This is a genomic window from Luteibacter mycovicinus, from assembly GCF_000745235.1.
Classification (GTDB): Bacteria; Pseudomonadota; Gammaproteobacteria; order Xanthomonadales; family Rhodanobacteraceae; genus Luteibacter; species Luteibacter mycovicinus.
In genome coordinates this window covers 3,998,866-4,110,781 of record NZ_JQNL01000001.1, presented here as the reverse complement: position 1 = coordinate 4,110,781, position 111,916 = coordinate 3,998,866, and the positions used below count along the sequence as shown (strand labels likewise).

General features: G+C 64.0%; 116 protein-coding genes, 1 tRNA gene and 1 riboswitch (2 of these 118 running past the window's edge). Of the genes, 81 read left to right on the top strand and 36 right to left on the bottom strand.

What is annotated here, in order from left to right; all coding sequences use genetic code 11:
- Positions 1–420: the 5' portion of a 30S ribosomal protein S12 methylthiotransferase RimO gene (rimO, locus tag FA85_RS18425; RefSeq protein ID WP_428977051.1), read on the bottom strand. 921 nt of this gene lie to the left of the window's left edge; 420 of the gene's 1,341 nt are visible here — the first part of the coding sequence; the start codon lies at positions 418–420; the stop codon falls past the left edge of the window.
- On the opposite strand from rimO, the gene FA85_RS18420 reads away from it, so the two are divergent.
- Positions 401–2,053 (top strand): recombinase family protein, encoded by a 1,653-nt coding sequence (locus FA85_RS18420; RefSeq protein ID WP_240003824.1) that lies wholly within the window; start codon positions 401–403, stop codon positions 2,051–2,053. The genes rimO and FA85_RS18420 overlap by 20 nt on opposite strands.
- A 45-nt stretch (positions 2,054–2,098) precedes the next feature.
- Here the strand turns inward: FA85_RS18420 and FA85_RS18415 are convergent, their stop codons facing one another.
- From FA85_RS18415 to FA85_RS18395, 5 genes are all read right to left on the bottom strand, one after another.
- On the bottom strand, positions 2,099–3,280 hold the full coding sequence (locus FA85_RS18415; protein WP_081908605.1) for a serine hydrolase domain-containing protein: 1,182 nt from the start codon (positions 3,278–3,280) through the stop codon (positions 2,099–2,101).
- Positions 3,281–4,494: 1,214 nt separating this feature from the next.
- Complete coding sequence (locus tag FA85_RS18410) at positions 4,495–4,821, bottom strand: hypothetical protein (RefSeq protein WP_036129286.1); 327 nt, start codon at positions 4,819–4,821, stop codon at positions 4,495–4,497.
- 94 nt (positions 4,822–4,915) lie between these two features.
- Entirely contained in the window at positions 4,916–5,611 is a 696-nt protein-coding gene (locus FA85_RS18405) for an SOS response-associated peptidase (RefSeq protein WP_036129284.1), read from the bottom strand.
- Between the two features lie 45 nt (positions 5,612–5,656).
- On the bottom strand, positions 5,657–6,694 hold the full coding sequence (locus tag FA85_RS18400; protein WP_036129281.1) for a phage portal protein: 1,038 nt from the start codon (positions 6,692–6,694) through the stop codon (positions 5,657–5,659).
- Positions 6,694–8,472, bottom strand: coding sequence for a terminase large subunit domain-containing protein (locus tag FA85_RS18395; RefSeq protein ID WP_156110296.1), 1,779 nt, complete (start codon positions 8,470–8,472; stop codon positions 6,694–6,696). Before FA85_RS18395 ends, FA85_RS18400 begins: the two co-directional genes overlap by 1 nt.
- A gap of 148 nt (positions 8,473–8,620) precedes the next feature.
- Here FA85_RS18395 and FA85_RS18390 point away from each other — a divergent pair, with 148 nt between their 5' ends.
- The 26 genes from FA85_RS18390 (at position 8,621) to FA85_RS18270 (ending at position 27,365) form a co-directional block, all read left to right on the top strand.
- Complete coding sequence (locus FA85_RS18390; protein ID WP_051974365.1) at positions 8,621–9,427, top strand: GPO family capsid scaffolding protein; 807 nt, start codon at positions 8,621–8,623, stop codon at positions 9,425–9,427.
- A gap of 39 nt (positions 9,428–9,466) precedes the next feature.
- Complete coding sequence (locus FA85_RS18385; protein ID WP_036129278.1) at positions 9,467–10,480, top strand: phage major capsid protein, P2 family; 1,014 nt, start codon at positions 9,467–9,469, stop codon at positions 10,478–10,480.
- Positions 10,481–10,508: 28 nt separating this feature from the next.
- Entirely contained in the window at positions 10,509–11,174 is a 666-nt protein-coding gene (gene gpM / locus FA85_RS18380) for a phage terminase small subunit (protein ID WP_197056594.1), read from the top strand.
- A gap of 89 nt (positions 11,175–11,263) precedes the next feature.
- Entirely contained in the window at positions 11,264–11,743 is a 480-nt protein-coding gene (locus tag FA85_RS18375) for a head completion/stabilization protein (RefSeq protein WP_036129273.1), read from the top strand.
- Positions 11,743–11,967 (top strand): tail protein X, encoded by a 225-nt coding sequence (locus FA85_RS18370; protein ID WP_036129270.1) that lies wholly within the window; start codon positions 11,743–11,745, stop codon positions 11,965–11,967. The genes FA85_RS18375 and FA85_RS18370 overlap by 1 nt, the downstream gene beginning before the upstream one ends.
- A 2-nt stretch (positions 11,968–11,969) precedes the next feature.
- Positions 11,970–12,323 carry a putative holin gene (locus tag FA85_RS18365; RefSeq protein WP_036129268.1) on the top strand — a complete coding sequence of 118 codons (354 nt, stop codon included), beginning with the start codon at positions 11,970–11,972 and terminating at the stop codon, positions 12,321–12,323.
- 4 nt (positions 12,324–12,327) lie between these two features.
- A complete protein-coding gene (locus FA85_RS18360) occupies positions 12,328–12,876 on the top strand; it encodes a phage holin family protein (RefSeq protein WP_036129264.1) in 549 nt (182 codons plus the stop codon).
- The gene (locus tag FA85_RS18355; protein ID WP_197056593.1) at positions 12,873–13,442 is read left to right on the top strand and encodes a glycoside hydrolase family 108 protein; all 570 of its coding nucleotides are present in this window, start codon (positions 12,873–12,875) and stop codon (positions 13,440–13,442) included. Before FA85_RS18360 ends, FA85_RS18355 begins: the two co-directional genes overlap by 4 nt.
- Positions 13,439–13,936, top strand: coding sequence for a hypothetical protein (locus FA85_RS22010; RefSeq protein WP_036129261.1), 498 nt, complete (start codon positions 13,439–13,441; stop codon positions 13,934–13,936). The genes FA85_RS18355 and FA85_RS22010 overlap by 4 nt, the downstream gene beginning before the upstream one ends.
- Positions 13,933–14,361 carry a phage tail protein gene (locus FA85_RS18345; RefSeq protein WP_036129257.1) on the top strand — a complete coding sequence of 143 codons (429 nt, stop codon included), beginning with the start codon at positions 13,933–13,935 and terminating at the stop codon, positions 14,359–14,361. Before FA85_RS22010 ends, FA85_RS18345 begins: the two co-directional genes overlap by 4 nt.
- On the top strand, positions 14,343–14,813 hold the full coding sequence (locus FA85_RS18340) for a phage virion morphogenesis protein (RefSeq protein ID WP_036129254.1): 471 nt from the start codon (positions 14,343–14,345) through the stop codon (positions 14,811–14,813). The genes FA85_RS18345 and FA85_RS18340 overlap by 19 nt, the downstream gene beginning before the upstream one ends.
- A 74-nt stretch (positions 14,814–14,887) precedes the next feature.
- Entirely contained in the window at positions 14,888–15,478 is a 591-nt protein-coding gene (locus tag FA85_RS18335; protein ID WP_036129357.1) for a phage baseplate assembly protein V, read from the top strand.
- 5 nt (positions 15,479–15,483) lie between these two features.
- Positions 15,484–15,831 carry a GPW/gp25 family protein gene (locus FA85_RS18330; RefSeq protein WP_197056591.1) on the top strand — a complete coding sequence of 116 codons (348 nt, stop codon included), beginning with the start codon at positions 15,484–15,486 and terminating at the stop codon, positions 15,829–15,831.
- The gene (locus FA85_RS18325) at positions 15,828–16,715 is read left to right on the top strand and encodes a baseplate assembly protein (RefSeq protein ID WP_036129249.1); all 888 of its coding nucleotides are present in this window, start codon (positions 15,828–15,830) and stop codon (positions 16,713–16,715) included. Before FA85_RS18330 ends, FA85_RS18325 begins: the two co-directional genes overlap by 4 nt.
- Positions 16,696–17,256, top strand: a complete 561-nt coding sequence (locus FA85_RS18320; RefSeq protein WP_036129246.1) for a phage tail protein I — start codon at positions 16,696–16,698, stop codon at positions 17,254–17,256. The genes FA85_RS18325 and FA85_RS18320 overlap by 20 nt, the downstream gene beginning before the upstream one ends.
- Positions 17,256–19,190, top strand: coding sequence for a phage tail fiber repeat family protein (locus FA85_RS21220; RefSeq protein WP_051974363.1), 1,935 nt, complete (start codon positions 17,256–17,258; stop codon positions 19,188–19,190). The genes FA85_RS18320 and FA85_RS21220 overlap by 1 nt, the downstream gene beginning before the upstream one ends.
- A complete protein-coding gene (locus FA85_RS18310; RefSeq protein WP_036129243.1) occupies positions 19,187–19,555 on the top strand; it encodes a hypothetical protein in 369 nt (122 codons plus the stop codon). The genes FA85_RS21220 and FA85_RS18310 overlap by 4 nt, the downstream gene beginning before the upstream one ends.
- A 5-nt stretch (positions 19,556–19,560) precedes the next feature.
- Positions 19,561–20,214 (top strand): hypothetical protein, encoded by a 654-nt coding sequence (locus tag FA85_RS18305; protein WP_036129240.1) that lies wholly within the window; start codon positions 19,561–19,563, stop codon positions 20,212–20,214.
- A 25-nt stretch (positions 20,215–20,239) separates the two neighbouring features.
- Positions 20,240–21,412, top strand: coding sequence for a phage tail sheath subtilisin-like domain-containing protein (locus FA85_RS18300; RefSeq protein ID WP_036129237.1), 1,173 nt, complete (start codon positions 20,240–20,242; stop codon positions 21,410–21,412).
- Between the two features lie 55 nt (positions 21,413–21,467).
- Positions 21,468–21,986, top strand: coding sequence for a phage major tail tube protein (locus FA85_RS18295; RefSeq protein WP_036129233.1), 519 nt, complete (start codon positions 21,468–21,470; stop codon positions 21,984–21,986).
- A gap of 88 nt (positions 21,987–22,074) precedes the next feature.
- On the top strand, positions 22,075–22,371 hold the full coding sequence (locus tag FA85_RS18290) for a phage tail assembly protein (RefSeq protein ID WP_036129232.1): 297 nt from the start codon (positions 22,075–22,077) through the stop codon (positions 22,369–22,371).
- 8 nt (positions 22,372–22,379) lie between these two features.
- Positions 22,380–22,499, top strand: a complete 120-nt coding sequence (locus FA85_RS21620; RefSeq protein ID WP_081908603.1) for a GpE family phage tail protein — start codon at positions 22,380–22,382, stop codon at positions 22,497–22,499.
- Between the two features lies 1 nt (position 22,500).
- Positions 22,501–25,344: a phage tail tape measure protein gene (locus FA85_RS18285; protein WP_036129230.1), complete on the top strand. Its 2,844-nt coding sequence runs from the start codon at positions 22,501–22,503 to the stop codon at positions 25,342–25,344.
- Between the two features lie 2 nt (positions 25,345–25,346).
- Positions 25,347–25,772 (top strand): phage tail protein, encoded by a 426-nt coding sequence (locus FA85_RS18280; protein ID WP_051974362.1) that lies wholly within the window; start codon positions 25,347–25,349, stop codon positions 25,770–25,772.
- Positions 25,772–26,833 carry a contractile injection system protein, VgrG/Pvc8 family gene (locus tag FA85_RS18275; RefSeq protein WP_081908602.1) on the top strand — a complete coding sequence of 354 codons (1,062 nt, stop codon included), beginning with the start codon at positions 25,772–25,774 and terminating at the stop codon, positions 26,831–26,833. The genes FA85_RS18280 and FA85_RS18275 overlap by 1 nt, the downstream gene beginning before the upstream one ends.
- A 97-nt stretch (positions 26,834–26,930) precedes the next feature.
- Positions 26,931–27,365, top strand: a complete 435-nt coding sequence (locus FA85_RS18270) for a hypothetical protein (RefSeq protein ID WP_036129229.1) — start codon at positions 26,931–26,933, stop codon at positions 27,363–27,365.
- Positions 27,366–27,430: 65 nt separating this feature from the next.
- On the opposite strand, the gene FA85_RS18265 is transcribed toward FA85_RS18270, so the two are convergent.
- Positions 27,431–28,999 carry an MASE1 domain-containing protein gene (locus FA85_RS18265; RefSeq protein ID WP_036129226.1) on the bottom strand — a complete coding sequence of 523 codons (1,569 nt, stop codon included), beginning with the start codon at positions 28,997–28,999 and terminating at the stop codon, positions 27,431–27,433.
- A gap of 115 nt (positions 29,000–29,114) precedes the next feature.
- Positions 29,115–29,918 (bottom strand): LexA family transcriptional regulator, encoded by an 804-nt coding sequence (locus FA85_RS21215; RefSeq protein ID WP_081908600.1) that lies wholly within the window; start codon positions 29,916–29,918, stop codon positions 29,115–29,117.
- On the opposite strand from FA85_RS21215, the gene FA85_RS18255 reads away from it, so the two are divergent.
- The 16 genes from FA85_RS18255 to FA85_RS18170 all read left to right on the top strand — a co-directional run bounded on the left by FA85_RS18255 (position 29,917) and on the right by FA85_RS18170 (position 40,715).
- On the top strand, positions 29,917–30,135 hold the full coding sequence (locus tag FA85_RS18255) for a hypothetical protein (protein ID WP_036129221.1): 219 nt from the start codon (positions 29,917–29,919) through the stop codon (positions 30,133–30,135). The genes FA85_RS21215 and FA85_RS18255 overlap by 2 nt on opposite strands.
- A 3-nt stretch (positions 30,136–30,138) precedes the next feature.
- The gene (locus FA85_RS21615) at positions 30,139–30,474 is read left to right on the top strand and encodes an Ogr/Delta-like zinc finger protein (RefSeq protein ID WP_081908599.1); all 336 of its coding nucleotides are present in this window, start codon (positions 30,139–30,141) and stop codon (positions 30,472–30,474) included.
- 29 nt (positions 30,475–30,503) lie between these two features.
- Positions 30,504–30,905 (top strand): hypothetical protein, encoded by a 402-nt coding sequence (locus FA85_RS18245; protein WP_036129217.1) that lies wholly within the window; start codon positions 30,504–30,506, stop codon positions 30,903–30,905.
- A gap of 92 nt (positions 30,906–30,997) precedes the next feature.
- Complete coding sequence (locus FA85_RS18240) at positions 30,998–31,600, top strand: hypothetical protein (protein ID WP_036129214.1); 603 nt, start codon at positions 30,998–31,000, stop codon at positions 31,598–31,600.
- 375 nt (positions 31,601–31,975) lie between these two features.
- Positions 31,976–32,203, top strand: a complete 228-nt coding sequence (locus FA85_RS18235) for a hypothetical protein (RefSeq protein WP_036129212.1) — start codon at positions 31,976–31,978, stop codon at positions 32,201–32,203.
- Positions 32,200–32,502, top strand: a complete 303-nt coding sequence (locus FA85_RS18230; RefSeq protein ID WP_036129210.1) for a hypothetical protein — start codon at positions 32,200–32,202, stop codon at positions 32,500–32,502. The genes FA85_RS18235 and FA85_RS18230 overlap by 4 nt, the downstream gene beginning before the upstream one ends.
- Positions 32,502–32,765 (top strand): hypothetical protein, encoded by a 264-nt coding sequence (locus FA85_RS18225; RefSeq protein ID WP_036129207.1) that lies wholly within the window; start codon positions 32,502–32,504, stop codon positions 32,763–32,765. The genes FA85_RS18230 and FA85_RS18225 overlap by 1 nt, the downstream gene beginning before the upstream one ends.
- Complete coding sequence (locus FA85_RS18220; RefSeq protein ID WP_036129205.1) at positions 32,762–33,064, top strand: hypothetical protein; 303 nt, start codon at positions 32,762–32,764, stop codon at positions 33,062–33,064. The genes FA85_RS18225 and FA85_RS18220 overlap by 4 nt, the downstream gene beginning before the upstream one ends.
- On the top strand, positions 33,061–33,330 hold the full coding sequence (locus FA85_RS18215; protein WP_036129202.1) for a hypothetical protein: 270 nt from the start codon (positions 33,061–33,063) through the stop codon (positions 33,328–33,330). The genes FA85_RS18220 and FA85_RS18215 overlap by 4 nt, the downstream gene beginning before the upstream one ends.
- Positions 33,327–36,026 (top strand): toprim domain-containing protein, encoded by a 2,700-nt coding sequence (locus tag FA85_RS18210; protein WP_081908598.1) that lies wholly within the window; start codon positions 33,327–33,329, stop codon positions 36,024–36,026. The genes FA85_RS18215 and FA85_RS18210 overlap by 4 nt, the downstream gene beginning before the upstream one ends.
- An 86-nt stretch (positions 36,027–36,112) precedes the next feature.
- Positions 36,113–36,304 (top strand): hypothetical protein, encoded by a 192-nt coding sequence (locus FA85_RS18205; RefSeq protein WP_036129197.1) that lies wholly within the window; start codon positions 36,113–36,115, stop codon positions 36,302–36,304.
- 7 nt (positions 36,305–36,311) lie between these two features.
- A complete protein-coding gene (locus FA85_RS18200; RefSeq protein WP_036129194.1) occupies positions 36,312–37,226 on the top strand; it encodes a recombination-associated protein RdgC in 915 nt (304 codons plus the stop codon).
- 1 nt (position 37,227) lies between these two features.
- The gene (locus FA85_RS18195) at positions 37,228–37,761 is read left to right on the top strand and encodes a hypothetical protein (RefSeq protein ID WP_036129192.1); all 534 of its coding nucleotides are present in this window, start codon (positions 37,228–37,230) and stop codon (positions 37,759–37,761) included.
- On the top strand, positions 37,761–38,069 hold the full coding sequence (locus FA85_RS18190; RefSeq protein ID WP_036129190.1) for a hypothetical protein: 309 nt from the start codon (positions 37,761–37,763) through the stop codon (positions 38,067–38,069). The genes FA85_RS18195 and FA85_RS18190 overlap by 1 nt, the downstream gene beginning before the upstream one ends.
- A 211-nt stretch (positions 38,070–38,280) precedes the next feature.
- Complete coding sequence (locus FA85_RS18180) at positions 38,281–38,529, top strand: hypothetical protein (protein ID WP_051974360.1); 249 nt, start codon at positions 38,281–38,283, stop codon at positions 38,527–38,529.
- A gap of 458 nt (positions 38,530–38,987) precedes the next feature.
- Complete coding sequence (locus FA85_RS18170) at positions 38,988–40,715, top strand: AIPR family protein (protein ID WP_051974358.1); 1,728 nt, start codon at positions 38,988–38,990, stop codon at positions 40,713–40,715.
- A 230-nt stretch (positions 40,716–40,945) separates the two neighbouring features.
- Here the strand turns inward: FA85_RS18170 and FA85_RS18165 are convergent, their stop codons facing one another.
- The gene (locus FA85_RS18165) at positions 40,946–41,899 is read right to left on the bottom strand and encodes an acyltransferase family protein (protein WP_197056589.1); all 954 of its coding nucleotides are present in this window, start codon (positions 41,897–41,899) and stop codon (positions 40,946–40,948) included.
- 10 nt (positions 41,900–41,909) lie between these two features.
- Entirely contained in the window at positions 41,910–42,236 is a 327-nt protein-coding gene (locus tag FA85_RS18160) for a nucleoside triphosphate pyrophosphohydrolase family protein (protein ID WP_036114129.1), read from the bottom strand.
- Between the two features lie 186 nt (positions 42,237–42,422).
- Between FA85_RS18160 and FA85_RS18155 the strand changes: the two genes are divergently transcribed.
- Positions 42,423–43,094, top strand: a complete 672-nt coding sequence (locus FA85_RS18155; protein WP_036114132.1) for a dienelactone hydrolase family protein — start codon at positions 42,423–42,425, stop codon at positions 43,092–43,094.
- A complete protein-coding gene (locus FA85_RS18150) occupies positions 43,091–43,507 on the top strand; it encodes an HIT domain-containing protein (protein WP_036114134.1) in 417 nt (138 codons plus the stop codon). Before FA85_RS18155 ends, FA85_RS18150 begins: the two co-directional genes overlap by 4 nt.
- A gap of 146 nt (positions 43,508–43,653) precedes the next feature.
- Here the strand turns inward: FA85_RS18150 and FA85_RS18145 are convergent, their stop codons facing one another.
- From FA85_RS18145 to apbC, 3 genes are all read right to left on the bottom strand, one after another.
- Positions 43,654–44,145, bottom strand: a complete 492-nt coding sequence (locus FA85_RS18145; RefSeq protein WP_036114138.1) for a hypothetical protein — start codon at positions 44,143–44,145, stop codon at positions 43,654–43,656.
- A gap of 85 nt (positions 44,146–44,230) precedes the next feature.
- A complete protein-coding gene (gene dcd / locus FA85_RS18140; protein WP_036114141.1) occupies positions 44,231–44,797 on the bottom strand; it encodes a dCTP deaminase in 567 nt (188 codons plus the stop codon).
- A 59-nt stretch (positions 44,798–44,856) separates the two neighbouring features.
- A complete protein-coding gene (gene apbC, locus FA85_RS18135; RefSeq protein ID WP_036114144.1) occupies positions 44,857–45,942 on the bottom strand; it encodes an iron-sulfur cluster carrier protein ApbC in 1,086 nt (361 codons plus the stop codon).
- 184 nt (positions 45,943–46,126) lie between these two features.
- Between apbC and FA85_RS18130 the strand changes: the two genes are divergently transcribed.
- From FA85_RS18130 to nth, 4 genes are all read left to right on the top strand, one after another.
- Positions 46,127–46,573 carry a DUF2147 domain-containing protein gene (locus FA85_RS18130; RefSeq protein WP_036114148.1) on the top strand — a complete coding sequence of 149 codons (447 nt, stop codon included), beginning with the start codon at positions 46,127–46,129 and terminating at the stop codon, positions 46,571–46,573.
- Positions 46,574–46,679: 106 nt separating this feature from the next.
- On the top strand, positions 46,680–48,794 hold the full coding sequence (gene metG, locus FA85_RS18125) for a methionine--tRNA ligase (RefSeq protein WP_036114152.1): 2,115 nt from the start codon (positions 46,680–46,682) through the stop codon (positions 48,792–48,794).
- Positions 48,795–48,818: 24 nt separating this feature from the next.
- Complete coding sequence (locus FA85_RS18120; protein ID WP_036114155.1) at positions 48,819–49,427, top strand: RnfABCDGE type electron transport complex subunit B; 609 nt, start codon at positions 48,819–48,821, stop codon at positions 49,425–49,427.
- Positions 49,428–49,447: 20 nt separating this feature from the next.
- Positions 49,448–50,062: an endonuclease III gene (gene nth / locus FA85_RS18115; protein WP_156108850.1), complete on the top strand. Its 615-nt coding sequence runs from the start codon at positions 49,448–49,450 to the stop codon at positions 50,060–50,062.
- Between the two features lie 47 nt (positions 50,063–50,109).
- Here the strand turns inward: nth and FA85_RS18110 are convergent, their stop codons facing one another.
- The 4 genes from FA85_RS18110 to FA85_RS18095 form a co-directional block, all read right to left on the bottom strand.
- A complete protein-coding gene (locus FA85_RS18110; RefSeq protein WP_036114160.1) occupies positions 50,110–51,627 on the bottom strand; it encodes a SulP family inorganic anion transporter in 1,518 nt (505 codons plus the stop codon).
- A 12-nt stretch (positions 51,628–51,639) separates the two neighbouring features.
- The gene (locus FA85_RS18105) at positions 51,640–52,329 is read right to left on the bottom strand and encodes a carbonic anhydrase (RefSeq protein ID WP_036114164.1); all 690 of its coding nucleotides are present in this window, start codon (positions 52,327–52,329) and stop codon (positions 51,640–51,642) included.
- Positions 52,330–52,464: 135 nt separating this feature from the next.
- Positions 52,465–52,830, bottom strand: a complete 366-nt coding sequence (locus tag FA85_RS18100) for a hypothetical protein (RefSeq protein ID WP_036114167.1) — start codon at positions 52,828–52,830, stop codon at positions 52,465–52,467.
- Between the two features lie 308 nt (positions 52,831–53,138).
- A complete protein-coding gene (locus FA85_RS18095; protein ID WP_036114169.1) occupies positions 53,139–54,524 on the bottom strand; it encodes a porin in 1,386 nt (461 codons plus the stop codon).
- Positions 54,525–54,746: 222 nt separating this feature from the next.
- Here FA85_RS18095 and rnt point away from each other — a divergent pair, with 222 nt between their 5' ends.
- From rnt to phoU, 6 genes are all read left to right on the top strand, one after another.
- Positions 54,747–55,406 (top strand): ribonuclease T, encoded by a 660-nt coding sequence (rnt, locus tag FA85_RS18090; RefSeq protein ID WP_036114172.1) that lies wholly within the window; start codon positions 54,747–54,749, stop codon positions 55,404–55,406.
- 146 nt (positions 55,407–55,552) lie between these two features.
- The gene (gene pstS / locus FA85_RS18085; protein WP_036114174.1) at positions 55,553–56,569 is read left to right on the top strand and encodes a phosphate ABC transporter substrate-binding protein PstS; all 1,017 of its coding nucleotides are present in this window, start codon (positions 55,553–55,555) and stop codon (positions 56,567–56,569) included.
- A 124-nt stretch (positions 56,570–56,693) separates the two neighbouring features.
- Positions 56,694–57,725 (top strand): phosphate ABC transporter permease subunit PstC, encoded by a 1,032-nt coding sequence (pstC, locus tag FA85_RS18080; protein WP_051943743.1) that lies wholly within the window; start codon positions 56,694–56,696, stop codon positions 57,723–57,725.
- The gene (gene pstA / locus FA85_RS18075; protein WP_036114177.1) at positions 57,725–58,594 is read left to right on the top strand and encodes a phosphate ABC transporter permease PstA; all 870 of its coding nucleotides are present in this window, start codon (positions 57,725–57,727) and stop codon (positions 58,592–58,594) included. Before pstC ends, pstA begins: the two co-directional genes overlap by 1 nt.
- 1 nt (position 58,595) lies before the next feature.
- Positions 58,596–59,420, top strand: coding sequence for a phosphate ABC transporter ATP-binding protein PstB (gene pstB / locus FA85_RS18070; protein WP_036114180.1), 825 nt, complete (start codon positions 58,596–58,598; stop codon positions 59,418–59,420).
- A 25-nt stretch (positions 59,421–59,445) separates the two neighbouring features.
- Positions 59,446–60,159: a phosphate signaling complex protein PhoU gene (gene phoU / locus FA85_RS18065; RefSeq protein ID WP_036114183.1), complete on the top strand. Its 714-nt coding sequence runs from the start codon at positions 59,446–59,448 to the stop codon at positions 60,157–60,159.
- Between the two features lie 35 nt (positions 60,160–60,194).
- Here the strand turns inward: phoU and sugE are convergent, their stop codons facing one another.
- From sugE to rnr, 4 genes are all read right to left on the bottom strand, one after another.
- Positions 60,195–60,515, bottom strand: coding sequence for a quaternary ammonium compound efflux SMR transporter SugE (gene sugE / locus FA85_RS18060; RefSeq protein ID WP_036114186.1), 321 nt, complete (start codon positions 60,513–60,515; stop codon positions 60,195–60,197).
- Positions 60,516–60,654: 139 nt separating this feature from the next.
- A complete protein-coding gene (locus tag FA85_RS18055; RefSeq protein ID WP_036114189.1) occupies positions 60,655–60,930 on the bottom strand; it encodes a CBU_0592 family membrane protein in 276 nt (91 codons plus the stop codon).
- Positions 60,927–61,673: a 23S rRNA (guanosine(2251)-2'-O)-methyltransferase RlmB gene (rlmB, locus tag FA85_RS18050; RefSeq protein ID WP_036114192.1), complete on the bottom strand. Its 747-nt coding sequence runs from the start codon at positions 61,671–61,673 to the stop codon at positions 60,927–60,929. The genes FA85_RS18055 and rlmB overlap by 4 nt, the downstream gene beginning before the upstream one ends.
- Positions 61,670–64,432, bottom strand: coding sequence for a ribonuclease R (gene rnr / locus FA85_RS18045; protein WP_156108851.1), 2,763 nt, complete (start codon positions 64,430–64,432; stop codon positions 61,670–61,672). The genes rlmB and rnr overlap by 4 nt, the downstream gene beginning before the upstream one ends.
- Positions 64,433–64,654: 222 nt before the next feature.
- Here rnr and FA85_RS18040 point away from each other — a divergent pair.
- From FA85_RS18040 to FA85_RS18025, 4 genes are all read left to right on the top strand, one after another.
- Positions 64,655–64,739: transfer RNA gene (locus FA85_RS18040), tRNA-Leu, on the top strand.
- Positions 64,730–65,986, top strand: a complete 1,257-nt coding sequence (locus FA85_RS18035) for a DUF4272 domain-containing protein (RefSeq protein ID WP_156108759.1) — start codon at positions 64,730–64,732, stop codon at positions 65,984–65,986. Before FA85_RS18040 ends, FA85_RS18035 begins: the two co-directional genes overlap by 10 nt.
- Positions 65,983–66,567, top strand: a complete 585-nt coding sequence (locus FA85_RS21210; protein ID WP_051943745.1) for a hypothetical protein — start codon at positions 65,983–65,985, stop codon at positions 66,565–66,567. Before FA85_RS18035 ends, FA85_RS21210 begins: the two co-directional genes overlap by 4 nt.
- A 59-nt stretch (positions 66,568–66,626) precedes the next feature.
- Complete coding sequence (locus FA85_RS18025; protein ID WP_036114194.1) at positions 66,627–67,229, top strand: pentapeptide repeat-containing protein; 603 nt, start codon at positions 66,627–66,629, stop codon at positions 67,227–67,229.
- Between the two features lie 90 nt (positions 67,230–67,319).
- Here FA85_RS18025 and FA85_RS22005 read toward each other — a convergent pair whose 3' ends face one another.
- Together FA85_RS22005 and FA85_RS18015 are read right to left on the bottom strand one after the other, a co-directional pair.
- On the bottom strand, positions 67,320–67,472 hold the full coding sequence (locus FA85_RS22005; RefSeq protein WP_156108760.1) for a hypothetical protein: 153 nt from the start codon (positions 67,470–67,472) through the stop codon (positions 67,320–67,322).
- A gap of 497 nt (positions 67,473–67,969) precedes the next feature.
- Positions 67,970–68,224 (bottom strand): hypothetical protein, encoded by a 255-nt coding sequence (locus FA85_RS18015; RefSeq protein WP_036114199.1) that lies wholly within the window; start codon positions 68,222–68,224, stop codon positions 67,970–67,972.
- Positions 68,225–68,702: 478 nt separating this feature from the next.
- Here FA85_RS18015 and katG point away from each other — a divergent pair, with 478 nt between their 5' ends.
- Positions 68,703–70,955 (top strand): catalase/peroxidase HPI, encoded by a 2,253-nt coding sequence (gene katG / locus FA85_RS18010; protein WP_036114203.1) that lies wholly within the window; start codon positions 68,703–68,705, stop codon positions 70,953–70,955.
- 145 nt (positions 70,956–71,100) lie between these two features.
- Positions 71,101–71,622: a YcxB family protein gene (locus FA85_RS18005; RefSeq protein WP_081907517.1), complete on the top strand. Its 522-nt coding sequence runs from the start codon at positions 71,101–71,103 to the stop codon at positions 71,620–71,622.
- Positions 71,623–71,663: 41 nt separating this feature from the next.
- On the opposite strand, the gene FA85_RS18000 is transcribed toward FA85_RS18005, so the two are convergent.
- Both FA85_RS18000 and FA85_RS17995 read right to left on the bottom strand, forming a co-directional pair.
- Complete coding sequence (locus tag FA85_RS18000) at positions 71,664–72,044, bottom strand: DUF6869 domain-containing protein (RefSeq protein WP_051943746.1); 381 nt, start codon at positions 72,042–72,044, stop codon at positions 71,664–71,666.
- 1 nt (position 72,045) lies between these two features.
- Positions 72,046–72,681 carry a TetR/AcrR family transcriptional regulator gene (locus tag FA85_RS17995; RefSeq protein WP_036114210.1) on the bottom strand — a complete coding sequence of 212 codons (636 nt, stop codon included), beginning with the start codon at positions 72,679–72,681 and terminating at the stop codon, positions 72,046–72,048.
- Positions 72,682–72,759: 78 nt separating this feature from the next.
- On the opposite strand from FA85_RS17995, the gene FA85_RS17990 reads away from it, so the two are divergent.
- Positions 72,760–73,494, top strand: coding sequence for an SDR family oxidoreductase (locus FA85_RS17990; protein WP_036114213.1), 735 nt, complete (start codon positions 72,760–72,762; stop codon positions 73,492–73,494).
- Between the two features lie 20 nt (positions 73,495–73,514).
- Here the strand turns inward: FA85_RS17990 and FA85_RS17985 are convergent, their stop codons facing one another.
- A complete protein-coding gene (locus FA85_RS17985) occupies positions 73,515–74,648 on the bottom strand; it encodes an FAD-dependent oxidoreductase (RefSeq protein ID WP_036114214.1) in 1,134 nt (377 codons plus the stop codon).
- Positions 74,649–74,730: 82 nt separating this feature from the next.
- Here FA85_RS17985 and FA85_RS17980 point away from each other — a divergent pair, with 82 nt between their 5' ends.
- Positions 74,731–75,453, top strand: coding sequence for a TetR/AcrR family transcriptional regulator (locus FA85_RS17980; RefSeq protein WP_036114215.1), 723 nt, complete (start codon positions 74,731–74,733; stop codon positions 75,451–75,453).
- Here the strand turns inward: FA85_RS17980 and FA85_RS17975 are convergent.
- Entirely contained in the window at positions 75,410–76,321 is a 912-nt protein-coding gene (locus tag FA85_RS17975) for a LysR family transcriptional regulator (protein ID WP_036114217.1), read from the bottom strand. The two genes, FA85_RS17980 and FA85_RS17975, sit on opposite strands and share 44 nt — an antisense overlap.
- A 192-nt stretch (positions 76,322–76,513) precedes the next feature.
- Positions 76,514–76,608: riboswitch (glycine riboswitch) on the top strand.
- Positions 76,609–76,650: 42 nt separating this feature from the next.
- Between FA85_RS17975 and gcvP the strand changes: the two genes are divergently transcribed.
- From gcvP to FA85_RS17955, 4 genes are all read left to right on the top strand, one after another.
- Complete coding sequence (gcvP, locus tag FA85_RS17970) at positions 76,651–79,521, top strand: aminomethyl-transferring glycine dehydrogenase (RefSeq protein WP_036114220.1); 2,871 nt, start codon at positions 76,651–76,653, stop codon at positions 79,519–79,521.
- A 162-nt stretch (positions 79,522–79,683) separates the two neighbouring features.
- Complete coding sequence (locus FA85_RS17965; protein WP_036114222.1) at positions 79,684–80,349, top strand: carbonic anhydrase; 666 nt, start codon at positions 79,684–79,686, stop codon at positions 80,347–80,349.
- Positions 80,346–81,224 (top strand): bestrophin family protein, encoded by an 879-nt coding sequence (locus tag FA85_RS17960; protein ID WP_051943748.1) that lies wholly within the window; start codon positions 80,346–80,348, stop codon positions 81,222–81,224. Before FA85_RS17965 ends, FA85_RS17960 begins: the two co-directional genes overlap by 4 nt.
- Positions 81,225–81,317: 93 nt before the next feature.
- Positions 81,318–83,726 (top strand): GH92 family glycosyl hydrolase, encoded by a 2,409-nt coding sequence (locus FA85_RS17955; protein WP_239739826.1) that lies wholly within the window; start codon positions 81,318–81,320, stop codon positions 83,724–83,726.
- Between the two features lie 65 nt (positions 83,727–83,791).
- On the opposite strand, the gene FA85_RS17950 is transcribed toward FA85_RS17955, so the two are convergent.
- From FA85_RS17950 to FA85_RS17910, 8 genes are all read right to left on the bottom strand, one after another.
- Complete coding sequence (locus FA85_RS17950) at positions 83,792–86,113, bottom strand: heavy metal translocating P-type ATPase (protein WP_081907518.1); 2,322 nt, start codon at positions 86,111–86,113, stop codon at positions 83,792–83,794.
- The gene (locus tag FA85_RS17945; protein ID WP_036114224.1) at positions 86,110–86,526 is read right to left on the bottom strand and encodes a heavy metal-responsive transcriptional regulator; all 417 of its coding nucleotides are present in this window, start codon (positions 86,524–86,526) and stop codon (positions 86,110–86,112) included. The genes FA85_RS17950 and FA85_RS17945 overlap by 4 nt, the downstream gene beginning before the upstream one ends.
- A gap of 309 nt (positions 86,527–86,835) precedes the next feature.
- On the bottom strand, positions 86,836–87,141 hold the full coding sequence (locus FA85_RS17940; protein WP_036114229.1) for a DUF6678 family protein: 306 nt from the start codon (positions 87,139–87,141) through the stop codon (positions 86,836–86,838).
- Between the two features lie 118 nt (positions 87,142–87,259).
- Positions 87,260–88,195, bottom strand: a complete 936-nt coding sequence (locus tag FA85_RS17935) for a tetratricopeptide repeat protein (RefSeq protein WP_051943749.1) — start codon at positions 88,193–88,195, stop codon at positions 87,260–87,262.
- A gap of 424 nt (positions 88,196–88,619) precedes the next feature.
- The gene (locus FA85_RS17930; protein ID WP_051943750.1) at positions 88,620–91,373 is read right to left on the bottom strand and encodes a DUF6493 family protein; all 2,754 of its coding nucleotides are present in this window, start codon (positions 91,371–91,373) and stop codon (positions 88,620–88,622) included.
- Positions 91,370–92,728, bottom strand: a complete 1,359-nt coding sequence (locus FA85_RS17920) for an SWIM zinc finger family protein (RefSeq protein ID WP_036114236.1) — start codon at positions 92,726–92,728, stop codon at positions 91,370–91,372. Before FA85_RS17920 ends, FA85_RS17930 begins: the two co-directional genes overlap by 4 nt.
- A gap of 173 nt (positions 92,729–92,901) precedes the next feature.
- Positions 92,902–93,543: an NrsF family protein gene (locus FA85_RS17915; RefSeq protein ID WP_036114240.1), complete on the bottom strand. Its 642-nt coding sequence runs from the start codon at positions 93,541–93,543 to the stop codon at positions 92,902–92,904.
- Entirely contained in the window at positions 93,540–94,103 is a 564-nt protein-coding gene (locus tag FA85_RS17910; protein WP_036114244.1) for a sigma-70 family RNA polymerase sigma factor, read from the bottom strand. Before FA85_RS17910 ends, FA85_RS17915 begins: the two co-directional genes overlap by 4 nt.
- A gap of 188 nt (positions 94,104–94,291) precedes the next feature.
- Here FA85_RS17910 and FA85_RS17905 point away from each other — a divergent pair, with 188 nt between their 5' ends.
- The 10 genes from FA85_RS17905 (at position 94,292) to FA85_RS17860 (ending at position 106,709) form a co-directional block, all read left to right on the top strand.
- Positions 94,292–94,561: a BufA1 family periplasmic bufferin-type metallophore gene (locus tag FA85_RS17905; RefSeq protein ID WP_036114246.1), complete on the top strand. Its 270-nt coding sequence runs from the start codon at positions 94,292–94,294 to the stop codon at positions 94,559–94,561.
- A 7-nt stretch (positions 94,562–94,568) separates the two neighbouring features.
- On the top strand, positions 94,569–95,405 hold the full coding sequence (bufB, locus tag FA85_RS17900; protein ID WP_036114249.1) for an MNIO family bufferin maturase: 837 nt from the start codon (positions 94,569–94,571) through the stop codon (positions 95,403–95,405).
- A complete protein-coding gene (locus FA85_RS17895; RefSeq protein ID WP_036114253.1) occupies positions 95,402–96,133 on the top strand; it encodes an HvfC/BufC N-terminal domain-containing protein in 732 nt (243 codons plus the stop codon). The genes bufB (FA85_RS17900) and FA85_RS17895 overlap by 4 nt, the downstream gene beginning before the upstream one ends.
- A gap of 14 nt (positions 96,134–96,147) precedes the next feature.
- Positions 96,148–96,612, top strand: coding sequence for a DoxX family protein (locus FA85_RS17890; RefSeq protein WP_036114257.1), 465 nt, complete (start codon positions 96,148–96,150; stop codon positions 96,610–96,612).
- A gap of 91 nt (positions 96,613–96,703) precedes the next feature.
- Positions 96,704–96,973, top strand: a complete 270-nt coding sequence (gene bufA2 / locus FA85_RS17885; protein WP_036117863.1) for a BufA2 family periplasmic bufferin-type metallophore — start codon at positions 96,704–96,706, stop codon at positions 96,971–96,973.
- A gap of 50 nt (positions 96,974–97,023) precedes the next feature.
- Positions 97,024–97,857 (top strand): MNIO family bufferin maturase, encoded by an 834-nt coding sequence (gene bufB / locus FA85_RS17880; protein WP_036114259.1) that lies wholly within the window; start codon positions 97,024–97,026, stop codon positions 97,855–97,857.
- Entirely contained in the window at positions 97,854–98,603 is a 750-nt protein-coding gene (locus FA85_RS21205; RefSeq protein WP_051943751.1) for an HvfC/BufC N-terminal domain-containing protein, read from the top strand. Before bufB (FA85_RS17880) ends, FA85_RS21205 begins: the two co-directional genes overlap by 4 nt.
- Positions 98,604–99,197: 594 nt before the next feature.
- The gene (locus tag FA85_RS17870; RefSeq protein WP_036114262.1) at positions 99,198–102,380 is read left to right on the top strand and encodes a TonB-dependent receptor; all 3,183 of its coding nucleotides are present in this window, start codon (positions 99,198–99,200) and stop codon (positions 102,378–102,380) included.
- An 85-nt stretch (positions 102,381–102,465) separates the two neighbouring features.
- On the top strand, positions 102,466–104,844 hold the full coding sequence (locus FA85_RS17865; RefSeq protein WP_051943753.1) for a GH92 family glycosyl hydrolase: 2,379 nt from the start codon (positions 102,466–102,468) through the stop codon (positions 104,842–104,844).
- Positions 104,844–106,709, top strand: coding sequence for a glycoside hydrolase family 2 protein (locus FA85_RS17860; protein WP_197056587.1), 1,866 nt, complete (start codon positions 104,844–104,846; stop codon positions 106,707–106,709). Before FA85_RS17865 ends, FA85_RS17860 begins: the two co-directional genes overlap by 1 nt.
- A gap of 55 nt (positions 106,710–106,764) precedes the next feature.
- Here the strand turns inward: FA85_RS17860 and FA85_RS17855 are convergent, their stop codons facing one another.
- Positions 106,765–107,706 carry a hypothetical protein gene (locus FA85_RS17855; RefSeq protein WP_156108762.1) on the bottom strand — a complete coding sequence of 314 codons (942 nt, stop codon included), beginning with the start codon at positions 107,704–107,706 and terminating at the stop codon, positions 106,765–106,767.
- A 937-nt stretch (positions 107,707–108,643) separates the two neighbouring features.
- Here FA85_RS17855 and FA85_RS17850 point away from each other — a divergent pair.
- The 4 genes in view from FA85_RS17850 to FA85_RS17835 are tightly spaced (at most 35 nt apart) and all read left to right on the top strand, a layout consistent with a single transcriptional unit that may run on beyond the window.
- Positions 108,644–109,369, top strand: a complete 726-nt coding sequence (locus FA85_RS17850) for a GntR family transcriptional regulator (protein WP_036114268.1) — start codon at positions 108,644–108,646, stop codon at positions 109,367–109,369.
- The gene (locus FA85_RS17845; RefSeq protein WP_036114271.1) at positions 109,366–110,154 is read left to right on the top strand and encodes an SDR family oxidoreductase; all 789 of its coding nucleotides are present in this window, start codon (positions 109,366–109,368) and stop codon (positions 110,152–110,154) included. Before FA85_RS17850 ends, FA85_RS17845 begins: the two co-directional genes overlap by 4 nt.
- Positions 110,155–110,189: 35 nt before the next feature.
- Entirely contained in the window at positions 110,190–111,122 is a 933-nt protein-coding gene (gene kce, locus FA85_RS17840) for a 3,5-dioxohexanoate:acetyl-CoA acetone transferase (protein WP_036114275.1), read from the top strand.
- A gap of 17 nt (positions 111,123–111,139) precedes the next feature.
- A protein-coding gene (locus FA85_RS17835; protein WP_036114277.1) for an SMP-30/gluconolactonase/LRE family protein crosses the window boundary here: on the top strand, positions 111,140–111,916 show its 5' portion. Its footprint extends 102 nt past the window's final position; the window shows 777 of its 879 coding nt (coding positions 1–777); the start codon lies at positions 111,140–111,142; its stop codon lies off the right edge, out of view.

The following is a 111,916-nucleotide window of genomic DNA, read 5'->3' as shown; positions in this document are numbered from 1 at the left end:
CTTCACGCCGGTGTCGGGCACCAGATCGAGGAACTTGTTCCGCGTCGGCGGAATGGCCTGATGCACCGCGCTCATCACGCTGACGTAATCCTGCGGGCCCGAGATGGACAGGACGTCGGGGTAGCTCTCACGGATCAGCTCCGAACGCTTACCCAGGCAACCGGTGACGATCACCTTGCCGTTCTCGTGAAGCGCCTCTCCGATGGCATCGAGCGATTCCTGAACGGCCGAATCGATGAAGCCGCAGGTGTTGACGACGACCGCGTCGGCCTCGCCGTAGCTGGGCACGATCTCGTAGCCTTCGACCTTCAGCTGGGTGAGGATGCGTTCGGAGTCGACGAGGGCTTTCGGACAGCCGAGGGATACTATACCTATACGAGGTGCGCGCACTGCGACATTCATGGACGGGTTAATCGGCATGTCTAAAAACGCGAAAGTATACAGCTATTTACGATTCAGCGACGCAAAGCAGTCCGCCGGCAGCAGTGCAGATCGACAGTCGCAATACGCGGAACGCTGGGCACGCGAGCGCGGCCTCGTGCTCGACCAGGCCCTCTCGCTGCGTGATGAGGGCCTGAGCGCATACCACCAGCGGCACATCAAGCAGGGGGCGCTCGGCGTGTTCCTCCGCGCTATCGACGAGGGCAAGATCGCCCCGGGTTCCTTCCTCGTGGTGGAAGGCCTCGATCGGCTGAGCCGTACCGCTCCCCTCTCGGCGCAAGCCCAACTCGCCCAAGTCGTCAATGCTGGCATCACCGTTGTGACAGCGAGCGACGGAAAGGAATACAGCCGGGAAGGCCTCACCGCCAACCCGATGGACCTGATCTATAGCCTGCTCGTGATGATCCGCGCCCACGAGGAAAGCGATACCAAGAGTAAGCGTGTGCGTGCTGCGATTCGCCGGCAGTGCGACGGCTGGCAGGCTGGAACGTTTCGCGGCGTCATACGCAACGGCAAAGATCCGCAGTGGGTCCGTCTGGTCGACGGCGCCTGGGAGTTCGTGCCGGAGCGGCTGGAGGCGGTACGCTTGGCCATCCGACTGTTCCTGGATGGTCACGGCGCAGCCAAGATCATTGACCGGCTTAACGACGCTGGCCTTGCGGTCAGCGCGCGCACGGCGGCGTCGAACCTGTACAAGTTGCTCCGGCTCCCAGCGCTGGTAGGCGCAAAGACCTTGAACGTCGGGGATTCCGAGTATCGACTTGAGGGCTATTACCCGCGTGTGCTGACCGACGAGGCGTTCACCGATCTGCAGGTGGCGCTCACCCAGCGCGGCCGCCGCAAGGGTAAGGGTGAAATCCCAGGCATCATCACTGGCCTGCGCGTGAGCTACTGCGGGTATTGCGGATCCGCGATGGTCGGACAAAACCTGACAAGCCGCCGACGCGACGACCGCGGCAAGGTGCTCGATGGCCACCGTCGCATTGCCTGTTGCTCCGACCAGGCCGGCCGACGTTGCCCGGTCAAAGGCGGCAGCACGAGCGTTGCCCCGATCGAGCGCGCTCTGCTCACGTACTGCGCCGACCAGATCAACCTGAACGCCCTACTCGACCGAACCGCTCAGGATGGGCCGGCGCGGCAACACGTGGCCACCGCGCGCGCGAAGGAGGCCGAATGCGAGAGGAAGCTCCAGCGGTTGACCGACGTGCTGCTGCAAGACGACGAGGCGCCGCCGCCGACGTTACTACGGCAGATCCGCAACATCGAGGCCGAACTTGTGTCGGTCCGCGGCACTCTTTCGGCGGCCGAGGGAGAACTGTCGATGTTGTCGCGTAAGACCCCTGCTGCGGCACAGGCGTGGGCGGAGCTCGTGGAGGCGGTAAAGTCCCAGGACTATGACGCGAGGCTCAAGGCACGCCAGCTGGTGGCAGACACCTTTTCGCGCATCGTGGTCTATCGCCGCGGCATTCACCTCGACAGCGACGAAAGCGGCAAGGTGCTGGACTTGGTAATCATCCCGCATGGTGGCGCCGCAAGAGTGTTGCGCGTCAACCGCAAAAGTGGCGAATGGATCGCTGGCGAAGACGTCTCGCTCGACCAGCCACTGGACTGAAGCCCGCATGGGTGCACACACGATGCGGGCTGCTATAGCTGTGACTCAAACGCATGCCGAAAGGGCTAGATCGCTTAACCGTCGGAGGCGGTCAAAATGCGCCAAGCCGTCGATGAACCCGGCGCTCAAAAAAACGAACGTAAGATCGCGCTCCGGATCTACCAACCACATCGTAGTTCCTCCGCCCACCGCATAGAAGGTGTCAGGCGAGGCCGTATACCCCGCTCCGTTTTCGAAAAAGCCCTCGCCTCGTACGTATCCGCCTAAAAGTGAGAAGTTTGCGGGATAATCGGGAAGGCCGTGAGCTTCACGATAAAAGTCCCAAGCGCCATTGCTCATGTTACCTGTATGAATCTGCCGGGCGTACCGCAGTAGCGCGGGGGAAAGTAGACGATAGCCGTTGCTTGTACCGCCCTGACGCCAAGTCTCCGCAAAACGAAAGACGTCGTCCACCGTGCCAAAGGCGCTGCCCGCAGGAATCTCCGCACCTTCTACAAAGGCTGCATTCATCGCCTTCATCGCAGCGATTGAGGCATCCGAGGTCTGGGCCGGCGTATACGAGATGGGCACCCTACGCGGGTCGTGTTGAGAGAGGCCATAGCACGTATCAAACATACCGAGCGGATCGAACAAGTCCTCCTTTGCAATCTGTCTGAAGCTTCGTCCCGCAGGGTCGGTGACAACGAGCAGTTGCCCAAGAACGGCGTAACTCGCCGCGGTGTTGTAAACCACGCGTTCGCCCGGGGTATTAGCTGCTGGGATGGCAGAAACTACATCGACAAATTTTGCGAGATTACCCAGATCAGTAGGCGCCAATCCTGGAGGTGCCATGCCGGGAAACGTTCCAGCAGTATGGGTCAGCAGCATGCGGACGGTGACGCGTGCCTTACCGCCTGCTGCGAACGTCGGCAAGAATTCAGCAACCCGGGTGTCGAGACTGAAGCGGCCTTGGTCCACAGCCCGCAATACCAGCGCGGCGTTGAACGACTTTGATAGCGACATCATGAGGTATACGTCGTCTGCCGCTGCTGCCCGACCGGGCGAAACCTCGCCGAAGGTCCTTCGATGGCCAATGGTGCCCCCACGCGCGACGAGGATGGACGCGGCGTAATTTTTTCCTTGATCGATATCCGACTGAATGCTGGCGTCAAGCCTCCGAAGCGCCTCAGCGTCGAGGCCGCGTTGCGAGCTTGAAAGCATGTCTGTGGAAGCTTCGGGACAGATCATTGGCGTTACCCATGTGATTGCGAGTTGGGGTTGGCAGGTGATGGCGCACCGAGGCCGTGAAGCGGGGCGTGCTTGCCAGAGCAGCGGCCAACACGTGTTCTTGGAGATGTCTTCGAGGCAATAATGACCTGCAAGTCATTAACGAATAGTGAAATGGGGGCCATGTGTTATCACGCTCGGGGGCGTTGGCTGGCCGCATCGCGATGCACCAATACTTATACGAGCGCACCCCCGATCGGGCCTCTAGTGAGAACTGGCGATGGTCCACATCGCTGACTCACAGGCGTCGATCGCTGCGGGCGCGAGTATCGACGCGGCGGGGCAAAAGGTAGGCGCCGAGCCAAGCATTGAGCGCGCGACCATAGCGACGACAATGGTCTGGTTGTCTCCGCGCGCCAACAGGGGCCTCTCAAAGTCGTGGCCCTCGGAAGGAAGTGATTTAAGTGATGTAACGATCGTTTGACGCCTAACCGCTTGTAGCAAAGGCCTTTTTTGGCAAACGGTCGAAGTTATTTCCGAGTGATTTCTAGGTAATGACATAACTTTTTTTGAAGTGATGTGGACGGAAGCAATAAACCTTTTATGTCAATGACTTAGAGATTCATTACTTACCACATCACTTGGAAATAACTTCATCCCCATGCCGCTACTCGTTGATGCGCGGTAACTTTTCACGCCCACGCGCAGTGCATCACTGAAATCACTCCATCCGAACCCCAGGACTTTCAGCGGCCTATTTTCATCTATTCGTGGCGAAATCAAGCTAGTGGATGCGAAGCTTTCGCATTTGATAATTCACGCATCGAGGGGACGACTGTCTTCAGCGGCGGGGTTAAAGGTGCGCTTGGCTGCATCAGAACGCATCACCGGAAGGGGCGTGCGCACCGGCCGGAACGCGTTGGCGCGTTTGAACGCTGGGCGCTACATCACCTGCATCAAAAGCAGGGGGAGAAGCGCGAAGGCGAGGAGGGGGGACGACCGCGCGCGCTGGGGTCACAAACCCCTCGACCGGGCCTGCCGGCCCCCTGCGCCGCTTACTCTCCGCCACGCGCGCCGCGGCCCCCAGGCGTCGCGGCGCGGCCGGCCGAGCGCCGGCGAGGGCTCAGAACAGCGTCGAATCGAGGTCCCCACGTGGGGCTATAGAGGCGGTTCCAGGTCGGGTCACGCTGTCGTTGCTGCGATGCACCGTCCTGAGGTGGCCCGCGCCCCCGCTCTTAGGAGCGGTCGTCCGCGCCCTTCGGCTTCCGTGGGTTGAGCTCACCCTCGTGGGGCAGCCTTTTCCGCTCCGGCACGGGGTAACTGATCGTCCGCTTCGCCGCCCAGCGCTCGACCCACCGCTTAGCCTGCCGCTCGGACCCTGCCACCACCTCGATCGCCTCGGCCTGGTTGCCGTGGGGGAACACACTGACCCGCCAAGTGCCTCGTCCATTGGCGTGCTCGCGGACCACCACAAACCGCTGTCCGCGCTCGGTCGCGCCGTACTGCTGCGGCAGCGGCGCGCCCATCACGATATCGCGATCCAGCCAGGTCACAGTGGTCATAGGGCGCGGACGATACGCGGTCCGAATCTCAGAAGTGTGGACAGGGTGATCGATCTTCGCGAGGTTCGTCGTGCAAGTGTGCGTATCGGCAGGACTACAGCGCGATCGGCTCGACCAGTTCCGGTCTATTGTTCCTTGGCGACCCCACGGCCTTCGGCACAGGGTGGTAAACGAGGTCGGCCTCCGGGGCCGCCGTCAGTGTTGCACTCGCCTCGCCCGGCGCGCCCTCGACCCACACCCGCCAAAGGTCGGGCGGGAGGATCACAGGCTGCCGGTCATGGATGTCCCCGGAGACCTTGCCAGGCTCGCCGGTGACGATGGCGAAGGTGCGCACCCACTGCTCGGCCGGCGACGACCGCCAAGCCTCCCAGAGGCCCGCGAACATGAGCAGATGGCCAGCGGGGTCGTGAATGAAATACGGCTGCTTGGCGCCGGCCTCGCCTTTCCACTCGAAATATCCGGATGCCGGGACCAGGCAGCGCCGCTTCTTGAATGCCCCGGTGTATGCCTTCGTCGTCCCCTTGATCAGGCCCTCGGCCCGGGCGTTGATCATCCGCGACCCGATCTTCATGTCTTTCGCCCAGGATGGGACCAGGCCCCACTGGCACGCCCTGCCGGCGTAGCCGTCCTTGCCACTAGCGATGACCAGCGCTTTCTGGGTCGGCGCGATGTTGAACTGGTCGTCCCGCAAGTCGATCTCGCTGACGATGTCCAGCTCGAGCCTGTCGAGCACATCCCTGCCCTCGCGGCTCAGGGAGACGGGTCCGAAGGTGGCGTAGCGTCCGCACATGCAGTGAGCATCGCGCCCGCCCTGTGTTTTGAATGTCCACGTCGCTCAGGCGACATCCGCACCCGGATCTTGAAACTTGAAGGCCTCCGCGCCGAGCTGGGCATTTAACGCGAGCATGCGTTTCTGGATCGGGACGATTTCGTTGGCATAACACACCTTCGTCGCCTTCTCCACATCACCGAAGCCGCCGGCGTTCGTCGGCACCACACCAAGGATCTGAGGCGGCACGCGGTGGGCCGCCAGAATGTCGTCGCGGCTGACGTTCTTGATGGCCGCGAAGTCGTCCTTGGCCGCGACCTCGCTCACCGGAATCATCTGCATGCCGTCTTTTTTGCCGCCCGGCGCGTAGAAGAACAGGTTACGGAAATTGCCCGGACCCTTCGAGTTGCGCAGCGCCTCGCGCAGGCTGTCAATGTCCTGCGTGTTCGCTGCGGCATCGGTCAGGTACAGGATAAATCCTGCATGGGAGCCGTTGTCGTAGTACTTGCGACGGAACAGCGTCGCGGAGCGGTTGAGCTGGGCCGAATGCAACGCGCTCATGTACTCGGGCACGCCGTAGATTTCCTGCTTCACGTCGGTATCGTGCAGGTGCACCACCTTGCCTACGTCGAAGGCGTGCTCAATCCCGGATTCGGGCACAAAGTAGAAAGCGCCGGGATCCACGCCCACTCGCGTCTGCATTGCCGGGCTACGCTTGAGCTTGAGCAGGCGGCCTGACAGTGCCGGCACCTCCTCGAGGTAGGCATTGGCGAAGACCATGTAATCCGTCGCAAACGCGGCGAATTCGTGCGTCGACAGGAACGAGGTCTCCTGGAACGAGGCCACCAGCAGATTGCGCTTGACGTAGATCGCCGACGCATGGTGTGGCGCCACGCCCATCATGTTCGCCAACCCGCGCGGGTTGATCGGCGGCTCGTACCAGCGACCGTTGTTCACCAGGTCGGAGTACTCCATCAGGCTGGCCCGGTCGATCATCTCCGGCTCGCCGAAGGTGAACGTCTCGAAGCGGCCGCCATCGGCCGCCGGCGCGGTCGGCGGCAGCGCGGACGTAAATCGCGGATTGGGACGCTTGCGCTTGGCCATCAGTCGTAAATCTCCATAAAGCTCTGGTTGGATGCCGATCGACCTTCGAGCGGCTCGTGAATAAGGGTGTGCATGACCGCCCAGGCGAGGTCAGCGTGGCCGACCGCCTCGGAGCGACCTGCTTCAAACGTCACATGGCGGCCGCTGGCCGTCATGGTTTTGCGGATGGCCATAAACGCCGCGGCGAGGTCGGTCCAACCGGCGTCCCACTCCAGGCGCCCCTTGTTCATCACGTCGGTCGCCTTCATGACCATCCGCGCCTTGACCTCAGGCGAGTACTGGATCGCTCGGGCCGCGGGGAAGAACTGGCGCACGAGCTGGTAAACACCGATGCCCATGCCGGTGGTGTCGATTGCGATATCGGCGACGTTGTAACGCTCGGTCAGCGCCTTGATGGAGGTGGCCTGCGCGTCGAAGTCCTGCCCGGCCCACTGAAATTTCTCCAGCACCCGGAATCGCTCATCGCTCTGCGTCGGGAGCGCCGTCACCGTGCATCCCGACGGATCACCGCCGGCGGTGCCCTTGGAAGGATCGAAGCCGATGCCCACGGGGGCGTCGCCGATGATCCGCGGTGCCTCGAAGCGAACGTCGTCCCAGACGTCCCAAGTGTCCACCATGCATCGCTTGATGAGCGCGAAGGTGAATGCCGCCGCCGCGTCGTCAATGAACTCGCACATGAGCAGCTGGCGAAACTTCTCGTCGCTGTAGCGGCGGCGCAGCTGTTCCAAGTCGAAAAGATCGCAGCCACCGGCCACGGCGTCTTCGATCGTGACGATTTGGCGGTACATGCCATCGGCGCAGCGCATGCCCTTCGCCAGGGCGCGATGGCTGACGTCGATATCGATGCGATCGGCCTTCGCGCGGCTGGCGTTGTACTGCGCGCCGCTCCAGAACGGATAGGCATCGTGGCTGAGCGCCGAGGGCGTCGAGAAGTAGGTCTCCCGCCACTTCTTATGCATCGCCATGCCCGAGGCGAGCTTTTCCAGCTGTTCGAACGAGTGCACCCAGAAAAATTCATCGAAGTACAGGTTGCCGTGGTAGCCCTGAGCGGTGCGGGAGTTGGTGCCCAGGTAGTACAGCTCCGCGCCGTTGCCTAGCTTGATGGGCCGGTCGCGGCCGCCGGCAAGATTCATGTCCAGCACTTCGCGCACAAAGTCCTGCTGGTAACCGCGGAAGACGTTGGCCTGCGATCGGCTGGCGGACAGGAAAATCTGGTTTCGGCCCGTCTCCAGCGCGTCGATCAACGCCTCGCGGGCAAAGTAGTACGTCGCGCCAATCTGGCGCGATTTCAGAATGATCCGCGTCCGCTCGTTCTGCCCGGCCTGGTACCAGTGCCGCTGATAGTCGTAGCTGGCCTCAAAAAAGGCCTCGCGCAGCTTGGCAATCTGTTCGGGCGTGAACGCGTTTGGCTCGGCTTTGCGCTTTGGATCCTTGTTTCGGTTGGCGACGGCAGGGTTGAGGTCGCCCTCGTGTCCGCCAGGTGCCTCATAGCGACGCACGCGAGCCAGACGTTCCATCTGCCGCCCGAGCAGGTCGATTTCCTTGAAGTCGTGAGGCGACTTGTCCTCTTTCAGGATGAGCATGCACAGGCGGGCGTCGAGGCAATCCTCCGTCCGCTGTAGCGGTGTCGCCGATGCCCAACCCTCCCGTTGTTTCCATGACTCCACCGTCGAACGTGGCTCGCCTAGGCGATCGGCGATCGCCGTCACGCCGTGACCGGCGAAGAACAGGTGGCGTGCCAGGCGGCGCGGATCGATGTCGGGAACGGTGGGCAGCATGGCCGACAGCGTAGGCAGCGGCCACGTCCTAATCCCGCGCGAGATGTTCTTAAAGCCCACTCCTAGAACAAGCGCTCGTTGCCGCGCGAAAGGGGCGTGCCGATGCTGACGGCCTACTCACACCCATCACGATTCGAGGCACCGCAGCATGGCCGACAAGACCAAGAAGTCGAAGAAGTTCCGCATCGCTACCGAGGGCGCAACCGTCGACGGCCGCACCATCGAGCGCGACTGGATCCAGCAGATGGCGGCCAGCTACGACCCGGCCAAGTACACCGCCACCATCAACATTGAGCACATCCGTGGAACGCTGCCGGATGGCCCGTTTCGCGCCTTCGGCCAGGTGGCAAGCCTGAGCCAGGAGGACAACGCTGCGGGTAAAGCCGAGCTCTTCGCCGTGCTCAATCCCACCGACGACCTGGTGGCAATGACGAAGAAAGGCCAGAAGGTGTTCACCTCGATCGAGGTCAACCCGAAATTTGCCGACACCGGCAAGGCCTATCTCGTCGGTCTGGCCGTGACCGACAACCCGGCCAGCCTGGGTACGGAAATGCTGGCGTTCTCCGCCGGCAATCCCGCGGTCAGCCCGCTCACCGCCCGAAAGCAGCATGCGGATAACTATTTCAGCGTCGCCATCGAGGTCGACATCGAGTTCGAAGACGAGCCGGCCGCCGTCGGCGAGGGCTTCCTGTCCCGCTTCCGCTCCATCCTCAGCAGGAAAGCCGCAACCGATGATGGTCGCTTCAACGCCCTCGAACAGGCGATGACCGAAGTCGCCGAGCACGGTAGCGCGCAGAGCACGCAGACGGCCAAGCAGTTCCAGACCGTCGATGAAAAGACCGAGGCGCTGACCAAGCGCATCCAGGATCTCGAATCCAAGTTCGACGCCGCTCCGGGCAAGACGGTCGAGCGCCCGCGTGCCGACGGTCCCGCAACGGTTGTCACCGACTGCTGATCGAGCTCCACCCACCCTCCCCCGCCCCCTGAGGATTCCATGCTCAATCCGACCCGCCTTGCCTTCGCCGCCTTCTGCGCGCAGCTGGCCACGCTCAACAGCGTGGCGCATGCGACCGAGAAGTTCGCCGTGTCGCCCACGATCCAGCAGCGCCTGGAAACCCGCATCCAAGAGTCGAGCGACTACCTGAGCCTCATCAACATGATCGGCGTGACCGAGAAGTCGGGAGCGAAGCTAGGCTTGGGCGTCACTGGCCCGGTGGCCAGCCGCACCGACACCACGCAGAAGGACCGCAACCCGCGTGACGTGTCCTCGCTGACCGAGCAGCTGTACAACTGCGTCAAGACCGATTTCGACACGGCATTTCCGTACGCGCTGCTCGATGCATGGGCGAAGTTCCCCGACTTCCAGAACCGTCTGCGCGATGCCATCATCCAGCGCCAGGCGCTCGATCGCCTGACGATCGGCTGGAATGGCAAGAGCATTGCCCCGGCCACGGACCTGGCCACCAATCCCCTCCTGCAGGACGTCAACAAGGGTTGGCTACAGAACCTGCGCGAAGGTTCGCCCGAGAATGTCATGGCCACCGGTACCAAGCAGGCCGGTCAAGTCCGCGTCGGCCCCGGTGGCGACTACGAGACGCTGGACGCGCTCGTGTACGACGTCATCACGATGCTGGACCCCTGGCATCAGCAGAACACTGGCCTGCGTGCCCACGTGGGCCGCAAGCTGCTCCACGACAAATATTTCCCGGTCGTGAACCGCCAGCAGGGCGCTCAGGACGAGCTCGCCTCCCAGCTGCTCGTCAGCCAGAAGTCGATCGGTGGCCTGCCCGGCCTCGTCGTGCCGTTCTTCCCGGACAACGCCGTGCTGGTGACGATGCCGAAGAACTTGTCGCTGTACTACCAGGACGGCGCCCGCCGCCGTCAGGTGATGGACGAGCCCAAGCGCGATCGCATCGCCAATTACGAGTCGAGCAATGACGCGTATGTGGTCGAGGACCTGGGCGCAGCCGCCCTGGTGGAAAACATCGTCATCGGCTCGTGGGTCTGACATGACCTCCCCCGCGCAGGCTCACAAGATGCGCGTCCTCGCTGCCCGGGCTACCGCTAACGCGGTGCCCGGGCAGGTCGTGGACCGCCATACCTCCGACGCCCACCGCCTCATCCGCGCCAAGCTGGACGAGGACCGTCGGCGACTGAAGGCCATCCAGTCCCGGGAAGCGAAGATCTCCTTGAAGCGCGAGCTGCTACCGGACTACGCCGACTATGTCGGCGCGGTGATCGGCTCAGGCGTCGGCGTGCAGGACGAGGTGCTGTCCTACATCATGACCTGGCGCATCGATGTGGGTGACTTCGACGGCGCATTTGCGATCGCCAAGTACATCATCGAGCACAAGCTTTCCACGGCAGAGCGCTTCAAGCGTACCCCTGGCACCTTCGTTGCCGAGGAAACCGCTATCGCCGCCCTGCGTGCCTATGCACGCCAGGAGACCTTCCCGGTGGCCACACTCGAGGCTGCCCACGAGCTCACCGAATCCTGCGACATGCCGGACCAGGTGCGCGCCAAGCTGCTCTTCGCCACCGGCCGACACCTCATCGAACACGATCCCTCGCGGGCCATTGCGCTGCTGCGCAAGGCGGTCGACCTGCACGAGGCGGTCGGCGCTAAGAAAGATATCGAGCAACTCGCCGCGCGCCTGCGCCGCGAAGGCTCCAACGAACCGCCGTCGTCCGACGGCACCTGAGCTCCCCCCGGCGCACGGCGGCACGGGTGGCGATCCAGCCTTTCAGGCCCCGGTGACCCACCCGTCCACCGCCGTTTTAGGAACCTCGCATGTCCAGCCTTGTCGCCAACGGTGGCGCCGCCCCCGTCAGCAACCCCGCACCTGAGCCGCCCGTCGTCAACGACGGCTTCTGGCCGGATATCGACGTGGCCCAACTGCGTGCGGAGTCACGCCTGACCGGCAACGTCACCCCGGAACGGCTGCGTGCCGCCACAATCGACGCGGTACTGAGCGTCAACCAGGAACTGGCCGTCTATCGTGCGCGCATGCGTGCCGAGGGCTGGGAGTACGCCGCCGATATCGGCGAGACCATCGCCGGTGCCAGGGCCCTGGTGCATCGCTACCAGCGCGCGGTGGCCAGCACCGTGCAGGCGAGCCTCGCCGAGAGTTACCGCGATTGGGACAACACCCGCGCCGGCGACTTCCGCGCCGACTTCGAGTCGGTGGCGGCGGACGATTTCCGGCGCAATGCGCGCTGGGCCATCTCCGACATTCTGGGTGTCGGCCGCTGCACCGTGGAGCTCATCTAATGACCGCCGAGGCGGACGTGGTGCGTGCTCGCCAGGGTGACACCGTGGACGCCATTTGTTGGCGCGAGTTGGGCGCCACACGCGGCGTCACCGAGCAGGTGCTGGAACTCAACCGCGGCCTTGCCCGGCTGGGCCCGATCCTTCCCGAAGGCACCCTCGTCAAGCTGCCGGCACGCGCAACCGTCGCGCCGGCGGTGCTCCCTCTTATCAACCTGTGGGATTGACCATGACCGAACCCGCCACCACCGCTCTCGCGCTCACGGCTACCGCCGCCACCGCCACCGCGGCGTCTGCCCTGGTGCCTGGCGTGGACGCCAATGCGCTCATCGGCGCCATTGCCGGCGGCGCACTGTTCGTTACCAGCGCCCGCGACCTGTCGCTGCCAGTCCGCGCGACCTACTTGCTGGTCAGCATCGCCGCCGGCTATGTCGCCGCGCCCGAGGTCATCCAGCGTCTACCGCTGCATAGCACCGGCGTGGCGGCTTTCCTGGCCGCCACGCTCGCCATCACCGTGACCACCCAGATTATCGATCGCGTCAAGGCGTTCGATTTCACCAGCATCCTCAAGCGCGGAGCCTGATCCCATGGATATCCTGATCCTCCTGGCCGCTTTCGCCCTAGCCGCCACCTTCACCCTCTTCTGGACCCTCGGCCTCTTCGCCGGTCGCTCGCCGCCCTGGCGCACGTTGTGGGTCGGTGTGGCATCGCTCGGCTACGTCGGCGCGCAGTGCCTCGTCGCCGTGGGAAGCACATACCAGAGCGCGATTCTGGAGAACCTGGCGGCGGCGTGGATGCACCTGCGTGGTGTCAGCGTCTGGTCGATCGTCATGCTGCTATCCGCGCTCTTTGCTACGGGGCGACTGCTTACCTTTCGCCGCGGCGACTCTCGGCATCGGCAGGTGTATGCCTGGCTGTCGTGGATCCTGGTTCTTGCCCTGTCCGCTACGTCGGCCAAGCTCATGTTCGGCATCAAGCCGCCCCCGGGGCCGGTGGAAAGCCTCGCGGTCGCGTGGTTCGCCTGGCGGATGGATCGGCACAAGGGCAACCTCGCCCACTACGCCCGTGAGGTGCTCGCCTCGATCGCCCTTGCCCTGATGGGCCTCTCGCGCCTGATCCATGGGCGGCTGCCGTGATCGACCTGGCCGAGCAGCGCATCGCGCGCATCATCGACAGCGTGCTTGCCGCGGAAGGCGGCGGCACGTACACCAATAATCCGACCGACCGCGGCGGGCCGACGCGTTACGGCATCACCGAGCGGACGGCCCGCCTGGCCGGCTACACCGGCCCCATGCAGGCATTACCCGAAGCGACCGCACGAACTATCTACCGGCAGCAGTACGTCACCGTGCCCGGCTTCGACCAGATCGTCGCCATCGATCCCGACATCGGCGCGTTGCTGGTGGATATCGGCGTCAACATGGGCCCGGCGCGTGCGGCGAACTTCCTGCAGCGTTGGTTGAACGGCTTCAACGTCGGCGGCACGCGCTACGCGGTTCTCAAAGTGGACGGGAACGCCGGCGCCGTCACACGCGACGCGCTGCGCGCCTTCCTCCGTTGGCGTGGCCCGCTCGGGGCCGCGGCGCTTCTGCGCGCCATCAAGGGCGTCAGGGACACCGCTTACCTTGCGCTGGCCGAGTCGGACCCCGCGCAGCGCCAGTTCCTATACGGCTGGATCAATCGTGGAGCGCCCGCGGCATGAAGACCCTGACCATCGCCCTTGCCGCACTGCTCGCCGGTTGCTGCGCACTGCTGTGGTGGCAGCATCACGACAACACATCGCTGTCGGCCAAGCTCGCCGCCGCGTCGACGGCCGCGATCGCGGCGGACTTCGAGGCCTCCGCCGCGCGTGCCGATGTGGTGCGCATCACCGCCTTTGTCGATCGCGTGCGCGTCGTGCACGACACCACCGCCACCCTTCGCCAGGAGATTCCCCGCTATGTCACGCCGACTGCTGATCGCCGTTACCTGCTCCCTAATGGCTTTGTCTGGCTGCACGACGCCGCGGCCGCTGGTGTGCCCGAGGTGGACGCCACCGGAGATCCTGATGCGGCCAGCGAAGCCGTTGCAGCCTCTCAAGCCCTCGACATCATCGTCGGCAACTACGGCAGCTGCCACGAAACGGCCGAGCAGTTGAGCGCCCTGCAGGACTGGGTACGCGGCCACATCGATCCTGACATGGCGCCCGCGCGATGAAGAAGATGCAGCGGTTCCGCGAAGCGCTCCTGGCGTCGTGGCCCGACCTTGCCGCCAACCCGGAAAACGTGGCGATCTTCGCCGAGCGCGGCCGCGTGGTATCCGGCGGATCGCCCGGGCGCGGGTTTGCGTACCACTACCAGCTGACCGCGATCATCCAGGACTTCGCCGGCGACGTGGACCGGGTAGCCGATGCGGCCCTCCGATGGATCCGCGCCGAGATGCCCGGTCTGCTGGCCAACCCGGAGCTCGCCGAGAAAGCCCTTCGCTTCGAGGTCGAAATGATCACGAGCGAGCTGGTGGACCTCAAGCTCGAGCTCGACGTACAGGAAGCGATCGCCGTCGACGCCGCCGGCACGATCACCCACCCGCCCGAGCCACCTGATGACCTGATGGAGAATGTCCTGTGGCAAACGGCGACCTGAACCAGCTGGAGCTATGGGCAGGCTCGCTGCTCGCCAAGCTGTCGGCCTCCGGTCGCAAGGCGCTCACTCGTCTGATCGGCCGCGACCTGCGCCAGTCGCAGGCGCAACGCATCGCGGCGCAGAAGGAACCCGACGGCACGCCTTACACGGCGCGGAAGGCGCCGTCGAAGAACCTGCGCGGCAAGCGGGGTTCGATCCGCCGCGGCAAGACCACCATGTTCGCGAAGATTCGCACCGCGCGCTGGCTCAAGATCAATGCCGACATCAACGGCGTCGAAGTCGGCTTTGGCGGCCGCGCCGCGCGCATCGCCCGGGTTCACCAGGAAGGCCTCGAAGACAAGCCTTCGTCGGGTGCGCGCGAGGTTCGCTACGCACGCCGCCAGCTGCTCGGCTTCTCGCCAGCCGACCGCGAGATGGTGCGCAACCATATCCTCGACCACCTGAAGTCCTGATCCGTTGTTCTAAAACACCGCTTTAGAACACGCGCCGCGTGCGCGGGCAAATGCCATTGGCGAAGCTGCCGGGCATGTCCTCCGACCTTGCCCGCACCCAGGCCAACCTCATCCGGTACGGTACGGTTCAATCCGTGACCATCAAGCCCGCACGCGTGCGCGTGCAGGTCGGAGGACTCCTTACTGCGCCGCTGCCGTGGCTCGCGCCGCGCGCCGGCAAATCCCTTCGCCAGTGGTCTCCCCCAGCCGTTGGCGAGCAGGTGCTGGTTCTCTCCCCCTTCGGTGACCCGGCCAGCGGCGTAGCCCTTTGCGGCATCTTCTCCGACGCATTCCCCGCACCCGAGGGCGCCACAGCGGACAACGTCGTCATGGCCTTCGGCGATGGCGCCGTGCTGCTGTACGACCAGGTGAAGCACCTGCTCCAGGGCGTGCTGCCCGGCGGCGGCCGCGTCGAAGTCAGCGCACCTGGTGGTTTCCTCTTCACCGGCGACGCGACGCTGGACGGCAACCTTGCCGTGACGAAGAACGTCAGCGTCGACGGCGACGTGCACTCAAAACAGACGGTCACGGGCGACACGGACGTTATCGCGGCCGGTATCAGCGGCAAGGGCCACAAGCATCCCGGCGTGCAGGCCGGCTCCGCCACCACGGCCGCGCCGCAATGACGGGAATGGACCACTTCACCGGCGCGGACACCGCTGAGTACGAAGACGTACGCCAGTCGATCAACGATATCGTCTGGACCCTGATCGGCACGCGCATCGCACGGCGCGATTACGGCTCATGGGCACCGGCGATGATCGACGCGCCGGCCAACGCCGCCAACCGCACGCTGTTCTATTCCGCCGTCGCCACGGCGCTTCGCCGCTGGGAACCGCGCATCGCCGTCAAGCGCGTCGCGCTGGTCGCCGCTGACGCGTTCCAGGGCGCGTTCGAGCTGATCATCGATTCGGTGCTGACCGACTCCGGCGCGGCGCAGAGCTTTCGCCTGGCGATCGCCAAGGGCGCGAACGCATGACCGACGCCATCCAGCTTAGCAAGCTGCCGCCGCCGGACGTGGTGGAGACCCTCGATTTCGAGACCCTCTACGCGGCCGCCAAGGCAAAGTTCAAGGAGCTCAAACCGGATTTCAATATCGACCTCGAGTCGTCGTCGCCGGCGAAGATCTTGCAGGTGTTTGCCTATGTCGCGATGAATCTGCGGCAGCACGTCAACGACGCCTCGCGGGCGAACATGCTGGCTCAAGCCACCGGCAGCAACCTCGATAACCTGGCCGCCCTTCTGGGTGTGCTCCGCCTGGTCATCACCCCGGCCGATCCCGCGAACGGCATTCCCGATGCGGTGATGGAGTCCGACGACGACTTCCGCGATCGCATCACCCTGGCGCCGGCCTCCTTTTCCGTCGCCGGCCCCGAGGCAGCCTACGAATTTCATGCGCGCAGTGCGTCCGGCGACGTGCTCGATGCCAGCGCGACCAGCCCACAGCCGGGCTACGTGGTGGTGTCCGTCCTTTCCCGTACCGACGACGGCACGGCCAGCGCCGCCTTGCTCAACACCGTCAATGCCACGGTGAGCGCCGAAAACGTGCGGCCGCTGACCGATTTCGTCACCGTGCAGTCGGCGGAAATCGTGCCCTTCGCCTTGCAGGCACGGCTATGGTCGTTCGCCGGCCCGGATTCCTCCGTGGCGCTGGCCGCGGCCGCGGCCAATCTCGATGCCTACCTCGCCGCCTCGCGCCGGCTGGGCCGCGATATCACCCTCTCGGCGCTGTATGCCGCTCTGCAAGTGCCCGGCATCCAGAACGTCATCATCGATTCGCCGGCCGCCACCATCGTGGTCTCGGATACGCAGGCCGCGTATTGCACCGGCAAGCAGCTGACCTATGAGGGCATCGGTGAATAGCCTCCTGCCCGCTAACGCGACCGAGCTCGAGCGCGCCCTCGAACAGGTGGGTTTGTCCCTGCTCGATTTGCCGGTCGCCATCGGCACCCTGTGGAACCCGGACACCATCTCCGCCGACCTGCTGCCGTGGCTCGCCTGGTCGCTCTCGGTGGACTCGTGGAAGCCCTATTGGTCCGAGGTCGTCAAGCGTAACCGTGTCAAGAGCGCGATCGACATTGCACGCCGCAAGGGCACGGCCAAGGCGGTACGCGATGTCGTGGAATCGTTCGGTGGCCACGTCGAAATCACCGAGTGGTGGCAGACCACGCCGATGGGCGTGCCGCACACCTTCTCCCTGATCCTCACCGTCCCGACCCAAGGCGGCCAGCAGGCGTCGGCCGAGTTCGTGGACGACATCATCGCCGAGGTCCGGCGTGCCAAGCCTGCCCGTTCGCACTTCACCTTTACCCAGGGCATGCAGTCCATGGGCGGCGTCGGCCTGATCGCCGCCGCGCGTCCGCTGTCCTATCGCCGCCTTTCGTTCAACGGAGTCTCGTCCTGATGGCCGCCCTCGTGCTGACAATCACCGCGGCCGGTCGCGCTGCCCTGCGTAACGCCGCCGGCAACGGCACTAACGCCGTACTGGTGGCCACCGCTGGTATCACGTCGACCGCGTTTGCCCCGGGCAACCCGCTCCCCGACGAAATCAAGCGCATCGCCACCATCGCCGGCGGTGCCACCGCCGCCGATACCATGCACGTCACCATCAGCGACACCACGGACGGCGCCTCGTACAGCGTGCGCGGCTTCGGCATCTACCTGACCGACGGCACGCTGTTCGCCTCCTACGGCCAGGCGGACGTGATTGTCCAGAAGTCGGCTCAGGCGGCCATGCTGCTTGCCGTCGACGTGCAGTTCGCCGACGTCAACGCGACGCAGATCATCTTCGGCGACGCCAATTTCAGTAATCCGCAAGCCACCACCGAGCGCCTGGGCGTAAGCGAGCTGGCCACCGACGACGAAACCGTCGCCGGCGCCGACAGCACGCGCACCGTGACACCGAAGAGTCTCTTGGCCGCGCTCAACGCACGTCTGGGCCTGGGCGCGCCAACTGACTTTGTGAAGTCGCTGCTGACGATTGCCAAGGTCGACGCCTTCCGTCTGGCCCTGGGCCTCAAGGCGGCCGCCACCTTCGATACAGGGAGCGGGAACGGCCTTGACGCCGACCTGCTCGACGGCAAAGAAGGCGCGTATTACCGATCGTACGCCAACCTTACCGGCGTGCCGGCGGCGTTCCCGCCCGCGCCCCATACCCACGACGCGGCCGACATCACCACGGGCATCCTGCCGCTCGTCCGTGGCGGCACGGGCCTGGGCGCCGTGACTGCGGGGAGCTTCCTGACCGGTTCCGCCAAAGCAGGCGATCCGCTCGTGCCGCGCACCCCGGCTCAGGTGCTCGCCGATATCGGCGCGGCGGCCAAAGTGCATTCGCACGCAATGACCGACGTGATCGGCTTGAACGATGCGCTGGATGGCAAAGCGGCGAAAGTGCACACGCACGTTATCGGCGACGTCACCAATCTTCAATCGACGCTCGACACGAAAGCGCCTATTGCCAGCCCAACCTTCACCGGCCTGGTGCAGAACACCGCTGGATCGCTCTCGCAGTCCGCTAACGCTGGGCTTGCCACGTGGCGCACTGCCGTAAGTGACAGTAACTCCGATGCATTGCGCACCGTTGCGTGGCGGACGTCGAGCCCCACAAACGGATGGGACTCGGTTTTTTGGCGAATGGAGCGCCTTGTGGATTCGTCCTCGCAGGCGTGGCTTGACTTCGGCGCGAGCAGTAACAGCGTCGGCTTCTTGATGCGCTTTGGCTACGGCAGCAGCTCGTTTGGATACGTCGACATCGGTACCAACTGGTTCTTCCAGACCCCGACAAATCATGTAGGCGCGGCCGCGTTCTACGCGGCGGACAACACCTTTACCAACGGGGCACCATTTCGCTTTACGGGCATGGGTGCGAACGGTGCCATGTATTGGCACGGTTACAACGGCTCCGGCGACGACTTGTGCAGCATTCAGCGCCAGAACGCGAACAGCTCCTACGTGCTCAACTGGAACGGCCTCATCAATGTAACGCAGTGGTTCAACTACTCCGACCGCCGCCTGAAATTCAACATCAAGCGCAAGGCCGTCACGCGCGGCCTGGCTCTTCACATCGCCAAGGGCTATTCGTCCTGGCAGATGAAAGCCGATGGCTCGTACGGCGAAGGCGCGATCGCGCAGTGGGTGCAGAAGAAGGCGTCGCACCACGTCAATGAGACCGAAACGAAATCGAGCGAGAAGGGCGCGCGGTCCAAGAAGCGCTTGACCGTCAACAACCTCGGCATGGCCGTGGAAATGGGCGCGGATAACGCGCTCCATATCAAGGAACTGGAGAGCTACATCGCGAAGCTCGCCAAGCGCATCGACACACTGGAGGCCCTCAAATGAATCCCCGCACCGAAACCATTGCGGAAGGCATCGTCCGCGAAATGATCGCCGAGAACACCTATCTGTTCTACAACCCGGAGTCGCAGGCCGCTACGGTGCGTTTTCAGTCGCGTCCGCATCTGTTCCAGAACGAAAAGTGGCTGTCGATCGGCGGCGACTGGTACAACCTGGACAAGACGGTCTACGAGATCGCCCCGCGCAAGTTTGGCGAAGGCCTTGTCGACCCGGTGACCGACGCCGATCTCAGTAACGTATCGGTTGGTGGCATTGTGCTGCTCATCAAAGCCGCCTATGCCGCGCTCTACGACGAAGCCTACGCGATCGTAGCGGCATCCATGCCGGCCGTCCCGGGCAGCGAGGGCTGACCGATATGCCTGGCTACAAGGCTGCTGGCAACGACCTCGAAAACCTGTATGACCCCGACGTTGTCGGCAACGGCTATCTCGCCGCAGGTCTGAAGGTGGGGGGCAACGCCGGCACGAAGTATGCGTCGGCAGCGTACGGCACACCCGGCCCCTACAGCGGTTTCAACGCTTCGGGCGTCGGCGACGTCGGCAAACAGTGGGCGGCCAAGGGAACGGCTGTCTACGCGCTGTCATGCAACGGCCAGACCTTCAACGACAACAACCAGTCGCGTGGCGGAGCCGGGTTCAGGTTCCTGGTCTCCGCGAACGGGACGTGGCAAGTGCAGCGGTGGCGCAGCACCTCCGACATCACGACAGTCGCATCGGGCACCTGGCTCACTGATGGGTCATCCGCATCGCAGTGGTCCTGCAGCTTCGATTACACGCTGCAGAACCAATCGACCGTCGGCAACGCCTCGAACGGCATCGACTGTGACTCGCCCAACAACGGCAATCGCTATGCGATGACGGCAGACCATTACTGCCGCGCCTACGCACAGGCACAGCTGACCGGCACCACCGCCTCCTCGAGCGCAACCATCGTCCTGCACCTCTTCAAGGACGGGGTGAAGCGCTCGGACACCACGATCTACACCAACCAGAACGTCAACGGCAACTGACCGCCCCACGAAGCGAGGACCCCTCATGGCCACCGAATACCACCACGGCTCGCGCACCGACGAATCCTCGGCCGCACCGCTCTCCGTTACCACCGTCTCCACCGCCGTCATCGGCATGGTCTGTACCGCTTCCGACGCCGATGCTGCCGCGTTCCCGCTGAATCAGGCGGTGCTCATCACCCAGCCCAAGACGGCGATCGCTAAGGCCGGCGTTGCCGGTACCCTGGCCAAGTCGCTGTCAGCGATCGCGGACCAGGTGACCTGTCCTGTGATCGTGGTGCGCGTGGAGGAAGGTGCCGACGATGCGGCGACCAGCGCCAAGATCATCGGCGGCGTGGATGCGTCCGGCGCCTACACGGGCATGCAGGCGCTGCTGACGGCCGAAGCCAAGCTGGGTGTGCGCCCGCGCATTCTGGGCGTGCCCGGCCACGACCTGCTCGAGGTGACCACGGCGCTCGTCATCGTGGCGCAGAAGCTCCGCGCCTTCGTCTATGCCAGCTGTGGGGCCTCGGACAGCGTGGCCAACGCCCTTCTCTACCGCAAGGGTTTTGCCGCCCGCGAGCTGACGCTCATCTGGCCGGATTTCACCTATTTCGACCCGGCCAAGGCCGCGGCCGCCAAGGCCATGACCATCGCCATCGCCCTGGGCCTGCGCGCGCAAATCGACCAGGACATCGGCTTCCACAAGACCCTCTCCAACGTGCCGGTCAACGGCGTCACGGGCATCGATCGCGACGTGTACTTCGCCCTGCAGCAGACCGGTACCGACGCAGACCTGCTGAACGCCCAGGGCATCACCACGCTCATCGGCCGTGAGGGCTTCCGCTTCTGGGGCTCGCGCACGTGCGATTCGGCGACGTACATCTTCGAGTCCTACACCCGCACGGCGCAGGTGCTGGCCGACTCGATGGCCGAGGCTGTGTTCCCGTACATCGACCAGCCGGCCTCGGCGATCCTCATCCGCGAGGTCATCGACGGCTTCAACCGCAAGATCCGCCAGATGGTCCGCGAGGGTGAGATCCTGGGTGGCAAAGCCTGGTTCGATCCGTCGCTCAATTCGACCGACGACATGAAGAACGGCCGGTTCGCCATCTCCTACGAATACACGCCGGTGCCGCCGTTCGAGCAGGTCACCAACAAGCAGAGCTTCACCGACACCTACTTCGCCACGCTCTCGGCCGCGGTGTCGGTCGGCTGATCCCCTCGCCGGCAGCTGACCCTGCCGGCACCTTCCTCGCATTGGAGATACACCCATGAGCCTCCCCCGCGTGCTCAAGAACTACAACGTGTTCCAGGACAGCGACAACTGGGCTGGCCTCATCTCGTCGTTCACCCGCCCCAAGCTCACCCGCAAGACCGAGGACGTGAACAACGGCGGCATGGCCGGCCCGGTCGAAATCGACATGGGTCAGGACAAGGTGGAGTGCTCGTTCTCGGGCAACGGCTTCCTGATTTCCGCTCTGCGAGCGTACGCCGCGACGACGGTCGATGCCGTGGGTCTGCGCTTCGTCGGCGCGTACCAGAACGACGCCACCGGCGCTTACGATTCCGTCGAGGTCTACGTGCGCGGTCGCTACAAGGAAATCGATCCGGGCGATGCAAAGACCCAGACCGTCGGCGACTTCAAATACACCATGCCGTGCGCGTACTACCGCGAGACCATCAACGGCAAGGTCATGATCGAGTACGACGCGCTGAACAACATCCTCATCGTTGACGGCATCGACGTGCTCGCCGCCCAGCGCGCGGCTATGGGTTCCTGGATCGTCTAAACCGACTCGCTGCCCCGGCAGCGATAGCGCGCCTCCCTCACTCCACGGCGCCCGCACCCGAGCGCCACACCTTTCTCAAGGAACACCCATGGAAATCGTGCAGAAGACCGTCACCCTCGAAACCCCGATCGCCCGCGGCGACGGCCAGCTGACCCAGATCATGGTCCGCAAGCCCACTGCCGGCGAGCTGCGTGGCACCTCGCTCATCAACCTGCTCAACATGGACGTGGCCGCCCTGGAAACCGTCCTGCCGCGCATCACCGTGCCCACGCTTACCAAGCCCGAGGTCGCCGCGCTGGATCCGGCCGACCTGGTACAGATCGCCACGGAGGTCTCCGGTTTTTTGTTGACGAAGCAGGCGAAGGACTCATTCCTGACCGCGTAGAGGACGTGATGGCGGATCTCGCCGTCGTCTTCCACTGGGCGCCCCGCGACATGGACAGCATGGGGCCTGCCGAACTCATGGTGTGGCACGAACGCGCCGTCGAACGCAGCGGCGCGAAACAGGAGTGATATGGACCTTAGCCTCAAAGTGCTGCTGTCGATGGTCGAGAAGGTCACCGCGCCGCTGCGATCCATCAGCGGCGAGTCGGGCAAGACGGCCAAGGCGCTCAAGGAAACCCGCGATCGCCTGCGCGAGCTGGAGAAAACGCAAGGCACGGTCAACGCGTTCAAGAACCTCAAACGCGGCACGGCCGAGCTCCAGCGCGAGCTGAAGACGGCGCGCGACAATCTCAAGGCGGTCACGGCAGCCCACAACGCCGCCGTGAACCCGACGAAGAAGCAGACGGCAGCATTGGTTCAGGCCAAGGCCGCGGTGCAAGGTGCGGAACGCGCGTACAGCGCGCACGCGGTGAAACTGCGCGAAGTACACACGCAGATGGCATCGGCCGGGGTCAACACGAAGAAGCTGGCCAGCTTCGAAAAGCAGCTGCGCGCCGATATCGAGGGCACCAACGCCGCTCTCACCACGCAGAAAACGAAACTGGGCGCCATCAGCGAGCAGCAGCGCCGGATGGGCGCCGCGCGATCGCAAATGCAGCAATCACAGGCCACCGGCGCCCACCTGGCCGTGGGCGGTGCCGCGGCACTGGCCACCGGCCAGGGCGTCATCGCGGCCGTGCGTCCGACGATCGATGAGGCCAAGGCCTTCCAGGTGCAGGTCTCCCAACTCCGTGCTCAGGGCATCGGCGACGCCGCCGTGGCCGATGCGGTGAAGTTCGCCCACGGCATGGACGTGATCGGGTCGAGCGCCACGGACAACCTCAAGCTGGTGAAGGAAGCCAACAGCGTCCTGCGCGACATGCACGAGGCCGAGCAGGTCGCGCCCTACCTTGCCCGCATGAAGTTCGGCATCGAGGCCGTGATGGCACAGGGCGGCCATGGCGAGGGACATGGGCAGAATGCCGAGACCATGTTCATGGACCTGCTCAAGGTTGCCGAGCTGCGCGGCGCGGCGAAGAATCCGGAAAGCCTGAAACGCGTGCTGGACTTCGCCACGCAGGCCTACGTCGGCTCGGGCGGCCTGGTGAAGCCCGAAGACCTGCTCAACATGATCAAGACCGGCGGCGTCGCGGCCAAGCAGCTGGACGACACCTCGTTCTTCTTCGGCCTGCTGCACACGATGCAGGAAATGGGCGGTCACCGCGCCGGTACCGGTCTGGCCACCGGCTATCAGAACTGGGCCGCCGGGCGCTCCACCCAGCAGTCGGCCGAAGAGCTCTACAAGCTCGGCCTGCTGAAAAAGGATTCGGTGCTGTACGGCACCACGGGCCACGTGAAGAAGGTTTTGCCCGACGCGCTCAAGGAAGGCGAGCTCTACCGCAGCAACCCGTTCGAATACCTGATGACGCGCGTCATCCCCAAGATCAATCCGCACGGCGCGCTCTCCGACCAGCAGGTCGTCAGCAAGATCAATGCGCTCTTCTCCGGCCGCAAGGGTGGTGACCTGTTCGCCTCGCTGTATCTGGAGCGGGCCAACATCGCCAAGCACCTGGCGGCCGTGCCCAAGGCCTACGGCGTCAATGCGCTGTACGACGAAGCACGCGGCACCGCCGGCGGGATGGAAATCGACCTCGAGGCGAAGAAGCGGGATCTCTATCGCGAGCTCGGCACGCAGGTGCTGCCCATGTACGTGGCCGGCCTGAGTAAGCTCGTGGCCATCGTGCGGGGCCTGAACCGGTTCGCCGAGGCGCACCCGCGCATCGCCAAGGCGTTTACCGTTACCGCCGGCGGCTTCGGCGTGCTGATGACCGCCGCTGGCGGACTGATGATCGCCCTGGGCGGTTTGCTCAGTCAGCTGGCCATGCTTCGCTTCGCCTTCAAGGCTGCTGGCATTCGCCTGGCGCTCTCCCGCATCCTGGGTGGCGCGGCCGCGGCTACGGGGTCCGGCGCCGCGGCCGCCTCCACGGCCACAGGCGGGGCGGCACAAGCCGGATTGCTGTCGCGGGTGGGTGTTGCTGCGCGCGGCGTGCTGATGGGCATCGCAGGCGCCTCGATGACGACCGTCGCCATTGTCTGCGGCCTGATCGTCGTCGTGGCCGCCGTGGCGCTGGCCGTCCGCAAATACTGGGGTCCGATCACCGCCTGGTTCGAAGGCGTAGGCCAGGGTATCGCTCAGGGCGTGTCGCCAGCGCTGGCCAGCGTGAAGGTCGCCCTCGCACCGCTGGCGGATGCGTTCGGCGTGCTGGCCGGCTGGTTGCAATCGGCCTGGCAGTGGTTTACCCAGCTGATCCAGCCCGTGCAGGCCACGACGCAGCAGCTGGACGCCGCGCGCGCCAATGGCGCGGGTTTCGGCCGGGTCATCGGCGCCGTGATGGGTGGTGTCATTGAAGCGATCACCTTCGGCGTCCGCCTCTTCGTCCTGCTGGGCCAGGCGATCGGTACCGCCGCGGGCTTCGTGGTCACCAGCTGGGGGCCGGTGCGGGATTTCTTCGCCGGCCTGTGGTCGTCCGTGCGCGATGCCGCGGCCGCGGCGTTGGGCTGGATCGAGTCGAAGATCCAGGCGGTGCGTGGCGTGATCGAGCGGCTGTACGCGATGTGGCAGAAGATCAACGGTGGATCCACCACGAGCCCGGAGCCGCTCCAGTGGATCATGCCTGGCGACAGCGATCGCGCGCGGCAGATCACCGAGGCGATCGCCCGTAATCCGGTCGGCAGCGGCGGCGCCGTCGGCGGCAACATCGTTAAACCCCAGGCGATCCCGATGCGCGGCGGTGGCGGCGACACCTATCAGGTGCACGTCGACGCACGCGGCATGTCCCACGAAGAGGCTACTCGCGCCGTAAACGATGCGTTCGCCAACGAGCGCCGTAAACGCGCTGCCGAGTCGCGCTCCAGTTACCACGACAAGGATTGACCATGTACATGCTTGCATTGGGGCCCTTCCCGTTCGGCACCTCCACGGCCGGCTACGACAAGCTGCAACGCTCCATGCAGTTCAAGCACGCGGCGGCGGTGCGTGTCGGCGACCGCGACGCCTACCAGAAGCTCGGGCCCGGCGAGGAACAGATCAACCTCGCCGGCACCGTCGCGCCGAGCGTCACCGGCACGCTGGCCTCGATCACACGCCTGGAGGACATGGGTCGCGGTGGCGAGGCCTACCTGCTCGTGGATGGCGCCGGCTACGTCTACGGCACCTACCACATCGACAGCCTCCAGACGACGCAGCGTGGCCATTTCGCCGACGGTACGCCGCGCCTGGTCGAGTTCTCCCTGACGCTCACGCGCGACGACAGCATGCCCGCGAACGAGAAGCCCGAAACCAGCCAGCAGGCCGCGAAGTAATGGCCGACGCCAATGCCCTCACCCGGGCGAACTACCGCGTCACCATCGACGGTACCGACCTCACCGACCGCCTGCGCCCGCGGCTCTCCGAGCTCACCATCACCACCAGCCGCGCCGGCCATGCCGACCAGTTGGACCTCTCGTTCGATGCCACCGACGGGCGCCTGTCGCTGCCCAGGACCGGCGTCACGGTGGCGGTGATGCTGGGCTTCGATGGCAGCGGCGTGCAGCTGCAGGGCACGTATGTGGTCGATGAGATCGAGCACGCTGGCACACCGGACATGATCACCGTGCGCGGTCGCAGCGCGAAGCTGGCCAGCGGCATCAACACCCGCAAGGAACGCAGCTTCTCAAATACGACGATCGGTCACGTGGTGAAGGTGATCGCCGGCGAGAACGGCCTCACGCCTCGCGTGTCGCCGGCGCTGGCCAGCGTCACCGTCGAACAGATCGACCAGACCGAGAGCGACATCGCCATGCTGCGCCGCCTGGGCGAGATGTGGGATGCCGTGGCCACGGTGAAGAACGGCTATCTGATCTTCGGGCCGGTCGGCAAGGCCACCACCGTCAGCGGTACGACGCTTCCCACGCTCACCCTGACCCGCGCGACCGGTGACCGTCACCGCTTTCATCAGGCCAAGCGTGACGCCTACACAGGCGTACGCGCAGGCTGGCACGACGTCGACGCCGCACGAGGCAAAACCGCGCTGTCTGGCGAGAAAGGACATATCAAGGTGCTGCGCGGGAAATACGCGAGCCCGGCCGAGGCCAAGCGCGCGGCGGCCGCAGAAATGGCACGCATCAAGAGGGGCGCGGCCACGTTCGAACTCGAGCTGGCTGCCGGCCGCCCGGACCTCGTGCCGGAAATGCCCGTGACGCTGCAAGGATGGGGTGAAGTCATTGGCGCGTTCGAGTGGATCGTGGCCAAGGCGACCCACCGGCTGACCGGCTCGGGCGGTTACACCACGCACGTCGAGCTAGAGAATAAGGCCGCGGCCAGCGACCACCCGGCGCAGGATGAAGACGACGAAGCGACCGACGACACCGAGGCCGCAGCCTAAACAATTCAAGCGCGTCGGCGTGGCAGACTTCGCCCGCACCCGAGCCAGGAACGACAGTGCCGGCGCACCACGTGTCACTACCAGGAGATGAGCGTTCATGAAATCGATTCACACACTCGCGGCACTGCTATTGCTCGCACCCCTCACCGCCAGCTGGGCCGCGGAGCCGGTTTGCTGCGCTTCGGGCGACAACGGCAAGCCCAAGGGCCGCGCCGCCGTAGCCAGCTCGAGTGAGCTGGGCAAGACCAGCCCGGCCAGCAGCAACCTGAGCCTGTCGCCGGAGTACCAGGTGTTCGAGTTCACCCGCGAGGGTCTGCGCTACGTCGAGGTCGCAGATGCGGCTGGCGTGCCGCGTGCAGCCTTCACGATCGTCAGTGGCTCGGTACTGGCCCTGCCGGTGGGCACGGATGCGGTACAGCAGGTCGCGATCGCGCCCGCCTGGACGGACGTTGTGTACGACGACGGCACAATCACGGTGGCTCGTCGCGTGGAGAGCGATGGCGTGCTCGTCTGGCAGGTCTTCGTGAAATAGCGCCGGCGCGTGCGAATGAAAAGGGCCCGCATTGCGGGCCCTTTTTTTGTGACTACGCATCAGTGTCAGTGCACCGTCGCGACCTCGCGCAGCAGCCGAACGTTCGAGGGCAGCGACACATCCTCAAGAGCCGCCGACGGCGCGGGCGCTTCGTCCAGAACGATGAGGCGCATACGATAACCACGGGTGTGCACAGAGCCGCCGTATGCGGCGACGCGGTTGCGCAACTGAGCCAGGCGAGCGCGCTGTGACGAGGACCGGCCGGTAACACCCGGTTCGATCGCGCGAATGGCCATGCTCACCGCACCACGGCCGTCGGCCTTGCGCCCGCAGTGAATCCGTACACTGACCGACGTCGGGTCCAGCGATGCCAGATGATCGATCGCCTCGCCCAGGACACGGTACGCGGCTAGGTTCGTTTCCATGGCCACGGTGAACGGCGAGCCGGTAAGGTCAAGGTGAAAGGGCACGGCGCCGAAATGGGCGACAAAAGCCTCCGACTCCAACGCGGCAAAAAAACCAAAGCGCTCCAAGGTCAGCGGGTAGATGCTGTCGATGACCTGTCGCTCAAACTGCGATGACTGCGTGTGAGCCATGCCGACCAGGTTCATGGCCGCCTCGGCCTGACCGTGCTTGCGAAGCAGGTTCAACACCGGACGCATGCTTTCGCGCGATTCGCGCTGCAGGGCCTCGGCGCGAAGCGCGGAATCACGCTGCCGACGCTCCTGCGCCTCGAGGTGCTCGCGGACGAGACGCCTCTCGTCGGCCGCATCCGCAACGATGGATCCCATGGTGACGGACACAGGATGAAGCCGGGCGCCCAGCACGAACAACGACGCGGCTACGAAGGCGAAGGCTTCCTGCATCAATAGCGCCGGGCCATCGACCTGACCGGCATCCTGATGAGGGATCGTCGCGAAGAGCGCCACGTTGGCTGCGATCGAACTGACCGCTGCGCCCTGCCAGCCGTGGCGAAACGTCAGAGCCACTGACGGCAGCAGCATGCACAGGCGAAGCGCCATCAACGCGGTGACGTCATCGGGCGAAGCAACATACACAGCGCTGGCCAGCGCTACGCACACCAGAACGGCGCAGGCCGACTCCACCGCGAAAGGACGCGCAAGGCGCCGTACTGCGATGCATCGTGCGACGACAGGCAGGCCGAGCGCGGCGAGCAGAATGCCCTGCAGGTGACCCAGCGAGTAGACAATGAGGTCGCCGTAGACCATTTCGCCGCCGCCCGCCCGCAGGTAGGCCGACACCGCCTTGTTCGCCACGCTCACCAATTCCGCGGAAAGGATGCCAGCGACGACGAGCGCCACAGCGTCAGTTGCGGAGCTCAGTGTGGGCAACGATGTGGCGCGACGCACCTGCCGGACGATCACCGCCACGATGGGCCACGCCAGGACGGTGCTCGCCGCGTAGTACAACCAACCGTACTCGGCAGCCATACGGACGCGGAACGTAGACAGCGCCGCCACCTCGCCAACAAAGAGCGCGGGCCACAGCCGGTATGGCATCGCGAGCAGGGTGGCGAAGCGCAACCCGGCCGGCAGATACCATTGGTCGTTCGATGCCTCGCGGAGGCACAGGTACGCTGCCATGTATGCAAAAGCGGCAGCGATGTTGATCATGACCTTGGCTGGCCACCCGATGCGTTCGCACCAAGTCCCCCAAGCGTCCCTTGCACGGTCGATCATGGATAGTTTCTGCTTAGATTCCCCAAGCGGAAATATACACCCACGTCCCTCAGATTGCGTCTACGACACGGCCGCCAATCGTGAGGTTCTTATACTCGGGACCGGTGACGTCGCGACGTTGCTCAAGCTCGCTGTCACCGCGCAAGCGGTACTCGTTGTGCCCGATGATGAAGATGCGGCGGACGTTGACACGACCCCACAGCTGCACCACATAGGTCTCGCCATCCACGAGGTCTTCGTGACGCGTGACTGATGTATCGACCAGCAGCACGCTTCCTTGAGGCAGCCGCGGCGCAAGAGCGTCGGTGGGATTGACCATCCAGCGCAGCGCACCGATGTCGGCAACGATCGCGCGACGCCGCACGACGAGTTCAGGGAGCACGAGCTGGTCAGGGCCGCTGGAAGCATCAAAGCCGAGCAGGCGCGGCACAGTGACGTGCCCGCTCGGTACTACGGCGCCGTCGTCCAAGACCGTGGCAGCTGCACCGCGCAGCGGTTCCCCCTCGCCAAACACCAGCCAGTCCATCGAAACGCCACGCTCGACGGCAAGCTCCAGGCACGCGTCTAGCGGCTTGTAGTCGCGGGCGCGCCAGTTATTGGTCGACTTCCTGCCCAGGCCGAGCTTCTCGGCCAGTGCCACATCGGTGGCCACGCCGAAGACCTGCTGCATCCGGTCGATGATGTCGCCGGCGTCCGGCGCCGGCCGCGAGCCGGACTCGACAGGAGCGAAAAAGCCGCTCTTCGAGGAATGTGATCCGCGCATTGAGGAAGTTCCACGGGTAACATGTTGCAATCCCTCCCCCTGAGGGATAGCATGGCAATTGTTAGCCACATTCACATCGTAACCCAGCATGTCCAATTCCTCATCAACTCCGAAACGTTATGCCCCACGTGGCGACAGCCAGTACGTGCGCGTCGCGTTCAGCCTCGATCCGCAGGAACGGGCCGAAGCGGAGGACCTGGCCGAGGCGGCAGGCATCACCCGCGGCGCGTTGCTGCGTGAAGTCTACCTGTTGGGCATTCCCCTTTACCGCGCACAGCATCCGGCGAACACGCCGAACGAGGCTTGAACGATGACCGCTCGCCGTCAGCGACCCGGACATAACTGCCCCCATTGCCAATCGCGCGCCACGATCTACTCGTCGCGCCGGTTGAGCCCCTTGGTCACCGAGCAATATGCACAGTGCACGAACCTGGCGTGCGGATGCCAGTTCGTCATGCAGCTGGGGATCGTGCGTATGACGATGCCCAGCGCCACGCCGAACGCGGAGATTAATCTTCCGCTCGTCGCGCGCCGTGACAACGACATTCTCATCGCGCCACGGAAATCCGCTCCGCGCAAGGTGAGCCCGACCATGCCGGCCATGACCGTCATCGACGGCAAGATCGTGCCCGTCATCTACCGCTGACCGAGACCACAGGGGGTACCGTGTCCACCATGATTCCCGTCGATCCACGCGACGAACGAGTGATCAGCGCCGGCAGGCACTACGCCGCACTGCGCTATATCGAGCAGCACGACAACGAGCACCTGGACGAAGACCAGCTCATTACGGCGTGCGCCGCTCACCTGATGGCTGAGCACAAGGTGGAATGCGCCTTCAAGGCACACGCCTACGCCGTCAGCGCGCTTGCCACGTACCAATCGCGCACGCAGCCGGCGTGGATCGATATCGATTGCTCGACGTCAGATGTCGTGCGTGTCGTTAACCCGGTATCGAACCAGGTGGCCTGTTTTACTGCTGCCGAGCTCATCCGCCTTGCCGAGGAACGCGCCAACACGCGCGCTGGTGCCACGCCGCCCGACGAGGGGCGCCGAAGGTGCCACCCCCTCCACTGACGCCTTAGCGGCGTGATCCATCGCTCTGCATCCACCGGCCTTTCGACAGGAGGCCGGAACGGACTCCCCTTGCCTGTCGATCGGAGATTGCCATGCATACCTGCTCATCCAGTAGCGCCCCCGTCGCCGGCGTTGTCGCCCACCTGCAGACCCGCCACGGGGGAAGCGCCATCATCAAGCACGCCGGCGCGCACTACCTCTCTTGGGCCGCCGTTGGTGCCGAGTTGAACATCGATCCGGCGAAGTTGATGCAGCGGTTCTTCGATGACCTCGACGCGCTCGGCACCGTCTACCTCAACGTTCCGCCATACCAGGTCGACGGGCGGCTTGTGGCGTCTGCCGGTCGCTCGACCATTGCGGCCATTCCGCTTGACCGCCTCCTGGTCCTGCTGACGACCATTTACTCGTTCCCGCTTCTTGGCGGCGCGATCGACTCAGTGCGTACACGGGATTTCAAGCGGGTCATCGCCAAGGCGATCAGGCTGTATCCCGATGACCCGCGCGGCGTGCCCGCCGCTCCAACGTCACCGCCCGACGCGAGCGGCACGCCGGAGAAGCGCGTTCTGGTGCTCCAGATCGAACTGGACGGTGGTATCGACCTGCCGCCCAACGAAGTCATCGGCGAGGCACTTATCAAGACGCTGGGCGCGGTGCTGGCCGCCTCGCAACCCACCGCGGCGCCGACGCGCCACTGAGCCACCCATCGAACGCACCGGCCTCACACGGGGGCCGGTCATCCCTTCCTGACGATGCCCATCGAAATGTTGATCACATTATTGACAACCGCCCCACAACGGCGCGATGCTCCATCCATCGCCGCACAATCGGCGATCGGGTTTAGCAGCCTGACAGCACAGAGGCGCGCAAGCGCCCATCGACCGATGCCGGCGCTTTTTTCATGTCCGCATCGTCAGGGCCAGCGCGTACCGCGACACCCCGTTTATGGCGGGCGACGCGGGGGAGCCTTGCGGCTCGCCGGTTTCCTTTGTGCCCGGTCTGCTAACCCCGCGTCGTCCGCCACCCCGTTTAGCAGCGGCGTGGCGGATTCCACAGCACAAAGGAATCCCACCATGAGCGATCGCGAAAGCGACAGCCTGGCCGCGCGTGCTCGCGCCGCCGAAGAACTGGCCAATGCCGTTCAGGCCACCTATGCCGCACACACCGGCATCGTCTCCGCCTGGGCCAACGGCACCATCACCCACGCCGATGCCTACGAGTTGCTGCACACGGTGGACGTGCGCCTGGCCGCAGCGTTGTATGACGTGCGCCACGCGCTCGGGCTGGAGGACAAGGCATGACCGCGGACGCCTTGCGCATGCTGCGCCTCGCCTGTGACTTCGCCATGCCACTGGCCATGGGTCTTAACCTCGGACTCAACGTGCGGACCGACGACAACGTTATCGTCGCCTCGCTCGACGGCGACCAGATCACCAGTTCCATCGTTACATCGTGCCCTTTGAGCGCCGTCATCTTCCGCCGCTCTCGTGCCACGCAAACGGTGCTGTGGCTCGGCGACACCTCGATCGTGCTGACACCCGCGGAAGCGGCATCCATCGAAGCGTTCCTGCGAAACATCACTGCAGGCGAGGTGGGCTAATGGCACACGAAATCACCCTGTACCTTGCCGCCGGCGGCATCCTGCACATGCGCGCGGTGCCCAACGGCATCGACGTGACCGCGTTCGACCGGAAGCATCTGCAGCAGCGCATTGTGTTCGGCGCCATCGTCGCGGCGGACAGCGTGCGCGTGGTGGACGGCAACTGCTTGATGATGGGCACGAGCAACGCGTTTGTGCCGGTCACCCCGGCCGAGGCCACGTCGATCCTCGCTTTCGTGGCGCTCGCCAAGGTGGTCGCATGAGCAACGACATGCGCACCTTCCGCCTCATCAATGGGCAAGAGCTCTCCGTCCACCGCAACCGGTCGCTTGCCTCGAACCAAATCTATTACTACTTCGGCATTCGATCCAAGCGAGGCGGTGAAGTCGCCTCGTATGTCACCGACGCTGACCCGCTCATTCGCCTCAAGCATGGCTCGAAATACGATGCGGCTGGCACAGTGAAGATACAGGCCGAGGGGTTCTTCGTTTACTTGCCTACGGTCCAGGCGCGGCAGCTGGGCGAGTTCCTTGGCGTGGCGATCACGGAGGACACCCTGTGACGAACGACGCCTGCATCATCACCACCAAATGCGGCCAAGCCTTGGAACTGCGCAACGGTTTCATGGGCGATTGGGTCGGCGTCCTGCTCGGCCGCTCCGCCGCCGATGAAGAACCGTCGCTGATTTTCACGTGCCGCCCGGACCAGGTGTCGATCGGGCCGTGGGAGCCCGACATGGCCGTCCTGCGCGCCGATCGCCTGGCCATCGTGCTCACGGCAGAGAGCGCCCAGCAGGCCGCCGCGTACCTGGGGACGCGCACCGCATGAGCGAGATGGACGCGTCGCTCCACCGCGATATCACCGGGCGCCTGGAGCAGGAGTTCGGCTTTAAGGCGCGGCCGGGCTCGAAATGGCTGCAGGAGGGCAAGTGCCCCGCGTGCGGCAAGAAGGAAGTGTGGGCCAGTGCGGAATCGCCCTGGAAGCTGTGGTGCGGCCGCAAGTCGAAGTGCGGCTGGGAAGGCTACGTCAAAGAGCTCTACGACGACCTGTTTCAGTCGTGGTCGGACCGCTATCCGCAAACCCTCGAATCGCCCCAGGCCGCAGCTGACGCGTACTTGGTCAACATGCGCGGGTTCGAAATCGGTCGTCTCAACGGCTGCTACACGCAGGACTACTACCACAACCGTGACCTCGGAATTGGGTCGGCAACGGTGCGCTTCGACCTGCCCGGGCGCGGCTACTGGGAACGGATCATCGACCGGCCGCATCGCTTCGGCAAGCAGAAAGCGCATTTCCAGTACGGCAAGTCTTACCGCGGATATGCCTGGGTTCCGCCGGCCGCGCTCATCGACGTGCTGCAGGCGGCCGAAATCTGGATCACCGAGGGCATTTTCGACGCCATCGCCCTGTGCCTAAACGGCATCGCGGCCATCTCAGCCATTTCGAACCACAACTACCCACGCCACACGCTCGCGCAGCTGTTCCCGGAGGGTGCAAAGCGGCCCAAGCTGGTATGGGCACCCGACGGCGATCGCGGCGGCCGCGAGTATCTGGACGAGCACCTGCGCTTGTCGCATGCAGACGGCTGGCACGCCACAGCCGCGATCATTCCGCAGCTGCCCGGCGCCAAGAAGGTCGACTGGAACGACGCTCACCAGCGCGGGCGGCTCACCGACACGCACATCACGGACTACCGGCATGAGGGTCGTATCTCCGTCGCGCCCACGGCGATGGACAAGGCGTGCCGCATGTACAAGCGCGACCCGCAGAACACGTTCCCGCTCGACTTCGGCGATTGCGTTTACTGGTTCGAACTGAACGAGCAGCGCCTGGAAAAGGCAAAGCAGGCGTTCCGCGACAAGGAGGCCGAAGAGGATAGCGACGACGACGTACCGGAGGATGTGCTCAAGCAGGCATGCACGGTCGCCAAAATTGCAACGTGCTTGCCCGAGCCGTTGTACTTCCAGCGCAGCGCGATCACGGACGACTCACAGTACTTCTTCAACATCAAAATGGCGCGCAAGCGCCCGGTCAAATCGGCCTTCACCGCCGAGCAGGTCGCCACGCCGGCGCAGTTCGACATTCGACTGCTGTCGCTGCTGTCAGGCGCCCGCTGGAAGGGCAGCAAGGAAAAGCTGTCGCGCACGTTCGATGACCGTCTGGAGCGACTGAAAGAGGTCGACACCATCGATTTCATCGGGTACACCCGCGAGTTCCGCGCCTATGTATTCGGCAATGTCGCGATTCGCGATGGTCGCGTGTTCGAGGTAAACGACGAGGAATATTTCGAGCTCGACAAGAAGACCAACGTCAAAACCACCAGCAGCGTCCCGCACACGATCAGTCTGGACGCCAACAGCTTCAATCAAGACTGGCCTCGCCTGGTGCGCGACGTGTATGGTGGCAAAGGGCTGGTCGCGTTGGCGTTCTGGTTCGGCTCGCTGTACGCCGAGCAGGTACGCGCCTCGCAGGAAAGCTTTCCGTTCTTCGAAATGGTGGGCGAGGCCGGATCCGGCAAAACCTCGCTGGTGACCTTCCTTAACCGCCTCACCGGGCGCCCGACGTACGAAGGCTTCGACCCGTCCAAGTCGACGGCCGCTGGTCGTGCACGCACCTTCGTGCAGGTCGCCAATCTGCCTGTTGTGCTGATGGAAGGCGACCGCGGCGATGAAGGCGCCAAGGCACTCAAGTTCGACTACAACGAACTGAAATCGCTCTACAACGGTCGCTCCACCCGCACGACGGGCGTCAAGAACGCCGGCAACGAAACGCACGAGCCGCCGTTCCGTGGGTCGATCGTCATCGAGCAGAACCGTCCGGTGAAGGCCGACGATGCGGTCATGCAGCGCATCTGCCACGTCTTTATGACCCGAGAGGGGCACACGCCCGATGGCAAGAAAAAGTCTGACCAGCTGAATGCTATGGGCGCGGACGTTCTGAGCTACTTCGTCGTCGCCGCGGCCAAAGCCGAAGCACAAGTGCTGGAGCGCTTTGAAGCTCGCATGCCCGTTTACGAAGCCGAGCTCATGGCGATCGAGGAAGTGAAGTCGATCCGCCTGGCCAAGAACCACGGCCAGCTGATGGCGATGGCCGAAGCGATGGAAATCGTTGTGCCGGCGATGGCCGATTTCCGCGAGGAAACCTACGCGCAGATCAAACGCATGATCGTGGAGCGAGAGGCCGTGATCGGCTCGGACCATCCCATCGTGCGCAATTTCTGGGAGCGCTTCTACGAGCTCAACGGCAGCAACAACCTCATGCCGTACCTCAATCACAGCGCCGACAAGGGCCAGATCGCCGTGAACCTCAACGAATGGCTGGAACGCGCCGGCGAACGGTGGCGCGACCTGCCCACCTTGAGCGAACTGCACGAGCACCTGCCCACCAGCAAGGTCCACAAGTTCATCGAGGCCAACAGGAGCGTGTACAGCCCGATCCGCGCGAAGGGCGAGACCGCGGCCACCGAGGGCAAGAAGTCGAGCAACGTGCGCTGCTGGATTTTCAAGAAGCCCACTACCGAATGAGCCGCGCAACCGGCAACACCGCGGGGCCCGGGGGAGTGCTCGTAACACTCCCCACGCGCCGCCGCCCTACCCACCCAGGAGTACTCATGAAAGAGCAGATCAGCATGGCGGCGTCACTCGGACCCCGCCGCAAGTTTACGGCAACCGGCCACTTGGCCGCAGGCCTGGCCATCCCGCGCCCCACGCGCGACCCGTCTGTCCTCGTCGGCTTCATCACCGGCGTGATCCTCACCAGCGCCGTCTTCGTTGCCGCCGCACCCTACATCGTCCACCGCTGAGGCCACCATGTTTCCCAGAAATCTGACTGCTTTCCGCTTCGGCACCCCGCCTCGGCCGCACGTGCGCGACATCCTGGAGGCGCTGGCCGATTACCGAGTGCGTGAGCCCGGCCCCATGGAGTTCGCCGCAACGGGCTTCGTTTCGCCCTATGGCCGCACCGACGACCGCCTGGGCATCTGCCACGAGAACGTGCTGGGCTTCGTCTACCAGGTGCGCGCACGGGACTTGAAGGCCAGCGCCCTGAACGAAGAAATCGCCAAGCGCGTGGAGAAGATCTCCCAGGAGGAAGGCCGCAAGGTCGGCGGGCGCGAGCGCCGGTCCATCCGCGATGACGTTCTGAACGAGCTCCTGCCGCGCGCCATGGTCACGGTCAGCAACACCGCCGGATGGATCGACCTGGACAACGGCTGGCTGGTGGTCGATACGCGCACGCGCCAGCGGGCGGAGGATGTTCTGACGGAACTGCGCTCGGCCCTGGGCTCGTTCCCCGCCGTGCGGCTGGCACCGGAAGAAAGCCCGCGGCGGCTCATGACGCATTGGCTGAGCACCCTGGAGCTCCCCCAAGGCATCACCTTGGGCGACGAGGCCGAACTGCGCGATCCGGCAACGGCAACCGGTGCCCTGGTGCGCGTGCGTCGGCAGAACCTGGACACGGACGAGATCCGCGAGCACCTGCGCGGCGGCAAACAGTGCTTCGCCGTCGGCGTGACCGTGGACGACCGCCTGAGCCTGGTGCTGTCCGAAGACCTCTCCATGCGATCGGTGCGTGCCACGGACGTTGTGCTTGACCAGGCCATCACCGAGCACGAGTCGGTCGATGCCGAAATCGACAGCAGATTCGCCCTTGCCGTCCTCGAGGTGCGCGCCCTGTTCGATCGCCTGGCCGTCCTATTTCGCATCCCGCGCCCGGAGGTCGTCTGACATGGCCAACGTCCAAGAGCGCAACAACGCCGCCCGCGGTCCTGCAGGCGGCGCGGAGGGCCGGGCTCGACCCACGGGCCAAGTTCATCCTGCCGCGCGGCAACAGGCGCTGCTGACGCCCGGGCAGACCGAAGGCGTGATCCTGCGCATGGCCGGCGTGTTGAGCGCTGACATGGCCGGACACCCCCAAGTGCGCGCCAAGCATTTGGCCTATGTCACCGGGGCACTGCATCTGGCCGTCGCCCTGGGCGCCCTGACCGACGCGCGCGCCGTCGCCGTGCGACAGGCTGCCGTGGACCTGTTCGACGGGGCGCCGCGGTCGGGGAGCGTTCGCGCCGGTGCCGCCGATCCGGCGTTCGCGGCCCTGGTCGCCACGGTCCGCCGGAACGGTGGGGCGAGCATGAACGAGCCGCTGCCCCTGGCCGAACTGCCGCCGTCCAAGGCCGCTCACATGCTCGCGCGACTCATCGCCTCGGGCGTGGTCGACGGCGGTGACGTGACTGGCTTCCACCGCGCGACGAAGGGGGATTGCTGATGCGCCAAGTTCAGATCACCCACCCGGCCGGACGCTTCGCCGTCTGCCGACAGGGCGGCCACGCGCCGCGCCACATCGAACACCACGGCCGCACCCTGCGCGAGACCATGCAGGCGGATGTGCCGGCGATCCGGCATTCCCTGGAATGCCAGTGCGGCCGCTCCACCGGCCTGCACGCGACCCTGACCCAGGCCGAGGCCGATTGGGGCGTGCTCTACGGCCAGATCCCGATGGTGCTGCCGGCACCGATCCCCTTTCCGCCCACTGCCCGCCGCCGCGCGGCGCACAAGGAGAAAGCCCGTGGCTAATGACATGACCATGCACTACTACCGTGCCAGCACGCCAACGACGCAGGCACACCACGGAGGCCGCGAAAATCACCCTAGACGCGCTCGAGCTTGTGCCGCGGGTCGAGCTGATGCGGCGAAACAGCTACCACACCAAATATCCCAAGGAGGTCGCCCAGCTCATTCAGCTCAAGGGCGCCCTCACGCGAAAGATCAATAGCAGGAGCAAGCCATGAAGAACAAAATGTCCGACGTTCGCAATCACCTCGTGGCGATGTTGGAGCAGCTTGGCGACCCCGACGTCGGCGGGGCTGTGGTCGAGCGCGCCAAGGCGAGTGCGCTGGTAGCGGGAACCTACATCACTGCGGTCCGCACGGAAATTGACGCCCTCCGCCTCGCAGACGAAATCGGCAAGGTCCCCGAGGCCGTCAACAACTCGGCGGCCTCGATGCCTATGATTACCTCGGGCACCGGTCGATGAATCACGGAGGCGCGCTGTCTCACGGCGGCCGCATCCGCGACAACTCCTGCGAAAATGAGAAATCACAATGACAACCAGGAAGCGCGAGGTCGCCGCGGCCACGGCAAAGAAGCTTACCGGTCTGCACAACGCCGAGCTGAGCGCGGTTATATACGACGGCATCGCGGCGCGGACACGCGATGGTCGACGGGCATCGCTGGCCATCGTTGACGAAAATGGGCGGGTGCTCGAAGCAGGACCGGAGGTCGCCAGGGAGGCGTGGCACGTCATGCTGGCGTGCTACCGGAGGTTCCTTGAGGGCAACGGTCACATCAGGGTCCATTCTAGGCCCCCCGGATCCATTCAATAAAGCACCGGACGGCGCCCCCAGGGGCGCCCTTTTTGCGCATGAACGTCCGGCGCGACCGTTGTTGAGTCGTTGAGCTATATTTCGAGCAACTAACCACAGGGGCGCATGGATGGACCGGATCACTAAGTCATTACTTGACGAATTCTCCAAGGATGCCGAGCTAACTAAGCTCCGCGAGGACAAGAGGTTCGAACACTTCTCGGCGTACCTAACTGTGAGTCGCCATCTGGGCGAATCGTTCGACACCCGCAACCTGGTCACGGGAGCGGGCGCCGATTGCGGAATCGATGCCATCGCCATCATCGTTAATGGCGCCCTGGTGGATGATCCCGAGCTTGTAGAGGAACTCGCGGAAACCAACGGCTACGTCGAAGCACAATTCATATTCATTCAGGCGAAACGCTCCTCTGGCTTCGATGCTGCACAGATCGGCAACTTCGGTTTTGGCGTGAATGACTTCTTCAAGGCTGAGCCTTCGCTCCCTCAAAACGATGCGATTAAGGCTGCGGCCGCAGTGGTGAATGCGGTCTATGCGAAGACGAGCCGCTTCAAACGCGGAAATCCCACCTGCAGACTATATTACGTGACCACGGGTACATGGACGGGCGACACTAACCTGAACGCTCGACGGCTCGCAGTCATTCAAGACTTGCAGGCACAAAATATATTCAAGGATGTCGATTTTCTACCCATCGGCGCGGCTGAAATCCAGAGCCTGTACAACCAGAGCAAAAATGCGATCCATAGGAACTTCGATTTTCCAGAGCGCGTGTTGATCCCGGGCGTACCTGGCGTAAAAGAGGCTTACCTCGGATGGCTCAAGTGGCGCGACTTTCTTCCTCTCCTCCACGACGACGGAAGCGAAATACTCAAGGGCTTGTTCTACGACAACGTCAGGGATTTTCAGGATTACAATTCGGTCAATAGCGAGATTCGATCCACGCTAGAGCGACCTGACCAGCGTGCTCTATTCGCCCTGCTAAACAATGGTGTCACGGTTATCGCGAAGAACTTGAGCACCACCGGCGATCGGTTTCATATCGAGGACTATCAGATAGTAAATGGTTGTCAGACCAGCCACGTGCTCTTTGAAAATCGTGAATTTCTGGACGACTCGGTAGTGGTGCCGTTGCGCCTAATTGCCACCGACAACGAAGAAATTACTTCGGCGATAGTGAAGGCCACCAATCGGCAGACTGAGGTTAAGGAAGAGCAACTGATCGCTCTGAGCGATTTTCAGAAGAGACTAGAGGCGTATTTCAACACATTCGACGCATCGCACCGTTTGTACTACGAGCGCCGCTCGAAGCAATACAATGCCGTAGCCGGCATTGAAAAGACGCGAATAGTGACGCCTTCAACGCTGATTCGCGCCTTCGCATCGATCTTCCTAGGAGAGCCGCACCGCACTACTCGAAGCTACCGGCTGCTTCAGCAGCAGGTGGGGAAGTCGATCTTTGGTCATTCCGATAAGTTGGAGCCTTATTATTTCGCAGCGTCAGCCCATTACCGGCTGGAATACCTTTTTCGTAACGGTGTGTTGAGCCCTGCCTACAAGCCCGCGCGCTACCACATCCTGATGGCTGCACGACTCCTGGCACAACCCGATCCGCTGCCGCGGACGAACTCCCACGACATGGCGCGCTTGTGCGGCCCATTGACGGACGCCATTTGGGACGCCGCCGCCTCGGAAAAGCTGCTGAAGCGTGCCGCGCGAGTGGTTGAGACCGCCGCCGGCGGAACCTTCAACGGTGACAGCATCCGGACGCAGGCGTTCACTGAAGACGTGAAGCGGAAGTGCGTCAGCAGGACGATGAAAGTTAAAAAGGTGCCTTGAGCAACAATCTCAAGGAGCCGAGCGACGGTATATATAGACTACCCTAGGGACAGCCGAGGCTGACGAAACCGACTTTGGGAGCGGCCTGGGACATTGCCGTGGGTACCGGGGGTATAGGAAGCCGGGCATTATAGCGGGTTGGCGGCCACGCGGCCGGGCGGCCCTTCACGTCTGGCCCCCAAGGCCTTCAGGCCGCCCAAATCTCCTGAATCAACACCTCGGTGTAAAGCTTAATGAAGGTCCGCTTCCGAAACGACGCGTGCCCTGCCTGGCGCGCTATTTCCAAATGGCCGACCCGGCTTGAAGCGGAGAGCCTTCTTTTCGACGATGTGCCACGAGGCAGCGGCCAGGGCAACCGTAACGGGCACGGTGATGGACAGCAGTTCAAGGTAAGGCGTTTCCCGCCCCAAGAGTGCTACTCCTATCTGCTGCATGGGCCATGCGTAGATGTAGATGCCGTAGGAGAGATCGCCGATTTTCGAGATGTCTCGCAGGCCAGCCCATGACCGCAGGCCAATCGCGACGGTCAGCGATGGAATGACAAAGGCGAGCCCGAGTTTTGTCTGATCAATGCGGATGAGCGCATAGCCCATGACCAGGGAGAACAGGGTCGGCAGGGGTTTGCGGAGGTACGGACAGGCCCGCAACAGACTTCCTGCAGCGAAGAAGAGCCCGAAGTCCGCGAGGAAACTCTCTCCGGACTGAAGACCTGAAAGCGCGAAATACCCAAAAATTCCCACGACCAACACGATGGAAGGACGTCGCGTTGCGATTCCGGCAGCGATAAGTAGTCCATAACAATAGACCTCGTACGGAATGGTCCAGAGTGATCCGTTGGTGAGGTGTCTTGGGTTTTGAGGAAATCCCGTCAGTCCAAGCACAGCTATCACTGCAAGCGTCAGCGGAATTGATACACAAAGGGCCGGCATCATCCGGAGGGCGCGACGGGCGGTAAAGCGCAGAATATGGGGGTCTTTCAACCAACTGGATGTGACCAGATAGCCGCTGATTGAAAAGAAAATGAGCACACCGAGGTTACCGAACGAATGATCCCCGACAAACCTTGGTTCAGCGCGTCCGGACAGAGCGAACTGATGGCTGATCAGCACGAGGAAGGCGCTAAATTGCCTCAGTGCATCAAAATTGTTGCGCTGTCCGTGAGTCATTGCTTCTTCCTTGAACACGGCCATTTTCTCAGGTGCGCAGCTCGCCGGAGACGTATTCGATCAGTTCGCTGGTGTTTCTCACGTACTCGTTTTCCAGGTCGATGCCGCACTTGTTGGCTAGTACCATGATCGACCATAGGCAGTCCGACAATTCATGACCGAGTTTGGCTTTGCAGTCATCGATGTCCCGGACACCCGCATTCGCCTGAATCAGTTTGGCCAGATCGCCGACGTCACCTACGAAACCAAGGGCGAGTTCCTGCGTCGTCCAGACACGCCCCCACCGCTTGACCTCGAGCTGTTCGTAGAGCACGTTCAGCTCGAGTGCCGAGGTCTCAAGTTCACTGAATTTCATGCTGGCGACTGCCACAGGCTGATTCCATTTCCGTGTTGGATACGGCGGAACACTACACGCGCCCGCCGCTGCCAAACCAGTGCTGCCTCGCGACCACCGGGCCCAGACAGGCCTTCACGCACATCCCGCCGACATGCGGCCGGGTTACCCTTACGGGTATTCCTACCATCTCCGGAGATTCGCCCCATGGGCCGTACCCTGATCCTCGACACCTCACGCCCGCACGAAAGCATGGACGCCTACCTCGCCGAGCCGACCGGCACCCCGAAGGGTGGCGTCGTGGTGATCCTGGAGATCTTCGGCGTCAACGCCCATATCCGCAGCGTGGCGGACCGTTTCGCGGCCGAAGGCTACGTCGCCATCGCGCCGGCGCTGTTCGACCCGGTCGAGAAGGATGTCGAGCTTGGCTACGACCAGGACGGTATGCAGAAGGGCGTCAAGCTCATCGGCGAATTGGGTCTTCTGCGCCCGATGCAGGATGTGGGCATCGCCGCGAAGCTGATCGCCGACCAGTACAAGGTCAAGGTCGGCACGGTGGGCTACTGCTGGGGCGGTACCGTCGCGGCGTTGGCGGCCCTGCGTCTCGGCTTGCCCTCGTCCAGCTACTACGGCTCGCGCAACGTGCCCTTCCTGAGCGAACCGGCCAAGGCCAACGTGATCTTCCATTTCGGCGAGCGTGACCACTCCATCCCGCCCGAGATGGTCGAGAAGCACCGTGAACTGAAACCGGAAATGGATACCTGGGTTTACCCGGCCGACCACGGCTTCAATTGCGACGCACGCGCCAGCTACGACGAGCCGAGCGCAAAGCTGGCCTGGGAGCGCACCCTCGCCTTCTTCGCCCGCGAACTGGCATGAGCGAGGCGTTCGACCTCGATCCGCGGCTCGCCGGTGACACCCTCGTCGTCGGCGACCTCCCTCTGAGCCGCGTCCTGCTGATGCGGGACGCGCGCTATGCGTGGCTGGTGCTGGTGCCGCGGAGAGCGGGGCTGGTCGAGGTTTCGGATCTTCCCGACGAGGAACGCGCCCTGCTCTGGCAGGAGGCCGGCCTCGCCGGGAGCGCACTTCGTGCCGTGGCACCGTGCGACAAGCTCAATATCGGGGCGCTCGGGAACATCGTGCGCCAGCTCCACGTCCACGTTGTCGCCAGAACCGAGGGCGATGCGGCGTGGCCGGGGCCGGTGTGGGGGTTTGGCAAGGCGGAGCCTTATGCGGCTGGTGAGGCGGAGAAGCGGGTCGAGGCGTTGCGGGAACTGCTCGGCCTGAGCTGATGCCGCACCACCCATCGCCAGCAGGGCTGGCTCCTACAAGAGCCGCGGCCAACCGAGACGGCGCCAGCAAGGAACGGGCCCGGCAGGAACAAAAAAGCCCGGAGGCGCGAGCCTCCGGGCTTTTTTCGAGCAGAAGACCTGAGGGCTTACTGCTGCGTCTGCGGGTCGTAGGCACCGCTGGAGGCTTCCTTACCCTGCATGCGGTCCGGCAACGCGGCCTTCTGCGGGGTGTCCTCGAGCTGGCGGGCCTTCTCTTCGACGGCGTTCAGGCGGGTGAGCTCGCCCTTCTTGTCGTAATACACGGCAAAGCCGTAGTCCAGCTGCATGCGGGCCATGAAGCCAAGATGGATGTCACGGATCTTGGAGTCGTCGCTCGGGATCAGCAGGACCGTCTTCGGCAGCTTGCCCTGGTCTTTCAGGTAGGCGAAATGGCTGCCGGTGTCGGCGGCGGAAAGCACCGCGTTGTCCACGACGAACTGGCCGCTCTTATAGGCCTTGATCGTGACGTCGAACTGGCCCTGCTCTTTGGCGACGGGGTCGTTCTTCGTGGCACCGCTGTGGCAACCGGCGAGCACCAGCATGCTGGCGAGGAGCATCGCCGCGGCGGCGCGGGACAGGAGGTTGGGAACTCGGATCATGCGGTGTCTCCGTGGATCGGCGTTTCGTGAAAGTGGGAAGTTTACCCCGCGCCCCTATCGGGCGCGGATGCGACCGGAAGGCCGTTCAGGTACTCGGCAGGGTGACGCCGCGCTGGCCCTGGTACTTGCCGCCGCGATCGGCGTAGGACACCTCACACTCCTCATCGGATTCGAGGAAGAGCATCTGGGCAACGCCCTCGTTGGCGTAAATCTTTGCGGGCAGCGGCGTCGTGTTCGAGAACTCGAGGGTGACGTGGCCTTCCCACTCCGGCTCGAGCGGCGTCACGTTGACGATGATGCCGCAGCGGGCGTAGGTGCTCTTGCCGAGGCAGATGGTCAGGACCTGACGCGGAATGCGGAAGTACTCGACCGTGCGCGCCAGCGCGAAGGAATTCGGCGGAATGATGCAGACGTCGGATTTGACGTCGACGAAGCTGCGCTCATCGAACGCCTTCGGATCGACGATGGTCGAGTTGATGTTGGTGAACACCTTGAACTCATCGGCGCAACGGACGTCGTAGCCGTAGCTCGAGGTGCCATACGAGACCAGCCGGTGACCGTCGCGCTCCTTGACCTGACCGGGCGCGAACGGCTCGATCATGCCGTGCTGCTCGGCCATGCGGCGGATCCACTTGTCGGACTTGATGCTCACGTACTTGTCTCCCTCGCTGGAGCCGGAAAGGTATAGGAACGTCGTCGAAGACGCTACTTTCAGGTGTTCTGGATGACGATCTTGGGGAAAGAGATCGCCTTGTTGCGGGCCTGCAGGGACAGTTTTGCCGCCGTGGACCGGGCGATGGCGCGATAACGCGCGGCCAGATCGGATTCCGGGATCGCCGCCACGGTGGGCTTGCCATCGTCCGACTGCTGACGGATGCGGATGTCGAGCGGCAGATCCCCCAGATAGGCGATACCGGCTTCTTCCGCCATCCGTGCGCCGCCGCCGTGGCCGAAGATGTGCTCCTCGTGACCGCAGTTCGTGCAGATGTGCGTCGCCATGTTCTCGATGACGCCGAGCACCGGCACCTCCACCTTGCGGAACATGCCCAGCGCCTTGCGCGCGTCGAGCAGCGCGATGTCCTGCGGCGTGGTGACGATGACGGCACCGGAGACCGGCACCTTCTGCGAGAGGGTCAGCTGGATGTCGCCGGTTCCCGGCGGCAGGTCGATGATGAGGTAATCCAGGTCGTCCCAGCGCGTGTCGTTCAGCAACTGCATCAGCGCCTGGGTAACCATGGGACCACGCCAGATCATGGGGGTGTCCTCGTCGATCAGTACGCCGATGGACATCGCCTGCAGGCCATGGGCGTGCATCGGCTCGATGCTTTTGCCGTCAGGAGAAACCGGTTTTCCTGACAATCCGAGCATTCGCGGCTGGCTGGGGCCGTAGATATCGGCGTCCAGGATGCCGACCCGGGCGCCTTCGGCCACCAGCGCCAGCGCCAGGTTCACTGACACCGTGGATTTGCCTACCCCGCCCTTGCCCGACGCGACGGCGATGATGTTCTTCACCCCAGCCATGGGAGACAACTGGCCCTGCACCTTGTGGGGATGCACGCGCCAGGTGACCGACACGGCGGCCGAGGCGATGCCCGGCTCGGCCTCGAGGGCCTGGCGGGCCTGCTCCGCCGCTTGTGCGACATAGCCCACGGCGGGGTAACCGAGCTGGATGTCGACGGAGACACGGTCGCCATCGACGCCCACCGCACGCACGGCGGCGCCGAACGGCTGTCCCGAGTGCGGGTCGATAACGCGGTCGAGGACACCGCGGACGAGGGATTCGCTGGGCTGGGTCATGGGGAGAGTTGAGCAAAATCGAAGATCGCCCATTATGCCAGCTAGCGTGCCTCGACCGGGCCCGCACGTTGGCGCGGGGCCCGGGCGCCGCAGCCTTGCCTCGTGGCGCGATGCAGCTTGACGGGGCTGCCGCCGCTCGTCAGGCTCCGGCCGTACCTTACCGTATGGGGAGCACCGCCATCCTATGAAGTCCCTGATCCGCACCGCCGCTGCCCTCGCCCTCGTCGCGAGCGCCCTCCCCGCCTTCGCCGCCACGGATACCCCGGTCGGCAAGTGGAAGACCATCGACGACAAGACCCACGAAGTGAAGTCGATCGTCGAGATCACCGAGCACGGCGGTCTGCTGGAAGGCAAGGTCGTGGAGGTGCTCAAATCCGACCACGGTCCTCACCCGGTCTGCTCCGAGTGCGATGGGGAGCGCAAGAACAAGCCCATCGAAGGCATGACCATCATGTGGGGCCTGAAGAAGGACGGCGACGAGTGGTCCGGCGGTCAGATCCTCGACCCGGCCAAGGGCAAGATCTACAAGGTGACCCTTAAGCTCGAGGACGGCGGCAAAAAGCTCGATGTGCACGGGTATATCGGATTTTCGCTGATCGGTCGCAGCCAGGAATGGGTGCGGGCGGAATAATCAAAGACATCGCGCGCAAGGCGCGCTCCTACGGGGGCGGGGGCCAGGGGCCCGTCGCCCCCTTCGCATGCCATAATCCCCGGTCCCAAAGCAGACCGCGATCCTCATGGCCCGCCGCATCCTGGTTACCAACGCTCTACCCTACGCCAACGGCCCGCTTCATCTGGGCCATATGCTCGGCTACATCGAAGCCGACATCTGGGCGCGGGCGCAGCGAATGCAGGGCAACGAGGTCTGGTATGTCGCCGGTGAGGACGCCCACGGCACGCCGATCATGCTGGCCGCCGAGAAGGTCGGGCTGACGCCTGAGGAATACATCGCGGGTATCCGCGCGTCGCACGAAGCGGATTTCACCGACTTCCACTTCAGCTACGACCAGTACCACACGACGCATTCCCCGGAAAACCGGGAAATCGCGACGGACATCTACGTGCGCCTGCGTGATGCCGGGTATATCGCCCGCCGCGACATCCAGCAGCTGTATGACCCCACGCGTGACATGTTCCTGCCGGACCGCTACATCAAGGGCACCTGCCCCAACTGCGGCACGCCAGACCAGTACGGCGACAACTGCGAGAACTGCGGCGCCACCTACGCACCGACCGATCTGATCAACCCGTACTCGGTGATGTCGGGCGCTACCCCCGTGCTGCGTGACTCCGAGCATTACTTCTTCGAGCTCGGCAAGTTCGAGCAGCTGCTGCGCGACTGGTTCGCGGGCAAGTACACCGACGGTAAGCCCACCGCCAACAGCAGCGTCGTCGCCAAGCTGGCGGAATGGATCGACGGCGGCCTGCGTGACTGGGACATCTCGCGCGATGCGCCGTATTTCGGATTTCCGATCCCCGACGCGCCGGGCAAGTTCTTCTACGTGTGGCTCGACGCACCGGCGGGTTACCTCGCCTCGTTCAAGGCACTGTGCGAGCGCAAGGGCATCGTCTTCGACGACTTCCTGCGTGCAGACAGCACCGCCGAAATGCACCACTTCGTCGGCAAGGACATCATCAACTTCCATGGCCTTTTCTGGCCGGCGATGCTGCACGGCGCGGGTATGCGCGTGCCAACCGCGCTGCATACCAACGGTTACCTGACGGTCAACGGCGCGAAGATGTCCAAGTCGCGCGGCACCTTCATTCAGGCGCGCACGTTCCTGGACTCCGGCCTCGACCCGGAAGCCCTGCGCTACTACTTCGCCACCATGCTTGGCCCGCAGCCGATCGACGTCGACCTTGACCTCAAGTCGTTCGAGGAACGCGTCAACTCGCATCTGGTCGGCAAGTGGGCGAACATCGCCAGCCGTACGGCGGGCTTCCTGCACACGCATTTCGCCGGCAAGCTGTCCGATCGCTTCGACGACGAGGCGACCGCACTGTGGAAGGACCTCCTGGCACAGTACGAAGGCATCGAAGCCGTCTACGAAGCCGACGAATATGCCGAAGCGACGCGCCGGTTTGTGTCGATGTCCGATGCGGTCAACGGCTACATCGCAGCCAAGGCACCCTGGGTGATCGCCAGGGACGAGGCGCGCCGCGACGAACTGCAGCAGGTCTGCTCGTTCGCGATCAACGCGTTCCGCCTGCTGTCCGGCCTGCTCAAGCCCATCGTGCCGACCACCGTCGCCGCCGCTGAGGCATTCCTCGGCGCGCCGATCGCGACGTTCGCCGACGCACGCCGCGAGCTGTTCGGCCACACCGTCAATGCGTTCTCGCCGCTGTTCGGACGTCTCGATCCGAAGAAGATCGCCGCCATGGTCGACGCCTCGAAAGAATCGCTGACTCCCGCTGAGCAGGCTCGCGAAGCCGCCGCGGAAGCCAGGCCCGCCAAGAAACCCAAAGAAGCTCCGAAGCCCATGACCGACGCCACCGCTACCGCCTCCACCGATACCGCCGCCACCATTTCCATCGACGACTTCGCCAGGCTCGACCTGCGTATCGGCAAGGTGACCGTCTGCGAGTTTGTCGAAGGCTCGGACAAGCTGCTCCGCTTCGAACTGGATGCCGGCACGCTCGGCACGCGCCAGATCTTCTCGGGCATCCGCGCCGCGTATGGCGAGCCGGAGAAGCTCGTCGGCCGCAACGTGGTCTTCATCGCCAACCTCGCGCCGCGCAAGATGCGCTTCGGTCTGTCCGAGGGCATGATCCTGTCCGCCGGTGACGGCGGCGCGGACCTGTTCCTCCTCGACGCCGACCAGGGTGCGGCGCCGGGCGCCACCGTCCGCTAAACACGACCCGGCAACGCGCCAGCCATGACGCCAACGCTCGCCGACCGCATCGACACGCTCCTGCCGCAGACCCAGTGCGAGCAGTGCGGTTTCCATGGCTGCCGCCCCTACGCGGAGGCGATCGCCGCCGATGAAGCGGGCATCGATCGCTGCCCGCCGGGTGGTGCCATCGGCATAGCCCGTCTGGCCGCCCTGCTCGATCGTCCCGTGGTGCCGCTCGATCCGACGCATGGCGTGGAGAAGCCGCGCACGCTCGCGCGCATCGTCGAAGCCGATTGCATCGGCTGCACCAAGTGCATCCAGGTGTGCCCGGTCGATGCGATCCTCGGTGCATCCAAAGTGATGCACACCGTGGTCAGCGATCTGTGCACCGGCTGCGAACTCTGCGTACCCGCCTGCCCCGTCGACTGCATCCGGCTCGATCCGATGCCGCTGGCACAGGCGGACGACCGCGAGCACGCCGACGCGGCGCGACGTCATTTCCAGCGCCGTGAGGCACGTCTTGCTCAGGAGCGTGCCGAGCGCGAACGCCAGCTCGAAGCGAATAAGGCCGTGGTCGCCGCGCCCACCGCACGCAACGCGGTCCTCGAAGCGCTCGCCCGCGCGAGGCTGCGGAAGAAGGACACTCCGTGAAAAAAGCCAACGTGGTCGAGATGTTCAGCCGCCTGCGCGAGCTGGATCCGCATCCGAAAACCGAACTCGAATACACCACGCCGTTCGAGCTGCTTTCCGCCGTGGCGCTGTCCGCGCAGGCCACCGACGTCGGCGTGAACAAGGCGACGCGCAAGCTGTTTCCGGTGGCCAATACGGCCCAGAAGATCCTCGATCTGGGGCTCGAAAAACTCAAGACGTACATCAGCACGATCGGGCTCTACAACAACAAGGCGAAGAACCTGATCGCCATGAGCCGGATTCTCGTGGATCGTTACGACGGCGAAGTACCGCAGTCACGCGAGGCGCTCGAAGAACTGCCGGGCGTCGGTCGCAAGACCGCCAATGTGGTGCTCAACACGGCGTTCGGCCAGCCGACGATTGCCGTCGACACGCACATTTTTCGGGTGGCCAACCGCACGGGGCTGGCACCCGGGCCGGATGTACGCAAGGTTGAAGACAAGCTCGAGAAGGTCATCCCGAAAGAGTTCATCCAGGATGCGCATCACTGGCTGATCCTGCACGGGCGTTATGTTTGTAAGGCGCGTAAGCCGGAGTGTCCGAACTGCGCGATCATCGACCTGTGCGCTTATAAACAGAAGACAAAGCCGGCCTGAGCCGGCTTTTCTTCTTCGCGAGGGAATGTCGCGTGCGAGGCGCGCTCCTACGCAGCCTGTCTGGAACCCTCGACCCGCCGTCCCAGTTCGTGCCAGTCCACGACGAGTTCGCAGCCGCGTTTCGAGGCGTTCTGCCCCCACTCCCGCAATAGCTCCAGCGACGCCTGGTCGACATGCACCAGGCGATCCATCCGCACGCTGAGGCGCGTATTGGCCGGCACGGCCTCCAGCTTGCGTGCCATCGTCGGCACCTTGAGGAACGTCGCGGAACCCTCGAGGTGGAGCGTCGCCTGACCCGGCTCGTCGTGGTGCTGCACGTCCATCTTGAGCTTCGACGACAACAGCGCCAGGCGGAACAGCGAGAGACCGAAGCCGACGATCACGCCGGTCAGCAGGTCGGTGGCAACGATAGCCACGGTCGTCGCGACATAGACCGCCGCCGTACCTTTGCCGTACGCCGCCAGCGTCTTGATCTGGCCGGGATTGACCATCTTCACGCCGGTAAAGACCAGGATGCCGGCCAGGCAGGAGATGGGCGTCATGCGCATCAACCACGGAAGCAGCATCACGAAGGCCAGCAACCAGCCGCCGTGCAGGATCGACGCCATACGTGTGGCTGAGCCGGCCTGCACATTCGCGGCGCTACGCACGATCACACCCGTCATCGGCAACGCACCGAGGAAACCGCAGATCAGATTGCCGACGCCCTGCGCCGTCAGTTCGCGGTCGTAGTTCGTACGCACGCCGTTGTGCATGCGATCCACCGCTGCCGCGGAGAGCAGCGTCTCCGCGCTGGCGATGAACGCAAACGTCGCCGCCGCGACCAGCAGCGACGCGTCGAACAGTCCGAAGAGGCTACCCATGCTCGGCAGGCTCACCGCCGAAAACAGGTTCGCGGGCACGTCGACTCGCTTGACGTCCACCGCCGTCAGTTGCGCGATGAGCGTCATCGCAACCACCGCGAGCAAGGCACCCGGCACGAAGCGGAGCTTCGCCGGGCGCAGCTTCTCCCAGCCGAGCATGATCGCAATGGTGCCCAGGCCGATCATCAGGGCGGCGGGGGCCTGCCCTTCCGCGGCACCGGTGACCGATTCCCACGCTGCGGAGGGGAGCGCCGCGAAGTTTTCGAGACCGCGTGCTTTCGGAATCGCGTCCAGCAACACATGGGACTGGGACGCGACGATCAGGATGCCGATGCCGGACAACATGCCGGCGACCACCGCTGGCGACGTCATCCGGAACCAGACGCCGACTTTGCACAGACCGGCGACGATCTGAATCAGGCCGGCAAGCAGCACGACGGGGCCAAGAGCGGCCACGCCGTGCTCGCGCACAAGTTCAAACACCAGGACCGCGAGGCCCGCCGCGGGACCGCTGACCTGCAGCGGCGACCCCGCGATCGAACCGACGATGATTCCGCCCACGATGCCGGTGATCAGTCCTGCGCTGGGCGGCATGCCCGACGCGATCGCGATACCCATGCACAGAGGCAGAGCGACAAGAAAGACGACCACCGAGCCGAGGAGGTCGCGGCCAAAGAGGCCCTGGGAAAAGTATGCGCGCATGTCGTGCCTTCCTTAAGCGGCGTTTGCTACCGGCACGGGCGTGGAGAAACGCGCGTGCGGTGTCGCGTCCGGCGCGTGTGCATCGCCGGCGACGAGGGGACGGAACCTTCCTTCCAATGGATCGAAGGCGGTGATTTCGGTGTTGGCTATGTCGTAGATCCAGCCGTGAATACGCAGGCTGCCGTTGGCGATCGCGGCTGCGACGGCGGGCAGCGTGCGCATGTGTTCCAACTGGCCGACGACGTTTTCTTCGGTGAGATAACGCAGACCCTCTTCGCCCAGGATGGTCGGACGATTCTCGGCGACGACGTAGCGAGCCACGTCGGCGTGCTTCAGCCACTGCTCGACCGACGGCTTGCCCTTCAGCGCCGCCGGGTTCTGCAGCGCCTTCATCGCGCCGCAGTCCGAGTGGCCGCAGATGACGATGTGCTGCACCTTCAGCGCCGTCACCGCGTATTCGATGGCGGCGACCACGCCACTGACGTGCTGCGCGTACGGCGGGACGATGTTGCCGACGTTGCGGTAAACGAACAGGTCGCCCGGCTGAGCGTTGAAGATCAGCTCCGGCATGATGCGCGAGTCGGCACACGTGATGAACATCGTATGCGGCGTCTGGCCGGACGCCAGCTTGGCGAATACCTCGCGCTGATCGTCGGTCATGTTGCGGCGGAAATTATCGAAGCCCTGGATGAGACGTTCCATGGTGGTTTCTCTCTTCGTTGGCAAAAACAAGGCACGAGCGCGCACGCTCGCGGCGGCTGGCGGATTGCCAGCGCACGAAAACTGCAGGTGAGAAAAAGAAGGTGGGGCTGTCGGCGCGCGAAGGCGCCGGACCGATCAGACGATCGGAGGCCGCAGCTCGAGGCTGGGATGATGCGCGTGAGGCGCCGGCCGGACGTCCGCATGACGGGAGGTGCTGACGTGGGGAATCGTCACGACATGCTGAGGGGGGACGTCGAAGGTATCGTCGAGGCCGCCGCTGTTGTCTTCCAGCGACGGCACGGGATCCTGATCGTCGAACGAGGCCGTGTCGTCAGCAACCGCCAGCGCGTGCTGCGCCGCGTGTTCCTGGGAAGCCACCGCCGCGGCGAGGCCGCTGGCGGAGGGCGCCGCATTGACGCCGACGCACGCGACGAACAACGCGAAGAACACGAAAATCGTGCTCGCGAAGCGGCGCATGGCGGGGGCGAAAAGGGTCTGCATGAGCCCGAACCTACGACAGGCTTCATGACGTTCGCAAGTGTGGCGATGCAACAAATTCAGGCTTGGGGCATTTTTGTGTGCTGAAACGTGACGTGGCAACGGTTTTTTGCCGGTGACGGGGCACGAAGCGGCCTGCGCTTATTCAGATATGGACGTCCGAAAGACCATTGGCTGCCTGAGATCATTCGCAACGTGAATTCGCTGACAGCGTCAGTTACCACGAACGCATGGCCGCGTCAGGCAAAAAAACGGCGGGCTTGCGCCCGCCGTCCGGTTCGTCCCTGAGCAGAACTCCGTTCCGATATCGATCAGAAGGTCAGCATGCCCCAGAAGCCCACTTCGTTGGTCTTGTAGTGGTAAGGGGTAGCGAACGGGCCGTCGAGCTTGTTGTGCTTGTAGACGAGGGCCAGCTTCAGGTTCTTCAGCACGTCGTACGAGACGCCGGCGTTGTAGTACTTGTCCTTGATCTTCTCTTCGACGTTGACCAGGTTGTCGTACTTGTAGTCGACCTTGTCGTAACGAGCGAAGACGGCGAACTGGTCGTAGAACTTCCAGTCAGCCCAGAGCGAGTAACCGTCGGCCTTGTCCTTGGTCGTGCCGGTGGCCACGCCGGTGCCGGCGCCCGTACCCTGATACTTCAGGATGTCGTCCCAGTTTTCGGTGTGGAAATATTCCGCGCCGACGCCCCAGGTCTTGTCGCGCCACGCCAGCAGGGCATCGCCGCGAGTCGCCGTACGGGTCGGGGCGCCAGCCTCGACGTCGTTGCCGCGCTTGCCGCTGTAACCGCCGATGGCGATGACCATCTGCTCGATCGGCGAGTAGCCGAGGCGGGCTTCCGTGTCGACGCTCTTGGAGCGGCTCAGGTTGCGGTAGCCGCGACCGTTGACCACGGACACCTGGTAGTTGACCGAGTTGTCGCCGGTAGTGGCACCCATCGCGTGGATACCCCAGTCGGACGAGTTGCCGAAGGCGCCGACGCCGCCGGCGGTTGCGGTACCACCGCTGCGACCACCTTCAAACGAGCGATCGGTGATGGTGTTCTCGACGTAGCGGTAGCCGTACCACTTCTCGACGAACGGGATCCAGGGCATGTCGGATGCACCGAAGCGCACCGTGAACAGCTGGTCGAACTTGCCCTGCACGTAGGCCTTCTTCACGAACAGGCTCGTGGACGAGAGCGACGACTGGTAGCTGAAGTCGGTCGTCAGGTTGGCCGACCAGGTGTCGTTGAACTTGTGGTCGACGGTCAGGTAGAAGCGCTTGACGTCGAAACCCGTGCCGTTGACCGAACCGTGACCATCCTTCTGGATCGAACGGCCGTTGCCGATCTTCTCGTCGTGATCCTGATTGGTCACGTCGAAGAACATCGTGCCGCCGATCTTCGTGTTGTCCACCAGCTTGTTCAGCGCGTCGAGCTTCTTCGCGAGCTCGTCGGCCGGCTTGGCGGCGGTCACCTGCACGTCGTTCACGGCCTTGGCCGTCTCGATCTGCGCGTCAGCCTGGGCTTCCTGCTTGGCCTGAAGGTCGGCGACCTGGCTCTGGAGGGCGGCCAGCTGCGCCTGCAGCTGCTGGAGGGTGGCGGCGTCGACCGTGACGCGGGCCGGCTGCTGCGACTTCTGCGTCGCGGCGAGGGCCGAGAAGCTCGTCAGGCCCAGACCGGCGGCGATGGCCACCGTGAGCAACTTGGAACGCATGGGATTTCTCCGCTTGGTTTTTAGAATGTGTGTGGTCCCCTGTGTCCCCACTGAGCTTTTTCTGTCCGAAAAACCTCAAGCGGGGCCAACGGCGCGAAGGATGGGCCGTGGCGTTTACCGTTCAATGCAATTTTTGTTACAGATCGAAGACATGCGCACATCCGCTTAACACGGACGGCACAGACGGACGCCGGATGGCCCCCCGGCTGATATCCTTGACGCATGGATACGACCAGTAACAGCACCGCTTCGACGATGGCCGCGCGGTTCCGGGGCTTTCTGCCCGTGATCGTGGATGTGGAAACCGGGGGATTCGATTCGGAGCGTGACGCGCTGCTGGAGATCGCCGTGGTGGCCGTCACCATGGAGCCATCGGGCCTGCTCGTCCCCCAGCCGGCCGTCGCGGCCAACGTGGAGCCCTTCCCGGGCGCCAATATCGACCCGCGGTCCCTCGAGATCACCGGCATCGATCCGGACCACCCGTTCCGCGGCGCCCTGCCCGAGCGTCAGGCCCTGGATCACGTCTTCAATGCGGTGCGCGAGGCGGTCAAGGCCTCGGAGTGCCAGCGCGCCGTGCTGGTGGGCCATAACGCCGCATTCGATCTGGCCTTCCTTAATGCGGCCGTGCGCCGCGTGGGGCACAAGCGCAATCCGTTCCATCCTTTCAGCTGCTTCGACACGGCCACGCTGGGCGGCCTCGCCTACGGACAGACGGTCCTGAGCAAGGCCGTACTGGCCGCCGGCATCCCGTTCGACAGCCGCGAAGCCCATTCGGCGATCTATGACGCCGAGCGCACCGCCGAGCTTTTCTGTGAAATCGTCAATCGCTGGCGCCGCCTGGAACTCGCGGAGCGCGACCAGACGGCCCCGATCGAAGTCTGAGGCATTTCGTAAGTTCATGAATATGACAGCAAATCGGATGCTGTCATATCGCTGCAACATTCAGTACGTCTCATTGCAACACGGCAGGGCTGCAATACGGCCCCAGGCGGTCAACGCCTGACACTCATCCATCCGAGGACTACTCCGTGTTCACACGTAAACTCCGCATCGCTGCGCTCGTCGCCGCTTCCCTGTTCGGCATGTCCGCCCAGGCCACCGACATCACGGGCGCCGGCTCGAGCTTCGTTTACCCGGTCCTGTCGAAGTGGTCGGCGACGTACGCCGAAGCCACCGGCAACAAGCTGAACTATCAGTCCGTCGGTTCGGGTGCGGGTATCGCCCAGATCAAGGAAGGCACCATCGACTTCGGCGCGTCCGATGCTCCGATGAGCGCTGAAGACCTCACCAAATTCGGTCTAGGCCAGTTCCCGGTCGTCGTCGGTGGCATCGTGCCCATCGTCAACCTGCAGGGCATCGCCCCGGGCCAGCTGAAGATCGACGGCAAGCTGCTGGGCGACATCTACCTGGGCAAGATTGCCCGCTGGAACGACCCGGCCATCGCCGCCCTGAATCCGGGCGTGAAGATTCCGGACGTCAAGATCACCGTCGTGCACCGTTCGGACGGTTCGGGCACCTCGTTCAACTTCACTAACTACCTGTCCAAGGTCAACCCGGAGTGGGCGTCCAAGGTGAAGTTCGGCACGGCCGTCGAATGGCCGGCCGGCGTCGGCGGCAAGGGTAACGAGGGCGTCTCGCAGTACGTCCGTCAGATCCCGGGCTCGATCGGCTATGTCGAATACGCTTACGCCACCAAGAACAAGCTCTCGTACACGCAGATGCAGAACGCTGCCGGTACGTGGGTCCAGCCGAACGCCGACGCGTTCGCCGCTGCCGCCTCCACGGCCGACTGGAAGTCGGCCAAGGACTTCAACCTGATCATGACCAACGCCCCGGGCGCACAGGCGTGGCCGATTACGGCTACGACGTGGGTCATCATGTACAAGAAGTCCAAGAACGCCTCGCACAGCAAGGTCGCCTTCGACTTCTTCAAGTGGTCGCTCGAGAAGGGTCAGTCGCAGGCCGCTTCGCTCGACTACGTCGCGCTGCCGCCGGCTCTCGTCCAGCAGATCGAAGCCTACTGGGCTGCCGAGTTCAAGAACTGATCCATCCGGTCTCAACGGACCGGCTGTCATATAGCCGGTCCAGAGTATCGTCAAAGGGGGTCGCCGTTCCGACAGGGACGGCGACCCACACGTTTGCATAGGCTCCCGGGAACCCGAACCCATCATGCACGCCACCGTCAGCAACGCCGTGCCCGACCAGGAACGTCAGGCGGAAGCGTCCCGGAACGCGCGGGATACGCGTAACGACCGGCTGTTCGGCTGGGCCCTGAAGGCCTGCGCCCTGCTCGTTCTGCTCTGCCTCGTCGGCGCCGCCGCTTCCACGCTCTGGCTGGGCCGCGACGCGTTCGCCACCTTCGGCTGGGGCTTTCTCACCAGCGCCGTGTGGGATCCGAGCAACAACCAGTACGGCGCCCTGGTGCCGGTGGTCGGCACGGTCGGCACCGCGATCATCGCCCTGATATTCGCCGTGCCGGTCAGTTTCGGCATCGCCCTCTTTCTTACCGAGATCGCCCCTGGCTGGATGCGCGGTCCGGTCAGCTCGGCCATCGAACTGCTGGCCGGCATTCCATCGATCATCTACGGCATGTGGGGTCTCTTCATCTTCGCCCCATTCGTGGCGGAGAACGTCAAGCCGTGGCTGATGAACAACTTCAGCGCGGACCCGCCGGACGGCAAGGTGTCGTGGCTGGTCCAGCACGTGCCCTTTATCGCGAAGTTCTTCTCCAGCGAGTACCCGTTCTTCGGCGCCGGTGTGCTCACCGCGGGACTGGTGCTAGCGGTGATGATCATCCCGTTCATCTCTTCCGTGATGCGCGAGGTCTTCCAGACCGTGCCCACCCGCCTGAAGGAGTCCGCTTACGCCTTGGGCTCCAGCACGTGGGAAGTGGTCTGGGACATCGTCGTCCCCTACACCCGCACGGCCGTGATCGGCGGCGTGTTCCTCGGCCTGGGCCGGGCGCTCGGCGAGACGATGGCGGTGGCCTTCGTCATCGGCAACACCTTCAAGTTCACGCCGTCGCTGCTCGAAACCGGCAGTACGATCGCCTCGACCATCGCCAACCAGTTCGGTGAAGCCGAGGGTCTGCAGAAGTCCGCGCTCATGGCGATCGCCTTCCTGCTCTTCGTGGTGACCTTCATCGTGCTGATGATCGCGAGACTCATGCTCCGCCGCCTGGCTTCGAAGGAGGGCAACTGATGTCCGCCTCGCTCTATACCAGGCGCCGGATCAAGAACATCCTCGCGATGGCCTTCAGCATCGTGGCGACCTGCATCGGCCTGCTCTTCCTCGCGTGGATCCTGTGGGAGACGCTGAGCCAGGGCCTCGCCGGGCTCAAGCCGCAGCTGTTCACCAAGATCACGGCGTATCGCGAAGAGGGTGGCCTGGCCAATGCCATGGTCGGCAGCCTGATCCTCAACGTGCTGGGTATCCTCATCGCCACGCCGATCGGCGTGGCCGCGGGCACCTGGCTCGCCGAGTATTCGCGCCGCTCGAAGCTCGGTCCCACGATCCGTTTTCTCAACGACATCCTGCTGTCGGCGCCGTCGATCGTGCTCGGTCTGTTCGTCTACACGGTGATCGTCCTGCCGTCCAAATGGCTGACCAATGGCGACGTGACGTTCTCGGGCATCGCTGGCGGCATCGCGCTGGCGCTGATCGCCCTGCCCGTCATCGTCCGCACCACGGATGAAATGCTCCGCCTGGTACCCGGCACGCTGCGCGAAGCGGCACTGTCGCTGGGTGTCCCGCAGTGGAAGCTGACGATGCAGATCCTGGTGCGTTCGGCGCGCTCGGGTATCGTCACCGGCATCCTGCTGGCCCTGGCCCGCATCAGCGGTGAAACCGCGCCGCTGCTGTTCACGGCGTTCGGCAACAACTTCATGACGTTCAACCCGATCGACAAGATGCCGAGCCTGCCCCAGGTCATCTACGAGTACACCAAGGACCCGAGCCCGGACATCAACACGCTCGCCTGGGCCGGTGCTTTCGTCCTGACCATGTTCGTGCTGGCGCTCAGCCTGATCGCCCGCCTCGCCTTCTCGCGTTCCAAGGTGTCCCATGACTAAGATGAACGAAGTCGCCTCCAAGCCGGGATTCGGCACCTCGCCGCATGCCGCCGCCGTCGACCTCGGCCAGGTGCCGGCGAAGATGACCGTGCGCGACCTCAACTTCCATTACGGTGAGTTCCATGCGCTGAAGCACATCGCCATGGACGTACCGGAGAAGAAGGTCACCGCCATCATCGGTCCGTCGGGCTGCGGCAAGTCCACCCTGCTGCGCATCTTCAACCGCATCTACGCGATCTACCCGAACCTGCGCGCCAGCGGCGAGATCGTGCTCGACGGCGAGAACATCCTCGACCCGAAGTACTCGCTCAACCGCCTGCGCAGCAAGGTCGGCATGGTGTTCCAGAAGCCGGTGCCGTTCCCCATGACGATTTTCGAGAACGTCGCTTACGGCATTCGTCACCACGAAAAGCTCAACCGCACCGACATGGAGGGCCGTGTCGAGCAGGCGCTGCGTGGCGCCGCGCTGTGGGACGAGGTGAAGGACAAGCTCAAGCAGAGCGCACTCGGCCTCTCCGGCGGCCAGCAGCAGCGTCTGTGCATCGCCCGCGGCATCGCCCTGAAGCCGGAAGTGCTGCTGCTCGACGAGCCGACCTCCGCGCTGGATCCGATCGCCACGAGCCGCATCGAGCAGCTGGTCGAGGAGCTCAAGAGCCAGTTCACCATCGTCATCGTGACGCACAACATGCAGCAGGCTGCGCGCTGCTCGGACATGACCGCGTTCATGTACATGGGCGAGCTCATCGAGTTCGACCGGACCGAGAAGATCTTCACCAAGCCGGACAAGAAGCAGACCGAAGACTACATCACCGGCCGGTTCGGCTGAGCGCCCCCTATTTCGAGGTCCCGCGATGAATACTCCGCACCAGCACATCATCAAGAGCTACGACGACGAACTGAAGCGTCTCACCGGCGAAATCGTCCGCATGGGCGAGATCGCCGTCGCGCAGCTCGAAGCCGCCATCGACGTTGTCGAACGTCGTGACGAGCGCGCCGCCCAGCGCGTGGTCGACAACGACGACGCACTCGATTCGCTCGAGCAGGAAATCAGCCAGGACGTCGTGCGTCTGCTCGCCCTGCGCGCGCCGATCGCCGGCGACCTGCGCAACGTATTCGCCGCGCTGCGTATCGCCGCCGACATCGAGCGCATCGGCGACTACGCCGCCAACGTGGCCAAACGTTCCATCCCGCTCAGCCGCGTCGCCCCGATCACCGCCGCCGGCGGCCTGAAAAACCTGGCCGAGCTGGCCGCGGACCAGTTGCGCAACGTGCTCAAGGCGTACGACGAGCAGGACGCCGAAGCCGCTTATGAAGTGTGGAAGTCGGATGCGGATCTGGACGAGGCCTATACGGTCGTCTTCCGCGCGCTGCTGACGTACATGATGGAAGACCCGCGCAACATCACGCCCTGCACCCACCTCCTGTTCATGGCAAAGAACATCGAGCGCATCGGCGACCACGCGACCAACATCGCCGAGAACGTTTGGTTCGTCGTCCACGGCGAGCCGCTGGTGGCCCCGCGCACCAAGCGCGACACCACCGCGAATCCGGATTTCGATAAATAAGAGGCGGCCGGCAGGGCAACCGCCCTGCCGGCGTTTTACGTCGCCGACGTCAGCTTCAACCCAATAATCCCGACGACGATCAGTCCGACGCAAAGCAGCCGCAACGGCTGCGCCGACTCGCCGAACAGGATGATGCCGAGCGTCACGGCGCCGACGGCACCGATGCCTGTCCACACCGCATAAGCCGTACCGAGCGGCAATTTTTTCGTCGCCCAGGCGAGCAGGACGATGCTGATGAGCATCGCGCCACCCGTGAGCACGCTGGGTAGCGGCTTCGAAAACCCTTCGGTGTATTTCAGGCCGACCGCCCAGGCGATCTCGAACAGCCCGGCAAGGACGAGGATGAACCAATACATGGGAGTGAGCTCCGCAAGAGCGGGGTCGTCCCCGCGGAGATAGTGCGCGCCCCGGGGTCGTCCCCGGGGGCGGACCGGCATTGCGCCGGTCCGTTTTGCATTATACGGAGGAGGTGTAACCCCCCGCTGACCGAATGCCTCAGACGACCGGTGGAACGACCGCCTTGCGCGCCCGGACACCACGCACGATGCCGTACACGCTGATGAGGAACCAGGCCAGTTCCTGCACGAACGCGGACAGGTTGAACATGCCGAAGATCAGGGAAAGCAGGATGCCGAAGGCACCCAGCAGGTTCATCACCTGGTACGTATACCCCTGCCCCGACAGCTTATGTGCCTGAAGCAGAAAAAACGCGACCAGCACCAGCGCAACGCCGACCAGGCCGGCCCAGTCATGCCAGAACATCGAACTCATTTCTTCGCACCTCGCTGACGCAGCGCCTCGAACAACACGATACCCGTAGCGACGGACACGTTGAGACTCTCCATGCCACCCGGCATCGGGATCTTCGCCACGAAGTCACAGGTATCGCGGGTAAGGCGGCGCATGCCGTCACCTTCGCTACCCATGACCAGCGCGACCGGACCCTTCAGATCGATGGCATAGAGCGACTGATCCGTATCGCCGTCCATCCCCGTGATCCACACGCCTGCGTCCTTGAGCAGGCGCAGGGCGCGGGCGAGATTGGTGACGGCAATGACCGGCACCAGATCCGCGCCGCCGGCCGACGCACGACGGACCGTGGGGGTAATGCCGACCGCGCGGTCCTTAGGCATCACCACGGCGGTGACGTTCGCGGCCGCCGCGCTGCGCAGGCAGGCACCGAGGTTATGCGGATCCGTCACACCGTCGAGCACGAGCACCAGCGCGTCCGCACCGGCCGCCCCGAGCAGACCGGGCAACGCACTCTCGTCGCGCAGCGGCGGTGTTTCGTACCGCGCGATGACGCCCTGATGGCGCGCTTCGCCGCCGAGCTTCTCGAGCTGCTCCTTGCTCACCGTCTTGACGATGAGCCCGAGCTTGCGCGCCTGCGCGGCGATCTCGTTGACACGGGCGTTCTTCGAGTTCTGCTCGATCAGTACTTCACGGACACGATCCGGGTCGTTGGCGAGAGAGCCTTCGACCGGATTGATCCCTACGATCCACGTCTCACTCATGCTTGCGGCTTGCTCCTGGGTTTACGCGGCCCACGCCGACCTGCGGATGTCTTCGCGGGGGCCTGGTCCGCCGGCGCCGGACCGGCCGCCGTTTTCGTTACGGCGCTTTTCTTCGCCGTGGATTTCTTTGCGACGGGCGCCTGCGCGACGTCGGACGCCGCACGGCGCCTCGATGTGACTTTGCGCGCCGAGGTATCGGGAGACGCATCGCGACTGTCGTCCCGACGAGCGCCACGACGACCTGACGGACGCGCATCCTCCGCCCGTGCCTCGTCAGCCTGACGCGGGCCACGCGGGCGTGAGCCACCTTGCGACGCCGTGTCCTGGCGTGACGAGCCCTGCCGCGAACCGCCGGCCGAGGAGCCGCGCTTTCGTGACGAGGTCTCGGCCTCCGCCTCGCGCCTGGGCGCCCGCGCGGGACGCGCATGATGCTCAACCGGCTCTTCAACCGCAACCGGGGCCGCCGTCTTCTTGCCGAAGATCCGGCCGACGGCCTTCTTCGCGGCACGGCCCATCGCCATCCCCGCCTCCAGCATGCCCGAGCGAGGCGCCGGCTTGGCCGCGGCCACGACCTTCGGCGCAGGCTTCGGCAACTCGGCCAGACGTGCGACCAGGCGGAAGTCGATCTTGCGATCCTCCAGGCTGGCGCGCAGCACCTGCACGCTGACGTAGTCACCGAGGCGATACGCCACGCCCGTGCGCTCACCCTGCAACAGGTGACGTACGGGATCGAACTTGTAGTAATCGTTGGGCAGCTGCGAAACATGCACCAGACCCGACACGCGCGAGGCCGACAGCTCGACAAACAGACCGAACGAGGTGACGCCGGTGATGGTGCCCGCGAATTCCTCGCCGACGTGCTTCTCCATCCACGCGCATTTGAAACGCTCATCCACGTCGCGCTCGGCCTCTTCGGCACGGCGCTCACGCTGCGAGCAGTGGATCGCCATCGCGGACATCTGCGTATCGCTGTAGATGTAATCGGCCGGCTTGCCGCGGGTCAGCGCGTAGCGGATGGCACGATGTACCAGCAGGTCGGGATAACGGCGGATGGGCGACGTGAAGTGGGCATACGCGTCCAGTGCCAGACCGAAGTGGCCCTGGTTCTCCGGATGGTAGATCGCCATGCTCTGCGCACGCAGTAGCACGGACTGGATCAGCTCCGCTTCCGGGCGGTCCTGCACTTTCTTCAGCAACGCCGAGAAATCGGCTGGCGTGACTTCGTCCGCCGGCGGCATCTTCAGCTTGAACTCCTTCAGGAACTGCAGGAGGTCGTCGTACTTTTCCGCCGGGGGCGGCGCATGCACGCGATACAGCGCGGGGATCTTGCGCTTGGTCAGGAAGCGCGCCGCCTGCACGTTGGCGGCTATCATGCATTCCTCGATCATCTTGTGCGCATCGTTGCGATCGGACGCGCCCATCGATTCGACATCGCCCGCGGGACCGAGACGGAACTTCACTTCCGGTGTTTCGAAATCGATGGCACCGCGACGCTTGCGCGCCGTCGCCATGACCTTGTAGAGCTTGTGCAGCGTTTCGACCTGCGGCAGAACGTCGGCGATCTCGTCACGAACGTCCGCGTTGCGCTCGCCCACCGCCTGCCAGACCTTGTTATAGGTGAGGCGCGCGTGCGAGAACATCACCGCGTCGTAGAACTTGGAGCGTACGACGTCGCCGTCCTCGTCGATCTCCATGTCGCAGACCATGCACAGACGTTCGACCCTTGGCATCAGCGAGCAGATGCCGTTGGAAAGCGTCTCGGGCAGCATCGGCACGACGAAGCCCGGGAAATACGTGGACGTGCTGCGGTTATAACCCTCGACGTCGAGCGGCGTACCGACCGGCACATAGTGCGAGACGTCGGCGATCGCCACGATGAGACGGAAACCGCCGTCCTTCAGCGACTCGGCATACACCGCGTCATCGAAGTCACGCGCGTCTTCGCCATCGATGGTGACCAGCGGAAGCTTGCGGATGTCCGTGCGGCCCTTGCGCTCTTCGGACGTCACCTTGGGCTCGACTTCCTCAGCCTGACGGATGACCTCCGGCGGGAACTCATGCGGCAGGTCGTGGCTGGCAATGGCCATCTCGACCACCAGCGACGGCTGCAGGCGCTCACCGAGGACGGCGCGCACGGTGCCCATGGGGCCACGGTGCTGGGTCGGCGGATCGGTGATCTCCACCACGACGATCTCGCCCGAGCGGGCGCCGGCGTCGCGGCCGGAAGGAATCATGATGTTCTGGTGCAGGCGGCGATCGTCCGGCTCGACCAGGGTCACGCCGTTCTCGATGACCACGCGGCCGACCAGGCGCGGCGAGCGGCGCTCCAGCACCTCGACGATGGCACCCTGCCGGCGGCCACGGCGGTCGATGCCGACGACGCTCGCGAGCACGCGGTCGCCATGAAGCACGCTGCGCATCTGCTGCGGCGACAGGTAGAGATCTTCTCCGCCCTCGTCCGGGCGCAGGAAGCCGTAGCCCTCGGCGTTGGCGATGACCCGGCCCGGCAGCAGGCTGAGCTTCTGGGCGGGTGCGTAGTCGCCGCGGCGGTTACGCAGCAGCTGGCCATCGCGGACCATGGCGCCCAGGCGACGGTTGAGGGCGACGATTTCGTACTCGTCGAACAGCCTCAGGGCGCGGGCGATGTCGTACTCGGCCAGCAACTCGCCCCGCTCCTCGAACAGCGCCAGGATGGCCTCGCGGCTGGGGATCGGCTTCTCGTAGCGCTGAGCTTCGCGATCGGCATGGGGGTCGACCACGGCACGCGCCGGGCCGTGCTGATCCAGCGCCTTGCCGGAGCGGCTGGACTTGGGTTTACGGGGGCCGCGGGCGGCATCCGAACCTTTAGTTTTCTTTGTCACGTATGAACCTTTGAAGGGGGACGCGAAATAGTTTCACATCCGGTGTGCAAAATCGTTGACAAGTTTCCCCGACCTACCTAATCTACGCGGCTCACGGGGCAGCGATGCTTCGGGACACCTGCCCAGGTGGCGGAATTGGTAGACGCACTAGTTTCAGGTACTAGCGGGTAAAACCGTGGAGGTTCGAGTCCTCTCTTGGGCACCAATTATAGACGAAGCCTCGCAGCGATGCGGGGCTTTGTTGTATCTGGGGTTCAGAAAGCCGCGCCTGGCGTACAGCGCGGGCACGATGTGCCGCTGCCACAGGTCTCTCTTGGCACCGGCGACGGACTCGCCGAGAATCCGGTGACACTGCATTGGGAAGCCCACGTGTTCACACGCCTGAAGTCCATCTTCTCAACGTCCGGGGGCAACAGCAGCGCGGATAACGATATCCGCCTCAATGTCTATGCCACCGTCAGCCCGCTGCCGAAGCCAACCTTCCCTCACGCGCTCCTCGGCGAGCGCGATCTGAGCGACCCGGAATTGCACGGCCACCTCGAGGGGTTCATCGGCTACACACTCAGCCGGGGCGACGGGGAAATGACTCACACCCGTTACCACGTGATGCGGCACCTTCAACGGGTGCAACACCATGTCAGCCTGATGCTGTCCTCGAGTGCGCTCCCCGAGTTCGCTCGATGGGCCTGCCAGGCGAATGCGATCGTCTTCGACGACGACGGCAGGATCTGCGATCCCGAGGGCCGCGTGCTGATCGACAGTCAGGGCGCGGGAGATCCCGCTGCGGAGTTGCCCTACCCCGCCGACGCGCTGGAACGAAAGTCGCGCAGCGAAGCAAGGCTGCTGGCGGATGGTATCGCCTTGTCTGGCAGCCTGCCGCCTATCATCAGTGAGAACGAGGTCCAGTGGCGCACTGCCGATGAGGTGGCCGGACGCGTGATGGCCCTTCTCGCCGTGAGCGCGTTTGCCGAGGGCATACGGGACAACGACCCGCTCGACCTCGGGCAGATACGTGAACGGCTCCCGGCCGCCTTCTCGTATTTCTCGCAGGCCGAACAAGCGTTCCTGCAGGCCGCTACGCCCGACACGCACGTCGTCACCCAGATGGGGTGGCGTTATGAGAGCACGGCGATCCTCGCCTGGGCGGCGGGTCTGTGGCCGGAACTACCGTCTCCCGGCGAGATATGCGACGTGTCCGGCCTGACCGGGCACCTGCTCGATGCGTCAGCACATGGTCTGCCGCCGCCCCATGGCCTGCGGCCTGCAAACGAGATTCTCGACGCGCTCGACGAGACGATCCGATGGCACTGGGTCATTCGCGAAGCGGAACTCGGACGACGCGAATTCCCGCCCAACGTCATTCCCGGCGTCATCAGGGAACGGCACCACGCCCTGAACTGGCTCGTTCGTTTCGAGCGCGCGGATTGGGATGATGTGACGACGCCGACGTGAACTCACCAACCCGAAAGATCAAATCGATCGTCCCCAACGAGGTCTGGCAACTGGCCATCGTTTTCGACGACGGGACCATACGCCTGTTCAATGCGTCCGTGGCCCGGGAAGAGATGGGCTGGCCGCAGCTGGCCTATCCCCAGACCTTCAAACATTTCTCATATAGCGAAAGCGCATTAACGTGGCCCCTGCTAGGTAACGTCACGGCCGACTACCTGTACGACAACTCCGCACCCGTCACGCAAGCCACCCTCGAGCATCATGCCCTTCGCCTCAGCTACAAGAACCAGGCACCGACCGAGGAAGATGCCACGCATCACGTCTATGGCATCTATCTCCACGCCTTCAGCGAAGCTCTTTTCGCCGTGGGCGAGTCCATCGGTGGCGGTCACGCCGAGCGGGGCGGATCGCGACGGATGACGCTGCGCGAATGGCGGGACTGGCCCGGCTGGAAAGAGCACGCCATCCTGTCCGGCGCCGAGTGGGCCATCCCGATCATCGAGTCCCATATCGATGACCCTGAAATGCTGGCGGATCGCCTCGTCCGCGAGATCTGTCGCCGAGCGGCCGATCCTCAGTAAGAGGAAATCGAGCCCTTAGGCCGGATAATGTCGCCCTGCCCCAACGGACCTCCTGGCTCATGAACGACCTGATCGGCGAAGAAGCGGAGTTCTATCTGAAGGCCTTTCACGGCCTCGACTACGCCGAAGGCAAGCTCGCCTCCAAGACCTTCGAGGAATGCACGTTCACCCGATGCTCTTTCAGCGACGCCGTCCTCGACCACTGCAAGTTCATCGACTGCACGTTCAACGCCTGCGATCTGAGCAACGTCAAGGTCAATGCCAGCAAGTTTCAGGGCGTGACCTTCAACGAATGCAAGGTGATCGGCGTGGACTGGGCGCGGGCGGACTGGCCTCGTTATGCGGCACCAGCCAAACTGGCATTCCGAAAATCAGTGGTGAACTACTCGTCGTTCTTCGACCTGAATCTTCAGGAGCTGGTGCTCGAAGAGTGCAAGGCACGCAACGTCGACTTTCGCCAGGGCGATTTCGCGCGAGCCAACTTCACCTACTCCGATTTCGCCGAGAGCCTGTTCGGCAAGACGAAGCTGATGAGCGCGGACTTCAGCGAAGCGACCAACTACGTCATGGACATTCGCGAGAACCAGATAAGAGGGGCCAAGTTCACGCGGACGGAGGCATCGGGGCTTCTCTACGGTCTGGGTATCGAGCTGGTCGACTGAAGCCAAGGACCGCAGGCATTGGTCAAGGCGCTCCTATGGCGCGCCCTTCAATACCTGCCTGGACCAATCCTCCGCGTGCCGCTGGGATAATCAAGCCCGGGATCGTCGCCAGTCGCCCTTGATGGCGATCACTGCGAACAGAAGCAGTGTAATTCCGATCCTCGATGCAAGCGCAAGGGCGTAGTGCGGCCCGGGATCGATCAGCCGCGAAAGCGCAATCATGAGCGCGGTGTACACCAGCATGGTCACCCACCCCTGCCAGCTGCGAGGACCGATTCCCCAGCCAAATCGCTTCTTCCCGAACCAATACGTCCGATCAGCCTTCATGCCTGGCGCCCCAAGGTTTTGTGCCGCTCAATGTACGCCGGCATGATCGCAAGAACTTGTCGACTTACGTGACGAACCGGCAAAGCACACTAGCCTTGTGACGTTCCCGGCTATGATCCGATCCACACCCCACGAGGTATCAAGGATGACCGCTCGTTTATCACCCCGATTCGCTCTTTGGCGCGCTGGTGCCTTCTTCGGCATTCTCGCGGCAGCCGGCATCATCATCTTCGTTCCCGCCGGACTTCGCGAAGCGGGAGTCCACGTGGCGAAAGCGTGGGGACTCGATCAGTGGGCCGCGCCGCTTTGTCTGTTGGGTGCGATACCCGGCGCGGTAATCGCAGATCGAATCCGAACGAACCGAACCTCCGCAAGTAGCTCGTAGGCGCCTCGCATGGGGTGCGTAGCGACTTCTATGATTCACTCCGCTCGATAAACAAAACGCGGCCAGGAAAGTGCTCTCGAATGGTGACCAGCTCGTCATCAATTCCGGCTCCGTCTAGCGGATCGAGTCGACGCGTCATGATCGTCAGATCGAGGCCCTGACGCCGAAGCTCCGACACCTCCGCCGGATCGGCGACACCGCCGTTGAGCCATATCGAAGCATGGCCCGCTGCCACATGGCGCCAGCGATCCCAGCCCTCTAGCGTCAACACAAAGACAATCATGGCGCGCTCCTATGGGTCGGACCACCAGACGCGACACCTCGTCGGGCACCTCGTCGAGGGTTCCTACCGGCGCCGTGCTCCCCTTGCCGGGAACGCGCAGCGAAACCGCCCCCGAAACTGACAGGATCACCTGCCACAATCTTTTCTGTGCCTTCGTAGTCCACTCTTGTGCCCCGCAGCAGAATGACGATAGTCCGACTCTATGGGTTCGATAGATTCAATCAGTTTCCGAACGCATCACGGCCAAGCGTACACTCCGACGAGGTCTTCCACAGGTTCGCGTCATGCCTACCAGCCAACGCGCCCCACTTGTTGCATCCAGTGCCCTTTGCATGCGGGCCAACGATGCTCTGGTCGACCCTCCGGCAGTCACGCTGCCCAACATCGTTGTCCCTCCGGCGCTCCGCGTCGGAACTCCGTGCAAGCCTGACACCCCGTAACGCCAGCATTTGGGACCTGTCCCAAGGAGAAAGAGCGCATGACCAATGAAGCCAAGTGCCCGTTCAACCATACCGCCGGCGGCGGTACGACCAATCGCGATTGGTGGCCCAAACAATTACGTGTCGACCTGCTGGCCCAGCATTCGAACAAGTCCAATCCCCTGGGTGAGCAGTTCAATTACGCCGAAGCGTTCAAGAGCCTCGATCTGGCGGCGGTCAAGGCCGACCTGACCAAGCTGATGACCGACTCGCAGGACTGGTGGCCCGCCGACTTCGGTCATTACGGCGGCTTGTTCATCCGCATGGCCTGGCACAGCGCCGGTACCTACCGCGTCGGCGACGGCCGTGGCGGCGGCGGTCGCGGTCAGCAGCGTTTTGCGCCGCTGAACAGCTGGCCCGATAACGTCAGCCTGGACAAGGCGCGCCGTCTGCTGTGGCCGATCAAGCAGAAGTATGGCCAGAAGATTTCCTGGGCGGATCTCTACATCCTGACCGGAAACGTCGCTCTGGAGAGCATGGGCTTCAAGACCTTCGGCTATGCCGGCGGCCGCGAAGACACCTGGGAACCCGACCAGGACGTGTACTGGGGTAACGAGAAAACCTGGCTGGGTGGCGACGTCCGCTACGGCAAGGGTGCCGCGGGTAAGGACGACGATGGCGGCGTCCTCGTTGCCGATGCCGAGAAGCATGGCGAAGAGCAGAGCCGCACCGATGGCGGCCGCAACCTCGAGAGCCCGCTCAGCGCCGTGCAGATGGGCCTGATCTACGTGAACCCGGAAGGTCCGGACGGCAATCCCGATCCGGCCGCCGCTGCGCACGACATCCGCGAAACCTTCGGCCGCATGGCCATGAACGACGAGGAGACCGTCGCGCTGATCGCTGGCGGTCACACCTTCGGCAAGACGCACGGCGCCGGCCCGGCCGATAACGTCGGTCCCGAGCCGGAAGGTTCCGACATCGAAAATCAGGGCTTCGGCTGGAAGAGCAGCTTCGGCAGCGGCAAGGGTGCGGATACCATCACCAGCGGCCTCGAAGTCACCTGGACCAGCACGCCCACCAAGTGGGGCAACGGCTTTTTCGAGAACCTGTTCGGTCACGAGTGGGAGCTGACGAAGAGCCCGGCCGGCGCCCATCAGTGGATCGCGAAGGACGCCGAGGAGACCATCCCGCACGCCTTCGATCCGTCGAAGAAGCAGCGTCCGACGATGCTGACCACCGACCTCTCGCTGCGTGTGGACCCGGCTTACGAAAAGATCTCCCGCCGTTTCCTGGAAAATCCGGACCAGTTCGCCGACGCGTTCGCCCGCGCGTGGTTCAAGCTGACACACCGTGATATGGGACCCCGCGCCCGTTACCTGGGGCCGGAAGTGCCGGCCGAGGTGCTCGACTGGCAGGATCCGATTCCGGCGGTCGATCACCCGCTCATCGGCGAGTCCGACCTGGGCGCACTGAAGGAGAAGATCCTTGCGTCGGGTCTGACCGTTGCCGAACTGGTCACCACGGCCTGGGCTTCCGCGTCCACCTTCCGCGGCTCCGACAAACGCGGCGGCGCTAACGGCGCGCGCATTCGCCTGGCACCGCAGAAAGACTGGGAAGCCAACCAGCCCGAACAGCTCGCCAAGGTGCTGAACGTCCTGGAAGGCATCAAGAAGGACTCGGATGCCGCGGGCAAGAAGGTCTCCATTGCCGACCTCATCGTGCTGGCGGGTAACGCCGGCATCGAAAAGGCCGCGAAGGATGCGGGTCACGCCGTAACCGTGCCCTTCTCCCCCGGTCGTGGCGATGCCACACAGGACCAGACGGATGTCGAATCCGTGGGCGCGCTCGAGCCGAAGGCCGATGGCTTCCGCAATTACCTCAAGCGAAAGTGGCGTGTACCCGCCGAAGCCCTTCTGATCGACAAGGCCCAGTTGCTGACCTTGACCGCGCCGGAGATGACCGTGCTGGTCGGTGGCCTTCGCGCGCTGGGTGTGCGCTCAGGTAACGACAAGCATGGCGAGTTCACGTCCAGGCCGGGCACACTCACGAACGACTTCTTCCGTAACCTGCTCGACATGGGTACGGAATGGCGAGCGATGTCATCGGCACAGGATGTGTTCGAAGGCGTCGATCGCAAGTCGGGCGAGCGCAAGTTCACCGGTACGCGCGTCGACCTGATCTTCGGCTCGCATGCGCAGTTGCGTGCGATTGCCGAGGTGTATGCGACGGAAGATGCGCAGGCGAAGTTCGTGAAGGACTTCGTGGCGGCATGGACCAAGGTGATGAATCTGGATCGCTTCGATCTGAAGTAAGCGGGATACGTTTGCCGTTTTACCCGAAGGCCGCCGGGACCAACGTCCCGTCGGCTTTCTTTTTTTACCATCCACCCAGCTCTTGACACGAAGGGTGCCGGCACGAAGACTCGGCCCACGGTCTTGCACAGCGTCAAGGGGATCCATGGAAAGGAATTTGGACGAAAGCCAGTCCGAACGCGTCACCATCAATGCCACCCGGACATTCTCACGCACATTTCTCGTCATGGTGCAGCTCTGGTTTTCTGGAGCGTCCGGGTATATCAATATCGCCATACTCGCCGGCGTCATGACATTCGCGTTCCACCAACCGTCGCACTGGGGCATCGCCGCAGCAGGCGGCTTTGCATGGGTCGCCATCATGCTGCCGATCCTCTTCGCCTACCAGGCGTGGAAGACCGTCCGACTCTCCAGGAAAGGCGGCCCGCTTCAGTTCGAACTGGATGCCGAGGGCCTCGTATGCAACAACAGGTCGTTTACTACGCAGATCAAGTGGCCGGCCATCGTGCGAGTCCGGACGACCAAGCGAACTATTTTCTTCTACGTTTCAAAAAATGCTGCCTGGTTCATCGATCGCCGAGACTTGAAAAATGGCGATGAGCAGGCCATTGCGGAGCTTGCCGCCGCGCATGGTTGTGCGATGACGCGTAAAGCACGCGCTGCCTGACGTTCTCGATGCCGTGAAGCTGGCTGTCGCGCACTAGCCGCTCAGAACATCGTCCGCGCACAGGCGCGCTCTACCCGGGCCCATACGTCAGGCGAACTGCTTTCCCATACACCATTCAGCAACTCACGAAACGCTGGGTCCTGCCGCGCCCGTATCTCGATGCGGTCGATGAAGTCCGCCCCGCGATAGTGGATCAGGTCCTCCAAAGGACCGGCAGCGAGCATCCCCAGAACCTCCTTGGGAGGCGATTTCGCCAGAATGTGCAGAATGACGTTCCATATGTCATCGCCAGGCGTGTCTGTGTCGTGGAATCGTTCGATCGACCACCACAGAGCGTGATCCTCCTGAAATCGCGCAGGGTCCTGCACACCCTCGATGTATGCCGTCGCCCAGCTTTCGAGTTCCGCATCGCTCATCGTCATATCAGGCTCTCCTGGATACCGCCATCAGATAAGCGCGGCACATGATCGGCAGCTGCGCCCTCAGCATCGCCAGCGAGGAGACCGGCGCTTCCTTCTCCAGCACTTCGCGTACCGTTCCCACGAGAATCGTACGCACGGCAAACGTCACCGTCGGCAGGTCGTCGAAGTGGGCGTCGGCCGCGCTGGCAAGCAGCCGCTCGATCGCCTGGTCGGCGCGGCGGACGATGTCGTCGATCAGGTCGTCGGTGTCGAGTTCGGCAGCCACCGTGTACAGCACACGCGAACCGGGCATGTGGCGCAGCTTTGCTTCGAGATAGGCGTGCACGAGACCATCGGCCATGTCGCTCAGTGGCGCACCCTCCAGCTGCATGCACGCCTTTTCGGTCGCGATCACCACCTCATACAGGTACTGCTCCAGCACCGCGTACAGCAGCGCCTCCTTGTGCGGGAAGTACTGGTACATCGTGCCCACCGACACCCCTGCCCGCTCGGCCACCCGCGTAGTGGTCAGCTTGACGAGGCCGTCGGACAGCAAAACCTGAAACGTCGCCTCGAAAATCGCCGCCACCGTCGCGGTCGAGCGGGCCTGACGCGGGGTTTTACGCGGCTTGAGGGGGTCTGAAGGGACAACGGCCATATGCGAATGTAAAAACCGAAGGATGATTCATAAATTAACTCATAGCGCCACCCGCCACCTAATCCAGAAGGAAACGCCATGAGCAATACCGATCGACGCATCTCCCTCATCACCGGTGCCAACAAGGGTATCGGTCTCGAAATCGCCCGCCAGCTCGGCAAGGCCGGCCATCGCATCCTGCTCGGCGCCCGTGACACCGGCCGAGGCCAGCAGGCCGCCAAAACGCTCAGCGACGAAGGCATCGATGTCCGCTTCGTCTCGCTCGATCTCGGCAGTCCGGCATCGATCAAAGCCGCCGCGGCGGATATCGAAGCCAACGAGGGCCGTCTGGACGTCCTCGTGAACAATGCTGGCGTCGCCGTGCAAGGCGACGGCAACACCAGCATTGCGACGATGGACGCCGTGCGCACCACTTTCGAGACGAATTTCTTCGGGACGGTGGAAGTCACCCAGGCTCTGTTGCCGCTGGTGAAGAAGTCCGCCTCGGGACGCATCGTCAACATCTCCAGCGGCCTCGGCTCCATCGCGCTGAATGCCGATCCGACGTGGGACTATGCCGCGGTCAAGCTGATCGGCTACAACGCGTCGAAAGCCGCGCTGAACATGTTCACCGTGATCCTCGCCGATGAGCTGAAGGACACCGGGATCAAGGTCAACGTCGTCAACCCCGGTTACACCGCAACGGACCTCAACGGCAACAGTGGCCATCAGACCGTGGCCGAGGGTGCGCAGGAAGCCGTGCGAGTCGCGCTGCTTCCCGACGACGGCCCGACCGGCGCGTTCACCAGCAAGGAAGGTCCGGATCCGTGGTGAGCGCCAAGCTCGCGAGGTAATCAGGTCGCGGACGGGATCTGCGTAAACATCTCGACGAGGCTGTGGGGGGCACGCTCGCCGAAACAGATGTCGAGGAGTTCGTCCGCGTCCGCCGCCGCCGAGGCGCTGCGTGGAAACAGCGTCGCCTCGTATGCGGCAAGCGCCGCTTCGATGTCGCCGGGATGAGCCACGATGGCTTCAGCCAGTTCCGCGCCATCCCACATCGCCAGATTGGCGCCCTCACCCGAGGGCGCCATCAGGTGGGCGGCGTCGCCGAGCAAGGTCACCCCGGGAACGCGACCCCAACGATGATCGCCCGGTAAGGCATGGATGATGCGGAGGACGGGCGGCGTTTCACCATCGGTAATCAGCGCGGTGAGCCCCGATGCCCAGCCGTCGAATTCCAGGGCCACGCGAGCCCTTGCTGCCGCCGGATCGGAGACGTCGATCTCGGCCATCCAGGCTTCGGATCGCCTGAGCGCCACATAGGTATGAAGCGCGCCATCCGGCTCCCGGTGCGCAAGGATGCCTTTGCCAGGCATCGCGGCAAACATGGCGCCGCCACCAACCGCATCCGCTGCCGCCTTGTGGCGCTCGTCGCTTTCGTAGAGGTAGGTCTCGACATACGACATGCCCACGTAGGCCGGCCTGGCATCCGACAGCAACGAACGCACCTTCGACCATGCGCCGTCGGCACCGACGAGAAGGTCGGCCGTCACACTCGATCCGTCGACGAAGGTCAGGCGATGCTGCGCACCTCCCGCTGGCGATGCACTGACAAGCTTGCGCCCCCACTGAATGACGCCATCCGGCAGCGACTCGATTAGCATGCGGCGAAGCTCGCCACGAGGCACTTCCGGGCGGCCACCGGTGCCGTCATCCGGCTCGTCGAACAGGACGCGACCGTCCGCGTCGAGCACGCGCGTTTGCTGACCGCCAGGGTGAACGAGCGCCTGAAAGGCATCGAAGAGACCTGCCGCCCTGATTGCCCGCTGCCCATCGCGTTCGTGGATGTCGAGCATGCCACCCTGCGTACGTGCCGTCGCCGAGGCCTCTGCCTCGAACACCGTCGACGCGATGCCATGGACGTGGAGAACGCGCGCCAGCATCAAGCCGCCAAGACCGGCACCAACGATCGCTATGGGGGTATGCATTGGGGGAAGACCTTGCGGAAGGTTTTATGGAACGTCGTTCCAATCATCTTGGAACGACGTTCCATCCATGTCAAGATGGCTCATGGTCAAGAAAGCTGCCCCCGCCCCGCGCCGTGAAGACTCCCTCTCCCGGGACCGCATCGTCGACGTGGCTATCGAACTCCTCGACGCCGAGGGTGAGAGCGGTTTGACGTTTCGCGCTCTGGCGGGGCGGCTCGCCACGGGCCCGGGCGCGATCTACTGGCACGTTGCCAATAAAGGCGAGTTGCTGACAGCCGCGTGCGACGCGATCGTCGGCCGGACGATGACGATCGCAGTGGCTGGCGAGTCGCCGGAAACCGACATCCGCGCGCTGGCTCTCGGGCTCTTCGACGCCATCGACGCGCATCCATGGGTGGGCTCCGCGCTCACGCGCGCGCCCGGGCAGCTGCCTGCCGTTCGCATACTCGAAGGACTCGGCCAGGCCCTCTGCGCGCTTGACGTTCCGGCCGAGAGGCAGTGGCCGACGGTGTCGGCATTGCTGAGTTACATCCTCGGCGTGGCGGGACAGAATGCGGCCAACGCGCATGTCGGCAGAACGCTGGGGACGGATCGCCTGGCCTTCCTGTCGAGTGTCGCTGCGACCTGGTCCGAGCTCGACGAAGAGGCCTTTCCGTTTGTGCGGAGCATGGCGGGGCCTCTGCGTGAGCATGACGATCGCGCGGATTTTCTGGCGGGGATCGATCTGATTCTTGGCGGGGTCCGCGGACGAAGGGGCGTGATCAGGGAGGAAGTAAGTCCGTGCGCTCACGCACCAGATCGATGAAGGCACGGAGGCCAGCGGACATATGCCGGTGCGCGGGGTAGTACACCGCGAGACCAGGGAAGCCGGGGCTCCAGTCGTCGAGAACACTTACCAGATGGCCAGCGGCGAGATGCTCGGGAACGCCCGGGCCATTGCTCCACGTCCACGCTAGGCCGAAGCCGTCGACGGCGGCCGCAACCATCAGATTGTGATTGTCCAGGCCAAGCGGACCGTCAACCTCGATACGCCGCTGCTCGCCGCGTTTTTCGAACTCCCACCGATAGATCGTCCCGCTCGGCAGGCGGCCCCGGATGCAGACGTGCTTCGCGAGGTCGTCCGGAACCTTCGGCTTGCCGTGGGTTTTGAAGTACGCCGGTGAGCCGACCACGATCAGCCGCAGCTTGTCCGAGCAGCGCACGGCGACCATATCCTGCGGCACGTCGTCAGCCAGACGAAGACCCGCATCGAAACCCTCCGCCGCGATATCGATGAATCGTCCCTCGGTATTGAGGTCGAGGCGCATCTCCGGATAGCGGCGCAGGTACTCGAGGATGACCGGCTCGAGGATCATGGCCGCGCCGCCTTCCGCCGCACTGATCCGCAGCGTCCCGGTCGGGCTGTCCCGGAAGGCGTTGGCGGCCTCCATCGCGGCGGATATCTCGCCCAGTGCCGGGCGCACCCGTGCCACGAACTGCTCCCCGGCTTCGGACAACGACACGCTGCGGGTCGTCCGGTTGAACAGGCGGACGCCCATGCGTTGCTCCAGGGCCGCGACCGCGTGGCTCAACGCCGACGGGGACATGCCCAGGGCCACGGCGGCCCGTCGGAAGTTCTGGTGGCTGGCCACCGCCAGTACCGCCTGAAGTTCGATCAGCCCGGCCTTGTGCATTGTTCGGGATTCCGCATCGATGGGTGCCGGATAAGCCTGATTGACGGGATGGCCGGGTGCAAGCGAAAACCGTCATCTTCGGCCCTGCCTCTGTATAATCGTGCCCAGCAACACCCGGTGGGAGAAGCGGAAGGACCCGCTGCCGAAGGCGCAACGCCCGTAATCGCTCAGGCTCCCATGACCACCGACGTGCTTCATCACTCTGGAGAGACCGGTTAGATCCGGCGCCGAAGGTGCAAGAGGCCATCCGCCTCCAAACTCTCAGGCAAAAGGACAGAGGGGCGCCCCACGTGCCGGCACGGCACGTTCTTTCGGATGCCTCCAAAGTCATGAGCCAGAAAAACTCTCCTTCGCTGCGCGAGCTCGAGAACCATGGCGCGTTCATCGAGCGCCACATCGGCCCGAATGACGCCGAGATCGCCGAGATGCTCGCCGTGGTCGGCCACGCCGACCTCGATGCGCTGACGGACGCCATCGTCCCCGGCTCGATCAAGTCGCCCGCCCCGCTGTCGCTGCCCGCAGCGGTGACCGAGGAAGAGGCGCTGGCCAAGATCCGCGCGATCGCCGACCGCAACACCGTCTTCCGCAGCTTCATCGGCCAGGGCTACTACGGCACGCTCACGCCGAACGTCATCCTGCGCAACGTGCTCGAGAACCCGGCGTGGTACACGGCCTATACGCCGTACCAGGCGGAGATCTCGCAGGGCCGCATGGAGGCGCTGATCAACTTCCAGACCATGGTCACCGACCTGACCGGCATGGACATCTCGAACGCGTCGCTGCTCGACGAGGCCACCGCCGCGGCCGAAGCGATGACGCTGGCCAAGCGCTCGGCCAAGTCGAAGTCGAACGTCTTCTTCGTCTCGAAGGACGTCCATCCGCAGACCCTCGAAGTGCTGCGCACGCGTGCCGACGGAATCGGCATCGAGCTGCACGTCGGTGACGACAGCGAAGGTACGACGGTCGACAGCTTCGGCGTGCTGCTGCAGTACCCGAACACCTTCGGTCGCATCAACGATTACAAGGCGCTCGCCGACGCGACCCACGCGCGCGGTGCCATCGTCTGCGTCGCCACCGACCTGCTCGCCCTCACGCTGATCGCTTCGCCGGGCAGCTGGGGTGCGGACATCGTCGTCGGCAACACGCAGCGCTTCGGCGTGCCGTATGGCTTCGGTGGCCCGCACGCCGCTTACCTCGCCTGCCGCGATGCGTACAAGCGCTCGATGCCGGGTCGCCTGATCGGCGTCTCTGTCGACACCGAGGGCAAGCCGGCGTACCGCCTCACCCTGCAGACCCGCGAGCAGCACATTCGCCGCGAAAAGGCCACGTCCAACATCTGTACCGCGCAGGTGCTGCTCGCCGTCATGGCCAGCATGTATGCCGTGTACCACGGTCCGGAAGGCCTCGTCCGCATCGCCCGCCGCACGCATCGCCTCACCGCGATCCTCGCCGGTGCGCTCGGCAAGGCTGGCGTTGCCGTCGGTGGCGACTTTTTCGACACGCTGCATGTGACCGGAGTCGACGCGAAGGCGCTGCACGCCAAGGCCGCAGCCGCCAACCTCAACCTGCGCGCAATCGACGCGAACAGCGTCGGCATCAGCCTCGACGAGACCACCACGCGTGCGGACATCGCCGCGCTGGCCGGCGTGTTCGGTGCGAACGTGAACGACATCGACGCACTCGATGCCGCGACCGACGACGCACTGCCGACTGCCCTGCTCCGCGATGTCGATTTCCTGCAGCATCCGGTGTTCAACACGCACCACAGCGAGCACGAGCTGCTTCGCTACCTGCGCGGCCTGGCCGACAAGGATCTCGCGCTGGATCGCACCATGATCCCGCTGGGCTCCTGCACCATGAAGCTCAACGCCACCGCCGAGATGATCCCGGTGACGTGGCCGGAGTTCGCCAACATCCATCCGCTGGCCCCGGCCAGTCAGGCGCAGGGTTACAAGCAGCTGATCGACGAGCTCGAGGCGATGCTGGTCGAGTGCACCGGTTACGACTCCGTCAGCCTTCAGCCGAACTCCGGCGCCCAGGGTGAATACGCCGGCCTGCTCGCGATCCGCGCGTACCACCGCTCGCGTGGCGAAGGCCATCGCGACATCTGCCTGATCCCGGAATCCGCGCACGGCACCAACCCGGCGTCCGCGCAGATGTGCGGCATGACCGTCGTGGTCACGCGCTGCGATGCCAACGGCAACGTCGATGTCGACGACATCCGCGCCAAGGCGGAGAAGTATTCGGATCGCCTCGCCGCGATCATGATCACCTACCCGTCCACGCATGGCGTGTTCGAGGAAGACGTGGTCGCCATCTGCGACGTCGTGCACAAGCACGGCGGCCAGGTGTACACCGACGGCGCCAACATGAATGCGCTGGTCGGCGTGGCCAAGCCGGGCAAGTGGGGTTCGGACGTCTCGCACCTCAACCTGCACAAGACCTTCTGCATTCCGCACGGCGGTGGCGGCCCGGGCGTCGGCCCGTGCGCGGTCAAGTCGCACCTCGCGCCGTTCCTGCCGCGTGCCTTCGGCGCCGAGGGCGACGTGGGCATGGTCAGCGCGGCCACCTTCGGCTCCGCGTCGATCCTGCCGATCTCGTGGATGTACATCACGCTGATGGGCACCGAAGGCCTGCGCAAGGCGACCCAGGTCGCGCTACTCAACGCCAACTACATCGCGAAGCGCCTCGCTCCGCATTACAAGACGCTGTACACGGGTCGTAACGGCCTGGTCGCGCACGAGTGCATTCTCGATCTGCGTCCGCTCAAGGATGTCACGGGCGTGGGCGCGGAAGACGTGGCCAAGCGCCTCATCGACTTTGGCTTCCACGCACCGACCCTGTCGTTCCCGGTCGCGGGCACGCTGATGGTCGAACCGACCGAAAGCGAGTCTCAGCATGAGCTGGACCGTTTCATCGACGCCATGATCCAGATCCGTGAAGAGATCGCCGCGGTGGAAGATGGCCGTCTGGATCGCGAGGACAACCCCCTGCGCAATGCTCCCCATACGGCTGCCATGGTCACCGGCACCGAGTGGACGCACGCGTATCCGCGTGAGCTGGCCGCGTTCCCGCTGCCCTCGCTGAAACTCAGCAAGTACTGGCCGCCGGTGTCGCGCGTGGACAACGTCTACGGCGACAAGAACGTGATGTGTGCCTGCATCCCCATCGATGCCTACAAGGAAGATGCGGAGGTTTGAGGCTTTCGCTGCTGAAAGCGTTCAGGACGGGAGCCATCGCCAGCAGGCTGGCTCCCGAATCCCTCGTTCCATACCCCCACGAATCCCTTCGGCCATGCTTTGTCTTAAACTGGAAACCTGGCCGCCGCACCTCCGCCGCGGCACACTTTCCAAGGTAAGCGCATGACTCAGGAAACTCTTCGCGACCAAAGCCTCCTCGGCCTCCTCAGGGGCGTCGAGGACTTCAGCGCCAACGTCTTCCCCGAGACGCAGGAGCTCTTCAGCGAGCTGGCCGAAGGCCAGAGCCCGCACACCTTGTTCATCACCTGCGCGGATTCACGCGTGGTCCCGGAGATGATCACCCAGACCCAGCCAGGGGATCTCTTCGTCTGCCGCAACATCGGCAACATCGTGCCCGGCTACGGCGAAATGCTCGGTGGCGTGTCCGCCGTGGTCGAATTCGCGGTCGCCGTCCTGCATGTCCGTCATGTCGTGATCTGCGGTCATAGCGACTGCGGTGCCATGAAGGGCCTGCTGAATCCGGACTCCACCCGGACGCTGCCCACGGTCGAGGCCTGGCTACGCAACGCGGCCGCCGCCAAGAGCGCGGTGTTCGCACGCCAGATCGAGGGCCCTGCCCTGCTCAACGCCGTGACTCAGGAAAACGTCCGCCTCCAGCTGGCCCATCTGCGCACGCATCCGGCGGTCACCGCCGCGCTCGCCAACAAGGCGATCACGTTGCAGGGCTGGGTGTACGACATCGGCGACGGTACCGTTTCGGTGCTCGACCAGGCACACGACGAGTTCATCCCGCTGGCCGAGGCGATCAAGCGGGAACACAAGGCGTGATCCTGCCGGGGCGGGCGCACCTGGGCCACATCCTGCGTTACGTGGGCAAGCCGTTGATCTGGCTGCTTGCGTGGGATGTGGCGGTCACCGCCTTCTGGTACGTGATGCATCCGCGGCTCACGGCGGAGTTTCCCGCCCTGCCGCTCACTCTGCTCGGCTCGGCCGTCGCGGTGTACCTCAGCTTCCGCAACACCACGGCGTACGCGCGCTGGTGGGAAGCGCGCACCCTCTGGGGAGCGATGGTCAACGCCTCGCGGACACTCGCCCGCGAGGCGGTCACGCTCCTGCCGGACCGCGGCATGGGCGTCACGGTCGCGCATCGACAGATCGCCTATGTGCACGCGCTGCGCATGCATCTGCGTCGACAGGCGCCGTGGGACGAACTCGCGGCGCGGCTGCCGGCGGAAGAAGTCGAACGACTGCGCGGCGTCCTCAACGTGCCTAACGCTATCCACGCGCGCACCGCGGCGCTCATTGCCGACACCCGCCCCGATCCGATCATTCAGGCGGCCTTCGCGCGGACGCTGTCGGACATCTCTAACGCTCAGGGTGGCATGGAGCGGATCAAGAACACGCCTTTGCCGCAGCAGTACGCGACCTACCCGGCCATCTTCACGCACGGTTTCTGCATCCTGCTGCCCCTCGGCCTGGTCGAGACGCTGGGCCTGCTGACACCGCTCGGCTCGACGGTCGCGGGCTTCCTCTTCCTCGCCCTGCTGCAGATCGGCAACGATATGCAGAACCCCTTCGAGAACCTCGAAGACGACGTGCCACTCACCACGCTCACCCGCGGCATCGAGATCGACCTGCGCGACTCACTCGGCGAAACGCATGGGCTGAAGCCGGTGCAGCCGAGCGACGGGATTCTCTGGTAGCGATTGCTGCGCTGCATCCATGACGCCTGGCACACGACCCGGCCTCCGATTCGGATTTCAATCGATATAAATACCGGTCCCGGAGATCTGCCCTTGCGCGCGATTCGCCCGTTCGTCCTTGCCGCCGCCGTTCTGCCGGCCGCTGTCGCCGCCGCTTCCGGCCCCGCCGACCTCGTCAACCCACTGATCGGCACCACCAACGGCGGCAACGTCTTCCCGGGCGCCGTCGTGCCATTCGGCATGCTGCAGTTCAGTCCCGAGGCCTCGCCGTTGCCGGGCAAGAAGGCCCCGATCGCCGCACCGGGCGGTTACGAATATCGTGCCGATGCGATCCGCGGTTTCAGCCTGACCAACGTCGAAGGCTGGGGTTGTGCGGGTGGCTCGGGCGATGTACCGATCATGCCGATCACCGGGGACGTGACGACCTCACCCAGCACGGACTTCCGCCATGCGTACGCATCGAAGTTCAGCCACGACCATGAGACGGCTAAAGCGGGCCAGTACCGCGTAACACTCGACAACGGTGTCACCGCCGATCTCACCGCCGCGCTGCACAGCGGTGCCGCACGCTTCTCCTTTCCCGCCGACAAGCCGGCCAACGTGCTCGTGCGCGCGTCCGATTCGGAGGTCGGCTCGGAGAACGCGGACGTCGTGGTCGACAAGGTCAACCGTCGCATCAGCGGCTCGGTCACCAGCGGTAACTTCTGCGGCTATATCGACAAGGCGGACCGCCACAGCTACTACACGATTCACTACGTCATCGAGTTCGACCAGCCGTTTGCAAGCACGGGCACGTGGAAGGACACCGCCGTGACCAAGGGCGGCACGAGGAGCGAAGGCGGCTCGGGCTACGGTGAAAAGGGCTTCCCTGCCGAGGGCAAAGGCTCCGGCGCATGGGTCGGTTTCGCCAGGGGCACGAAGGACGTGAACCTGCGCGTCGGCATCTCTTACGTCAGCGCGGCGAACGCGCAGGCCAACCTCGATGCTGAAGTACCGAAGGGCACGTCGTTCGACACCGTGCGCGACAACGCGGTGGCCGCATGGAACAAGCAACTGTCGCGCATGGATATCGAAGGCGGCACGCCGGACCAGCGCACGGTGTTCTACACCGCGCTCTACCACGCATCGATGACGCCGAACGTCTTCAGCGATACCAACGGCGAGTACATGGGCTTCGACCGGCAGGTCCACAAAGTCTCCGGCACGCAGAAGGCGCAGTACGCGAATTTCTCCGGCTGGGACGTGTACCGCTCACAGCTGCCGCTGGTGACCTGGCTCGACCCGAAGACCGGCAGCGACATCGCGCAAAGCCTCTACAACCAGGCGCAGCAGAACAAGGGCGTCTGGGACCGCTGGACGCATAACAACGGCGCGACGCACGTCATGAACGGCGATCCCGCCGCGCCGTCGATCGCCGGCATCTACGCGTTCGGTGGCAGGGACTTCGACGTCAAGGGCGCCTTTGCCTCGCTCGTGCATGCCGCGGACAACCCGACTGAACTGGACAAGTCGATGGATGGGTGTCCGGTCGAGTGCGTCGGCCAGCGCCCGGGTCTCGAATCGTGGCTCAAGCTGCACTACATCCCCGTGGGCGCACCGTCGTGGGGGCCCGCCGCGGATACGCTCGAAATCGTCGCCGCCGAGTTCGCCCTCAGCGCCCTGTCCGACCGGCTCGGCGACAAGGCCACTTCCACGCGTTTCCTCGACCGCGCCCAGTACTGGCGCAACCTGTTCGATCCGAAGGCCGCTCCGGACGGCGGCTACATCCGCAACCGCAACGCCGACGGCAGCTGGGCGCTGGTGAAGGACGATGACGACAAGGAAGCCCACGCCTTCACGCCATCCACGGAAGACGGCTTCGTCGAAGGCAGCGCCGCGCAATACGTGTGGATGGTGCCGTTCAACGTGCACGGCCTGTTCGACGCAATGGGCGGTATGGACAGGGCGCGCAAACGTCTGGACAACTATTTCTATCAGCCCGATGGCACCTTCGCGGTCACAAAATCCGGGCCGCTGCATGCCGAGCTCGACAATGAGCCGTCGATCGGTGGTCCCTGGCTTTACAACTACGCCGGCCAGCCATGGAAGACACAGGAGCTGGTGCGCCGCGTGCTCGATACGATCTGGGTCAACGGTCCGAACGGCATCCCCGGCAATGACGACCTGGGCGAGATGTCCTCGTGGTATGTGTTCGCAGCGCTGGGCATCTATCCGAATATCCCGGGACGCGCGGAGTTCATCGTGGGCAGCCCGATTTTCACGAAGGCCACCGTGCATCGCGAAGGCGGTGATGTGGTGATCGAAGCGCCGAATGCGGGCGCGGGCAGGCCGTATGTCACGGGGCTGAAGGTTGACGGAAAGACGACGCCCCGCTCATGGCTGCCGGAGTCGTTCGCGACCGGCGGCGGCAAGCTGGAGTTCGACCTGTCGGATAAGCCGAACAAGAGCTGGGCCAGCAAGGCATCGGACGCCCCGCCGTCGTTCGACACCAGGAAGCACTGATTATGTAGGAGCGCGCCTGCGCGCGACGGGGTGTGCTGCAGCCCCATCGCGTGCAAGGCGCGCTCCTACAAAGTGCTGTGGCGCAGGCGTAGTGCGTTCGCTACCACCGACACCGAGCTCAGGCTCATCGCCAGTGCGGCGATCATCGGTGACAGCGTCAGTCCGAACACCGGGTACAACACGCCCGCCGCCACCGGCACACCTACCGCGTTGTAGACGAACGCGAAGAACAGGTTCTGCCGGATGTTTTTCACGGTCGCATCCGACAGAGCGCGAGCACGGGCGATGCCGGCGAGGTCGCCCTTCAGCAGCGTGACCGAAGCGTTCTCGATGGCGATATCGCTGCCATTGCCCATGCCTATACCGATATCGGCCACCGCCAGCGCCGGTGCATCGTTCACACCGTCACCCGCCATGGCCACGACGGCACCGCTTGCCTTCAGCGACGCCACGATGCGCGCCTTGTCTTCCGGCGATGCGCCAGCGTGTACGTCATCGATCGGCAACGAGGCTGCTACCGCTTTCGCGGTGGCCGCGTTATCGCCCGTCAGCATCACCAGCTTGACGCCGGCCTCATGCAAGGCCTCGAGCGCCGGCTTCGTCGACGGCTTGACCGCGTCCGAGAAGGAAAAAACCGCCGCCAGTCGTCCGTCGATCGCGAGGTACATCGCGGTGGCACCCCTTGCACGTGCTTTCGAAGCCACGTCATGCGCGGCACCGAGCTCGACACGCTCGTTTTCCATCAGCCGGCCGTTGCCGACGGCTACATCGCGGCCCTCGACGCGACCGCTCACGCCGCGCCCGACGTAGACCTGGAATCCCGACACGGCGGCGATGGTTACGCCCTCCCCTTCCGCCGCCGCGACGATAGCCGCCGCCAGCGGATGCTCGCTGGGACGCTCGACGGCAGCGGCCATTGCCAGTGCGGTGGCACGATCGACCCCGAACGTACGCACATCGGCCAGCGTCGGCTTGCCTTCGGTCAGCGTGCCGGTCTTGTCGAAGACCAGTGTGTCGATATCCCGCAGCCGTTCGATCGCTCCGGCATCGCGAAACAGCACGCCCGCCTGGGCACCACGACCGCTCGCCACCATGATCGACATCGGCGTCGCAAGGCCGAGGGCGCAGGGACACGCGATGATGAGAACCGAGACGGCCGCCACCAGTGCATGCGTCAACGCCGGCTGCGGACCCACCCACCACCAGGCCGCGAACGCCAGGATCGCGGCGACGACGACCAGCGGGACGAACCACGCCGCCACCTTGTCCGCGACGCGCTGCAACGGCGCGCGTGAGCGTTGCGCTTCGGCGACCATCGCCACGATGCGAGACAACACCGTGTCCGTACCGACATGATCGACTCGCATCGTCAGCGCGCCGTGCTGGTTCTGCGTGCCGCCGGTCAGCCGGTCATGCGCATGCTTGGCCACGGGCATCGCCTCGCCCGTAAGCATGGCTTCATCGACGTGGCTCTCGCCATCCAGCACGGTGCCGTCGACCGGTACTTTCTCGCCCGGACGCACGCGAAGCGTGTCACCGACGCGCAGGGCATCTATCGCGACATCCTCTTCGTGGCCATCGCTGCCGACGCGACGTGCCGTCTTCGGCACGAGACCCAATAAACCTCGCAGCGCTTCACCGGTGCGCCGACGGGCGCCCAACTCGAGGAGGTCACCCAGCGTCACCAGTGTCACGATCACGGCCGCGGATTCGAAATAGACCGCGACCTGCCCATGCATGTCGCGCATGGCCGGGGGAAACTTGCCGGGGAGAAGAAAAGCGATCGTGCTGTAAAGCCAGGCGACGCCCGTACCCAGGGCGATCAACGTATACATGTTCGGCGACCACGGCTTGAGCGACCGCCAGCCACGGACGAAAAACGGCGCGCCGCCCCACAGCACCACGACCGTCGCCAGGATCGCCTCGACCCAGCCGAGGATCGCCGCCCACGGCTGATGCCATGCCTGCCCCGCAAGATGCGGAATCATGGCGATCAGGAACACGGGCACCGTCAAGGCGACAAGCAGCGCCAGCCGACGGCCCATCGAGCGCACCTCACCGTCGTCGTCATCCAGGCTCGGCATCGCCGGCTCGAGCGCCATGCCGCACTTCGGGCATGAGCCCGGGCCTTCCTGCCGCACGTCCGGGTGCATGGGACAGGTGTAGATCGTCCCGGCGGGCGCAGGTGCCGCCGGGGCCTTCGGGCCGAGGAAGGCCATCGGGTCGGCGGCGAATCGTTCGCGGCAGCGGCCGCAGCAGAAGTGATACTCCTGGCCGTCATGCGTCGCGTGGTGTGCGGTCTTTGCAGGATCTACCGTCATGCCGCACACGGGATCGATCGCGGTCGCCGGCTCGGCGGCCGCGTGGTGCGCGCAGCAGGAACTCATGCGTTCGGCTCCGCCAGCGCCTTGAGGATGGGACAGTCTTCAGGCGCACCGTGTCCCGGGCACGCCTCGACCAGTTCAGAGAGGCCATCGCGGACACGCTGGAGTTCGGCGATGCGCTCGTCGATGGCCTGAAGGCGCGCTGCGGCGCGTTCGCGGACGCCCACGACACCGCCGTGGCGGTCGGCCGAGAGGGCCAGCAGTTCGCGGATTTCCTCGAGGGTGAAGCCAAGGTCCTTCGCTCGACGGATGAAGCGCAGGCGGGACACCGCACCCTGGTCGTATTCACGGTAACCCGAGGGGCGGCGCTTCGGCTCGGGAAGGAGGCCTTCCCGCTCGTAGAACCGAATGGTGTCGATGGCGACGCCCGCGCTCTGCGCGATGCGGCCGATGGTGAGGGAGCTTTGGCTGGTCATGGGATAAGTCTAGACCCTTTATCCAGGTCCAGAGTCAAGCGATTGGGCTCATGGAGCCTGCCGCTTCGGAGAATGGGAGAGCCCCTGTCCTGCAGCCCATACACTAGGTCGGGTGGAACCGCGACGCAACCGGAGCATTCGCCCGTTCCCCTTACGGTCTCCGCGAGATACCCGAGATCGGCGACAGCCAGGACGATGGTTTAGCGTTCGATTTGCCCAGGCATTCACACTTCATCGGAGCACGCGGTTCCGCTGGAAGCAGACGCTCGTAATCGACCGGATGCGACCGGACAGCGACATGCCAAGCAGTTACAGGTACTCACATGCCATCGTTTCGGGAAGGTGCCCGAAGACTTTGAAGCCCACGTCGGTCTTGATGCCGGGCAGATGGATAGCTCGCAAAGCAGCGAGCAACCTCGAGGCCTGTTCATCGTTCGCAGGCCTGACCTCGACCCACTCGATGTCCTCATAGCTGCCATCCATGAAATGGTAGAACCATTCCGAGTCCCAGTCGGACTCGTAGCCGGACCCCACCATTCTGACGCGCCACGCAGGACCTGGCTTTTCCAGCTCCAACATAGCGGCTCGAAGCTCTTTCCACTTCGTGTTGTTCATAGTCGGATGCATGGGGCACGCTTGTTTTCTTGGTGAATGCTGACCATATGATACCGCCCGGTATCCTCGCATAGAGCCGTCGATGGCTCCGCTGCTCGTGGTGTAGTGCAGGGCGGAATTAACGAAAAGCTATGCCCGCCAACGCGCACTCGAACCGCAGCAGGCGGTTTTTGTCGCCCGATCCGACGCGTCGACTCAGCAACCCACCGCGGCCAGAACTCCACTGCATAAGCAACTTTCGCGCGGCAGCGGGTTCTGTTGTGCTGATCCCGATGACATGAATGTCTGGCCAAGGTGGCGGCGTGACGTCGTCAGTTGCGTGTTCATGCGGCACCCCTTCGCTGCACTGTCGGCACAAGATCCGAACGTTGGAAGTCCAGACCTCATGATCGACCTGCGCCATGTCTAGCGCCGTAGTCAAGGCTTCGAGATCAGCGGCGTCATCCGTGTGCACCTCGGCCTCATAGGTGCTGTTAGCGGAAGGCTCAAACAGCTCCAGGACGTTGAAGACCGAGTAGGTCCGACCCTTGGACTGACGTTCGCCGACGGGTGCGCCATCGTGCAGAACGACATCGCCAGCCCTGAAGCCAGATTTTGGGTAAGGAATGTTGCGGATGACGACGCGTACCGGGTCTATGCGCGTTCCCCACACGACCTCGCCGTTGTCATCAGGATTCAGGCGCACAGGCGCGATGCCAAAGTTTCCCTGGATTGGCCCGTCACCCTCGGGAATGCGCAAACCGACGCGATGCCAGGCTTCGCGTGCAGCAGTCCAGTCACGCAGGGCCGTCGCAGCGATGCCCATGTTCCAGTTCGCCGCCTCGTCATCAGGCCGAAGATCTGAAGCGCGTCGGTTATGGTAAAGCGATTCCACCCATGCGCCGCGGTACTTGTGCACGAGGCCGATATTGTAGTGCGTCGAGGCGCGCTCTGGGTCCAGCGCCAGCGCGCGCTCGTACAGAGCCATGGCACAATCCAAATTGTCCAGAGCCCGGGCCTCGTCGAGCAGCTTGTCGACGGCCTCGCGAGACGTAAATGCCTGTGGTTCACTCAATTGAGGCTGCCCTTATCGCGGTGGTTGTGGCGCCAGTACGCGCGTCGGCGTCGCTGCGTGGACTATTGTAAAACGGCCATCTAAAAGTGGCAGCTTTTGCCCATTATGAGCGGTTGCGATCGTCAATCTGAAAGCGGAACGGCCTGGACCCAGTGGTACCCGCTGCGCGCAGGCCGACGAACATTCGCTACGCAGCTCTGCGAGCCAGTCGACGCCAGGTCAGCCATCCTACGATCGGACCCAGGCACGGCGCAACGATGCACGCTAATCCGAACGCCGCCATACTCGGCAGATCACAATGCTGTTGCTGTGGCGGACAACGAAACAGAGATGACATGGCGAAGAAGGTCGCCAGCCAGAGCAGTGGCATGGAGGCCAACGCCGCCATGCAAGCGATGAAGACGCGCCAAGCAGGGCTCATGCATCAGGGTCTACGGCAGAAATTGAGAGGCCCGGACACTGGCGCAGCGACAAAGGCGGCACTTCGTAAAGTCAGCAGTGCTTTCCTGAGCGCGGCGCTGCGGCCGGTTACCTTGAGCACGGGCAGCACCGCGCGTAGGTTCTCGCCAGGCTCCATACCGGTTTCCAGCAGCAGCTCGTGCAGCAGCGACAGCAGCAGGGCTGTGTCGCGCGGTGGATCGTCTGCCCGGGCCGCGACCAGCGCTTCAAGCAGCCGGATGATCACGGGAGGCATACCGGGTGCAATTCGTGCTGCAGTAGCCAGCGCTTTAGCATAGCGTGAGGCACGGACATGCTCGCCCGCCAATAGCAAAGCCATGTCCACCCCCAGTGCATTGATATCGATCCGGGCATCGAGCACCGTCTGCGCGAGTGCATCGATAGCCAGCGCCAGTTGTCCCGGCTCTTTACCGGCCAGCGCGAGGGCGATCAGCAATGTTCCTGGTGGGCCCGGTGTGACGGTGGGTTCAAGTAGAGGCGCAAGGTAGGCGCGGTTCTGCCATTGCGCTTCCGACCAGTCCAGATTGTTACCCAGCAGCCTGCAACCGGCGGCGAAAAAAGTGTGCAGACAGCCGGGCGCCAGCGTCGCCCAGAAGCGGATCAGCGCTTCGTCGGTCCCTGCGTAATTGAAATGCTGCGACGCATAGCGCGGTACAAACGTTGCCGGCTGATGCCCATGCAACGCTATGAGCAAGCGGTCTGCGCCCTCCGGCACGAAGCCGTCATCGACGATGATCCGGCGGTGGACGTATTCACCTGACGCCGATGTCCGCGTATCAACATGCCACCTGAAAACCGGCGCGCGGGTGGTATCCGGGCCCAGATCGCCCAGCGCGGCGAGCAGTATCGGGTCGTCGTTGCCAGGGTGACGGGCACGCGATGCCGCCACCATCAAGGGCATGTCGAGCTCGCCGCCGTCCAGCGTGTCGCCGAGCGCGTAGCGGAAGGCGCGCAGCAGTGGCGAATCCGGCAGCGCGCGCAGGTCTGGTTTCGACCCGGTGGGTGGGGCCAGCCGCATCAGGGCGCGAATACCGGCACGCCGCGCGGGCAATACTCCCGCTGCCGCATGGGCAGCGATGCGCATGGCCAGACGATGTGGATCGATAAAGCCACCCTGGTGGGTTGCGGCATCCAAGGGCTCAAGCCCGGCACCGTGTTGCGCGGTCGCGACCGTATCCATCACGCGGTCGAGAATGTCGATATCGATACCTGGGTGTTCGCCGTATGCATCGACCTGCCGCTCGTAAGGCAGCACAGTGACATCGAGCAACACCGCCACGATCTGGCCAAGCGCCTGGGTCAGTGGCTTGCGCAGCCGCTTGAGTCGCTTCGCAGCCGGGGCGAGGCGTTCGCGCGTGCGAGCGTCGAGCGGGGCCATCCGCGTAAGCGCGGTTACCACGGCTTCGAAGGCATCGATGTCGGTGCCGTTTTCGAACACATAGGCAATGCGCTCTGCCAGCGTGTCGACATCGTCGATGCTCGGCACTTCGCGCGAGGGATCGCAGGGCCCGGGCAGGAGCGGAGTGCTCAGCGACACGTCCAACGTGGCGTGCGGCGTTTCCGGCCGCGCGCCCGCCAGGGCGGCCAGCGCTACCCGGTTTGACGCAGCGACGGCGGCCAGATAGTCGTTGAGCGTGTCGCGCAGGCTGTCGTCCAGTGCGAGGTTGCCAAGCAGTTTGATCGCTTTCGCCTGCACTGCGGCATCCGAGTGGCCCAGCGCATCAGCCAACAGCCGCGCGGCCGCGTTTGCGGCATGCGGCTCACTGCGAAGGCGTCGCTCGATCATTTTCATCGCCAACAGCGCGTGGCCTTTGGCCGCAGCGTGCATCGCGGGTGCAAGCGCATCGAGCAGATCGGTGGTGGCGAGGGGGTGATTCGCATCGACCGCGTCGATGACCTTCAAGGCCATACCAACCGTCGGTGGGATACGGCTGCGGCAGAGCGCCAGATAGCGGGGCAACCGGGCGTGGAGTTCATCAAGCGTAGGCGCCATGCGCTCATGGAACCGGGAGAACCACCCTGAACGGAACTGCGGCCAGTCCTGTGCCAGGGCATCCAGCGCCTTATCCAGCAATACATGGCGACCGAACTGCGCTTGCGACCACGGCGAATGGAAGAAGCCAAGCCAGGCGTCCTGGCGGTATTTATCGATCGCAGCGAGGCTGGCGTCCGATGTTCCCTCGATCTCCATGACGCGGAGGATCACCGGATGCAGCGTCGGGTCGGCTGCTACATACGCTTCGAGCGACGCTTTCTTCTGGTAGATCGCGTATGTCGGCAGATCCATCATCAGCAGCGTGTGCGAGTCGCTGTCAGGCCGCTGCATCAACCCGTGTTCGATAAACGGATTGATGTAGTGCAGCGAGGGCCACGGCCCGCTCATCAGCGCATCACCGAGGCCTTCCAGGCAGGGCGGCGCAAATTCACGGGCCAGCGGAGCGGCATCTTCGATGCGAATACGGTGATCCGCGACATCCTTTGCGGTTCCGCACACAAACAGCGCGGCTTGCGTGGCACGTTCGCGGTCACGCAGCGGCTGTTTCATTTCCCACGGGAGGTGCGGGTCGTCTTGCTTCGCCAGGACGCGCAGCGTTGCGCGTAGCGCCTTTGCGAGGCCCGGACGATTTTCCTGTGGTATGTCACGCAGCGCTGCGATCACTGCCGCTGTGTCACCTTGCGACATCGCATGCTCAAGTGCTTCAGGGACGGCTTCGCTCATGCGCGGGCTTCCCAGGCGCTGCGCGCCGCTAGCACGTGTTTACACGGGCCGCGTTCCGCGCCGTGCCGTGCGAACCAGGGGCACGTGCAGCGTATCTCGGCATCCACGGCGCGAACGCGGTGCGCCCCGCCGTCGCTGTCTACAGTGGCGGCGAACACGGGGCCATCGTCGAGATGTACGGCAGCGTGTTCCAGCAGCTCCCTGGCAGCGGCAAGGCGCGGGTGGGCGTCTTCGATGCCCGACAGGTCAAAGGGCAGGACGCGATGGAAATAGCCTTGCTCTGCGACGTCATAACCGACGAGGCCGGAAGCACCCAGGGCGTGCAAGGCATCCGCTACGCGCTCACCGGGCAGTCCCGTGGAGAGAGCCAGATCGTCGACACGCAACAGGTGTTGCCAGTTGAGCTGGGCGCGCACGCGGTCGAGCACCGAGTGGTTCCCAGCGTTGCCGAGGCGCATCAGCGCGTACAACGACTGGCCCTCGCCGGAGAAGCCTCGCCATGTCTCGGCGCTCAGCACCAGACTGACCCTCATGCCATCGAAATCCAGCACCCAGGCGCTGGCCTGATTTGACAGGTCGGCATAGACGCGGAGGTGGCGGACGCCCGGCAGCAACGGTTCCAGTACCCGTAGCCGGGTACTGTCCGTCACGCGCACGCCGCCCTCGACCGCGCGCGTGGTCGTGATCAGGCCCGCCGCCCCACGGGCTATCCACAGTGGCGTACGGGCCGTCGACGCGCGCGGAAGCGCCCGGAGAAAACGCAGGGACTCTACGGAACCGGCCTCGAGACGGGGCGTCATTCCCGCCTGGAACGCTTGTACCTCCAGCATGCCGCGTACCCAGCGCTCTGGCAGGGCCACCTTCCGTTCGGTTACGGAACCGTTGGAGGTCGCCAGGGTCAGTTCGCCGGAGCCTACCGAAAGCCCCAGCCCGTGGTCATCGCGAACGCGGGCAAGGGCGGCGCGCATCGGTGCATTGAAATCCACGTTGGTGGTGCCTTTGCCGGTCACCTCACCGGCATACCCTTCTGGCCCCAGGTCGACGCGTATATAAGCGCTGCAGCAGGCAGAGAAGCCCTCGAAGCGGAGTACGCCTCCGCCGGAGGTAACGACCGGGTCAGCCAGCGCGATGCGCTTTGCCAACATGTTGGGTGGCGTAAAGAAGCGCGATCCGACGATCAGGTGCACCGCCGTCAGCGCGTCGGCCACCAGCCTTGGCTGATGGACGCGGCCTTCGAAGAAGTGAGACGTCGGCAGGGCACCCGTCGCGCTGGTAACTAACGCGAGATGCGGGCCGCTACGATCGTCGAGCGCCGACGCGCCCGCGTAGCGGTAGGCGTGCTGTACCTCGGCCATGAGTGCGCTCCTTCCCGTCCAGCCGGCATTAGAACCGATCGACCGCGCGAATGGGAGAGGGTCTCGCTGCACCTCCCCCGTATGTCGAGACCTCACATGCGCTCACACTACAGCTTCCCTGATGGAGAGACTGCCCTGAACACGACGGCAGGCGCAGGCGCAGATCTCTCGCTCTACCAACGCAAAACCCGCGGCCCCAGCAACGCACCCACCACCGAGGGCACCAACATCCCAAGCAAATACCAGACCGACCAGAACGGCGGCGCCATTTCCGGACAATGCAGGCAGTAGGCAACGGCGGAGGTCGCACCGGCCAGCAATCCCGCAGCGGCTCCCGCCAGGCGCAGCCGCACGGGCGCCATACCGCGCACAGCCCACAACATCGCGGCAAACGGCGGTATGGACAGGACGGCGATGATGATCGAGCACACCTTCCAGGTATGACCGAGCAACAACGGCACGCGGGCATCGACGTCCGCGCCGGCGAGCACGATGCCTGCGGCGATCCAGGCGATCACGGCCGGTATCAGGATGGCGGTCCATCCCGCACCCACCGACACGCCCGGACGCGACAGCCGGAGCGTCACGAGCAGGGCACCGCCGCCGAGGGCCACCGCGAATCCGAGCCGGAACCAGAAGACCGGCATGGAGACCACCTCGCCGAGATCCGGACGGATACCCAGAAAGACCGCCATCAACACCGTGGCCGACGACAATCCGATGAGGATGGCTACCGCGAAGCGCCAGGGCGGGACACGCCGATCGACCGGTGTCGTCTGGCTTGCCAGCAGGGAGATCAGATCGTCGGTCTTCATGTCAGGCCTCGAATGCGCGTGGCGAGGGCCTTGAGGCCGCGGTGTATGCCGACTTTGACCGCCGATTCGGACAATCCGCTGCGAGACGCGGCTTCGGCCACGGACAAGCCCTGAAGCTTGACCAGTTCGATCGGGAGGCGATGGCGCTCAGGCAGGGTGACCAGTAACTCGCCGAGATCGCGCCTTGCTTCAGCCGGCTCCAGGTCGACAGTACCGAAGAGGTTATCGTCTTCCCAGAGGGGCTCGTGCAATGCCTCTCGTCGCGCGTGCGCGCGAAAGAAATCCATCAGCTTGTACCGGGTAATGGCATAGACCCAGGCCGTCAGTGACTGATCGTCCTGATAGGTGTGCCGTGCGTTATGAATGGCCAGCAGGGCCTCCTGCAGTACGTCCTCAACATCGGCCGGAGCCTTCGGCAGTCGGCGACGCAGGTATGCACGCAAGTGCGACGACAGCCTGCCGAGGAAAAGGCGGTACTGCGCGGCATCACCGCTCAGCCCTTGCAGGAAACACCAGCGCAGTTCGACCTCGGCGGAGGTGGTGGCGTCATTATCGGACATCGTCCCGCCTGTGGTCACCCGAACACGGGCATCTCGGAGTGTAACGCTGGAGGTAACGGGAGTTCATAGTCACTATTCGCGTCCGCGCCCCATCCGGTTACACCTCGCGATGTCCGGGTGTAACCAGCGGGCCCTTTCGAGCGAATTCTCCTGTACCGGACGCCGTGTCCGGATCCAAGGAGACCGCCATGAACCATCGCCACATCGCTTCCCTCGCCCTGACCTTCGCCGCCCTGACCGCCGGTGTCGCTCACGCCGACGCCGCCAAACCCGCCGTCGAAAAATGCTGGGGTGTCGCCAAGGCCGGCCAGAACGACTGTGCCGCCGGCCCCGGTACGACCTGCGCTGGTACCGCGAAGGCGGATTATCAGAAGAACGCGTGGAAGAACGTCCCGGCCGGCACGTGTACCGCCATCAAGACCCCCAAGGGCAACGGCTCCCTGACCAAGGTCGGTTGAGCTCGCCATGACCCTCGCACCCACCGCGGGTATCGGTTTCAAGCCCCAGCACGCCGACGACGTCTTCGCTTGTGCGTCGCCGGCCCTTTGGCTCGAGATCCATCCGGAAAACTACGCGGTGGATGGTGGGCCGCGACTGGCCCTGCTGGATGCGCTCGCGTCGCGGTTCCCGCTGTCGCTGCACGGGGTCTCCCTGTCACTGGCCGGGGAGACCCCGCCCGATCCCGTGTGGCTGCGGCGACTGAGGACCCTCATCGAGCGAACGCAGCCCGTTCTGGTATCGGAGCACCTCGCGTGGTCATCGTGGGACGGGAACTATCTTCCCGACCTGCTTCCCTTCCCCCGGACGCACGAGGCCCTGTCGAGAATCGTCGAGCACGTCGACCGGACGCAGACGGCACTCGGGCGGCGCATCTCGCTTGAAAACCCATCCCATTACCTCCCGATCGACGGGCACGAGTGGAGCGAGACGGCATTTCTGGCCGAGCTTGCCAGACGCACGGGATGCGGTCTGTTGCTGGATATGAACAACGTCCACGTCAGCGCCCGAAATCTTGCCGCCGATGCCCACGACTACATCGATGCCTTCCCTCTTTCGTTCGTCACCGAGATTCATCTGGCCGGACACGCATTCGACGAGGGAATCGAAGGCCTCCTGATCGATTCGCACGATGCACCGGTCGCCACCGAGGTGTGGGACCTCTACAGCTACACACTGCAAAAGACAGGTCCGGTGCCGACCCTGATAGAGCGCGATGGCAACGTTCCATCGTTCCCGACGCTGCTGGCCGAGCGCGATATCGCTCAGGCGATTCTTGCCAATGCGCACGGACGGACGCCATGACGTCCGCGTCTTTCCAGCAAGCGTTCGCGGAGGCTCTAGGGGCGGATGGCAGCCGCACGGCGTTCTCCGACCATCCTGCGTTCGCCGTGTATCGCAACACGGTAATGCGTGGGTGCATCGATGCCCTCGAAGCCAACTACCCTGCGGTATCGTGTCTCGTGGGGCGCGACTGGTTCCGGTCGGCGGCAGCCATCTTCGTCGGCGAAGATCCGCCGCGCGACGCGCGACTCGTGGCCTACGGCGAACGCTTCGCCGACTTCCTCGCGAGGTTCGCACCCGCCTTCGAACTGCCCTATTTACCCGATGTCGCACGCCTCGACCGCTTGTGGACGGAGAGCTACATCGCGCCCGACGCATCGCACCTCGACGTAGCATCCTGGCGACAGGCGGATCCCGCCGCCATGGCGTCATGGCATCTCACGGTCCATCCGGCGACGCGCACGTTCGCCTCCGACCTGCCTGCCTTTTCCATCTGGTCACCCAGCCGGGCCGGTGAGGCCGTCCATGGCGATCTCGTGTGGGAGCCGGAGACTGTACTGGTTACCCGGCGCAATCACGAAGTACGCGTCACGCCAGCCAGTCCCGCCGTGTTGTCTCTCGTGCATGCGTGTGAGGCCGGTCTGTCGCTGGCCGATGCGATCCGTACAACCAACGATGCTCATCCCGGCACCCGCATCGACCTGCTCGTCCCCCTCCTCGTCGAGGCGGGTGCCTTCGCCTCACCCTGAAGGATCCGATTCCCATGAACGAACCACGCTCTTTCTCCGGCAATTCCGTGCGCGCACGGTGGAACGCGATCGCCGGAGCCGTCGAATCCCACATCGGCCACAGCTTCCTGGCCTTGGTAGCCCGCGTCTCCATCGCCGCGATCTTCTTCCAGTCCGGACGCACGAAGGTCGAAGGTTTTCTGACCATCACGGAGAGCACGTACGAACTGTTCCGCACGGAATACAAGCTTCCGCTGGTGCCGCCGGAAATCGCGGCGCACATGTCCGCCTATGTCGAAACCTTTGTACCCGTACTCCTGGTGCTGGGCATCATGACGCGCCTCTCCGCCACCGTTCTCCTCGGCATGACGACCATCATCGAGATCTTCGTGTATCCCGACGCATGGCCTACCCATCTGTCCTGGGCGGCCATCCTGCTGTACCTGATCGCACGCGGAGGCGGACGCGTGTCGCTCGATCATGCATTCGGCATTCGCTGAACGCGAAAAGATAGTGCGGGCAGCTGTAACCGAATAGCCACCGGCAACGAATCAATCAATGCCACTTCCGGCACACCTTCTGGAGAACGCCATGAATACCGCCACCCACAGCATCGCCGCGGCTGCCGCCCTCTTCGCCGTCTCCGCCGCCGCCATCAGCGCACCGGCACAGGCCGCCGAACAGGCAGCCGGCAAGACCGTTCACTGTTATGGCATCAACAGCTGCAAGGGGACGTCCGATTGCAAGTCGGGCAATCACCAGTGCAAGGGGCAGAACGAATGCAAGGGCCAGGGCTTCAAGGCCGTCTCCGTGCAGGAGTGCAAGGCACAGAACGGCAGCACCACGCCGCCCGCGGCCTGATCGTCGGGCCCGGCCGATATACACGGCCGGGCCACCTTGAAGGACTGTCGATGCAACCGACCATACCTCCACCGTTTCAGGGTTACGGGCTCGGGCTTCGCGTACCTCACTACGCCGAATTCCTCGCGCGTCAGCAGCCGGTGGATTTCGTCGAAGTCATCTCGGAAAACTTCATGGTCGAAGGCGGCCGGCCCCTGGATACGCTTGCGCGCATCCGTGACCGCTACGAAGTCGCTTTGCACGGCGTATCCATGAATCTGGGCTCGGACGACGGTGTCGACCTCGACTATCTCAGACGCCTGCGCGCGCTGGCCGACACCATAGAGCCCCTGTGGCTATCCGATCACGTTTCCTGGACCGGTGTCGGCGGCATCAACTCCCACGACCTGCTCCCTCTTCCCTATACGGTCGAAGCGCTCGATGTCCTCGCCAGAAACGTGCTCGATGCGCAGGACGCCCTCGGACGCGCACTCGTGCTCGAGAACCCGTCGACCTATCTGTCGTTTTCCGACAACACCATGGATGAACCGGGCTTCCTGAAGGCACTGTGCGAACGCACGGGATGCTTTCTTCTTCTCGACGTCAACAACATCGTCGTCAGCGCGACCAATCATGGACTCGATACCGAAGCATGGATCGAGCGCTTACCCCTGGACCGTGTGCGCCAGATCCATCTGGCAGGTCACAGCCAGGGCGTGGACATGCTCGTCGACACGCACGACGCCCCGGTGCCCGAGACCGTATGGGATTTGTACCGGCGATTCGTCCCGCGCCTCGGCGAGGTCGCCGTCATGATTGAGCGTGATGACCACATTCCGCCATTGCCCGAGTTGCTGTCGGAACTCGACCGGGCGCGACGACCGGCGATCGTCACGACGCCATGAGTCTGGGCGACCTCCAGCGCCGCCTGCTCACGGCGGTCATGACCGGACGCCCGGTGCCCGAGCTGTCGGCGGCGGGCCAGCGCGTGTATGCAAACAACGTTCGCGGTCAGCTGCTGGCCGCGTTGCGCGATACCTACGAGAAATGCGCGGCGTGGCTGGGCGACGACGTCTTCCACGTGCACGCCGGGGCCTATATCGAAGCACATGGTTCAACGTCCTGGTCGCTGGATCATTACGGCAGCGACTTTCCGGACTATCTCGCGCGAGCCTTCCCGGAAAGGCTCGAACTGAGTGAACTGGCGTGGCTCGAATGGGCGCTTCGCACCGCATTTTCAGGAAGAAACGCTTCAGGCCTAGCGCTCGAGGAACTGCACGTGAGGGATTGGGATGGCGTCCAGTTCTCGTTCGTTCCTACCCTCATGTACCGACAGCTGCACACGAACGCTCCCGCTCTCTGGGCCGGCATCGCGACCGGCCAGGGAATACATACACGTCCATCCGACAGCGCGACCGATAACGGTCACGGCGTCCGCGTCTGGCGGCATGAGCTGACGCCACGTTTCGTTTCTATGACGCGTGCGGAACACGCGTGCCTCGACCTCGTGGTAGCGGGCGCAACGTTTGGCGAAGTCTGCGAGTGGCTGTCCTCGACGGCGCGTGAGAAAGACGTCGCCTCGGCGGCGGGATCGCTGCTTCGTGCCTGGGCGACCGACGGGTTGATTACCGGTGTGCGGGAAACCGGCTGACCCCTCGTCCATTTTCGAGCCCGAGTTTTTGCAGCGCAGCGTGACACAAACGCGCAATAACGGCTTAATTCTCCACAGGGGATTTAGATCGATCTAAGTGTGTGATCCACGTCACGTCGCTCAAGCGATGACGTGGACGACCTGGATCGTGGGGTGGGGACAGTCTGGGGATGACGCATAACGCGTGGCTTCCCACAACGCTGCTTCCTGTCGGGCCTTGGGTGGGGATTTGGGAAGCTGTCGCATGAACGCACGAAACGATCGTATCGCCGTGAAACGAGCCTGCGCGAGGAGTGCTGCCTGTTTCCCACGGTGAGGGATGCTGACCGTTACACGGGTCTCGCGCAGGCGCGCTCCTACGACCCCGTGTTGGAAAACGGTGGTTGCGCAGGCGGGCATCCGCTTTAACCCATAGAAAACCGCAGAGAGACCATCACCGACAAGCGGGGGCTTGTCGGGCGTGGAATTTTGGATCGATGTAACTGGTTCCAGCAGGAGGCCGTGTGCAGAACTAGACCGGGTATCTGCAGTGATGAAACGGGGATCAACGCGCCGTCTCAACGTGCGCGCATATTACTGAGGGAAGTAATCGCAATGACTTATCTGCCACACATGCTCAAGCGCAAGCCGCTCTGCGCTGCACTCGCCGTAGCCACCCTGTCCTTCGCGGGCCTGCTCGCCGTTCCGGCGACCGCCTTCGCGCAGGCCGCCGCACCCGTCGCGACGAGCTCCGACGCCACGGCGCAGACCACCGATGGTGCCAAAGCGAAACAGGACGAAAAGACCCGAAAAACCGACAAGGCCAAGGACGACAGCACGACTAACCTCGACGCCGTCGTGGTCACGACGTATGCCCAGTCCATCGACCAGAACGTCCAGGACAAGCGCGAAGCCAACTCCATCGTCGAAGTGATCAACGCGCAGAACATCGCGCAGTTTCCGGCCAAGAATATCGCCGACGCGCTCGCCCACGTCCCTGGCGTCGTCATCAGCCGCGAGTCCGGCGAAGGCAAGACGGTCAGTATCCGCGGCCTCGCGCCCGAACTGACCCTCACCGAACTGAACGGCAACTACGTGGCCTCGGCCGATACTTCCGCCGGTCTGACGCGCTCGTTCAACTACACCCTGATGCCGGCGAACATGTTCTCCGACATCAAGCTCTACAAGAGCCTCGAGGCGCGCCTCGACGAAGGCGGCATCGGCGGCAACGTCGACCTGCGCACCCGCCGTCCGCTGGAAATGAAGGCTAACGACGGCTTCGTCTCCGCGAACATGGCCGGCTCGGACAACAGCAGCAAGATCAAGCCTCAGGTTTCCGCGCTCTGGTCCTGGAAGAACAAAGACGAGACTTTTGGCTTCCTCGTCGCCGGTTCCGAACAGAAGCGTCGTGACATCAACTACACCGCCAACGCCAACAGCTGGCACTGGTGGGGCGATGACTGCACCGACCACGCCACCTGTACCGCGCCACCGACGGATATACACGGCAAGCCGTACGGCGGCGACGTCGCACCCAATATCGACCTCTGGTCCGGCGGTGGCGTCGTCGATCAGGGTGGCAATACCTATAACGGTTACTGGATGCCGCAGCAGTTCTCGACCAGCCGGAACCAGCTTGACCTGAAGACCAAGGGCGCCCAGGCGACCATGCAATTCAAGCCGAGCGATCATTTCCTGCTGACGGGTAACTACTTCCGTTTTCAGCGCGAGCAGACCCAGATCACCAACACGCTGGAAGTGCCCGAATGGGGCCTGCCGGGCAACAGCAACTACGCCGACCAGCAGGGCCGCCTACTCGCGAACAACGGCTTGTCTTTCGATCCGTCGCACACCGTCGTGACGGGTGCCAACTACGTGCTGCCACCCGCTGGCACGGGCTGTAACGCCACGGTCAACCCGAGCACGGGTGCGGTACGCCAGGCCGTCGACGTGTGCTCCACGGAAATCCCGTGGGTCACCGGCAACTACTCCGTCGAGAAAGCCACCTCGCAGACCCTCAACCTCGAAGGCGAGTGGGACAACGGCGGCGCGCTCAGCGGTACCTTCAACGTCGGCCGCACGTGGGCCAAGGGCGGACCGTCGGTCGAACTGGGCATGGCCGCCAAGCCGCGTAACTTCGTCAACGGCGCGTGGGTCGACGGCAGCAACGGTGCCGCATGGACCCTGGACGGCAAGCCGACCCTCACCGCGGCTCCGGGTGTACTGCAGGCCATGCAGAACGGCGCCGGCCAGGTCGACCTGGGCTCGACCGGTTCCAACATGGTCAACACCACGACATCGCAGAACTTCGCACAGGCGGACTTCACCTGGGCGTTCGACGACAGCTGGATGCAGTCGCTGCAGTTCGGCGTGAAATACCGTGACAACAAGGCCGAGCAGCAGAGCAACGAGGTGCGCTGGTACTGCAAGGGCACCGAGTCGCAGTTCCAGACCTGCGACCCGAACGCCGGCCAGCTGCCCGCGGGCTTCCTGCAGGCCAACAGCCTGGACGGCAGCAGCGAGGTCTACAACGACAATACATTCCCGGCGATCAACTTCCCGGCGTACTACAACTACCTCAACTCCACGTACGACCGGGTGCTCTACAACCATCCCGAGAACAAGTCGTCGATCCAGGAGAAGATCGCCGCGGCGTACGTCCAGGCCAACTTCGACACGGGTACGATTCGCGGCAACGTCGGCCTGCGTTTCGTCAGCACCAAGCAGGACCTGACAGTCGCGGATCAGATCACAACCAACAACGCGGTGTACTACCACGATCCGGCGGGCAACATCCTTATCTGCCCGGCATCGGGTGTGAATGCCGGCGGCGGCGCCTGCGCGGCAGGTGACTTCCAGTACCTGCCCCGTGAAGTCGCGGTCATCCAGAACTACACCAACGCCACGACGTCCAAGCGTTACAACAAGCTGTTGCCGAGCTTCAACATCGCGTGGAACGTGACGGACGACTTCCTGGTTCGCGCGGCCGGCTCGCAGGCACTCGCCCGTGCCAACTACACCGATCTGGCGCAGCTGGGCAGCCTGACCAACAACACCCAGGAGTACTACAACGACCGCAAGCAGTTCGGTGCTCCCCTGCCCGGCTGGTACGGCAGCGGCGCCAACGCCGATCTGAAGCCGTTCACGGCGACGCAGTTCGACCTGGCCGGCGAGTGGTACTACGCCGAGCATTCGGTGCTCGGCCTGGATCTGTTCCAGAAGAAGGTGAAGAACTTCGTCGTGCCCGTGACCGTGAACAACCTCACGGTGAACGTCGGCGGCACGGAAGAGAACTTCCTGCAGTACAGCACCAACGCCAACGGCCGTTCGGGTACGTCGAAGGGTATCGAGCTCTACACCCAGCACACCTGGGAGTCGGGCTTCGGCTACATCGGCAACTACACGCTCAACAAGACGAACGAAACGGCCGTGACCCTGGGCGACACCGCGGTGGGCAAGGCCGAGCTGATCGGCAGCGCCAAGTACGCCGCCAACGTTTCGGTGTTCTACGAAAAGAACGGCCTGCTGCTACGCGCCAGCGACAACTGGACGGGCCGTACCATGCAGGGTCTGGCGTCAGGTCTCCCGATCTACTCGCAGCCGTACCACCAGATCGATCTGAATGGCGACTACGAGTTCAACAAGCACGTCATGGTGACCGCCTCGGTGATCAACCTGAACAAGGCGACGCCTCACCAGTACCTCGGTGGCGACACCCGGGCACGCCTGGTCTCGCTCGAGTACGCCGGCCGCCAGTACTACGTCGGTGTGACGTACAAGTTCGGCGACGGTACCTGAGTAAAAACAGACGGGGTCAGGCGCATCGCCTGACCCCGTTTCCGTTTCAACGGATGCCTCCCCACTCCGTCGAAGGAAAAACACCATGAATTCACATAAGGCACGCCTTCCTGGCCGTGCTCTCGCCGTCGCGCTGTCGCTGCTGCTGTTCGGCGCCATCGGCGACGGGCAAGCCAGAGAGAAGACAGCCGCCACGCCGCCCGGATCGTCGCTCGATCTGGCGAACCCGCTGGTCGGCACCGCTTCGCTGGATCGGAAGGAACTGATCGGGAATGCCCCGCCCCCGGGTGAGCCGCTTTACACCGGCATGACCACGCCCGGCGCCAGCCTGCCGCAAAGCGCGACCGAAGCGGCGCCGGTCAACATCAACGCCGACCTCAGCTTCCCCACGGGCGTGCCCGTCGCCTATGACTACCGACGTCCCGCCATGGTGGGTTTCACCGGCGGCGGATCGACCTATGGCGCACGTGGCGCACCCATGGTCATGCCGGTCGTCGGCGACTGGACCGTACCGCCCGACTACGCCACCTCGTACTACGACAAAGCCACCGAGAAAGCGTCGCCCGGCTACTACGCCGTCGATCTCGCCACATTCCACACGAAGGTGGAGCTGACGGCGTCGCAGTGGACCAGCCTGATGCGTTTCACCTTCCCGGAAAGCCACCGTTCGAACGTGGTGATCAACCTGCGCCGGGACGGCGGCGACGTGGAAGTGGTCAACGACCACACGATTCGCGGTGTCGCCACCGCGGGACGTCGCGACCATGACGCGGATGGTCCCTATTTTGTCGCGGAGTTCTCCCGGCCTTTCGCCAGCTTCGGCACGTTTCACGCGAACCTGAGCGATAAGGGCGAAGGCCTGGGTGGCGAAGATGTACACGCCGGACGACGCAACGTGTCGGGTAGCTACGCGGGTGGCTATGTCACCTTCGACACGAAGGCGGGCGATCAGGTGGTCGTACGCATCGCTCACGGACACAGCGCCGAAGAAGCGGATCAGCGGCTGCATGCGCAGGACAGCGATACGGACTTCGACCGCGTACACGCCAGCGCACGCGCGGCCTGGGCAAAGCTGTTCGATCGCGTGGAAGTGAGTGGCGGCACCCCGAAGCAGCGCACACTGTTCTATTCGACGCTCTACCACTCGTTCGCCAGCCCGCGCATGATCGCCCGCAAGGGTGAGCACTACACGGACGCCGCGGGCAAGGATCAGGTGGCGGCATACGATCATTACGGACCGGTGCCCTTCTGGGACACCGGCCGGAACCAGATCACGCTGCTGATGCTGCTCGAGCCTGGCGTCGTCCAGGACATCATGCGCTCGGAGCTGGATCGCGCGCACGAACGCGGTTACATGAACACCTCGTTCCACGGCGACCATGCCGTGTTCCTGTACGACGGTGCCATGCAGCGCGATATTCCGTTCGATTATGCAGCCGCCTACGACGCGTTACGCAAGAACGCCACGGATCCCAGGGGCCCGCGTGGTTATCTCGCGGAATACGACAAGAACGGCTGGATCTCCGACATCGTCCCTGCCGGCAACCCGAGTCCGCCCTACGCCGGCGGGAAGGCCGGCGTGGCCACCACGCTGGAATATGCGTGGGACGACCATGCGCTGGCCGACGTGGCACGACGCCTGGGTAAGAAAGACGATGCCGACCTCTTTGAGCGCCGTTCCGTGAACTATCGAAACGTGTTCGATCCGTCGACAGGTTTCTTCCGCGGGCGCACCGACGACGGCAAATGGATCTCGCCGTTCGATCCCGCCGAGCCTTACTACAACTTCATGATGAAGGAAGGTTCGGGCTGGTCGACGCTGTGGCTCGTGCCGCATGACGTGCAGGGACTGATGAACCTGCTGGGCGGCCGAGACGCGTTCAACGCCAAGCTGGATACGTTCTTCTCCACACCTTACCAGCCCAAAGGCATCTGCCGTGACTGCACCGGAGTGATCGGGCAATACGTGCAGGGTAATCAGCCGGACCAGCAGGCGCCGTATCTGTATGCGTGGAGTGGTCAGCCGTGGAAGACGCAGGCGCTGGTACGTCGCATTCTCGCCGATCTGTACGGCAGCGACGCCTCGGGCTACGGCTACCCGGGGATGGACGATCAGGGATCGACGTCGTCGTGGTACGCCCTGAGTGCGATGGGTTTCTATCCCGTCGACCCGGCGACGCCCGATTACATCATCGGTAGCCCGATCTTCGACCGTGTCCGCCTGCGTCTTGGCAACGGCAAGGTTTTTGAGATCGTTGCCCGGAACAACTCGGACCGTAATCCGTACATTCAGTCCGCCACGCTCAACGGGAAGCCGTGGACCAAACCGTGGTTCAGTCATTCCGATATCGCCGAGGGCGCCACACTGGTGCTCACGATGGGTCCCGCACCCAGCAAGACCTGGGGCACCGACCCGAACGACGCGCCGCCCTCCATGTCGGCCGCAAAAAAGGATCCTCAATGATGCGTACGACCCACCTGCGGCACGCCTGCCTCGCCATTGGGATGGCTGCCGCCTTCGCTCCGGTCGCCATGGCGGCATCCACGGACAAGGCCTCGACCTGGAGCGGTAAAGCCGCTCCGCTGGCCACGCCCTGGACGGGCAAGGTGTCGCCCACCAACGCGCTGCCGGAATACCCGCGCCCGCAGCTCGCGCGCCCCTCGCTGGAACACCCGCAGTGGCTGAGTCTCAACGGGCTTTGGCAGTACGCGGCGAGCGACACCGAGACGAAGCCGACCTTCGGCCAGGCACTGAAGGACAAGGTGCTCGTGCCCTACCCGGTCGAGTCCGTGCTCTCGGGCGTGCAGAAACATGCCGACTTCATGACATACCGCCGCACGGTCGATGTCCCCGCCGACTTCACCGCCCATGGTCAACACGTCATGCTGAACTTCGGAGCGGTCGCGCAGGACGCCGTCGTCTATGTCAACGGCACGCAGGTCGCGAAGCACACGGGCGGCTATACCTCGTTCGCTGCGGACATCACCTCGGCGCTGAAGGCCAAAGGCCCTCAGGAAATCGTCGTCACGGTACACGCGCCCGTCGACGGCGAAGACGTAATGGTCGGCAAGCAGCGCCTCAAGCCCGAAGGCATTTTCTATACCCCGGCCTCGGGCATCTGGCAGTCCGTGTGGATCGAACCCGTCGGTGCGACCAGCCTCGCACAGCTGACCTTCACCCCGGCCCCCAGCCTGGACGCCTTTACGGTGACCCCGAAGCTTCAGGGTGACACGACCGATGCCACCCTGCATGTCACGGCCTACGCAGACGGCAAGCCCGTCGGCGAAGCGACCGGACCCGCCAATGCTCCGCTTCATCTGGGGATCGCCCATCCGCGCCTATGGAGCCCGAAGGACCCGTTCCTGTACACGTTCAAGGCGACGCTCGCCAAGGGCGACCAGCACGACGATGTCACCAGCTACGCGGGCCTGCGCACCATCGGCCTCGCAAAGGTCGGCGGGCTCAACCGGATCGTCTTGAACGGTAAACCGACCTTCCTGCTCGCCACGCTCGACCAGGGCTACTGGCCCGACGGCATCCATACCGCTCCGACCGACGCGGCACTGAAGTTCGACATCCAGAAGACGAAGGACCTCGGCTTCAACGCCATCCGCAAGCACATCAAGGTCGAGCCGGCGCGCTGGTACTACTGGGCCGATCACATCGGCCTGATGGTGTGGCAGGACATGCCCGCCCTGCCCAACGGCCACAATGAAAAGCTGAGCGATGCCGCCAAGGCCGGCTTCAAGACCGATGTCACCGCCATCGTCGAACAGCTGAAGGGTGAGACCTCGATCATCGGCTGGATCCCGTTCAACGAAGGCTGGGGCCAGTGGAGCATCCCCGCCGCTGGTGAACTCGCGACGCAGATCAAGCAGCTCGATCCTTCGCGCCTGGTCAATGCGCGCAGCGGCGCAAATTGCTGCGACACCAAGGGCGACCCGCATGCGGGTGACGTTTACGACATCCATGATTATCAGGGTCCCGGCCTGCCGGCGCCAGATGCGACCCGTGCATCCATGGATGGCGAGCATGGCGGCTTGACGCTCGGCGTACCGGGTCACGTGTGGCCGAACACACCGATCAATCCGTACGGCGAGGTGAAGGACAACGCCGCATTGAACGCCGGCTATGTGGCAAACACTGCTGTGCTTCGTGACAAGGGCCCCGGTATCGGAGTCTCCGGTTCGGTCTACACGCAGATTACGGATGTCGAAGGCGAGCACAACGGCTTGTATACGTACGACCGGAAAATCGAAAAGGTCGACGAAGCCGAAGTCCGCGCGATCAATGAGGCGACCATCGAGGCGGGTAGCCCGTCCCTCTGAGTTTCAACAGTTGTTCCTTTTTCCCAAAGCCCCGGAGCGATCCGGGGCTCTTTTTTTATTTTTCCGCCTCTTCGTCATGTGAGGCCAGTATTCGCCGAAGACGTTCAACATTCTCAGCAGAATCAAGCCCTGAGATCGATTCCACGACCTTCCCGTCACGGAAGACATTGAACGTAGGCGAGGCAGTGAAGTCGACGCCCTTCCAGGCCGCGTTATCAAAAGCGATCATCGCCGGGAACATCGGAAACCGTCGGTTCCACTCGGTCAGAACCTCGCGGTCCAGTTCCGCGCCACTGATCAGCCAGGTAACGTTGGATTTGTTGAACATCCCGGCCAGCTCGGCATCGCGTAGCACTTTCGAGGCCGCATCCTCGGCGAAGTGACACCCAATGACGACGACCACGTACGTGCCCTTTGCCGGTGTGGTCGGCTCCACCAGACTCAGGCCGCCGTCATGCTCGACATATCCCATCGGATGGCCCGGCCCTGGCGCCGTAGTGACTTCAAAATGGCGATAGTCGTAGAAATCATCCTCGGGGTATGCCTGTCTCAGCTGGGCCGATGCGACAAAATCCCTGGCCGTAATCAGAGCTTCGTAGTACGCCTGGACTTCACTTTCGGCTGCAATGTTTCGCCGCCGAAGCTCTTTCAGTACGTCGCGCATGCCATGCAGATACAAACTTCTCGCGTCGTAGTCTCCCGCTTGCGCGAAGAAACTCGAGGTCTTCAGCATGCGGAAGAGCATGCGAAGATCCGCTTCCTGCTGTACTTCCAGGCTGGCAATCCACTCCGCCAGCGACCTTTTATAGAGCCGCTTCAGTGCCAACGACTTCTCTTTGGGAGTAATCGCCGAGAGACGGATCGATGAAACCTCGGCCCACAGCACATCGCCCGAATGACGCACGCCGCTGAGTACGGGCGACGCGTAAAATGCCAGAAACGAAAGAACCCAAAGGGCGCCGCTCCGACATGTTCGCGAATCAGGACGGTTTTTCACCTAGTGAGTCCGACAAAGATACGAGCAGACCGCACCTTCGAGCCGCTCGCAAACATGGCTGCTACCGCCCTTGTGTACGAGGCACGCTGCGCCCCCACGGGTAGGTGGAAGTGACCGCCTCAAACGACGCTCGACTCGATTGTCATCCTCGGTTGTTGCGCGACGCGTCCGAACGGCTCGTGTCGTCGTCTGCAATCCAAAGAGCGCCAGGATGCTGTAGACCTCCGAAGAATGCATACCCTCAAGCTCTACGCTCGAATACGAACCCAGTCCTCGCGGAGAGAACATCAGCGATGCGAGAAATGTCTTCATCTTCGCCTCTCCAAGCCGATGAATGGGGGAATTTGGCGTGACGGCCAGATAAGCGTCCAATTGCGCCCGGGTCCGAATAGGAGCACTTATCGCGTCGAGGACCTCTTCAGAAGAGGCTGCTTCGTTCTGTAGTTGATAACTCGACGCGCACGCATCGAAGCTCAGTGCCAGAGCGAATGCTCCAGCAAGAATAATCATTTTCATGTGAGACCCTGGGAAGAAGGTTGGCTGGTGGCGCACGTACCGAAAGGTTGGTGTTGTGCCCGGGAAATGATCGCTGTATCGACCCTCACCTGGATGTAGGCGAACGACATCAATCCCGACAGGAGATCTCCCTCCGTGCCTCAGCAACCCGTCCTTAAGTGAGCGCGCTGCCAAGGTGCAGCGGCCCTGCGCCGTCTCTGAGCAGAAGCGCAGCCCGCCGCCTTCCGTGGTGATGCGCTGGCTCCATCGCCGGGACCACCCGCCAACGTTACCGAATCGATCCAGGCCAGACTGCTCGACCCTTCGCCGGGTTACGTAGCGCCAAACCTCCGTGGTACCGAAAACGCGCATGTTGCGCTGCAGCTTTTCGACGCCGCCATTTTTGTGATCACATATCAAAGGTCGCAAATAAGGTCTCACGATGAGCGTCGATGCCAAAGCCCTCCCCTCGCTGACCGAAGTCACCCGCTCCACTCTCGTGGACCAGGTGTATCGGCAGTTGCGGGACGCTCTGATGAGCGGCCGGTTCGAGCCCGGCCAGCCGCTGACGATCCGAGGTCTGGCCGAGGCGCTGGGCTCCAGCCCGATGCCGGTGCGCGAAGCGTTGCATCGGTTGCACGCGGAGCGCGCGTTTGAAGTGACGCAGACCGCGCGCATCCGCGTTCCGGTGATGACCGTCGCCCGCCTTCGTGAAATCCGCGATGCCCGCGTCGCCCTCGAAGGCTTGTTGGCGGAGAAAGCCGCGGCTCTCATCGACAAGAACGATCTCGCCGAGATCCGCGCGATCTACAAGCAGATGCAGGCCGCCGTCACGAGCGTGAACGTTCCGGATTACCTCTGGGCCAACTTCGCCTTCCACCGCCGCATCTATGCCGTCGCCCGCACCGAACTGGTGATCGCCGCCGTCGAGACGTTCTGGCTGCACATGGGCCCGTGCTTCGGGCTCGTCGCGCCGGACAAGGCGCATCTGCGCCGCTCGATGGAGGCGCATCGCCGCATCGTCGAGGCACTGGTGGATCGTGATGGCCCCGCCGCGAGGGCCGCCGTCGCCGACGACATCATGCAGGCCGCCGACTCCCTCACGCATTTGCTGGCCGACAGCAGCGGTCGCGCCCCCACACAAAAGAAGAAAGGAACCAAAGCATGACGATTCTCGATCGGATGGTGCCCCAGCCTGGCTTGCGTGTGCTGATCTCGGGCGGCGCGTCCGGCATCGGTGCGGTGTTGGCGGATGCCTATATCGAAGCGGGCGCCACCGTGCACGTGTGCGACGTCAGCGCCAAGGCCGTCGACGCCTTCAACGCGGCGCGTCCCCATGCGCTCGCCACGCTGGCCGATGTCTCCGATGCCAACCAGGTAGCGAATGTCTTCCGTGTGCAGGAAGAGCGCTTCGGCGGTCTCGACGTCCTGATCAACAACGCGGGTATCGCAGGACCCACCGGCGGCATCGACGCTATCTCGCCTGACGCGTGGAAGGCCACCGTCGATATCAACCTCAATGCGCAGTACCGCTTTGCCCACCACGCCGTGCCGCTGCTCAAGCAGTCCGACCGGGCGCAGCTGCTGTGCATGTCGTCGGTGGCCGGGCGTCTCGGATATGCGTGGCGCACACCCTATGCGGCGACCAAGTGGGCCGTGATCGGTCTCATGAAATCGCTGGCGTCTGAACTCGGCCCTGACGATATCCGCGTGAATGCCCTGCTGCCGGGCATCGTCGAAGGGCCCCGCATGGAAGGCGTGATCCGCGATCGCGCCACCCAGCTGGGCCTGCCCTATCCGGAAATGGAAAAGGAATACCTGAAGAAGATCTCGCTGGGCCGCATGGTCACTGCGGAGGACGTAGCCGCCATGGCGCTGTTCCTCTGCTCGCCCGCCGCGCGCAACGTGACCGGCCAGGCCATCAGCGTCGACGGCAACGTCGAATACCTCTGAGCCCCCTTCCTCCCTTTTCGTTCCGGAGTCTCCCCATGACCAAGGCCAAGCCCGTCATCATCACCTGCGCCGTCACCGGTGCGATCCACACGCCATCGATGTCGCCCCATCTGCCGGTCACGCCCGATGAAATCCGTGATGCGGCGCTCGGCGCGGCAGAAGCAGGTGCCGCCATCGTCCACCTGCACGCGCGCAATCCGGAAAACGGCCAGCCCAGCCAGGACGTGAACCTGTTCCGCCAGTTCCTCCCGCAGATCAAGAAGCAGAGCGACGTGGTGATCAATATCACCACCGGTGGCGCGCCCAACATGGGCGTGGAAGAGCGCCTGCAGCCCACCCTGTTGCTGAAGCCCGAACTGGCATCGCTCAACATGGGCTCGATGAACTTCGGTCTGTACGAAATGCTGCAACGCTTCCAGGATTTCAAATACGACTGGGAACGCCCGTACCTCGAAGAGAGCGACGACCGCATCTTCCGCAACACGTTTCGTGACATCACCTACATTCTCGAAAGCTGCACGAAGAACGGCACGCGCTTCGAGGTCGAGTGCTACGACATCGGCCACATCTACGCGGCGCAGCACTTCGTGCAGCGTGGTTTGCTCAAGACTCCTGTGTTCCTGCAGTCGGTGTTCGGTCTGCGCGGCGGTATCGGTGGCGATCCGGAGGACCTGATGCATATGCGCCGTACGGCAGATCGTCTGCTCGGCAAGGACTATGTCTGGTCGATCCTCGGCGCCGGGCGCAACCAGATTCCGCTGGCGACGATGGGCCTGGCGATCGGATCCAACGCACGCGTCGGCCTCGAAGACTCGCTGTGGGACGGCCCCGGCCAGCTCGCCGCGAGCAACGCTCACCAGGTCCGCCGCATCCGCACCGTGATCGAAGCACTGGGCCACCGCGTGGCGACACCTGACGAAGCCCGCGAGATCCTGCAGCTCAAGGGCCGCAACCAGGTCGATTTCTAAGCATCCGGGAGAGCGTCGTGAAGATCGAAGTACTCGTCGACATCAAGACCACCCTGGGCGAAGGCCCGCAGTGGGACGTCGAGCAGCAGCGGCTGTACTGGGTGGACAGCATGGACGGCCGTATCCTGCGTTGCACCGCGGAAGGCAGCGAATTACGCGGCTGGGAAGTCGGCCAGAAGATCGGTTCCATGGCGCTGCGCAAACATGGCGACCATGCGCTGGTCGCCATGGAGAACGGCATCCACGACCTCGATCTGGGCAACGGCGACCTGCAACTCATCGTCGATCCCGAGCCGGGCATGACCACCAACCGGCTTAATGACGGCAAGGTCGATCGCCACGGGCGCTTTCTGGTCGGCTCCATGGACATGCAGGAAGAAAAGGGCTCGGGAAAACTGTTTCGTCTCGACCCCGATCTTTCGCTGCACGTGCTGGAGGAAGACATCATCTGTTCGAACGGTCCGTGCTGGAGCCCGGACGGCAAGACCTTCTACTTCGCCGATACGTGGACAGGCGAGATCTGGGCATACGACTACGACAACGCCAGCGGCAAGGTAAGCAACCGTCGCACGTTCGCCCGGGTCGATACGTCGGGCGGCGGCGCCGCGGACGGTGCCACGGTGGACGCCGAAGGCTGCGTCTGGCAGGCGCTGGTCTACGACAGCAAGCTGATTCGCTACACGCCCGATGGCGAGGTGGACCGCGTGATCGAGATGCCGGTGCGCAAGGTCACCAGCGTGGCGTTCGGTGGCCCGGACATGGACGTCCTGTACGTCACCTCGATGGGCAAGCCG

What these genes read in the sequence shown, in the direction of transcription:
- FA85_RS18230 (WP_036129210.1), top strand. Translation starts at nt 32,200, where the DNA reads ATGACCGCGGACGCCTTGCGCATGCTGCGCCTCGCCTGTGACTTCGCC.
- FA85_RS18345 (WP_036129257.1), top strand. Translation starts at nt 13,933, where the DNA reads ATGAAGAAGATGCAGCGGTTCCGCGAAGCGCTCCTGGCGTCGTGGCCC.
- FA85_RS18395 (WP_156110296.1), bottom strand. Translation starts at nt 8,472, where the DNA reads ATGCTGCCCACCGTTCCCGACATCGATCCGCGCCGCCTGGCACGCCAC.
- FA85_RS18055 (WP_036114189.1), bottom strand. Translation starts at nt 60,930, where the DNA reads ATGAGTTCGATGTTCTGGCATGACTGGGCCGGCCTGGTCGGCGTTGCG.
- FA85_RS18220 (WP_036129205.1), top strand. Translation starts at nt 32,762, where the DNA reads ATGAGCAACGACATGCGCACCTTCCGCCTCATCAATGGGCAAGAGCTC.
- FA85_RS17910 (WP_036114244.1), bottom strand. Translation starts at nt 94,103, where the DNA reads ATGTCCGATAATGACGCCACCACCTCCGCCGAGGTCGAACTGCGCTGG.
- FA85_RS22010 (WP_036129261.1), top strand. Translation starts at nt 13,439, where the DNA reads ATGAAGACCCTGACCATCGCCCTTGCCGCACTGCTCGCCGGTTGCTGC.
- FA85_RS21205 (WP_051943751.1), top strand. Translation starts at nt 97,854, where the DNA reads ATGAGTCTGGGCGACCTCCAGCGCCGCCTGCTCACGGCGGTCATGACC.
- FA85_RS18240 (WP_036129214.1), top strand. Translation starts at nt 30,998, where the DNA reads ATGCATACCTGCTCATCCAGTAGCGCCCCCGTCGCCGGCGTTGTCGCC.
- FA85_RS18155 (WP_036114132.1), top strand. Translation starts at nt 42,423, where the DNA reads ATGGGCCGTACCCTGATCCTCGACACCTCACGCCCGCACGAAAGCATG.
- rnt (WP_036114172.1), top strand. Translation starts at nt 54,747, where the DNA reads ATGGATACGACCAGTAACAGCACCGCTTCGACGATGGCCGCGCGGTTC.
- FA85_RS18280 (WP_051974362.1), top strand. Translation starts at nt 25,347, where the DNA reads ATGTACATGCTTGCATTGGGGCCCTTCCCGTTCGGCACCTCCACGGCC.
- FA85_RS17870 (WP_036114262.1), top strand. Translation starts at nt 99,198, where the DNA reads ATGACTTATCTGCCACACATGCTCAAGCGCAAGCCGCTCTGCGCTGCA.
- FA85_RS18095 (WP_036114169.1), bottom strand. Translation starts at nt 54,524, where the DNA reads ATGCGTTCCAAGTTGCTCACGGTGGCCATCGCCGCCGGTCTGGGCCTG.
- FA85_RS17980 (WP_036114215.1), top strand. Translation starts at nt 74,731, where the DNA reads ATGGTCAAGAAAGCTGCCCCCGCCCCGCGCCGTGAAGACTCCCTCTCC.
- FA85_RS18405 (WP_036129284.1), bottom strand. Translation starts at nt 5,611, where the DNA reads ATGTGCGGACGCTACGCCACCTTCGGACCCGTCTCCCTGAGCCGCGAG.
- FA85_RS18375 (WP_036129273.1), top strand. Translation starts at nt 11,264, where the DNA reads ATGTCCAGCCTTGTCGCCAACGGTGGCGCCGCCCCCGTCAGCAACCCC.
- pstA (WP_036114177.1), top strand. Translation starts at nt 57,725, where the DNA reads ATGTCCGCCTCGCTCTATACCAGGCGCCGGATCAAGAACATCCTCGCG.
- FA85_RS22005 (WP_156108760.1), bottom strand. Translation starts at nt 67,472, where the DNA reads ATGCTGGTGTACACCGCGCTCATGATTGCGCTTTCGCGGCTGATCGAT.
- FA85_RS18385 (WP_036129278.1), top strand. Translation starts at nt 9,467, where the DNA reads ATGCTCAATCCGACCCGCCTTGCCTTCGCCGCCTTCTGCGCGCAGCTG.
- FA85_RS18235 (WP_036129212.1), top strand. Translation starts at nt 31,976, where the DNA reads ATGAGCGATCGCGAAAGCGACAGCCTGGCCGCGCGTGCTCGCGCCGCC.
- FA85_RS17845 (WP_036114271.1), top strand. Translation starts at nt 109,366, where the DNA reads ATGACGATTCTCGATCGGATGGTGCCCCAGCCTGGCTTGCGTGTGCTG.
- FA85_RS18370 (WP_036129270.1), top strand. Translation starts at nt 11,743, where the DNA reads ATGACCGCCGAGGCGGACGTGGTGCGTGCTCGCCAGGGTGACACCGTG.
- bufB (WP_036114249.1), top strand. Translation starts at nt 94,569, where the DNA reads ATGACCCTCGCACCCACCGCGGGTATCGGTTTCAAGCCCCAGCACGCC.
- FA85_RS18195 (WP_036129192.1), top strand. Translation starts at nt 37,228, where the DNA reads ATGGCCAACGTCCAAGAGCGCAACAACGCCGCCCGCGGTCCTGCAGGC.
- FA85_RS18275 (WP_081908602.1), top strand. Translation starts at nt 25,772, where the DNA reads ATGGCCGACGCCAATGCCCTCACCCGGGCGAACTACCGCGTCACCATC.
- FA85_RS18400 (WP_036129281.1), bottom strand. Translation starts at nt 6,694, where the DNA reads ATGGCCAAGCGCAAGCGTCCCAATCCGCGATTTACGTCCGCGCTGCCG.
- FA85_RS18100 (WP_036114167.1), bottom strand. Translation starts at nt 52,830, where the DNA reads ATGCAGACCCTTTTCGCCCCCGCCATGCGCCGCTTCGCGAGCACGATT.
- FA85_RS18245 (WP_036129217.1), top strand. Translation starts at nt 30,504, where the DNA reads ATGATTCCCGTCGATCCACGCGACGAACGAGTGATCAGCGCCGGCAGG.
- pstC (WP_051943743.1), top strand. Translation starts at nt 56,694, where the DNA reads ATGCACGCCACCGTCAGCAACGCCGTGCCCGACCAGGAACGTCAGGCG.
- FA85_RS18255 (WP_036129221.1), top strand. Translation starts at nt 29,917, where the DNA reads ATGTCCAATTCCTCATCAACTCCGAAACGTTATGCCCCACGTGGCGAC.
- FA85_RS18285 (WP_036129230.1), top strand. Translation starts at nt 22,501, where the DNA reads ATGGACCTTAGCCTCAAAGTGCTGCTGTCGATGGTCGAGAAGGTCACC.
- FA85_RS18310 (WP_036129243.1), top strand. Translation starts at nt 19,187, where the DNA reads ATGAATCCCCGCACCGAAACCATTGCGGAAGGCATCGTCCGCGAAATG.
- FA85_RS21620 (WP_081908603.1), top strand. Translation starts at nt 22,380, where the DNA reads ATGGCGGATCTCGCCGTCGTCTTCCACTGGGCGCCCCGCGACATGGAC.
- FA85_RS17865 (WP_051943753.1), top strand. Translation starts at nt 102,466, where the DNA reads ATGAATTCACATAAGGCACGCCTTCCTGGCCGTGCTCTCGCCGTCGCG.
- FA85_RS21615 (WP_081908599.1), top strand. Translation starts at nt 30,139, where the DNA reads ATGACCGCTCGCCGTCAGCGACCCGGACATAACTGCCCCCATTGCCAA.
- FA85_RS18225 (WP_036129207.1), top strand. Translation starts at nt 32,502, where the DNA reads ATGGCACACGAAATCACCCTGTACCTTGCCGCCGGCGGCATCCTGCAC.
- nth (WP_156108850.1), top strand. Translation starts at nt 49,448, where the DNA reads ATGTTCAGCCGCCTGCGCGAGCTGGATCCGCATCCGAAAACCGAACTC.
- FA85_RS18415 (WP_081908605.1), bottom strand. Translation starts at nt 3,280, where the DNA reads ATGATCTGTCCCGAAGCTTCCACAGACATGCTTTCAAGCTCGCAACGC.
- FA85_RS17965 (WP_036114222.1), top strand. Translation starts at nt 79,684, where the DNA reads ATGACTCAGGAAACTCTTCGCGACCAAAGCCTCCTCGGCCTCCTCAGG.
- gpM (WP_197056594.1), top strand. Translation starts at nt 10,509, where the DNA reads ATGCGCGTCCTCGCTGCCCGGGCTACCGCTAACGCGGTGCCCGGGCAG.
- FA85_RS18145 (WP_036114138.1), bottom strand. Translation starts at nt 44,145, where the DNA reads ATGATCCGAGTTCCCAACCTCCTGTCCCGCGCCGCCGCGGCGATGCTC.
- bufA2 (WP_036117863.1), top strand. Translation starts at nt 96,704, where the DNA reads ATGAATACCGCCACCCACAGCATCGCCGCGGCTGCCGCCCTCTTCGCC.
- metG (WP_036114152.1), top strand. Translation starts at nt 46,680, where the DNA reads ATGGCCCGCCGCATCCTGGTTACCAACGCTCTACCCTACGCCAACGGC.
- FA85_RS17895 (WP_036114253.1), top strand. Translation starts at nt 95,402, where the DNA reads ATGACGTCCGCGTCTTTCCAGCAAGCGTTCGCGGAGGCTCTAGGGGCG.
- FA85_RS17995 (WP_036114210.1), bottom strand. Translation starts at nt 72,681, where the DNA reads ATGGCCGTTGTCCCTTCAGACCCCCTCAAGCCGCGTAAAACCCCGCGT.
- kce (WP_036114275.1), top strand. Translation starts at nt 110,190, where the DNA reads ATGACCAAGGCCAAGCCCGTCATCATCACCTGCGCCGTCACCGGTGCG.
- FA85_RS18025 (WP_036114194.1), top strand. Translation starts at nt 66,627, where the DNA reads ATGAACGACCTGATCGGCGAAGAAGCGGAGTTCTATCTGAAGGCCTTT.
- FA85_RS17860 (WP_197056587.1), top strand. Translation starts at nt 104,844, where the DNA reads ATGCGTACGACCCACCTGCGGCACGCCTGCCTCGCCATTGGGATGGCT.
- FA85_RS18005 (WP_081907517.1), top strand. Translation starts at nt 71,101, where the DNA reads ATGGAAAGGAATTTGGACGAAAGCCAGTCCGAACGCGTCACCATCAAT.
- FA85_RS17990 (WP_036114213.1), top strand. Translation starts at nt 72,760, where the DNA reads ATGAGCAATACCGATCGACGCATCTCCCTCATCACCGGTGCCAACAAG.
- FA85_RS17915 (WP_036114240.1), bottom strand. Translation starts at nt 93,543, where the DNA reads ATGAAGACCGACGATCTGATCTCCCTGCTGGCAAGCCAGACGACACCG.
- FA85_RS17940 (WP_036114229.1), bottom strand. Translation starts at nt 87,141, where the DNA reads ATGAACAACACGAAGTGGAAAGAGCTTCGAGCCGCTATGTTGGAGCTG.
- FA85_RS17890 (WP_036114257.1), top strand. Translation starts at nt 96,148, where the DNA reads ATGAACGAACCACGCTCTTTCTCCGGCAATTCCGTGCGCGCACGGTGG.
- FA85_RS21215 (WP_081908600.1), bottom strand. Translation starts at nt 29,918, where the DNA reads ATGCTGGGTTACGATGTGAATGTGGCTAACAATTGCCATGCTATCCCT.
- FA85_RS18265 (WP_036129226.1), bottom strand. Translation starts at nt 28,999, where the DNA reads ATGATCAACATCGCTGCCGCTTTTGCATACATGGCAGCGTACCTGTGC.
- FA85_RS18210 (WP_081908598.1), top strand. Translation starts at nt 33,327, where the DNA reads ATGAGCGAGATGGACGCGTCGCTCCACCGCGATATCACCGGGCGCCTG.
- FA85_RS18120 (WP_036114155.1), top strand. Translation starts at nt 48,819, where the DNA reads ATGACGCCAACGCTCGCCGACCGCATCGACACGCTCCTGCCGCAGACC.
- FA85_RS17920 (WP_036114236.1), bottom strand. Translation starts at nt 92,728, where the DNA reads ATGGCCGAGGTACAGCACGCCTACCGCTACGCGGGCGCGTCGGCGCTC.
- FA85_RS18160 (WP_036114129.1), bottom strand. Translation starts at nt 42,236, where the DNA reads ATGAAATTCAGTGAACTTGAGACCTCGGCACTCGAGCTGAACGTGCTC.
- FA85_RS18365 (WP_036129268.1), top strand. Translation starts at nt 11,970, where the DNA reads ATGACCGAACCCGCCACCACCGCTCTCGCGCTCACGGCTACCGCCGCC.
- FA85_RS18325 (WP_036129249.1), top strand. Translation starts at nt 15,828, where the DNA reads ATGACCGACGCCATCCAGCTTAGCAAGCTGCCGCCGCCGGACGTGGTG.
- FA85_RS17945 (WP_036114224.1), bottom strand. Translation starts at nt 86,526, where the DNA reads ATGACCAGCCAAAGCTCCCTCACCATCGGCCGCATCGCGCAGAGCGCG.
- FA85_RS18320 (WP_036129246.1), top strand. Translation starts at nt 16,696, where the DNA reads ATGAGGGCATCGGTGAATAGCCTCCTGCCCGCTAACGCGACCGAGCTC.
- FA85_RS18170 (WP_051974358.1), top strand. Translation starts at nt 38,988, where the DNA reads ATGGACCGGATCACTAAGTCATTACTTGACGAATTCTCCAAGGATGCC.
- bufB (WP_036114259.1), top strand. Translation starts at nt 97,024, where the DNA reads ATGCAACCGACCATACCTCCACCGTTTCAGGGTTACGGGCTCGGGCTT.
- FA85_RS18000 (WP_051943746.1), bottom strand. Translation starts at nt 72,044, where the DNA reads ATGACGATGAGCGATGCGGAACTCGAAAGCTGGGCGACGGCATACATC.
- FA85_RS18200 (WP_036129194.1), top strand. Translation starts at nt 36,312, where the DNA reads ATGTTTCCCAGAAATCTGACTGCTTTCCGCTTCGGCACCCCGCCTCGG.
- apbC (WP_036114144.1), bottom strand. Translation starts at nt 45,942, where the DNA reads ATGACCCAGCCCAGCGAATCCCTCGTCCGCGGTGTCCTCGACCGCGTT.
- rlmB (WP_036114192.1), bottom strand. Translation starts at nt 61,673, where the DNA reads ATGAGTGAGACGTGGATCGTAGGGATCAATCCGGTCGAAGGCTCTCTC.
- FA85_RS18300 (WP_036129237.1), top strand. Translation starts at nt 20,240, where the DNA reads ATGGCCACCGAATACCACCACGGCTCGCGCACCGACGAATCCTCGGCC.
- FA85_RS18150 (WP_036114134.1), top strand. Translation starts at nt 43,091, where the DNA reads ATGAGCGAGGCGTTCGACCTCGATCCGCGGCTCGCCGGTGACACCCTC.
- FA85_RS18270 (WP_036129229.1), top strand. Translation starts at nt 26,931, where the DNA reads ATGAAATCGATTCACACACTCGCGGCACTGCTATTGCTCGCACCCCTC.
- FA85_RS18360 (WP_036129264.1), top strand. Translation starts at nt 12,328, where the DNA reads ATGGATATCCTGATCCTCCTGGCCGCTTTCGCCCTAGCCGCCACCTTC.
- FA85_RS21220 (WP_051974363.1), top strand. Translation starts at nt 17,256, where the DNA reads ATGGCCGCCCTCGTGCTGACAATCACCGCGGCCGGTCGCGCTGCCCTG.
- FA85_RS18290 (WP_036129232.1), top strand. Translation starts at nt 22,075, where the DNA reads ATGGAAATCGTGCAGAAGACCGTCACCCTCGAAACCCCGATCGCCCGC.
- FA85_RS18335 (WP_036129357.1), top strand. Translation starts at nt 14,888, where the DNA reads ATGTCCTCCGACCTTGCCCGCACCCAGGCCAACCTCATCCGGTACGGT.
- FA85_RS17950 (WP_081907518.1), bottom strand. Translation starts at nt 86,113, where the DNA reads ATGAGTTCCTGCTGCGCGCACCACGCGGCCGCCGAGCCGGCGACCGCG.
- gcvP (WP_036114220.1), top strand. Translation starts at nt 76,651, where the DNA reads ATGAGCCAGAAAAACTCTCCTTCGCTGCGCGAGCTCGAGAACCATGGC.
- FA85_RS18105 (WP_036114164.1), bottom strand. Translation starts at nt 52,329, where the DNA reads ATGGAACGTCTCATCCAGGGCTTCGATAATTTCCGCCGCAACATGACC.
- FA85_RS18390 (WP_051974365.1), top strand. Translation starts at nt 8,621, where the DNA reads ATGGCCGACAAGACCAAGAAGTCGAAGAAGTTCCGCATCGCTACCGAG.
- FA85_RS17905 (WP_036114246.1), top strand. Translation starts at nt 94,292, where the DNA reads ATGAACCATCGCCACATCGCTTCCCTCGCCCTGACCTTCGCCGCCCTG.
- FA85_RS17975 (WP_036114217.1), bottom strand. Translation starts at nt 76,321, where the DNA reads ATGCACAAGGCCGGGCTGATCGAACTTCAGGCGGTACTGGCGGTGGCC.
- FA85_RS17850 (WP_036114268.1), top strand. Translation starts at nt 108,644, where the DNA reads ATGAGCGTCGATGCCAAAGCCCTCCCCTCGCTGACCGAAGTCACCCGC.
- FA85_RS17985 (WP_036114214.1), bottom strand. Translation starts at nt 74,648, where the DNA reads ATGCATACCCCCATAGCGATCGTTGGTGCCGGTCTTGGCGGCTTGATG.
- FA85_RS18190 (WP_036129190.1), top strand. Translation starts at nt 37,761, where the DNA reads ATGCGCCAAGTTCAGATCACCCACCCGGCCGGACGCTTCGCCGTCTGC.
- FA85_RS18295 (WP_036129233.1), top strand. Translation starts at nt 21,468, where the DNA reads ATGAGCCTCCCCCGCGTGCTCAAGAACTACAACGTGTTCCAGGACAGC.
- FA85_RS18205 (WP_036129197.1), top strand. Translation starts at nt 36,113, where the DNA reads ATGAAAGAGCAGATCAGCATGGCGGCGTCACTCGGACCCCGCCGCAAG.
- phoU (WP_036114183.1), top strand. Translation starts at nt 59,446, where the DNA reads ATGAATACTCCGCACCAGCACATCATCAAGAGCTACGACGACGAACTG.
- FA85_RS18180 (WP_051974360.1), top strand. Translation starts at nt 38,281, where the DNA reads ATGAAGAACAAAATGTCCGACGTTCGCAATCACCTCGTGGCGATGTTG.
- katG (WP_036114203.1), top strand. Translation starts at nt 68,703, where the DNA reads ATGACCAATGAAGCCAAGTGCCCGTTCAACCATACCGCCGGCGGCGGT.
- sugE (WP_036114186.1), bottom strand. Translation starts at nt 60,515, where the DNA reads ATGTATTGGTTCATCCTCGTCCTTGCCGGGCTGTTCGAGATCGCCTGG.
- pstB (WP_036114180.1), top strand. Translation starts at nt 58,596, where the DNA reads ATGAACGAAGTCGCCTCCAAGCCGGGATTCGGCACCTCGCCGCATGCC.
- FA85_RS17930 (WP_051943750.1), bottom strand. Translation starts at nt 91,373, where the DNA reads ATGAGCGAAGCCGTCCCTGAAGCACTTGAGCATGCGATGTCGCAAGGT.
- FA85_RS18330 (WP_197056591.1), top strand. Translation starts at nt 15,484, where the DNA reads ATGGACCACTTCACCGGCGCGGACACCGCTGAGTACGAAGACGTACGC.
- FA85_RS18130 (WP_036114148.1), top strand. Translation starts at nt 46,127, where the DNA reads ATGAAGTCCCTGATCCGCACCGCCGCTGCCCTCGCCCTCGTCGCGAGC.
- FA85_RS18110 (WP_036114160.1), bottom strand. Translation starts at nt 51,627, where the DNA reads ATGCGCGCATACTTTTCCCAGGGCCTCTTTGGCCGCGACCTCCTCGGC.
- FA85_RS18420 (WP_240003824.1), top strand. Translation starts at nt 401, where the DNA reads ATGGACGGGTTAATCGGCATGTCTAAAAACGCGAAAGTATACAGCTAT.
- FA85_RS18015 (WP_036114199.1), bottom strand. Translation starts at nt 68,224, where the DNA reads ATGATTGTCTTTGTGTTGACGCTAGAGGGCTGGGATCGCTGGCGCCAT.
- FA85_RS18410 (WP_036129286.1), bottom strand. Translation starts at nt 4,821, where the DNA reads ATGACCACTGTGACCTGGCTGGATCGCGATATCGTGATGGGCGCGCCG.
- FA85_RS18305 (WP_036129240.1), top strand. Translation starts at nt 19,561, where the DNA reads ATGCCTGGCTACAAGGCTGCTGGCAACGACCTCGAAAACCTGTATGAC.